This window comes from Neoactinobaculum massilliense, assembly GCF_900604955.1.
In the GTDB taxonomy this organism is placed as follows: Bacteria; Actinomycetota; Actinomycetes; order Actinomycetales; family Actinomycetaceae; genus Neoactinobaculum; species Neoactinobaculum massilliense.
Window position 1 is genome coordinate 173,014 of sequence record NZ_UWPE01000001.1, and the last position, 115,343, is coordinate 288,356.

89 protein-coding genes, 4 tRNA genes and 1 pseudogene (1 of these 94 running past the window's edge) are annotated in these 115,343 nt (G+C 63.4%); 70 read left to right on the top strand and 24 right to left on the bottom strand.

The features are described from left to right. Window positions 1-756: the 5' portion of an McrB family protein gene (locus EIH27_RS00740; protein WP_124039052.1), read on the bottom strand. The gene continues 669 nt to the left of window position 1, outside the view; only the first 756 of its 1,425 coding nucleotides appear in the window; its start codon is at window positions 754-756; the stop codon falls past the left edge of the window. Window positions 757-851: 95 nt separating this feature from the next. Between EIH27_RS00740 and EIH27_RS00745 the strand changes: the two genes are divergently transcribed. Next, window positions 852-1,508, top strand: coding sequence for an endonuclease III domain-containing protein (locus EIH27_RS00745; RefSeq protein ID WP_124039054.1), 657 nt, complete (start codon window positions 852-854; stop codon window positions 1,506-1,508). Window positions 1,509-1,640: 132 nt separating this feature from the next. On the opposite strand, the gene EIH27_RS00750 is transcribed toward EIH27_RS00745, so the two are convergent. Next, a complete protein-coding gene (locus EIH27_RS00750; RefSeq protein WP_124039056.1) occupies window positions 1,641-2,129 on the bottom strand; it encodes a GNAT family N-acetyltransferase in 489 nt (162 codons plus the stop codon). Between the two features lie 273 nt (window positions 2,130-2,402). Between EIH27_RS00750 and EIH27_RS00755 the strand changes: the two genes are divergently transcribed. From EIH27_RS00755 to EIH27_RS00770, 4 genes are all read left to right on the top strand, one after another. After that, entirely contained in the window at window positions 2,403-3,986 is a 1,584-nt protein-coding gene (locus EIH27_RS00755) for an acyl CoA:acetate/3-ketoacid CoA transferase (RefSeq protein ID WP_124039058.1), read from the top strand. Between the two features lie 122 nt (window positions 3,987-4,108). Continuing rightward, window positions 4,109-4,558: an FAS1-like dehydratase domain-containing protein gene (locus EIH27_RS00760; protein ID WP_124039060.1), complete on the top strand. Its 450-nt coding sequence runs from the start codon at window positions 4,109-4,111 to the stop codon at window positions 4,556-4,558. A gap of 2 nt (window positions 4,559-4,560) precedes the next feature. Beyond that, on the top strand, window positions 4,561-4,983 hold the full coding sequence (locus EIH27_RS00765; protein ID WP_124039061.1) for a MaoC/PaaZ C-terminal domain-containing protein: 423 nt from the start codon (window positions 4,561-4,563) through the stop codon (window positions 4,981-4,983). Further along, window positions 4,980-6,176: an enoyl-CoA hydratase/isomerase family protein gene (locus EIH27_RS00770; protein WP_124039063.1), complete on the top strand. Its 1,197-nt coding sequence runs from the start codon at window positions 4,980-4,982 to the stop codon at window positions 6,174-6,176. The genes EIH27_RS00765 and EIH27_RS00770 overlap by 4 nt, the downstream gene beginning before the upstream one ends. Window positions 6,177-6,249: 73 nt before the next feature. On the opposite strand, the gene EIH27_RS00775 is transcribed toward EIH27_RS00770, so the two are convergent. Continuing rightward, window positions 6,250-7,812 (bottom strand): class I adenylate-forming enzyme family protein, encoded by a 1,563-nt coding sequence (locus EIH27_RS00775; protein WP_277424093.1) that lies wholly within the window; start codon window positions 7,810-7,812, stop codon window positions 6,250-6,252. A gap of 478 nt (window positions 7,813-8,290) precedes the next feature. On the opposite strand from EIH27_RS00775, the gene EIH27_RS00780 reads away from it, so the two are divergent. The 5 genes from EIH27_RS00780 to EIH27_RS00800 are packed head-to-tail and all read left to right on the top strand — an operon-like array spanning window position 8,291 to window position 12,698. Next, window positions 8,291-9,349 (top strand): acyl-CoA dehydrogenase family protein, encoded by a 1,059-nt coding sequence (locus EIH27_RS00780; RefSeq protein ID WP_206424845.1) that lies wholly within the window; start codon window positions 8,291-8,293, stop codon window positions 9,347-9,349. Between the two features lie 31 nt (window positions 9,350-9,380). After that, complete coding sequence (locus EIH27_RS00785; RefSeq protein WP_124039067.1) at window positions 9,381-10,154, top strand: electron transfer flavoprotein subunit beta/FixA family protein; 774 nt, start codon at window positions 9,381-9,383, stop codon at window positions 10,152-10,154. Window positions 10,155-10,168: 14 nt separating this feature from the next. Next, window positions 10,169-11,062: an electron transfer flavoprotein subunit alpha/FixB family protein gene (locus EIH27_RS00790; RefSeq protein ID WP_124039069.1), complete on the top strand. Its 894-nt coding sequence runs from the start codon at window positions 10,169-10,171 to the stop codon at window positions 11,060-11,062. A 34-nt stretch (window positions 11,063-11,096) separates the two neighbouring features. After that, window positions 11,097-12,392 carry an FAD-dependent oxidoreductase gene (locus tag EIH27_RS00795; protein ID WP_124040078.1) on the top strand — a complete coding sequence of 432 codons (1,296 nt, stop codon included), beginning with the start codon at window positions 11,097-11,099 and terminating at the stop codon, window positions 12,390-12,392. Between the two features lie 15 nt (window positions 12,393-12,407). Then, a complete protein-coding gene (locus tag EIH27_RS00800; RefSeq protein WP_124039071.1) occupies window positions 12,408-12,698 on the top strand; it encodes a ferredoxin family protein in 291 nt (96 codons plus the stop codon). A gap of 229 nt (window positions 12,699-12,927) precedes the next feature. On the opposite strand, the gene udk is transcribed toward EIH27_RS00800, so the two are convergent. Both udk and EIH27_RS00810 read right to left on the bottom strand, forming a co-directional pair. Continuing rightward, on the bottom strand, window positions 12,928-13,551 hold the full coding sequence (gene udk, locus EIH27_RS00805) for a uridine kinase (protein WP_124039073.1): 624 nt from the start codon (window positions 13,549-13,551) through the stop codon (window positions 12,928-12,930). Between the two features lie 117 nt (window positions 13,552-13,668). Then, the gene (locus tag EIH27_RS00810) at window positions 13,669-14,139 is read right to left on the bottom strand and encodes a hypothetical protein (protein ID WP_241152918.1); all 471 of its coding nucleotides are present in this window, start codon (window positions 14,137-14,139) and stop codon (window positions 13,669-13,671) included. 471 nt (window positions 14,140-14,610) lie between these two features. On the opposite strand from EIH27_RS00810, the gene EIH27_RS00815 reads away from it, so the two are divergent. Next, complete coding sequence (locus EIH27_RS00815; RefSeq protein WP_124039075.1) at window positions 14,611-14,814, top strand: cold-shock protein; 204 nt, start codon at window positions 14,611-14,613, stop codon at window positions 14,812-14,814. A gap of 182 nt (window positions 14,815-14,996) precedes the next feature. Here the strand turns inward: EIH27_RS00815 and EIH27_RS00820 are convergent, their stop codons facing one another. Beyond that, window positions 14,997-15,635: a DNA-3-methyladenine glycosylase I gene (locus EIH27_RS00820; protein ID WP_124039077.1), complete on the bottom strand. Its 639-nt coding sequence runs from the start codon at window positions 15,633-15,635 to the stop codon at window positions 14,997-14,999. A gap of 360 nt (window positions 15,636-15,995) precedes the next feature. Here EIH27_RS00820 and EIH27_RS00825 point away from each other — a divergent pair, with 360 nt between their 5' ends. Together EIH27_RS00825 and EIH27_RS00830 are read left to right on the top strand one after the other, a co-directional pair. Next, entirely contained in the window at window positions 15,996-17,225 is a 1,230-nt protein-coding gene (locus EIH27_RS00825) for an amidohydrolase (protein WP_124039079.1), read from the top strand. A 221-nt stretch (window positions 17,226-17,446) separates the two neighbouring features. Continuing rightward, window positions 17,447-17,824 (top strand): DUF488 domain-containing protein, encoded by a 378-nt coding sequence (locus EIH27_RS00830; RefSeq protein ID WP_206424846.1) that lies wholly within the window; start codon window positions 17,447-17,449, stop codon window positions 17,822-17,824. A gap of 169 nt (window positions 17,825-17,993) precedes the next feature. On the opposite strand, the gene EIH27_RS00835 is transcribed toward EIH27_RS00830, so the two are convergent. From EIH27_RS00835 to EIH27_RS00845, 3 genes are all read right to left on the bottom strand, one after another. After that, complete coding sequence (locus EIH27_RS00835) at window positions 17,994-19,274, bottom strand: alpha/beta fold hydrolase (RefSeq protein ID WP_124039081.1); 1,281 nt, start codon at window positions 19,272-19,274, stop codon at window positions 17,994-17,996. 174 nt (window positions 19,275-19,448) lie between these two features. Beyond that, on the bottom strand, window positions 19,449-20,294 hold the full coding sequence (locus EIH27_RS00840) for an NAD(P)-dependent oxidoreductase (RefSeq protein ID WP_124039083.1): 846 nt from the start codon (window positions 20,292-20,294) through the stop codon (window positions 19,449-19,451). Window positions 20,295-20,401: 107 nt separating this feature from the next. Next, window positions 20,402-22,318: a potassium transporter Kup gene (locus EIH27_RS00845; RefSeq protein ID WP_241152919.1), complete on the bottom strand. Its 1,917-nt coding sequence runs from the start codon at window positions 22,316-22,318 to the stop codon at window positions 20,402-20,404. A gap of 246 nt (window positions 22,319-22,564) precedes the next feature. Between EIH27_RS00845 and EIH27_RS00850 the strand changes: the two genes are divergently transcribed. From EIH27_RS00850 to fdxA, 12 genes and pseudogenes are all read left to right on the top strand, one after another. After that, window positions 22,565-24,043: a M18 family aminopeptidase gene (locus EIH27_RS00850; protein ID WP_241152920.1), complete on the top strand. Its 1,479-nt coding sequence runs from the start codon at window positions 22,565-22,567 to the stop codon at window positions 24,041-24,043. Continuing rightward, the gene (locus EIH27_RS00855; protein WP_164461566.1) at window positions 24,036-26,039 is read left to right on the top strand and encodes a class I adenylate-forming enzyme family protein; all 2,004 of its coding nucleotides are present in this window, start codon (window positions 24,036-24,038) and stop codon (window positions 26,037-26,039) included. The genes EIH27_RS00850 and EIH27_RS00855 overlap by 8 nt, the downstream gene beginning before the upstream one ends. Window positions 26,040-26,460: 421 nt before the next feature. Further along, entirely contained in the window at window positions 26,461-27,444 is a 984-nt protein-coding gene (locus tag EIH27_RS00860; RefSeq protein WP_124039091.1) for an ABC transporter permease, read from the top strand. Beyond that, window positions 27,445-28,365 carry an ABC transporter permease gene (locus EIH27_RS00865; protein ID WP_124039093.1) on the top strand — a complete coding sequence of 307 codons (921 nt, stop codon included), beginning with the start codon at window positions 27,445-27,447 and terminating at the stop codon, window positions 28,363-28,365. Further along, window positions 28,362-30,005: pseudogene (locus EIH27_RS00870) on the top strand (dipeptide ABC transporter ATP-binding protein); the annotation flags it as partial. The gene EIH27_RS00865 and the pseudogene EIH27_RS00870, both read left to right, overlap by 4 nt. An 83-nt stretch (window positions 30,006-30,088) precedes the next feature. Further along, on the top strand, window positions 30,089-30,265 hold the full coding sequence (locus tag EIH27_RS07935) for an ABC transporter ATP-binding protein (RefSeq protein WP_241152991.1): 177 nt from the start codon (window positions 30,089-30,091) through the stop codon (window positions 30,263-30,265). Between the two features lie 240 nt (window positions 30,266-30,505). Continuing rightward, window positions 30,506-32,182: an ABC transporter family substrate-binding protein gene (locus tag EIH27_RS00875; protein WP_124039095.1), complete on the top strand. Its 1,677-nt coding sequence runs from the start codon at window positions 30,506-30,508 to the stop codon at window positions 32,180-32,182. Between the two features lie 155 nt (window positions 32,183-32,337). Continuing rightward, window positions 32,338-32,907, top strand: a complete 570-nt coding sequence (locus EIH27_RS00880) for a PH domain-containing protein (RefSeq protein WP_124039097.1) — start codon at window positions 32,338-32,340, stop codon at window positions 32,905-32,907. A gap of 274 nt (window positions 32,908-33,181) precedes the next feature. After that, window positions 33,182-35,107, top strand: coding sequence for a translational GTPase TypA (gene typA / locus EIH27_RS00885; protein WP_124039099.1), 1,926 nt, complete (start codon window positions 33,182-33,184; stop codon window positions 35,105-35,107). After that, the gene (locus tag EIH27_RS00890; RefSeq protein ID WP_124039101.1) at window positions 35,107-35,475 is read left to right on the top strand and encodes a hypothetical protein; all 369 of its coding nucleotides are present in this window, start codon (window positions 35,107-35,109) and stop codon (window positions 35,473-35,475) included. Before typA ends, EIH27_RS00890 begins: the two co-directional genes overlap by 1 nt. A gap of 199 nt (window positions 35,476-35,674) precedes the next feature. After that, window positions 35,675-37,357: a VanW family protein gene (locus tag EIH27_RS00895; protein ID WP_124039103.1), complete on the top strand. Its 1,683-nt coding sequence runs from the start codon at window positions 35,675-35,677 to the stop codon at window positions 37,355-37,357. A gap of 50 nt (window positions 37,358-37,407) precedes the next feature. Beyond that, window positions 37,408-37,767 carry a ferredoxin gene (fdxA, locus tag EIH27_RS00900; RefSeq protein ID WP_124039105.1) on the top strand — a complete coding sequence of 120 codons (360 nt, stop codon included), beginning with the start codon at window positions 37,408-37,410 and terminating at the stop codon, window positions 37,765-37,767. A gap of 103 nt (window positions 37,768-37,870) precedes the next feature. Here fdxA and EIH27_RS00905 read toward each other — a convergent pair whose 3' ends face one another. Then, window positions 37,871-39,094 (bottom strand): Maf family nucleotide pyrophosphatase, encoded by a 1,224-nt coding sequence (locus tag EIH27_RS00905; protein ID WP_206424847.1) that lies wholly within the window; start codon window positions 39,092-39,094, stop codon window positions 37,871-37,873. Further along, window positions 39,091-40,848, bottom strand: coding sequence for a DUF885 domain-containing protein (locus EIH27_RS00910; protein WP_124039107.1), 1,758 nt, complete (start codon window positions 40,846-40,848; stop codon window positions 39,091-39,093). Before EIH27_RS00910 ends, EIH27_RS00905 begins: the two co-directional genes overlap by 4 nt. Before the next feature lie 536 nt (window positions 40,849-41,384). Between EIH27_RS00910 and EIH27_RS00915 the strand changes: the two genes are divergently transcribed. Beyond that, on the top strand, window positions 41,385-42,650 hold the full coding sequence (locus EIH27_RS00915) for an adenylate/guanylate cyclase domain-containing protein (RefSeq protein ID WP_124039110.1): 1,266 nt from the start codon (window positions 41,385-41,387) through the stop codon (window positions 42,648-42,650). 41 nt (window positions 42,651-42,691) lie between these two features. Here the strand turns inward: EIH27_RS00915 and EIH27_RS00920 are convergent, their stop codons facing one another. The 3 genes from EIH27_RS00920 to EIH27_RS00930 all read right to left on the bottom strand — a co-directional run bounded on the left by EIH27_RS00920 (window position 42,692) and on the right by EIH27_RS00930 (window position 45,993). Then, entirely contained in the window at window positions 42,692-43,183 is a 492-nt protein-coding gene (locus EIH27_RS00920) for a GtrA family protein (RefSeq protein WP_124040082.1), read from the bottom strand. A 102-nt stretch (window positions 43,184-43,285) separates the two neighbouring features. After that, complete coding sequence (locus EIH27_RS00925) at window positions 43,286-44,284, bottom strand: LCP family protein (protein WP_124039112.1); 999 nt, start codon at window positions 44,282-44,284, stop codon at window positions 43,286-43,288. A 413-nt stretch (window positions 44,285-44,697) separates the two neighbouring features. Then, window positions 44,698-45,993: an LCP family protein gene (locus tag EIH27_RS00930; RefSeq protein WP_241152921.1), complete on the bottom strand. Its 1,296-nt coding sequence runs from the start codon at window positions 45,991-45,993 to the stop codon at window positions 44,698-44,700. Window positions 45,994-46,278: 285 nt separating this feature from the next. Here EIH27_RS00930 and EIH27_RS00935 point away from each other — a divergent pair, with 285 nt between their 5' ends. From EIH27_RS00935 to EIH27_RS00945, 3 genes are all read left to right on the top strand, one after another. Then, window positions 46,279-47,109 carry a glycosyltransferase gene (locus EIH27_RS00935; RefSeq protein ID WP_241152922.1) on the top strand — a complete coding sequence of 277 codons (831 nt, stop codon included), beginning with the start codon at window positions 46,279-46,281 and terminating at the stop codon, window positions 47,107-47,109. A gap of 579 nt (window positions 47,110-47,688) precedes the next feature. Beyond that, complete coding sequence (locus EIH27_RS00940; RefSeq protein ID WP_124039117.1) at window positions 47,689-50,280, top strand: N-acetylmuramoyl-L-alanine amidase; 2,592 nt, start codon at window positions 47,689-47,691, stop codon at window positions 50,278-50,280. Window positions 50,281-50,480: 200 nt separating this feature from the next. Beyond that, window positions 50,481-53,330, top strand: a complete 2,850-nt coding sequence (locus EIH27_RS00945) for a YfhO family protein (RefSeq protein ID WP_124039119.1) — start codon at window positions 50,481-50,483, stop codon at window positions 53,328-53,330. Between the two features lie 190 nt (window positions 53,331-53,520). On the opposite strand, the gene EIH27_RS00950 is transcribed toward EIH27_RS00945, so the two are convergent. Together EIH27_RS00950 and EIH27_RS00955 are read right to left on the bottom strand one after the other, a co-directional pair. Next, on the bottom strand, window positions 53,521-55,227 hold the full coding sequence (locus EIH27_RS00950) for a glycosyltransferase (RefSeq protein ID WP_124039121.1): 1,707 nt from the start codon (window positions 55,225-55,227) through the stop codon (window positions 53,521-53,523). After that, window positions 55,227-55,520, bottom strand: a complete 294-nt coding sequence (locus EIH27_RS00955) for a hypothetical protein (RefSeq protein WP_124039123.1) — start codon at window positions 55,518-55,520, stop codon at window positions 55,227-55,229. The genes EIH27_RS00950 and EIH27_RS00955 overlap by 1 nt, the downstream gene beginning before the upstream one ends. Before the next feature lie 196 nt (window positions 55,521-55,716). On the opposite strand from EIH27_RS00955, the gene EIH27_RS00960 reads away from it, so the two are divergent. The 4 genes from EIH27_RS00960 to EIH27_RS00975 are packed head-to-tail and all read left to right on the top strand — an operon-like array spanning window position 55,717 to window position 60,570. Then, window positions 55,717-56,643, top strand: coding sequence for an ABC transporter permease (locus EIH27_RS00960; protein WP_124039125.1), 927 nt, complete (start codon window positions 55,717-55,719; stop codon window positions 56,641-56,643). Window positions 56,644-56,653: 10 nt separating this feature from the next. Then, window positions 56,654-57,856 carry an ABC transporter ATP-binding protein gene (locus tag EIH27_RS00965; protein ID WP_124039127.1) on the top strand — a complete coding sequence of 401 codons (1,203 nt, stop codon included), beginning with the start codon at window positions 56,654-56,656 and terminating at the stop codon, window positions 57,854-57,856. Between the two features lie 16 nt (window positions 57,857-57,872). After that, entirely contained in the window at window positions 57,873-59,450 is a 1,578-nt protein-coding gene (locus EIH27_RS00970) for a DUF2142 domain-containing protein (RefSeq protein WP_164461567.1), read from the top strand. 28 nt (window positions 59,451-59,478) lie between these two features. Then, window positions 59,479-60,570: a glycosyltransferase gene (locus EIH27_RS00975; RefSeq protein WP_124039131.1), complete on the top strand. Its 1,092-nt coding sequence runs from the start codon at window positions 59,479-59,481 to the stop codon at window positions 60,568-60,570. A gap of 81 nt (window positions 60,571-60,651) precedes the next feature. Here EIH27_RS00975 and rfbB read toward each other — a convergent pair whose 3' ends face one another. Continuing rightward, a complete protein-coding gene (gene rfbB, locus EIH27_RS00980) occupies window positions 60,652-61,644 on the bottom strand; it encodes a dTDP-glucose 4,6-dehydratase (RefSeq protein WP_124039133.1) in 993 nt (330 codons plus the stop codon). A gap of 239 nt (window positions 61,645-61,883) precedes the next feature. On the opposite strand from rfbB, the gene EIH27_RS00985 reads away from it, so the two are divergent. The 6 genes from EIH27_RS00985 (at window position 61,884) to EIH27_RS01010 (ending at window position 69,385) form a co-directional block, all read left to right on the top strand. Beyond that, window positions 61,884-62,963, top strand: coding sequence for a glycosyltransferase family 2 protein (locus EIH27_RS00985; RefSeq protein WP_124039134.1), 1,080 nt, complete (start codon window positions 61,884-61,886; stop codon window positions 62,961-62,963). Further along, window positions 62,960-64,069 (top strand): glycosyltransferase, encoded by a 1,110-nt coding sequence (locus EIH27_RS00990; protein WP_124039135.1) that lies wholly within the window; start codon window positions 62,960-62,962, stop codon window positions 64,067-64,069. Before EIH27_RS00985 ends, EIH27_RS00990 begins: the two co-directional genes overlap by 4 nt. Further along, entirely contained in the window at window positions 64,069-65,685 is a 1,617-nt protein-coding gene (locus tag EIH27_RS00995) for a DUF2142 domain-containing protein (RefSeq protein ID WP_241152992.1), read from the top strand. Before EIH27_RS00990 ends, EIH27_RS00995 begins: the two co-directional genes overlap by 1 nt. After that, window positions 65,685-67,409 carry a DUF2142 domain-containing protein gene (locus tag EIH27_RS01000; RefSeq protein ID WP_164461568.1) on the top strand — a complete coding sequence of 575 codons (1,725 nt, stop codon included), beginning with the start codon at window positions 65,685-65,687 and terminating at the stop codon, window positions 67,407-67,409. Before EIH27_RS00995 ends, EIH27_RS01000 begins: the two co-directional genes overlap by 1 nt. Window positions 67,410-67,501: 92 nt before the next feature. Then, a complete protein-coding gene (rfbD, locus tag EIH27_RS01005) occupies window positions 67,502-68,362 on the top strand; it encodes a dTDP-4-dehydrorhamnose reductase (protein WP_124039138.1) in 861 nt (286 codons plus the stop codon). 6 nt (window positions 68,363-68,368) lie between these two features. Continuing rightward, the gene (locus EIH27_RS01010; RefSeq protein WP_124039139.1) at window positions 68,369-69,385 is read left to right on the top strand and encodes a lysylphosphatidylglycerol synthase domain-containing protein; all 1,017 of its coding nucleotides are present in this window, start codon (window positions 68,369-68,371) and stop codon (window positions 69,383-69,385) included. A 128-nt stretch (window positions 69,386-69,513) separates the two neighbouring features. Here EIH27_RS01010 and EIH27_RS01015 read toward each other — a convergent pair whose 3' ends face one another. The 3 genes from EIH27_RS01015 to rfbA are packed head-to-tail and all read right to left on the bottom strand — an operon-like array spanning window position 69,514 to window position 71,973. Then, window positions 69,514-70,455 carry a glycosyltransferase family 2 protein gene (locus tag EIH27_RS01015; protein ID WP_241152923.1) on the bottom strand — a complete coding sequence of 314 codons (942 nt, stop codon included), beginning with the start codon at window positions 70,453-70,455 and terminating at the stop codon, window positions 69,514-69,516. Next, window positions 70,448-71,065 (bottom strand): dTDP-4-dehydrorhamnose 3,5-epimerase family protein, encoded by a 618-nt coding sequence (locus EIH27_RS01020; protein WP_124039140.1) that lies wholly within the window; start codon window positions 71,063-71,065, stop codon window positions 70,448-70,450. The genes EIH27_RS01015 and EIH27_RS01020 overlap by 8 nt, the downstream gene beginning before the upstream one ends. Before the next feature lie 14 nt (window positions 71,066-71,079). Continuing rightward, window positions 71,080-71,973 carry a glucose-1-phosphate thymidylyltransferase RfbA gene (gene rfbA / locus EIH27_RS01025; protein ID WP_124039141.1) on the bottom strand — a complete coding sequence of 298 codons (894 nt, stop codon included), beginning with the start codon at window positions 71,971-71,973 and terminating at the stop codon, window positions 71,080-71,082. Between the two features lie 293 nt (window positions 71,974-72,266). Here rfbA and EIH27_RS01030 point away from each other — a divergent pair, with 293 nt between their 5' ends. The 3 genes from EIH27_RS01030 to EIH27_RS01040 are packed head-to-tail and all read left to right on the top strand — an operon-like array spanning window position 72,267 to window position 77,052. Then, entirely contained in the window at window positions 72,267-72,545 is a 279-nt protein-coding gene (locus EIH27_RS01030; RefSeq protein ID WP_124040084.1) for a WhiB family transcriptional regulator, read from the top strand. Then, window positions 72,545-75,631 carry a glycosyltransferase gene (locus EIH27_RS01035; protein WP_124039142.1) on the top strand — a complete coding sequence of 1,029 codons (3,087 nt, stop codon included), beginning with the start codon at window positions 72,545-72,547 and terminating at the stop codon, window positions 75,629-75,631. Before EIH27_RS01030 ends, EIH27_RS01035 begins: the two co-directional genes overlap by 1 nt. Continuing rightward, window positions 75,631-77,052, top strand: a complete 1,422-nt coding sequence (locus EIH27_RS01040) for a DUF5719 family protein (RefSeq protein WP_124039143.1) — start codon at window positions 75,631-75,633, stop codon at window positions 77,050-77,052. Before EIH27_RS01035 ends, EIH27_RS01040 begins: the two co-directional genes overlap by 1 nt. On the opposite strand, the gene EIH27_RS01045 is transcribed toward EIH27_RS01040, so the two are convergent. Then, entirely contained in the window at window positions 77,049-77,480 is a 432-nt protein-coding gene (locus EIH27_RS01045) for a metallopeptidase family protein (protein ID WP_124039144.1), read from the bottom strand. The two genes, EIH27_RS01040 and EIH27_RS01045, sit on opposite strands and share 4 nt — an antisense overlap. A 32-nt stretch (window positions 77,481-77,512) precedes the next feature. On the opposite strand from EIH27_RS01045, the gene EIH27_RS01050 reads away from it, so the two are divergent. The 13 genes from EIH27_RS01050 to EIH27_RS01110 all read left to right on the top strand — a co-directional run bounded on the left by EIH27_RS01050 (window position 77,513) and on the right by EIH27_RS01110 (window position 88,729). Continuing rightward, on the top strand, window positions 77,513-78,109 hold the full coding sequence (locus EIH27_RS01050; protein ID WP_124039145.1) for a DUF3499 domain-containing protein: 597 nt from the start codon (window positions 77,513-77,515) through the stop codon (window positions 78,107-78,109). 126 nt (window positions 78,110-78,235) lie between these two features. Next, complete coding sequence (mtrA, locus tag EIH27_RS01055) at window positions 78,236-78,919, top strand: MtrAB system response regulator MtrA (protein WP_124039146.1); 684 nt, start codon at window positions 78,236-78,238, stop codon at window positions 78,917-78,919. Further along, the gene (mtrB, locus tag EIH27_RS01060; RefSeq protein WP_124039148.1) at window positions 78,916-80,661 is read left to right on the top strand and encodes an MtrAB system histidine kinase MtrB; all 1,746 of its coding nucleotides are present in this window, start codon (window positions 78,916-78,918) and stop codon (window positions 80,659-80,661) included. The genes mtrA and mtrB overlap by 4 nt, the downstream gene beginning before the upstream one ends. Next, window positions 80,654-82,372, top strand: a complete 1,719-nt coding sequence (locus EIH27_RS01065; RefSeq protein ID WP_164461569.1) for an LpqB family beta-propeller domain-containing protein — start codon at window positions 80,654-80,656, stop codon at window positions 82,370-82,372. Before mtrB ends, EIH27_RS01065 begins: the two co-directional genes overlap by 8 nt. 193 nt (window positions 82,373-82,565) lie before the next feature. Beyond that, on the top strand, window positions 82,566-83,252 hold the full coding sequence (locus tag EIH27_RS01070) for a ComF family protein (protein WP_124039152.1): 687 nt from the start codon (window positions 82,566-82,568) through the stop codon (window positions 83,250-83,252). A 55-nt stretch (window positions 83,253-83,307) separates the two neighbouring features. After that, entirely contained in the window at window positions 83,308-83,961 is a 654-nt protein-coding gene (gene hpf / locus EIH27_RS01075) for a ribosome hibernation-promoting factor, HPF/YfiA family (RefSeq protein WP_124039154.1), read from the top strand. Between the two features lie 336 nt (window positions 83,962-84,297). Further along, window positions 84,298-85,797 (top strand): FAD-dependent oxidoreductase, encoded by a 1,500-nt coding sequence (locus EIH27_RS01080; protein WP_206424848.1) that lies wholly within the window; start codon window positions 84,298-84,300, stop codon window positions 85,795-85,797. Window position 85,798: 1 nt separating this feature from the next. Further along, on the top strand, window positions 85,799-86,848 hold the full coding sequence (locus EIH27_RS01085; RefSeq protein ID WP_124039155.1) for a lipoate-protein ligase small subunit: 1,050 nt from the start codon (window positions 85,799-85,801) through the stop codon (window positions 86,846-86,848). A 100-nt stretch (window positions 86,849-86,948) separates the two neighbouring features. After that, window positions 86,949-87,030: transfer RNA gene (locus tag EIH27_RS01090), tRNA-Tyr, on the top strand. 21 nt (window positions 87,031-87,051) lie between these two features. Beyond that, window positions 87,052-87,124: transfer RNA gene (locus EIH27_RS01095), tRNA-Thr, on the top strand. Between the two features lie 46 nt (window positions 87,125-87,170). Next, window positions 87,171-87,244 (top strand) — tRNA-Met (locus EIH27_RS01100). Between the two features lie 28 nt (window positions 87,245-87,272). Continuing rightward, entirely contained in the window at window positions 87,273-87,443 is a 171-nt protein-coding gene (rpmG, locus tag EIH27_RS01105; RefSeq protein WP_124039156.1) for a 50S ribosomal protein L33, read from the top strand. Between the two features lie 113 nt (window positions 87,444-87,556). Beyond that, window positions 87,557-88,729 carry a UDP-N-acetylmuramate dehydrogenase gene (locus tag EIH27_RS01110; protein WP_241152925.1) on the top strand — a complete coding sequence of 391 codons (1,173 nt, stop codon included), beginning with the start codon at window positions 87,557-87,559 and terminating at the stop codon, window positions 88,727-88,729. On the opposite strand, the gene EIH27_RS01115 is transcribed toward EIH27_RS01110, so the two are convergent. Together EIH27_RS01115 and EIH27_RS01120 are read right to left on the bottom strand one after the other, a co-directional pair. Then, window positions 88,726-89,790 (bottom strand): adenosine deaminase, encoded by a 1,065-nt coding sequence (locus EIH27_RS01115; protein WP_124039157.1) that lies wholly within the window; start codon window positions 89,788-89,790, stop codon window positions 88,726-88,728. The two genes, EIH27_RS01110 and EIH27_RS01115, sit on opposite strands and share 4 nt — an antisense overlap. Then, the gene (locus EIH27_RS01120; RefSeq protein WP_124039158.1) at window positions 89,787-90,638 is read right to left on the bottom strand and encodes a hypothetical protein; all 852 of its coding nucleotides are present in this window, start codon (window positions 90,636-90,638) and stop codon (window positions 89,787-89,789) included. Before EIH27_RS01120 ends, EIH27_RS01115 begins: the two co-directional genes overlap by 4 nt. 276 nt (window positions 90,639-90,914) lie before the next feature. On the opposite strand from EIH27_RS01120, the gene phoA reads away from it, so the two are divergent. Continuing rightward, window positions 90,915-94,541 (top strand): alkaline phosphatase, encoded by a 3,627-nt coding sequence (gene phoA, locus EIH27_RS01125; protein ID WP_124039159.1) that lies wholly within the window; start codon window positions 90,915-90,917, stop codon window positions 94,539-94,541. A gap of 71 nt (window positions 94,542-94,612) precedes the next feature. Here the strand turns inward: phoA and EIH27_RS01130 are convergent, their stop codons facing one another. Then, window positions 94,613-95,812 (bottom strand): pyridoxal phosphate-dependent aminotransferase, encoded by a 1,200-nt coding sequence (locus tag EIH27_RS01130; RefSeq protein ID WP_164461570.1) that lies wholly within the window; start codon window positions 95,810-95,812, stop codon window positions 94,613-94,615. Window positions 95,813-95,950: 138 nt separating this feature from the next. Here EIH27_RS01130 and EIH27_RS01135 point away from each other — a divergent pair. The 14 genes from EIH27_RS01135 (at window position 95,951) to tuf (ending at window position 115,147) form a co-directional block, all read left to right on the top strand. Then, window positions 95,951-96,023: transfer RNA gene (locus EIH27_RS01135), tRNA-Trp, on the top strand. 45 nt (window positions 96,024-96,068) lie between these two features. Next, window positions 96,069-96,296 carry a preprotein translocase subunit SecE gene (gene secE / locus EIH27_RS01140; RefSeq protein ID WP_124039161.1) on the top strand — a complete coding sequence of 76 codons (228 nt, stop codon included), beginning with the start codon at window positions 96,069-96,071 and terminating at the stop codon, window positions 96,294-96,296. A gap of 36 nt (window positions 96,297-96,332) precedes the next feature. Then, entirely contained in the window at window positions 96,333-97,199 is an 867-nt protein-coding gene (gene nusG / locus EIH27_RS01145; RefSeq protein ID WP_124039162.1) for a transcription termination/antitermination protein NusG, read from the top strand. Window positions 97,200-97,421: 222 nt separating this feature from the next. After that, on the top strand, window positions 97,422-97,853 hold the full coding sequence (rplK, locus tag EIH27_RS01150) for a 50S ribosomal protein L11 (protein WP_124039163.1): 432 nt from the start codon (window positions 97,422-97,424) through the stop codon (window positions 97,851-97,853). A 169-nt stretch (window positions 97,854-98,022) separates the two neighbouring features. Continuing rightward, window positions 98,023-98,727: a 50S ribosomal protein L1 gene (rplA, locus tag EIH27_RS01155; RefSeq protein WP_124039164.1), complete on the top strand. Its 705-nt coding sequence runs from the start codon at window positions 98,023-98,025 to the stop codon at window positions 98,725-98,727. A 91-nt stretch (window positions 98,728-98,818) separates the two neighbouring features. Then, complete coding sequence (locus EIH27_RS01160) at window positions 98,819-100,267, top strand: glycosyltransferase family protein (RefSeq protein ID WP_124039165.1); 1,449 nt, start codon at window positions 98,819-98,821, stop codon at window positions 100,265-100,267. Window positions 100,268-100,646: 379 nt separating this feature from the next. Further along, window positions 100,647-101,174, top strand: coding sequence for a 50S ribosomal protein L10 (gene rplJ / locus EIH27_RS01165; protein ID WP_124039166.1), 528 nt, complete (start codon window positions 100,647-100,649; stop codon window positions 101,172-101,174). Between the two features lie 49 nt (window positions 101,175-101,223). Beyond that, complete coding sequence (gene rplL, locus EIH27_RS01170; protein ID WP_124039167.1) at window positions 101,224-101,607, top strand: 50S ribosomal protein L7/L12; 384 nt, start codon at window positions 101,224-101,226, stop codon at window positions 101,605-101,607. An 858-nt stretch (window positions 101,608-102,465) separates the two neighbouring features. Then, window positions 102,466-105,951: a DNA-directed RNA polymerase subunit beta gene (gene rpoB, locus EIH27_RS01175; RefSeq protein ID WP_241152926.1), complete on the top strand. Its 3,486-nt coding sequence runs from the start codon at window positions 102,466-102,468 to the stop codon at window positions 105,949-105,951. A gap of 92 nt (window positions 105,952-106,043) precedes the next feature. Then, window positions 106,044-109,925: a DNA-directed RNA polymerase subunit beta' gene (locus tag EIH27_RS01180; RefSeq protein ID WP_124040087.1), complete on the top strand. Its 3,882-nt coding sequence runs from the start codon at window positions 106,044-106,046 to the stop codon at window positions 109,923-109,925. Window positions 109,926-110,834: 909 nt separating this feature from the next. Continuing rightward, a complete protein-coding gene (gene rpsL / locus EIH27_RS01185; RefSeq protein ID WP_124039169.1) occupies window positions 110,835-111,206 on the top strand; it encodes a 30S ribosomal protein S12 in 372 nt (123 codons plus the stop codon). Further along, window positions 111,207-111,677 (top strand): 30S ribosomal protein S7, encoded by a 471-nt coding sequence (rpsG, locus tag EIH27_RS01190; protein WP_124039170.1) that lies wholly within the window; start codon window positions 111,207-111,209, stop codon window positions 111,675-111,677. It abuts the gene before it with no gap. Between the two features lie 25 nt (window positions 111,678-111,702). Continuing rightward, window positions 111,703-113,838, top strand: coding sequence for an elongation factor G (fusA, locus tag EIH27_RS01195; protein WP_124039171.1), 2,136 nt, complete (start codon window positions 111,703-111,705; stop codon window positions 113,836-113,838). A 118-nt stretch (window positions 113,839-113,956) separates the two neighbouring features. Continuing rightward, on the top strand, window positions 113,957-115,147 hold the full coding sequence (gene tuf, locus EIH27_RS01200) for an elongation factor Tu (protein WP_124039172.1): 1,191 nt from the start codon (window positions 113,957-113,959) through the stop codon (window positions 115,145-115,147). Window positions 115,148-115,343: the final 196 nt, after the last annotated feature.

Here is a 115,343-nt window from a genome sequence, read left to right on the forward strand (position 1 = left end):
GAAATCCTCGTACGACGTACTCTGATGAAACTGGACCACATCGACGTCGTTCGTACCACGTTGGCCCGCCAGTACCCACGCGAGACGCCGCGCAAGCCACGTTTTTCCGGTACCGGGTGCGCCCTGAAGAATGACATTTTTCGTACGATCCAGTGCCTCGAGAATTCTCGTCAGCTGCGTACGCGGAATAAAACAGCCATCCGATATAAGGTCCTCAAGCGTGTAATCAGAACTAGCCTGGGAGGGTGCATTCTGGTCCCCGAAGCGGTCGCGCCAATAGTCACTATTGGCGAAACAATGAATATCCTGGGGTTCGTCGTCAAAAATGAAATGCTCGAGAGCGCGAGCTGCCCAGTCGGTTGGATCCTGGGACAGCTTCCAGATCTGCCAGGAAAATGTGTAGAAATAAAACCTGCGGGCAGGATTAAAGGACTCCCATTTAACACTAATCCGTCCATCACCTATTGCGGTGATGATGCCTCGGGCCGAAATATCAATGGCGGAGGCATTATGACCGTAGGTCTCAAAGGGAGGATTAGTGGCTTGCGTGCGGTAGTGCTTAAGGGCAATACGATCCCCCACGCGCATGCGCGAAATCTGCGCGCGTTGTTTGGGCGTAGGAGAACTGATTGACCAATATCCTTCCGAAATAAAGGTGTCAGAGTTATTGCGGCCATTGAGTGTGTCGTTCACAAGCCACACCTGACGGGGGCGGAGGGACGTGGCGGTGTCGATTGGGGTCTGCTCAAGGGCCATAAATTGCCTTTCTCCAAACGCTAGCCGCGCGCGGTTGCCAGCGCGTATCGGTGCTTACCATACTCGGACCGACAATCTAGGTAGACAATAGGCGCATGGCTGAGGTGACGCTTCGAAAACTGTTTGACCTGCTCGGCGAGCAGGTGGAGAGCAGCGGCTGGTGGCCGGGGGAGAGCCGCTTCGAGATCGCCGTGGGTGCCATACTCACCCAGAACACGGCGTGGACCAACGTGGACGCCGCGCTCGCGAACCTACGGGTCCGCGGCCTGCTGGACCCGCACGCGCTGGCCGGCGCCCCACTGGATGAACTTGGTGAGCTCATTCGCCCCGCCGGCTTTTACCGCGCCAAATCGCGCTACCTTCACGGGCTGGCCGAATGGTTTCTCACCAACGACGCCCGCGCCTCACGTGAACCGACGGACCGCCTCCGCCTGGAGCTGCTGGACCTTGTCGGCGTCGGCGAAGAAACGGCTGACGATCTCCTCCTCTATATCTATCGCCGCCCCATGTTCATCTACGACGCTTACGGGCGCCGCCTTCTCGACGCCGCCGGTTTCGGCACCTACCGCACCTACCGGCAGGCCAAACGCGCGGTGGATCCTCTAGTTGGGGCGGCCGGGTTTACCCAGCCTGAACTGGCCGCGTTTCACGGCCTCATTGTGGACGCCGGTAAGGTGGCCGGGCGGTTAGGTGGTTGGGAGTCCGCGTTCCCGCTGCTGCGCCGGCATCAGTTCGGGGATGCGGAGGTTTAATTCGTGGCGCGGGTGACGACGCCGTTGTCCCCGTGTCCCGTACCGATTATGCCCGGTACTTACCGCGTCCCGTACTAACCGCAATCCCCACTCACTGCGCTCCGGTACCGACGTGCCCGCGGCGACGTCGAACTAATTGAGTTCCTGGCACATGATGACCAGATCGAACACCTGCCCGAATTTTTCGCCGGCGCGCGGAATGAAGCCGGCACGGTGAAAACCGGACTTGAGATTCATGCCGATGGAGGCGGCATTATTCGCCTCTATCAGGGAGATCATGGTGCGATCGCCGATCTCGCGCGATTTTTCTACGACGCCACTGAGGAGCGCGGTACCCAGCCCGTGGCCGCGTGCCGCATCCGAAAGGTACACCGAGTTTTCCACCGTGCGCCGGTAGCCGGAGTAGGGGCTCACCGTATGGACGACGGCGAAGCCCACCACCATCCCGTCAAGCTCGGCTACAAGGGCGGTACCGCGGTCCACCGCGGGTTTGAGCCATGCGGCGCCTTCGCTCGTGTCCAGCTCTTCGGTGGTCCAAATGGCTGTGCTATCGCGGATCGCGGCGTTCCTAATAGCCCGGATAGCCTCTGAATCCGCCATGGTCGCATTGCGAATGGTCATGAAATCTCCTTGGTCCGGCATTGATTATTGCGCGTACCGGAATGGGCGCGAGGGACCTGAGCCTTCTTCGTAAGGAGGCTAGGGCGGGATGAGACGGTGGCCGGTATGGGCATGAAATAACAGCACACACATCTAAGCGGGCGAGATCCATCTGTGATGGGGACTTTAGCCCGTGGGAAGATGTGCAGATCACACAATAATTATGGTAGGCCGTGCAGCGAAGCATGAGGCGTACCGCTGGTTTCCGGCCGGTGCTAAGACGAAGGAGTCAAAGTGGTCAAGGTTGTGTCGCGTACAGAGGCCGCAAGCCACATTCACGATGGTGACACAGTGGCTATGTCTGGCCTGGGCATGTCATGCTTCCCTGAGGAAGTGGCCATCGGGATACAGGAACTAGCTGAGGCAGGGAAAGGCCCAAAGGGCATTACCGTTGTGCATGCAGCCGGTGTTGGCCGCCGTGGTGACGAGGAAATGGGACTCAATCACCTCACCCAGCCGGGACTTGCAAAACGCTATATCTGTGGTTTTACCAGTGCATCGAAGCACTTTGGTGACCTGGTCACGCATAACAAGATTGAGTGCTGGTGCTTCCCGCAGGGCGTGCTGGCTGAGCTATTCCGTGATATTGCGGCCAAGCGTCCAGGGCTGATCACGCGGGTGGGGCTCGGTACGTTTGTGGATCCCCGCGTGGAGGGCGGGCGCATGAACGCCATCACGAAGGGGACTCCTATTGAACTCATGAAGATCCACGATGAGGAGTACCTCTTCTATCCCAGCTTCCCGATTAACGTGGGCATTATTCGCGGCACCTACGCGGATGAGAACGGAAATGTGACTCTGTCGCAGGAGTCCGTAAAAACCGAGGTACTGCCGATCGCACAGGCGGCGCATAACTGCGGTGGCATTGTGATTGCCCAGGTCAAGGAAGTGGTGAAGGCGGGCACGCTGGATCCGAACCTTGTGAAGGTACCGGGGATTCTGGTGGATTACGTGGTCAAGACGACCGACCCGAAGAACCACCCGCAGACGGAAAACACTCTGTATAACCCGGCTTTTTCGGGGCAGATCAAAGTACCGACCGATTCGCTCACGCCCATGGAGTTGGGACCACGCAAGGTGGTAGCACGCCGCGCAGCCGCCGAGTTGGTACCCGACGCCATCATTAACCTGGGCGTGGGTATCCCCGTCGAGATTGGCGGTATCGCAGCTGAAGAACGTGTATCTGATCTGGTACACATGACTACGGAGTCCGGTGGCATCGGCGGTGTGCCGGCCGGTGACAAGAACTTTGGTCATTCCTATAACGTGGAGGCCTCCCTGGACCAGCAGGCCCAGTTCGATTTCTACGATGGTGGCGGACTGGACATGACGTGCCTGGGCATGGCGGAGACGGACCGTTTCGGAAACGTCAACGTATCCAAGTACAACGGTTTGGCGAACGGCCCGGGCGGATTCATCAACATTGCCCAGACGGCCAAGCGCCTGGTATTTGCGGGCACGTTCACCGCCGGCGGATACCGCGCGAAGGTTGGGGATGGCCGCCTGGAGATCACCCAGGAGGGCCGCGTGGACAAGTTCGTGGAGCAGGTGGAGCAGATTACCTACGCCGGCCAGATGGCTGAGCACTTCGGCCAGCACGTAGTGTGGGTTACCGAGCGAGCTGTTCTGGAGCTGCGTAAGGGCAAGGTTACGGTGACGGAAATTGCTCCGGGTATTGACTTGGAGAAAGACGTGCTGGGCCATATGGCCTTCAAGCCGGAGATCGCTGACGATCTGAAAATCATGGATCCGGGACTCTTCCAAGAGCACTGGGGCGGACTGCGTGCGGCCATGGAGGCCAACGCGAAGAAGGCGTAGCCGAGGGTGCCCGGCCGCCGAGCAGGTGGCGTGCCGCTCCGCGGCCGGGCACTGAGTCCAATGGACGGAGAGCCTCCGCCCACGTGATTGACCGGTGTATCTGTGAATGAAAGGAACAGGAAATGGTCAATGTAAACATGGTGGGGCGGACGTGGGATTCCGCGCCCACGGTGGTGACCGCTGGAAAGATTGCGGAGTTTTCGCGTGCAACGCGGGCTACCAGTCCCGTGCACTTTGATCGCGACGCTGCGGTGGCAGCCGGCTACAAAGATGTGGTGGCGCCACTCACCTTCACGATTTCCGTTGCCCAGGAACCTGAGTTCAAGTTCATGGGGGATCCCGAGTCCGAAGTGGACTTCCAACACATTGTGCACGGCGGAGAAAAATTCGAATATCACCGCCCTGTGGTGGCCGGTGACGTGCTCACCTCGCATTACACGGTGAAATCCATTGTGGATAAGGGAAAGCTCTACATCATCGTGGGCCAGGCGCAGATTGTGGATGCTGAGAACAAACCGGTTCTTACCACCACCTCCACCCTCATTCAGATGAAGCCGAAGGAGGCCAAGTAGCCATGACGGTGAAAGAGAAGCTTGTGGGCGCCAAAGTAGGAGATCAGCTATTTAGCACCACCGAACACATTGAACGTGACGCGATGGTGCGCTACGCCGGCGCCAGCGGTGATTTTAATACGATTCACTACAACGATGCCGCAGCAAAGGCTGCCGGCCTACCCGGTGTGATCGCACACGGCATGCTCACCATGGGCATCATCGGCTCACTGGTTGAGAACTGGTTGGGTGACGTGGCGGCCGTGAAGAGCTTTACCACTCGCTTTAGCGCCATGCTGGTAGTGGATGGCACCACGGGTGCGGATCTTACGGTGAGTGGCACGCTTGCCGAACTAACGGAGGATTCGGCCACCATTGAGGTATCGGCCGTCAGTGGCGAGGGCCAAAATATTGTGACAAATACTGAAGTGGTGGTGGCACTATGACCAGCGAACACGTAACAGAATCGTCGGTCACCTTCCGCGATCTTGGCAGCGTTCATGCTGCCGTCATCACGCTGGATAACGGTGAGGAGCACCGCCCAAACACGTTTGGAATTGGCGGCGTGCGTTCCTTCGAGAAGGCGATGGATCAGGTAGAGGAGGCCGTATCCTCGGGCCAAGCGGGCGCGTTGGTGGTGACCGGAAAGCACGGCTCATTCCTGGCCGGTGCTGATATCAACCACTTCCTAGAGCTCGGATCCTTTGAGGAGGCATACGGCTACACCTCATCCGGCAAAGCGGCATTTCTCCGGATACGTCAGCTGTCCGTGCCCAGCATCGCTCTACTTGACGGTATGGCGCTGGGCGGTGGTCTTGAGCTTTCCCTCTTCTGCAACTACCGCGTAGCCACGGAGGCCACCAGGTTCCTAGGTTTCCCGGAGGCATACCTCGGGCTCCTGCCCGGGTGGGCCGGTTCCTACAACCTGTCGCGGCTGGTTGGTGCGGATAAGGCGCTCCGGATACTGGTGGATAATCCGCTGGCCGGAAACCGCTTCCTCAGCCCGCAGGATGCAAAGGAACTCGGGGCGCTGGACGCACTCGTCCCGGACATCGAGGCGGCATGGGCAGCAGCCGCGGATATCCTGGCCAATCCGCCACAGCGTACGGACCCTGCGCAGGACGCACAGGCATGGGACGACGCCGTTGCCAAGCGAGAGGCCGCCGTAGCCGAGCACGTTCGCGTGACGGGCTCACCCGCTGTGCGTCACCTCTTGGATCTGGTGGTGAAGGCACGTACGGCCAAGCTGGGTGAAACCTTCGAGGAAGAATCGCGCGCTGTCGCCGAGGCCATGATGCTCGATGAGGAGCGGCGCAACCTTTACGGCTTTGGGATCCTTTCCCACCGTCCGAAGCCGGATGATCCGGACCTCGGTCCGGTGGCGAACGCACTCGCGACGGCTGCCGGGGACCTCCCCGAGCGGCTGGAAGGCGTGAGCGTGGAGGATATTCGTCCCCATGCCCCGGCGCTCACCGCAGCTGTGCAACGCCTCATCACCGAAGGATGGACTCCGCGTCAAATCGATACCGCGGCGCTCCGGAACCTGAAGTGGCCCGTCTACTTTGGCGGAATTACTCCGGTGCTTGATGCGCTCACGGGTGAGCATATTCTGCCGGCCGGTGTGGCAACCGTGAAGTAACCGAGCGCCGTGGGGTGGGGAGGATTTTCCTCCCCACCCCTTTATTGGGCCGCGATGAAGCGGCCCGGACCTACTACTTAGCGCCCGCGACGTCGTCGTAATGAGGGAACCAGGGGAGACCCGGTGAATGAAGAATGGCAACGGCCTCGCGGATTCCCTTGCGGTCCACCTTGCCGGAGGAATTGAGAGGGAGCTGGTCGAGGACCTCCACGTAGCGCGGCAGCTTGTAATGTGCGAGCCTACCGTCAAGGAACTGACGCACGTCCTCAACGGTGGGTTTGGGTGCGCCCGGAGCGGGGACGATCACCGCGAGGGGGCTCTCACCCCAGCGGCGGTTTTCCAGGCCCACCACGCATACGTCCTTGACCCACGTGGCGGTACCCAGCACGCGTTCGATCTCCGCGGGATAAATATTCTCGCCGCCGGAAATAATGAGGTCCTTGCGGCGGCCGCGCAGCTCAATGAAACCCTCGGCGTCTTTCGAGGCGAGATCTCCGGTATGAAGCCAGCCATCCGGAGCGAAATCCTTATTAGCCTCAATATTTCCCCAATAGCAGGGTGCCACGTTCTTGCCGTGCACCATGATCTCGCCGACGGTGCCCGTGGGGGCCTCGCTGCCGTCGGGAAGCGCAATGCGCACGCGCGTTTCCTCGCACTCCTTGCCGACGGAGGTCGGGTGCATGGGGAAGTCTCTGGGGTCAAGTACCGTACTCAGCCCAAGTGTCTCTGTCATGCCCCACGCGTGGTACATGGGGACACCCCGGTCCTTGAAGCGCGTGAGAAGCTCCTGCGAAGCGCTCGCACCGCCCACCAGCGCCACCTCGAGGCTCGAGAGGTCCGTGGTGGGGAACGCGGGATGGCGCGACATGGCGTCATACATCGATGGCACTCCAAATACGGAGGTGACATGCTCGCGTTCGATGAGCATGAGCGCCCGGCCGACGTCGAACTGGCGCTGCAGCACTACCACGCCGCCGCTCAAAAACGTTTGTAGCGTAAGCGAGTGGAACCCACCCACGTGGGCGAAAGGTGCGAATGCTAGCGTGGTTTGGAATGCACTGGGCTGGAACGCGGCGGTGAAATTGTTCCAGGAGGCGTGAATATTACCGAGCGTTTGGCACACGCCCTTCGCGCGTCCTGAACTGCCGGAGGTGTACTGGAGCATGGCGAGTGAGGTGCTAGTGCCGGGCTCGGGTGCGACGGGCCCGGAGGGATCGACACGGCTGAAGCGCATCCAATGGGGGTCGACGCCGCTTACAGGATTTTCGAGGTCGTCGACCACCCCTTTTGTGGCAACGAGTGTGACGCCCCATCGGTCCATATTGTTGGCCTCTTCGGGTCCAAAAACCGCGACTCTGGCGCCGCAATCGGCCACGATATCCCGTGCCTCAACCGGGGAGAGGCGGAAATTAAGGGGAACAAACACTGCGCCCAGGCGGGAGCAGGCGAGAAAGAGTACGAAATGCGTGGAGACGTTGCGGCGCATGAACGTCACGCGGTCACCCTTTTCCACTCCGAGTGTCCGGAGTGCCGATGCCGCGAGAGCTACCTGCGCCGCGATGTCCCGCCGCGTCCACTTACGGTCCACCGATACCAGGGCGAGGGCATGCGGGTTTTCCGCAGTTAAGCAGTTAATTCGTCAAATCTCAATGCCGGTGTTTGCTGCGGTGTTTCTTTCGATGCCGACTTCGTTGCCGGTGTTGACTCTGTGACCTTGTTGGACGCATCCATTGCATTTCCTCACAGTTTTGTGGTGCCTATTCCGCGCCGTTTGTAGTGCAGCACACCCGCATGCCATCACCGTACATCGCCAGATATGGAACGTTTTCTAGTCAACCCGATATTTACTGATTTACTGCACAAATGGGCACCAAAGTCCCGGATGAATAAGCGAGCGATTGGTCACAATTAGAGTGTCCCGGGCCAAGGTGGCCGGTACTACGTCACGGAGCGAAGCGGCTGACACCAATGGTGGTGGGTGGCGCAGGGTGACTGAAATGAACCAGGAGATGAAGAGATGGCAGATTTTAGCTTGACCGAGGAGCAGCAACTCCTGCTTGACAGCCTCGATACTGTTATCGCGGAATCTGCCACACCGGAGTACGTGGCGAAGATTGATTGATCGTGAGCACAAGCCGCCAACAGAATTCCGCAAAGCGCTGGTAGATGCCGGTTTCATGAGCCTTGGCTACCCCGAGGAATACGGCGGGACGCCGGTAGATTTCACCACCATGTGCCTCATCGGCATGCGGGTAGCCGCTTCCGGCCTCAACCTCGGTTACTCCACTGAAATCCTCCAGGTGATGGATATTCTGGAATTCGGCAGTGAGGAGCAGAAGAAGGCTGTACTGGAGTCCGTGCAGGCTGGCGCCGGCCCCTTCGCCCTCTCCTTCACTGAGCCCGGTGCCGGTTCGGATTCCTCCTCGATGAAGATGACGGCCGTGCACAAGGACGGCAAGGTGACCTTCAACGGCACCAAGACCCTCATCACGAATGCGGTGGGCGCCGACTACCTGCTGACGATGGCGCGTGACCCCGAAGAAGAGGATCCGAAGAAGCAGATCTCCATGTACCTGGTGCCGGCTAATGCTGAGGGCATCGAGATTTCCCCGATCCAGAAGATGCCGTGGCACACCACCTCCTCCTCGGAGATCTACTACAACAACGTGACGGTTGATGAATCCTGCCTGGTGGGCACGAAGGGTAACGGCTTCATCCAGCTCATGAAGAACTTTGAGCTTGAGCGCATCATGACGGCCACGCAGTCCTACGGCCTCGCCAAGGCGGCCTTCGACGATGCTGCCACCTACGCGGGCCAGCGCATCCAGTTCGGCAAGCCAATCGGCTCCTTCCAGCTAATTCAGGAGAAGCTCACGGATATGGTCATCAAGCTGGAGAACATGAAGAACATGATTCTCCACTCCGCGTGGGCCGTGGACAATCACTGCCTGGATCGCAAGGAAGCGGCCATGGTCAAGCGCTACTGCTCCATTGAGGGCTTCAATGTGGCGGACGCGGCCATGCAGATCTTCGGCGGTGTGGGCATTACGGAAGGTCTCCGCATCGAGAGGCTCTGGCGTGATACGCGTGCACACCGCTTCGGTGGTGGCACTGACGAGATCATGGTGCACATCGTGGGCCGTCAGATTGTCCGTGAGCACGCGCAGAAGTAGCGGCAGAATCTCGAGGTTTGGAGAAAGATAGATGAGCATTGTTGTTGCGTACAAGTGGGCGGCAAACCCGCAGGATGCCAACGTACGCGGAGACGGCACGGTTGATTGGGGCCGCGCCAAGGCATCGGTTTCTGATTACGACGCCGTAGCGATCGAGGTGGGACGCCAGCTCGCCACGGAGTTGGGGACAGAACTGGTCGGTGTGTGCGTTGGCGGTAAAGGTGCCGCCTCCCCCATGGCCAAGAAGTCCGCGCTTTCACGCGGGCTGGACCGTGTGATCGTGGTGTCGGATGAGTCCCTTGAGCATGCCGAGTCCACGGAAACGGGGCTGGTGCTAGCTGAGGCGATTCGCGGTATCCCGGATGTAACGGCCGTGATCACGGGGGATTCCTCGGTGGATCTTGGCGCGCAAATTGTACCGGCCGTGGCCGCTGGCGCGCTCGGATGGCTGGCCCTCTCCTCCGTGGAAAAGGTGAGCGCGTCCGGCAGCACGCTACAGGTGGAACGCGTGGTGCCGGAGGGAACGCAGGTTGTGACCGTGACCGGGCCCGCCATTCTCTCCGTTACCTCGGAGGCCCTCACGCCGAAGATTCCTTCGATGAAGGACATTCTCTCGGCAGGAAAGAAGCCATCCGAGCAGGTGGAGCTCTCGACGCTTTCTCCGGCCCCGGTCGCTGAGGTCAAGGTGGTGGCTACGGCCAAGCCGGCGCTCAAGGCCCGTAAGGGTGAAGTCATTGATGGATCGGATCCGGAGGCGGCAGCAGCACAGCTGGTATCCGCGCTTCGCGGCGATAGCGTTCTGTGAGGAGCAGGGGAGAAATGAGCACATACATTCTGGTTGCCGGTGATGCCGGTATTGATAATCTCCTTGCCCTCGCTGGCTCGGATTCCGTGGCCGTAGTAGCGGGCAGTCGCGAGGTAGCGGACGCGGTAGCCGCCTCGGGTGTGGGCGCCGTCAAGTGGCTGGGCGAACCGGGAGATACGCCGCTGGAGGCATTTGCCCCCGCTGCCGCACAGGTGGTGGCTGAGGGCGCTCCGGACATTATCCTCGCCACCACGCGCGGCGCAGATCGGGTGCTACTCGGTGCGGCCGCCGCAAAGGTGGGTGCACCAATCTTTAAGATGGCATCCGACGTGAAGCATGAGGGAGATACCACCACGGTGACGCGGTCCGTGTACGGCGGGGTTGCGCAGAACACCGTGGAGGTGCACGGCCCCGTGGCACTTCTCATGGAGCCCGGTGCGCCGGCCACGGGTGGTAGCGCCGCGGTTGAGGAGGTTGCGGGCGCGCCGTTGGAAGGCGTGACTATCACTGAACGGCGTCCGGCTGACCACGATTCGGTTGATCTCACGCAGGCGGCCAAGGTAGTTGCCGTTGGCCGTGGCCTGAAGAAGCAGGAGGATCTCCCGCTTATCCAAGGCCTGGCCGATGCGCTGGGCGCCGAGGTGGCGTGCTCGCGTCCGCTGGCTGAGGGGCTCGATTGGTTCCCGCATGACAGCTATGTGGGCGTCACCGGCCAGCACGTATCGCCAGATCTCTACGTGGCGGTGGGCATCTCCGGCCAGTTGCAGCACACGGTGGGTGCACGCGGCGCCAAGACGGTGGTGGTCATCAACTCCGATAAGGAGGCCCCCTACGTGCAGGAAGCTGATTACGCCATTATCGGCGACCTGTACAGCGTGGTGCCGGCCCTCACAGCAGCGCTCAAGTAGTACCGGCCACTGAAAATAGAGGGTGAGAGGATCAATCGTGGACGTGGATTTTGACGTCATCGTGGTGGGCGGTGGAGTAGCCGGTTGCGTGACCGCCTACCTACTCGCAAAGGCGGGCCGGGAGGTGCTCCTCGTGGAGCGCGGTGAGGAACCCGGTGCAAAGAATCTCTCCGGCGACGTGTTCTACTCGCGCGTCATGGAACAGATTTTCCCCGGCTTTGCGAAGAACGCGCCGGTGGAGCGGCACATTACGCATAACGTGGTGAGCCTGCTCAACGCCACCAGCGCCGTGAACATTGACTACTGGGATCAGCGACTGGCTGATCCGGTCAACGCGGTCACGGTGCTGCGTGCCCAACTGGACCCCTGGCTTGCTGAACAGTGTGAGGAGGCCGGCGTCACCATGCTGCCCATGGTGCGCGTGGATAAGCTCCTCATAGAGCACGACCAGGTGGTGGGCATTGTTGCCGGCGATGATGTTCTCCGGTCCCACGTGGTGGTGGCGGCCGATGGCGTCAATTCCTTCCTCGCCCAATACGCGGGGCCGCGGAAGAAGGAACCCCTGAAGAATCTCGCGGTGGGCGTCAAGTCCGTGATTGGCCTCTCGTCCGATACCATTCGGGAACGCTTCCACGTGACCGACGACGAAGGGACCGCCTACGCCGTCGTCGGCGATGCAACCGAAGGTGTAGCCGGCGGCGGATTCCTCTACACGAATAAGGAGTCCATCTCCATCGGGGTGGTGCTGCGGCTTGATGATCTCAAGGCAAAGGCCAAGACATCATCGGAGGTCCACGATCACTTCCTCGCCCATCCCGCGATCGCGCCGCTGATTGCGGGTGGCGAGATACTCGAGTACGGCTGCCACCTGACCATTGAGGCGGGGCCGGGGATGACGCAGAAGCGTCAAACCTATCCCGGCCTGGTGCTGGTAGGCGATGCGGCGGGCTTCACCCTCAATACGGGCCTCACAATTCGCGGCATGGATCTGGCGGCGGAGTCCGGCCGGTGCGCGGCGGAGGCCGTCAACGAGGCACTGGATGTAGAGGACTATTCGCAGGAGGCGATGGACCGCTACGTGGCAAAGTGGCACGACAGCTGGCTGGGCAAGGACATGGCCACCTACGCGAAGGCGCCGAAGTTCCTTGAGAACGACGCCATGTATGGGCAGGTGGGTCAGCTCGCCGCGGATGTGTTCTACAACATCTACAACCATGACCTCACGCCGCGCCGTCACTTGCGGGCGGCCGCGTTTGAGGCGGTGCGCGGTTCGGATTTGAGCTTGAGGCAGCTTGCTCAAATCGGTTTCGGTGCTGTGCGGGCCCTGTAGGCGGGAGGAAGAAACATGACAGATTTCGGTTCGGTGAACGAGCGGCTCTCGAAGGATACGTTCACGACTGATGAAGAAGAGTCGCATATCTCGATTGACCAGGAGTTGGCACGCCTAACCGGCGACGCCGACATGCTGTGCCGTATTTGTCCCGCGCACGTGTACAGCAAGGGGGAGGACGGTTCGATCCAGATCGAATACGCGGCCTGCCTGGAATGCGGTACCTGCTTGGCTATGACGCACCCGGGCGTGCTCCAGTGGCACTATCCACGGGGCGGCATGGGTGTGTCCTTCCGGGAAGGCTAACGAGAGGGATACAGGCTAGCCGAGCTTAGTTTTGCCGGGTGGTGCGGGATGCGCCACCCGGTATTTTTATGCGATCTGGGTGGGTGTGCCTACTTACGTGGCTTGGGTTCGCGCTATGTCCGTTGAATTTCGTAGCTCGGGTTCGTAACGTAGCTTGGGTTCGTTCCGTCCGTGTGAATACTGAGGCCGGTGCCGGGCTACCGATGCGACTGGTATTTTGTGGCCGGACTTAGCCCTGTGGTCTGAGCTCGGCGGCGATACGGCCGAACAGCAGATCCAATGCGATGAGATTCTTCCCGCCCTCGGGGATAATGATGTCCGCGTAGTGCTTTGATGGTTCCACGTAGAGATCATGCATGGGCTTCACGGTAGTGAGGTACTGGTGCTCCACGGAGTCAATAGAGCGGCCCCGATCCAGCACATCACGTTTAATGCGGCGCAGAATGCGTACGTCCGCATCCGTGTCCACGAAAATCTTCACGTCACAGAGGTTGCGAAGCGATGGCTCAGCCAGAATAAGGATGCCCTCCAGAACAATGACACGCGAGGGCTCTACGCGGGTGGTGCGGTCCGAGCGGTTGTATTCCGAGAAGGAGTAGACCGGCACGTCAATCGCCTCGCCGCGGGATAGCGCGCGCACGTGCTCCACCAGCAGATCATTATCGAAGGCGTCCGGGGCATCATAGTTAACGGCGGCACGCTGGTCATAGGTGAGGTGATCTTGCCGCTTGTAATAGGAATCGTGGTACAGCACGGCAACGTCCGGCGCAAACCGGTCCGCAATAGAGCGCGCAATCGTGGTTTTCCCGCTCGCCGTGCCTCCGGCAATTCCGATTACTAGGGGTTTGTCCATGTTCCTTCTTTTGTTTGCTTTCGCCGGCGCCGTCCGGTCGCGACTAGACGGTGCCGAGTGGATGATGCCTTGCATGCCGATACCGGAGTGCGGGCTACGGGTGGCTACGGCGTCGGACTAAAACGGGTAGTCACCCTTGATAACAAAGTAGGAACCACGGATGGTGCCGGCCAGCTTGGAGCGCTGGTGGGCGAATTTGAACGAGGAGAACTCCTCTGGGACGTCCATCCCCTCCGAGAGTTTGATGCCTACCGCGTGCTTCTTTGGGTTCGCGGTGTCCCACAGCACGTTGAGTGCCAGCCCTGAGCGATAGAACACGTGTACCCAGTGGATGGTCTCCACGTCATTGACCGATACCTCGAGTGGTTCCGAGGAGATGGTGATGTGGCGCTCCTCGTCGAGAATGCGATTGACCCATGCGAGCACGGATGCGGCTTCAGCGGCGGGTACCACTTCGAACACGTGCTTGTATTTGTTGTGGAAATAGCGGGCTTCATTGGCGCGGAGTCCGGCGAGCGCCTCGGCCACCGGCGACGATTCGAGGCCGGTGGTGCTCACGTTCTTGAAATCAACGGCGGTGGGCATCATGCTCCTTTGAACTACGGGCAAACTTGCGCCCTGAGCTTAGCGCACGTGCCCTAGTGGCGCCGTACGTGCGGCGGGAACGGCGTCGAGGTGGTGCGCGGTGGCGGGTCGCGAGTAGTCGGGTGGTGCGGTGGCGGCTGCGGGCGGATAGGTGGCGTTGGGAGCTGGCGGTTGTGGCCGGGTGATGGGGAAGCGGGTGAGGTGACGCGGGCCTGGGGGGGGGAGTGCAGACCGGGTTTCGGGGCGTAGTTAGGTGCGATTCCGGGGCTGTGCACACCTGATTCGCTGAGTCTATAGAGCTGTAATGTTCACTCTGGGACCTTTCTAGCGTTCGCGGGGTGAAACTCGCGTATGATGAAGTTCGTTGTTCGACAGTAGGTGTTGTATATGGGCTGGTGCCTTGCGGTTCCTTCTGGTTAAAACGGGCAACGCAGGGAACGGCTGAAACGCGGCCGCCCGATTGAAGGAATAAGAATGGCAACTGGTACCGTCAAGTGGTTCAACGCTGACAAGGGCTATGGCTTCATTGAAGCCGACGATGGCACGGAAGATGTGTTCGTGCACTTCTCCGCGATTAACGCCAAGGGCTTCCGCACCTTGGAAGAGGGCCAGAAGGTGGAGTACGACGTCGAGCAGGGTCCGAAGGGACTCCAGGCGTCTAACGTCTCCGTTCTGTAAGGTTCGCTGAGAAAAGGCCGTCGCCGAAAAGGCGGCGGCCTTTTGCGTACGTACCTGTGCGGAGAGTGGGCGCTCGCCGGAATTGATCCGGTGGGCTAGTTTTGGGCATGGCATACCGAGCCGTGTGTCAGGGGCCGGAATGCCATACCGTTCCTTCTGAAATGAGGCGAATTGCAGCTCGGCTAGGCGTGGCCGAGGATGCGCCCGCGATCTGCTTCCAACTCTTTCCAGCGGGTCGAACCGTAGGGGTGGTGGTTGATGATGCCCATGGCCGCCAGCGTGGAGTAGAGAGATACGGGCCCCAGCTGGCGAAAGCCGTACGTCTTTAGCTGCCGTGCTAGTGCTTCAGATTCTGGTGAGCGGGTGGGCGCTGGTTCGACGCCGTCCGCACCGGCGTCCGTACTCTCCGGTAGCCGCGTAGGCACGGAGTAGTGCCACAGGAGGGACGGCAGGCCCGCTTCAACCTCGCCGGACGGCAGTTCTGGGACTCGATCACGCAGGGCCTGCGTGGCGCGGGCGTTAGCAATGGTTGCTTCAATTTTTCGGCGATTGCGAATGATCGCCGCGTTACCCAGCAACTCCTGGACGCGTGCTTCGTCGAATGCGGCGACGGCGTCGACATCAAATCCGGCAAAGGCCTCCGCAAACGCTTCGTGACGGCGCCAGATCGTGAGCCAAGACAGGCCCGATTGAAAGGCCTCCAGTGCAATGAGCGCGAAAGCAGCGTGTTCAGTGGTGACCGGGCGGCCCCACACGGAGTCGTAGTAGGAGATCATCTCGGGCGTTTCGCTCGCCCACGCGGGACGTTCATCGGTGCTCATGCATTCACTCTAGGAGACGGACGCGGTTCTGATGCGAGTTGGACATGGGCTGTGGATGCGGGTGACGTTTCGCGAACGGTGGACAGGTGGAGATAAGACGCCGTAGCTCGCTCAGCGGCGGGTGCTCGCCTGGTGATAGGTACTCGATAGCGCTTAGCTGCGGGTGCCCGATGGCGCGCTTGGATTGCCTAGCGATGGGGTTGTGCGGTGGGTGCTGGTGACGGGCGATTAACAACCTGCCTGGCCTGACCAGTGAGGAGAGCCAGCCGCGAAACGACCTCGCGTTGGCCAGTATGTGAGCGGCATGGAAGGCTGTCGGAGACGCTCACTAGTCTTGGTGGCACCGATGAAGGAGGGCCATTGCTATCGTCATTTCAACTGAGTCCCGCCGCGCTCGCGGCGCTCACGGATGTGTTCACCTATCTGCATGCGCACCCGGAGCTCTCCTTCCAGGAGCGATCTACCGCCGGTTACCTGAAAGAGCTCTACCGCACGCTTTCACTGGGTGCGGGCGTGAACCTAGAGATTGTGGACGTGACCGATACCGGTTTCGTGGTGGTGCTGCGCCACGGCGAGGGGCCGGTGGTGGCCTACCGCTGTGACCTGGACGGATTACCGGTTACCGAGCAAACCGGTCTGCCCTACGTCTCTCACGCTCGCGGCGAGATTGACGGTGCCGAAACCGGCATTATGCATGCGTGCGGTCATGATTCGCATATGGCGGTGACGTACGGTACCGCGCAGTTCCTGGCGGCCCATCCGGAGGTGTGGGCCGGTACCGTCGAATTCATCCACCAGCCCTCGGAGGAGAACGGGAAGGGCGCCCAGTTCATGGTGGACGGCGGGTTATGGGACCGCGTGCCCGCGCCGGAAATTCTGTATGGCGCACATTGTGCACCGCTGCCGGTGGGGACCATCGTGCTTACCAACGGCCCCATCATGGCGGGAATTGACGGATTTAAAGTGGAGGTGCGTGGCAAGGGTGGGCACGGTTCGCGGCCACAAACCACGGTGGATCCCATTGTGCTGGGCGCCGCCATGATTATGCGGCTGCAAACGGTGATTTCCCGCGAGGTCTCGCCTGATGACATGGCGGTCATCACCGTGGGCAGTTTCCGTGGCGGGCTGGTGGACAACGTGATTCCAGATACGGCGGAAATGCAGCTCACCACGCGTTTCCGCACAAACGCGGTGCGGGATCAGCTCCGCGCGGCCATTACGCGAGTTCTTCGTGCCGAGGCCGCTGCGTCCGGTGCGCCGGAGCCCGGTATCGAACTGGTGGCGCCGCTGCCGGCCACCGTCAACGATTCAGCCGCTACCGAGGCGCTGCGCCCCGCATTCACGGATGCCTTCGGTGATCGCGTGGTGGAACTGCGACAGAACGGCTCCGAGGATTTCGCCCTTCTTGCGGCTCCGCTGGGCCTGCCATACGTGTACTGGCAGTTTGGCGGGTTTTCGGCGGCGCAGATGGCCGACGGGCGGGATATTTCCAACCACAGCCCGTTCTACTATGTGGATCCGGCCGCGCTGGAACCAGCTGTTAAGGCAGCATTGCTGGCCATTCTCAGCCGGGTTGGTACGCAGGGGTAGCGAGGCGAACCCGGGTCTGGGAGCCGTGGGCCGTGTGAACTGTTGTCGGTGAGTGCGGGTGCGGTAGGGCAGATGATTGCCGAGGTTGATTAGGCGGCGCGCCAAGCCCGGTGCGATAGGCCGTGAGAACGGCCGCGGGTGTCCCGCGCTTCTCGGGTGGTCCCGGCAGGTAGGCCTGGGCGCATCTTCTCGGGTGGCTCCTCGGGGCCTAGCCTGAATGTATGGGCACATTGATAATTGAGAAGCGGCGCGTCTATGACGTGGTGGACCAGGCCGCACCCGCCACTGACTACCGCGTCCTTGCCGACCGGCTCTGGCCTCGCGGCATCAAGAAGGAACGGCTGGATTACCGCGAGTGGGACAGGGACATCACGCCCAGCACGGAGCTTCGCCGTGCCCTGCACGCGGGCAGCCTCAGCTGGGACGCGTTCGCGGCGCAGTACACCGCGGAACTGGAGGCCTCAGGCGAGCCGGCGGCGCTGCTCGAGCGCTTCCGCGACTCGGGCGCGGAGCGCCTGGTGCTCCTCACCTCGGCCAAGAACTCGCCCAGCCACCTGGACGTTCTGGCGGATCACCTCCAGGCCCTGGCGAGCAGCTAGCGGCCAGCAACTAGATAGGAAGCCGCGCTGGCCCTATCGCCGGCGGCCAACAAAAAACGAGCGGGGTGACATGGCCACCCCACTCGTGTGTCAGCAGCTAACGGCGCTATCGCGCCACTACCGGCTAGCGCCGCTTACTCGCCGTGGTCCGCCACTAGCCCTCCCTGGTTTACCGGTACCGCTTATCCTCGGCGAGCTCGAACAGGTACCGCAGCACAGCGCCGTCGGACGTGCGGAGCCCGGAATGCTCATGCGTGGACGTGATGTACAGCTTGACGCCCGGCAGATGGCTGGCTGTCTCCAGCGAGTACTCGAGGGGCACGTAGGCATCATGGAAGTACACGGCGGCGGCACCCTCCGCACCGGATGCCTCCAGCGCGTCCGCGCTGTACAGGGCCGGCCACTCCCAGTGCGCCAGCTGCTCCGTGACCTCGGCCCACGGCTGGAACGCCGGCACAGTGCGCGACCACTCGGGGAACACGTGCTCCCCGGTGAACAGTGTGGGATCCTCGGCGAACGCATCCGGATACGTGCGCTGCGCGGACCAGCCGGTCACCACGCCGTCGGCGTAGCTGGACTCATGCATGACGTAGTAAATCGGGTTGCGGCCATCGAAGGGCATGATGGACTGCAAATCGTAGCGGAACGCGTTCGTGTGTGGATCAAGCTCCAGAAGCTGATGAAGCTGGATCCAGCCGTTATCCATACCCAGCCCGTGGCCGGCCGAACGCAGGCGGCTGGGGGAGACCACCTCACCGGAGGGGAGCGTCAGTTCGCCCTGCTCGGCCCGCTTGACCAAATCCGCCATTTTCGCGCGGTCCTCCGGGAAATGCCGGTAGAAGTTCTCCGAGAGCCAACGCATCTTCTTATAGGTGAGTGAGTAGACGTCGTCCGCACTGTGCCCCACGGCCGAGAGCCCGCCGGTAAGAAACACGCGGTGGAGTGATTCAGGATGGACGGTCAGGTAGTGGAGCGTGGTGAAACCGCCGAAACTCTGGCCCAGCAGGTTCCAGTTCTCACCCGTTGCACCCAGTTCTTCGCGCAGCGCTTCCGCGTCACGCACAATGCCATCCGCGCGAAGGTGACTCATGTATTCGGCCACCTCCTCCGCGCTGCCGGTGGTAAGAATGGCATCGCTGACCGGCGTGGAGCGGCCGGTACCGCGCTGATCCAGCATCACCAGGCGGTAGCGCTCAAGGGCAACATTCACCCACGACGGATTCGCCGGATTAAGCGTCACCCGGTTCGCCTCATTGCCCGGTCCGCCCTGCAGGAACACGAGGTAGGGGAGGTGCTCGCCGCCCTCGCGCGTGATGATACGGGCAAATACGTCAATGGTGCGCGAATCCGCCGGATCGGCACTGAGAGGAACGGTCAGGGTGAGTTCGTCGAAACGCGCGCCCTGCATGTAATAGGTGCGGCTACCCGCCGCGGAGTGTGCTTCTGTCATGGAGCCAGTGTAGGTGGCCGGTCCGACGCCGTCCGTCGCCACGTGTCCTTAGATATTGTTCGACGCCGCCACCCGCGCGGCCCCATACCCGCGGCTCCGCACTAGCCGCAGGTATTTGGTTTGCCGGTGGCGGCGCGCGTCGAATAGGCGCGCGCAGCCAGCCACCGGGGCGAGTTAGGCTTCGGCCTGCATGATGGCTGAGAAGTCGTGCTCGCCGAGGCCCTTGCGCTGGGCGGCCAGCAGGCTTTCCAACCCGGCCGTGGTGGCGGGCAAAGGTGCGGCCGCCGAATGCACCATTAATAGCGCATCCTTGGCAATTGCGTTCGTGGTGAACTGAGCATCAGACGTATCCCGCCCCAGGATGAAATCACGCTTGAAATCGGCCATCCACTGGAGCGACGTCTTATCCAGGTAACCCAGTACCTTCTCCGCGTTCACCCCATTCGCCGCACCCAGCCGCAGGGCCTCCGCTACGCCCTGCGCCGTGGTCACCAGCGCCAGATTCGCGATGAGCTTCGCGGTGGCCGTTTCGCCCGCCGTCTCCACCTGGACCAGGCGATCCGGATCCGCGTACGCTGCGGCTGCGCTAGCCACCAGGGTGCGCGCTTCGGCGTCGTCGCCACCCACATACACGCCAAGCTTTCCTGCCCGTGCAGGTGCCAACGTGCCCACCACCGGGCTATGCACGTAGCGGATCCCGTGCTCACCGGCCCAGGCGGCCTCCGCGCTCACCTGCGCCGGGGACTCCGTGGTGATATTCGCCCACACGGTGCCCTCCGGCAGCAGCGCCGCATCCACCACGACGGCCGCGACCGCCGCCGGGCCAAACAGCGCCGTCATCACCAGATCCTGGTCAGCCACGGCCGCCGCCGGCTCCAGAGCCTGGGTGGCGCCGGCATCCACCAGCGCCTCCGCCTTCGCCGCGGTCCGGTTCCACACGGTCACCTCGTGACCCGCGCCCAGCAGCCGCTTCACCAGCTCCGTGCCCATACGGCCGGTGCCCAAAAATCCAATGCGCATAATGCTCCTCTCCTCGGGTTGAGGCTACCGCGACGTGACGTGGGTAACCAGTTCCTGCGGTGTCGAGCGGTGTGAGGCAGCCTGGCGGGCAACGGCGCGGGCCCGGGCTACACAGAAATTACGTGCGTCACCTCGGCGGTGCGCTGCCGCGGCAGTTTCGCCATCCACGCGGGGGAGGCCGAAATGCGCGACATGAACATGAACAGCCGCTTGCGCCACAGCGCCATCCCGGGCTGAGAACCGGCACGAATATCGATGTGCGAGGGCAGCCAGAACGCCTCGCGAATACGCCAATTGCCGTGGCCGGAACGCTCGGAATAGGTGATGAGGTCGCCAACAACGTGGCGAGCGTCCATGAAGCCGTAGGTCATGGTGAGGTGAACCACGCCGGGGAGATTGGCGTCCACGTTCTCGACCCGTACCCGCTCAAAAGGCTCCACATGCGGAGTAGCACGAGTCTTGATGGAAAGAATGATGACGTGATCATGGAGCACGTGATTGACCCGCGCATTGACGCGCAATGCGTACGGCGGCGTCGTGCGCTGGGAGTGCGGGAAAATCGTGGTGCCAGGTATGCGGCGCAGCGGATGCTTCTCCACGTGCATGAGGAACTCGGACAGGGAGCCCTCGGAGAGTTCGCGTTCCTCACGCACCCGCAGTTCACCGCGTCGCCACGTGGTCATGACCACCATCATGACGATAGCGATGGACATTGGCAGCCAACCACCCGTGGCAATTTTTGCCACATTTGCCAGGAACAACGGCAACTCAATGACAGCCAGGGCCGCCCCGAGCAGCACGGTAATCCACATCGGCCACTTCCACCCAAGGTGGGTAAGTAGCAGCAGAAGCGTGGACGTAATAACAAAATCAGTGGTGACGGCCAGGCCGTATGCGGCCGAGAGTGAATCCGAACTCTTAAAAATCAGCACGATGGTGATAACCGCGATATACAGCAGCAGGTTAACGGCCGGCATAAAAATCTGCCCGGACGTGGTGGCCGAGGTGTGCTTGACCCGCATGTGCGGCAGAAAGCCCAACCGGGAGGCCTGCCGTGCGATCGAGTACGCGCCGGAAATGACGGCCTGCGAGGCGATCACCGTGGCCAGTGTGGCCGCAATCACCAGCATGACGGTGAAGTGGCGCGGTACCAGCGTGAAGAACGGGTCCCGGATGGCCGCCTTATTGCCGATCAGATTCGCGCCCTGACCCAGATAGTTCAAGATGAGAGCCGGGAGAACCACCACAAACCAGGTGAGCTGAATGGGGCGCCGGCCAAAATGAGCGATATCCGCGTAGAGCGCCTCGGCGCCGGTTACGGCCAGCACGATGGCGCCCAGCGCAAAGAACGCCACCAACGGATTGTGCACCACAAAGAGCAGCGCATGATGCGGAGAAAGCGCAACGAGAATGCGCGGATGCGCCACAATATGCGGCAGGCCGATGAGGGCCACGATGAGGAACCAGGTGGCCATCGCGGGCCCAAATACACGTCCCACCCGCGTGGTGCCAGCTCGCTGCGAAGCGAACAACAGGGTGAGGATCACCAGTGCCGCGGGCACCACCACCCACTCCTGCATGGTGGGGAATGCCACGGACAGGCCCTCAATGGCAGACATCACCGAAATAGCAGGCGTGATGACCGAATCGCCGAAGAATAGCGCAGCGCCAAGCATGCCTACCACCACGAAAGTGGCCACCATGTGCTTCTTGGACTTCATCAGCCGGCCCACCAGGGTGGCCAGCGCGATGATGCCACCCTCGCCGTCATTATCAGCCCGCAGCACCAGCACCACGTACTTCAGCGTGACGATGATGACCAGGATCCAGATCACCGCGGAGATAACCCCGATGATCGCGTCATCCTCCAGCGGCACGATGCCCCCATGCACCGTGAACACCGCACGCAGTACGTACAGCGGGGACGTGCCAATATCGCCAAACACAACGCCGAGAGCGGCAAGGCCTGCCAATGCCGTAGCATGAGCCGCCGGCGTGTGGGCGGCCGCGTGAATCTTCGCCACGGCGGGAGATCCTACGCTCCGAAGTTTCATTTGCGGACGCTGTGAGAAGCTTAACCGCACTCTGATTCCGGTTTCCCCTGTGATAAGTGGGTTTGCCGAGTTCACGGGTGGCCCGCGGGATGTCCCGGCGCATGGTGGCTGGCAGCGGGTATTTCCGGGCCGTCCACCCCAGCTCAGTGGTCAGGCCGGGCCCCAAAATCGCCCGGTCTGGACGCGGCTGAGTACCCGGGCTCTAGACTGTCAATTGTGATTAGCCAGCTCAGCGCAACGAACGCGCATCGCCTGGCGAGCTTTATCTCAAGTTCGCCCACCTCCTACCACGCCGCGGCGACCCTCGCCGGCCTCGCCCGCTATGCCGGGTTCACGGAGCAACGCGATACCGCACCGTTCTGCGGGGAGCCGGGCGTGTACTTCCTGGTACGGGGCGGAGCATTCCTGGCGTGGCGTATCCCGGAGGCGCGCGCCACCCACTTCCGGATTGTCGGCTCGCATACGGATTCGCCGTCGTTCAAGGTGAAGCCGAACGGCACCTCAGAGCACGCCGGCTTCCAGCAGGTTGACGTGGAAGTGTACGGCGGCCCGCTCTACAACTCGTGGCTCAACCGGGAACTGGGCCTGGCGGGCCGGCTGGTGCTGCGCGGTGGAGAGGAGCGTCTGGTCAAGTTACCCGCCTGCATGATCATTCCGCAGCTGGCGCCCCACCTGGACCGCAGCGTTAACAAGAGTCTCTCGCTCAATCCGCAAACTCACCTTCACCCGGTGCTCACGCAGCCGCTCTCCGGCACGCTGTTCGGTGCGCTCGCGGAGGCTGCTGGTGTGGCGGAAGCGGACATCATGGGGCACGATATTCTGGCCTACCCGGCGGAGGCGCCGGCCCTCACCGGAGATTTCCTTGGCTCCTCCCGGCAGGACAACCTGACCTCCGTGCATGCCAGCTTCCGCGCCTTCCTTGACGCACTGGCGCATCCGGGTGAGCAGGGTGAACCGTTCATCCCGGTTCTGGCCGCTTTTGACCATGAGGAGATCGGTTCTGGTACGCCCTCGGGCGCCGCCGGACCCATCCTCGAGATGGTGCTGCGCCGCGTGGCTCGTGCTCATGGAGTGGATGAGGAGGGGCTTGAGTGCATGCTCGCGGCCTCCACCTGCGTTTCCTCGGATGCCGGTCATTCGATTAATCCGAACTACCCGGAGTACTACGACCCGGATCAGGCGCCCGTAGCCGGCCGTGGCGCCATTCTTAAGATCAATGCGCAGGGCCGCTACGCCTCGGATGCGCGGTCCATCGCCGTGCTCCGGGAGGCGTTTGAGCGCGCCGATGCCCGCCTCCAACCCTTCATTTCAAATAATGCCGTTGCATGCGGCACCACAATCGGCCCCATCACGGCCGCGCGTCTGGGCATCTCCACCGTGGATGTGGGTGTGCCGCTCCTCTCCATGCATTCGGCCCGCGAGTATTCGCACGCCGACGATCTTCTCGCTCTCCGACGCGGAATGGCCGCATTCTGGGGTGCGGACGTGCCGGTTGAGGATCCGTCTGCGGCCGACGCCGTCGCTGGGACGGGAACCCGGGCGGGAAGCGCGGACGGCACGGACGAGGCACGGGCAGCGACGTCGTCGTCAGAAGTGCGTGAGGCTACGGCAACGCCTGCGCAGAACGAAGCCCCGCACGCCTCCGACGCCCCGCGTTCCTCTGCCGCCTCCACGAAGGGACCTCAGCATGCATAAGCCACCGGTGTTTAATCTTGCTGCGTTCCAGGACCGCGCGGCCCGCGAGCGCCCGGACGCCATCTGTCTCAGTTATGGTCGGCAGCGCTGGACCGTCCGGGAGGCGACAGCCACCACGCGCCGTCTCGCCCAGCTGCTGGCGCAGACCGGCGTGGGCCAGGGGGATCGCGTGATGCTCGTGGCGCATAACTCGCCCTACCACCTGCTCCTATATATTGCGTGCGCGCGCATCGGCGCCGTACTGGTGCCGGTCAGCTATCGCTACACCCAGTTTGAGCTCCAGGCCGTGGTTAATTTCATCGCCCCGCGCGTGGTGGTCGCGGAGCCGGAGGTGGCGTCCCGCGGCAGTTTCACGGCCTCCGGCAGCCTGGTGCACCTTGTTATTGACGACGACGTCGAAGCGCCGCCATTTACCTCCGCGCTCGGTTACGGGTATGTGGCATTGACCGCCGCGGAGGGCGTATTTGGCACCGCATTTATTGCGGATGGCACGGAGGGGCGCGCCGCGCTCAACCAGCATGGTTATCCGGAGTCGACGGCGCTCATGACGCTGCGCTCCTCGTTCCCGGAGCCGCGGGCCGTGCAACTCACTCACGCGAACATGTGGTGGGCGGAGCGCAATTTCCGTGAGGCGCTGCGTTTCGACCAGCGGGATACCGTGCTGGCGTGTGCACCCATGTCCAATATCGGCGGGCTGAACGGTGGGGTGCTTGGGCAGTTTGCCAACGGCGGGTGCGTGGTGGTGGTGCGGGATGCGCACCCGGCTACGGTGGCGGCGGCCGTGGAAGCGGAGCGTGTCACGGTCATGTTTGCTGTCCCGACCGTCTACATGAAGCTACTGGATGCGGTGGGTACAGAGCGGCGGGATCTGTCGAGCCTGCGCGTGTGCGCGGTGGGTGGTGCCCCGGTGCCGCCGGAACTTATGGATGCGCTGGCGAGTATCGGCGCGCGGCCCGTGAACTTCTGGGGGACCGCGGAGGCGGGCGGCACCGGCTGTTACCTGCCCGGGCCGGAGCCCATGAACCGCACCGCTGGCGAGAGCTACGACGGTGGGGCCGTCGGGGCGGGGCACGGTGCGCGCGGCGGTGCGGCAGGCGACGGGTTCGTGGGCGGCCAGGGCACGGTCCGCGGGGCCGATGTGATCCGTGACGGCGGGGGTAGCGCGGGGGAATCCGCTGCCGCACCGCAGTCGGCCCAACATGAGGCTCCCGCAGCGCGGACTTCCTCTGAGGGAGCGCGCTCCACGCCGGCATCCGCCGCGGACTACGGCGCGGCGGGATCCGCTGCCGGGGGGCGGGCCACGGCGCCCATCCCCACCGGTGCCATTGGCTGGCCGTCCGCCTACATTGAGCTGCGCATCGTGGATCCGGCCAGTGGGGAATCCGTGGCTGACGGCCACACGGGTGTAATTGAGGTGCGTGGACCGTCCGTCACCGGTGGCTACTGGCTTTCGGACGCTCTCCCCATTGACTCGGAGGGCTGGGTGCACACGGGAGATGTGGGGCGCGTTGAGGCGGACATGGTGGTGCTGGCCGGGCGTACCGGGGATGCCATCCTGACGGGCGGGGAAACCGTTCACCCGCAGGAGGTAGAGGAAATTATCCGCCAGTACCCGGGTATCGAGGACGTGGTGGTGACCGGCATTCCGGACCCGCTGTGGGGCGAGCGCGTGGTGGCAGCCATTGTTATACGGTCCGCCGGGGAGCTGCCGGACGGCATGGATGCGGATGATTTCTCGGGTAGCGTGGCGCTCCACACCGGCCACGGACTCGGCGCGGTGGCGGTGCAGCCGGCGTTGTCCGCCCCCTCACTGGCGGAGCTACAGGCGTTCGTGGGCCAGGCGCTGGCTCGCTACAAGCTGCCGCGTGAGCTTGTGGTGATGGAGCAGTTGCCGCATCTTGATGACGGCACGCCGGATCGGCGTGGAATGCGGGATATCGTGATGGAGCGCCTCGCGGCGTCTCAAAATATGGACGTGCGTGAGGAAGAACGCTAAATCGGAAGATTGGCTGTTCTAGCGCGGAAAATAATCGGGATCTCGCGTCCTCTCCGCCTCATGGGCGTGATCACTTTGCATCCCGACGCGGGGTCGGGTCTGGTAATGGGGCCGTCCCGCATCGGCGGGCGGCCGCGGGCCCACGGGAATGGGCGCCGTCAATGATTTCAGATCTGTCCTAAGTAATGGGTGCCGGGGACGCACCGAAGTGACGCGGCGCCGCTGCGGGCGGTCCGGGCGGCGAAAAATACGGCGGCGTGCGAGCGCGGCGGTGACCCGGCACGACCGGAAGGGACAAAAACCTAGATGTAGTATCAACCCATTGACTTGCGCCTTATCACGTGCCGGTTTGCGGTGCGTGACGGGGGCGGGCCCGGGCGGGAAGGTCCGCCCGTTTGAGAAGAAATTGGGAGAAGCCCGAGTGATTAGATACTTAATCCGCCGAGGATTGACGTGGATATTCATGGTGTTCCTCGCCACGAATATGACGTACTTCCTCGCGTCATGGTTCCTGCACCCGGAATCGAATTACATGGGCCGTCGGCCCCCGCTGCCGGCGGAACAGATCCAGGCCAGCCTGGAGCCCTACCACCTCTCTAGCGCCCATTCGCTGCTGGAAAACTGGTGGTCTTGGCTCACCGACATCCTGCTGCACTGGAACTGGGGCCGCGGTTTTGTGGGCACCGGCGTGGTCAACCAGGAAATTGGTGCTCGCGCCATGGTGTCCGCCGAATTAATGCTGCTGGCCACCATCCTGTCCGTGGTGGTGGGCGTGGCCGTCGGTGTGCATACGGCCTCCCACCAGTACGGGGCTTCCGACCGCACGTGGATGGGTATCTCCGTGGTGGCCATGAACCTCCCAATTGTGGTGGTGTCCGTGGGCCTGGTCGCCTTCGGCGTGTGGTTCAACAGTGTGGTGGGCACCAACGTGTTCCTGGTGACGGGCAACGGTGGGTCCACGCTTACGGGTTGGGCCTACTTTGTGGACTTCCTGAAACGCGTCACGCTTCCCACCATCGGCCTCATCTTTATTACGTATCCCAGCTACCACCTCACCCAGCGCTCACTACTGCTGGATAACATTGAAGCGGATTATGTGCGTACGGCTCGCGCCAAGGGACTCACCCGGCAGCAGGCCATTCGCAAGCACGCGCTGCGCACCTCCATCATTCCCATCGTCACCTCCGTGGCCTTCTCCATTCCGGGGATTTTCACCGGCGCGGTGCTGACGGAAAACATTTACGCGTGGTCCGGTATCGGCCAGTACACGGTGCAAACCATCGCCAAGAATGACGTGAACGGTGCGGTGGCGGTGGCGGCATTCTCCGCCGTCCTTACCGCCCTGGGTGCCATTCTTTCGGACATCTTTGTGGTGATCATCGATCCGCGAGTGAGGGTGAGCTAAATGCGTAACGATAATTCTCAGCAGCCCGAGTCCGCGGCGGAGGCTACAGTCACCGCGCAGCGCGTAGGCCTGTCCAAATTCCAGCTCTATTCGCGCCGCTTCTTCCGTAATATCCCGGCGGACATCGGCCTGGCCGTATTTGTGATTCTGGCGCTCATGGCCGCTTTCGGCCGCTTCCTTACCCCGTGGAGCTATGACGAGATGGACGTGCTGTCCTTCTCCCAGGCCCCCTCGGCCACGCACTGGTTCGGCACGGACGGCGCGGGATTCGACATCTTCGCTCAAACCGTTCACGGCCTGGGCCGCTCCATGATTATTGGCATCGTGGTGTCCGTGTGCACCATCGCCATTGCGGCCATCATCGGCTGCCTGGCCGCCTACCTGGGCGGACGGTGGGAGAGCGCCATCCTCTCCGTTATTCACTTCCTGCTGATCATCCCCTCCTTCCTGCTCACCGCACTGATCGTGGGTTCCTCGAAGGGTGACTGGAAGATGCTCATGCTGGTGCTCACCCTGACCGGTTGGATGTATTCGGCCCGCGTGATCTGGTCCATGGCCATTTCGGTGCGCGAACGCGAATACGTGATGGCCGCGCGCTTCATGGGTGTGGGCGGGCTGCGCACGGTGGTGCGCCACATTGTGCCGAATATCGGTTCGCTCCTTATCATCAACGCCACCCTGGGCGTCATTTCGGCGATCATGAGCGAAACGGGCCTGTCCTTCCTGGGCCTCGGCGTTAAGCCGCCGGACGTGTCCCTCGGTAATCTGCTGTCCTCGGGTACTAACTCGGTGAACTCGCTGCCCTGGACATTCTGGTTCCCGGCCCTCGTGCTGGTGTTCCTCACCGTGTCCATGGCGCTCATCGCGGACGGTCTGCGCGATGCACTTGATCCGAATTCGGCCGCAGGAGGTAGGGCATGAGTCAGAACGAAGCGAAGGAAACGCGCGTGGATACGACGTCGTACTCAATCCCGGCCGATTTGGCTGCGGAACTGGAGGCGCGGCGGCAGAAGTTTGGGGACCCCGTGCTAGCAGTGCGCGGGCTGCAAATTCAGTTCCCCTCGGAGGCCGGCACCGTGCACGCGGTGCACGGCCTGGACTTCGACCTGTATCCGGGCCGTACGCTCGGCATTGTGGGGGAGTCCGGCTCCGGCAAGTCCGTGACGTCCCTGGCCATCATGGGACTGCTACCGGGTTACGCGAAGGTGACCGGATCGGTCAAACTCCGCGGAAAGGAGCTGATCGGGCTCACCGACAAGCAGATGTCCGCCATCCGTGGCAAGGACATCGGCATGATTTTCCAGGATCCGCTCTCCGCGCTCACGCCGGTGTTTGACATTGGCATGCAGCTGGAGGAGGCCCTGCGCGCCCATGACCCGCACATCTCGGAGCGCGCCGCTCACGCCCGCGCCCTGGATCTGCTCCGCATGGTGGAGATCCCGGATCCGGAGCGCGGCCTCAAGTCCTTCCCGCATGAGTTTTCGGGCGGTATGCGCCAGCGCGTGGTGATTGCCATGGCCATCGCCAATAATCCCGCCGTGCTCATCGCGGACGAGCCCACCACCGCCCTGGACGTCACCATTCAGGCGCAAATTCTGGAGCTGATCCGGAAGGCGCAGGAGGAAACGGGTGCCGCCACCATCATGATTACCCATGACATGGGCGTGATCGCGGGCATGGCGGATGACGTGATCGTCATGAAGAAGGGCGATCCGGTGGAGCGTGGTGCGGTGGAGGACATCTTCTACCACGCTCATGATCCCTACACCATTAAGCTGCTTTCCGCGGTGCCGCGTATTGACCAGGAATCTAACGGTCCGCTGGTCACCACCGAGGAGGAGGCGCTGGCCCTGCGTGAGAAGCAGGCGGTGCCGGGTGATGAGAACGAGGAGCGTGCCCCGGAGAAGGACTTCTCCGGCGAGCCCGTAGTGCTGGAGGTCAACCACCTCACCAAGACGTTCCCGCTGCTCAAGGGGGCCTTCCTCAAGCGGCCCGTGGGACGCGTCCACGCGGTGGAGGACATCAGCTTCAACCTGCACCGCGGTGAAACAATCGCGATTGTGGGCGAGTCCGGTTCGGGGAAGTCCACCACCCTGCTGGAGATCATGGATCTGGGTGCGGGTAAGAACCTCACCGGCGAAATCATTATTGACGGCAAGGATGTCACCAAGCTGTCCCGCCGGGAGCGGCGCAAGCTGCGTTCCAAGATTCAGATGGTGTTCCAGGATCCGATGGGCGCCCTGGATCCGCGCCTGACCATTAAGGACCTCATCGCGGAGCCGCTCCACTCGCTGGGATGGGACGGGGATATCGGCAAGCGGGTCCTGGAGCTCATGGACCTGGTGGAATTGGACCGCTCCATGGTGGACCGTTTCCCGGGTGCATTCTCCGGTGGCCAGCGCCAGCGCATCGGTATTGCCCGCGCACTCGCCACCCGCCCGGACATTCTGGTGCTGGACGAGCCCGTCTCCGCCCTGGACGTCACCATTCAGGCCGGCGTGCTGAACCTCTTGAACCAGTTGAAGGAGGACCTGGGCATCGCCTACATCTTCGTCTCGCACGATCTGGCCGTGGTGCATCACATCGCGGACAAGGTGGCGGTCATGTATCTGGCCGCTTCGTGGAGACGGGCACCACCCGCGAGGTGTTCGAAAACCCGCAGCACCCCTATACGAAGGCGCTGCTCTCCGCCGTGCCGATTCCGGATCCGCGCGTGGAGCGCACCCGTGAACGGCTCACCTTTGAAAGCGACGCCACCAACGTCACGTACTTCAAGGGTCGCGGCCGGAACCGTAGTGAGGTGCCGCAAACTAAGAAGTAGGTGCGGGGTTATCGCCGGGGCGCTGTCGTTCACGACGGCGCCCTTTCGCGTCCCTGCGTGGCGTGGCGCGCTGGGATCGGACGTATTCCAATATGTGGACAACGGCAGTGTGTGCGGAGGGCCTCGCGTACGCTGAACGCAATCGCGAGGCCAGGTTTTTCCCAGCAGGCGCTGAGTGTTGTCCTGGTTTCACGCGCTACGCGCCCGGAGGATCCGGGCCGAGTGAGGAGGGAGAGGTCTATGAAGAAGACCGGAATCTTTGCGCTGACTGCGGCGGCAGCATTGGTGCTATCCGCCTGCTCCGGTACGTCCGGCTCCGGTAAGGCGTCCGCATCGGCCAGCGGATCCACGCAGCTGGCCGCCGGTGACTACCTGGAGGCTAGCTATGACGAACTGAAGGATGGCGGGAATCTCACGCTGCCTATCAGTGAGCTGACCGCCCAGATGAATCCGTTCCAGCAGGATGGCACGCTGTATACGAGCACCATGTGGTACTGGTACAACCCGCAGCTGGCGCTGTTTGATGCGGATGGTACCTGGCACTTCAACCCGGACTACTTCACGGATGTCAAGGCTGAGGAGAAGGACGGCAACACCGTTGTCACCTATGACATCAGGGAGGAAGCTAAGTTCAATGACGGTACCCCCATTGATGTGAAGGCCTTCCAGAACACCTGGAAGTCCAACAATGGTGAGGACGCGGATTATCTTCCTTCCTCCACGGACGGCTACGAGCGCATCACCTCCGTGGAGGCGGGTACCTCGGATAAGCAGGTGGTGGTCACCTTCGATGGCATCTATGCCTGGTGGCAGGGCCTGTTCAACGATGTGCTGCACCCTGCCGTTAACACGGCCAAGCTCTACAACGAGACCTACCTCAACGCGGCTCATCCGGAGTACGGCGCCGGCCCGTACAAGGTGAAGAACTATGATCCGCAGGGTGGCGTCATCACCTTCGAGCGCAACGAGAAGTGGTGGGGCCCGAAGGGTAAGCTGGATTCTATCACCTACCGGCAGATGGAGTCGCAGGCCTCCATCAACGCCTTTAAGAATGGCGAAATTGATGCGACCAGCGTCGGTACTGCGGACCACCTGGCGCAGATCAAGGGTATGGAGAACGTGTCCGTGTACACGGCTACCCTGACGGCTAATTATCTCATGACGCTCAACGCGAAGTCTGGTCCGCTGCAGGACAAGGCCGTGCGTAAGGCCATCTTCGAGTCCATTGACCGCAGCCAACTGGCCACAATTCGCTTCAACGGCATCGACTACCACGAGGACGCGCCGGGCTCCTTCCTCCTGTTCGAGTCTCAGAAGGGATACGAGGATAACTTCTCTAAGGTGGCTAGCTTCGATCCGGAAAACGCCAAGAAGGAACTGGATGCGGCCGGCTGGACCGCCGGTAGCGACGGTATCCGCGCCAAGGACGGTGAGAAGCTCACGGTGAACTACGTGGAGTTTGGCGATGACCAGACCACAAAGAACCTGGGCCTGGCCATTCAGCAGGAGCTGAAGGCCGTGGGCGTGGACCTGCAGATTGATTCGCGCGCCGGCACCGAGTTCTCCAACACTCTTGCGAAGAACGATTTCGATATGCTCCTCATGGGCTTCAGTTCCTCCGATCCGTTCGGCGTGGCCTACTTCGGCCAGATCTACGCCTCGGACGGCCTCAATCGCTCCGGCACCACGTGGGAGCCGACGGATGAGCGCCTGAAGAAGCTCCAGGAGATCGGTGATCCGGATGAGCAGATTGCCGAGGCGAACAAGCTGGAGGTTGAGGCCCTCAGCGAGTACGGCATCATGCCCACCTTCAATGGGCCGGACAAGGTTGCCGTGAAGAGCGATCTTGCGAACACCGGCGCGATGGGCTTCGCGGTTATTCCGAAGGAAAACATCGGTTACGTGGCCAGCAAGTAACAGCTGAGTTACCGAGTGGGCGGGAAGGGTATCCTTCCCGCCCACTTTGTTGCCTGAACGGACGCCCACCACGTGAGTCGTCTGGTACGTGCCCTTCGGCGTTGGAGTCTGGTACGTGCGTTTCGGCGTCGAAGGAATGTGAGAGAGTGGAGCACATGAAATACGAGTTGCGCGCTAACGCCCAGTACGGCATGACCATTTTCTTTGTGGTGCTGGCCGTGGTGATTCTGGTGGCGCAGGTGGTGGGGGATGGCTGGCACTTCGCCGCCCTCACGGCACTGTTCGGTGTGGGCATGGTGGTGGAGGCCTACGCGCTGTTCATGATGCCGTCCATCCGTATCGACGCCGCAGCCATCACCCTGCGCAACACCTACCGGGACGTGCGCATCCCGTTCTCGCAGCTGCGCGTGGTTGAGGCGCGCTACGGGCTCACGCTCACGGCCGCCAACGGTCGCTCCTACCACCCGCGTTTCTTTGGCGGTACCACGGCGCGCTCCCCGTACCGCAAGCATCAACCGGAGCCCATCCCCGTGATTTCCGACGGTGAGATCTCCACCACCGCTCGCACGCGTGAGGTGGAGGTGCTCATCGGGAAACTCATGGACGGGGCCGGGCGTCAGTCTGCGGGTCAGAAGGTGAGCTGGCGTGTGGCCTGGGATCGCGTGAGCGTGAGCGTGGCGGGCTTCGTGGTGATGGCCGTCGCCATCATGGCGCTGACCGCCTAGCAGCGAATAGACGCCCGTCCGGGCCCGGCAGCGCCACGGCGTGCCTGCGTGCCGCGCCACGCGTGAATGGCCTCACACGTTCCCGCACGCGCCCGTACCAACGCGCGCGCAGCGGCGTCGGCCCGGCAGGTTTGTGCAAGCTCACACGCCCCCGGCGCCCGCCCGTGCTACGGCGCACACGCACGCGGCAACCTTCGGCGCGTAAAATCACCCCGGGTATGCCGCGCGCCGGCGCGGCCCGGGAATCCCGCGAATTCGCGGAGAGTAGGAATCTATGACTATTCGGCATGATCTTCGCAATGTGGCCATCGTCGCGCACGTTGACCACGGCAAAACCACCCTGGTGGATGGAATGCTGTGGCAGGGGCACGCTCTAGGTGATCGGGCCACGGTGGAGAAAACCGGAACGCGCATCATGGATTCTGGGGATCTGGAACGCGAGAAAGGCATTACCATTCTCGCGAAGAACACGGCCATTCACTACACGGGACCCTCGGCGGCGGAATTCGAGGCGCCGGACGGCGTCACCATTAACGTGGTGGATACCCCGGGCCACGCGGACTTCGGTGGGGAGGTAGAGCGCGCCCTTGAAATGGTGGACGGCGTGGTGCTGCTGGTGGACGCGGCTGAGGGCCCGCTCCCGCAAACCCGTTTCGTGCTGCGCAAGGCCCTGGAGGCCAACCTCCCCGTGATCCCCGTGATCAATAAGGTGGATCGCAAGGACGCACGTATTGATGAGGTGGAGCGCGAAACGCAGGATCTGCTGCTCTCCCTCTACGGGGACCTGGAAAACCCCGACGACGATCTTCTGGACCGGCTACTTGAGGTACCCACCATCTACGCCTCGGCGAAGGCCGGCTACGCGGACCTCAAGAAGCCGGCGGATGGCGAACTCCCGGAGAATCATGACCTGGAACCGCTGTTCCGCGCCATCCTCAAGTACATTCCGGCGCCCGAATATGACGCCGATCAGCCGCTGGTGGCGCAGGTGATGAACCTGGACGCCTCCCCGTTCCTGGGCCGTATCGCGTTGGTGCGCGTGTTCTCCGGCATGCTCAAGAAGGGCGAAACCGTCGCGTGGGTGCGCGAGGACGGCGCGCCGAAGAACGTGCGCATCTCCGAACTGCTCATTACCAAGGGCCTCAAGCGCGAGCCTGTGGACAAGGTGGAGGCCGGCGATATTGCGGCCGTGGCTGGCATCGAGGACATCACCATTGGTGATTCTCTGTGCGATCCGGCCAACCCCCAGCCGCGCGAACGCTTCCACATTGATCCGCCCGCTATCTCCATGACCATCGGCATCAACACTTCGCCGCTGGCTGGCACCGAGGGCAAGGGACACAAGCTGACGGCCCGCATGGTTAAGGACCGCCTGGATCAGGAGCTGGTGGGCAACGTGTCCATTCGTGTGCTTCCCACCAAGCGTCCGGATACCTGGGAGGTGCAGGATCGTGGTGAACTGGCGCTGTCCATCCTGGTGGAGCAGATGCGGCGCGAAGGCTTTGAGCTCACCGTCGGCAAGCCCCAGGTAGTCACCGAGGAGCGCGACGGCAAGAAGTATGAGCCGGTGCAGCGCACCACCATTGATGTGCCCGAGGAGTTCCTGGGCGCCGTTACCCAGCTGATGGCCGCCCGTAAGGGCACGATGGAAACGATGAGCAACCACGGCACCGGCTGGGTGCGCATGGAGTTTCTGGTGCCGGCGCGCGGCATGATCGGATTCCGCTCTGTCTTCCTCACTCAGACGCGCGGTCAGGGCATTGCCTTCTCCATTAATGAGGGCATGGCGCCCTGGTTCGGTGCCATCGAATCCCGTGATACCGGCTCGCTGGTCAGCGACCGTTCCGGCCAGGTGACCGCCTACGCGCTTCAGAAGCTGGAGGATCGCGGCACCTTCTTTGTGGAGCCGGGCTGGCAGGTGTACGAGGGCGAGGTTGTGGGGGAGAACCCGCGCAACGAGGATATGGACGTCAACGTGGTCCGCGCCAAGCAGATGACGAATATGCGCTCCGCCACGGCGGACGTGTTCCAGCAGCTGGAGGCGCCGCGCAAGCTCACCTTGGAGGAGTCCATTGAATTCGCCGCGGACGACGAATGCATCGAGGTCACCCCGGAGGCCGTGCGCATTCGCAAGGTGATCCTCGATTCGGTGGAGCGCTACAAGATCGCCGCCAAGAACCGTCAGGCAAAGAAGAAGTAATGCGGCGCTTTCGCACCCCCGTCCTGGCCCTGCTGCTCGGAGCGGTGGCCGGCCTGCTGGGCGTGGTGGCCCACGGTGGCTTCGTGGATTGGCCGTGGACGGGGCTGGTCCTCGCCGCGGTGGTGGTCACCTCGGGGGCCTGGCTGGTGCGCGGGTATGGCCGCGGAGCCTGGGGGCTGTTCTGGTTGGACGAGGCATTCGTGACCATCTGGCTGCTGTTTTTCCCGCCCGCCAATGACTGGGTGGTGGTATCCCAGGTGTACTCGAGTATCTGGGTGGTGCTTGCACTGGTACTTCCGGTGGTGCCGGACGTGGTGGCTCGGCGCCGGGAGGACCGCGCGGCTCGCAGCGAGCAGGCGGACGCCTAGGTACGACGCCGGTGTGGTGACGCGGTTCGTCGCTCGCGAGGGTAATGCGCCGCGGTAGTGCCGAGTGCATTACCCTGCTTGATCTGGGGCGGCGGGCTGGCGGCGTCGTCGTACCTGGGCGTGTGCGGGATAACGCGGCGGCCCACCATTGCCTGTCGGAGGGGCCGGGTAGCCTAAACTCACGAGGAAAGGACAGGGAGTGGCCAAGTCAAAGCGCAGGCGCTGGCCGTGGATCACGGCGGGCATCATTATTCTGCTAGCGGGTGGATACGTGTGGCTCGCCAACTGGACCACGGCGCGGGTGCCCTCGGGCACCTCGGTGGCCGGGGTGGAGATTGGCGGACTCACGGAACAGAAGGCTGCGGAGCGCCTTAATGAAAAGCTGCCGGCGCTGGCCGCGCGTACGGTCAACGTGAGTATCAACGGCGGTACGGCCCAGCAGGTGGACCCGGCCACCTACAAGCTTGCGGCGGATGCACAGGGCACGCTTAACGGGCTCACCGGCTTCACGCTTAACCCGGCACGTGTATGGAACAGCCTGTTCGGTACGTCCACGGACATTACGCCGGCGATCACCTATGATGCGGAGGCGCTGGACGGCGAAATTGCGCGTGTGGGCACGGTGGCCGGTAAGGAACCCACCAACGCGAGCATCACTTTTAACGGCACCACGGCGGAGGTGCAGCCGGGCGCGGCGGGTATCGGCGTGGACCGGGATCAGGCGCGGACGGCGCTCACCACCGGCGTGTTTACGTCGGACACCATCGAACTGAAAGCCACCCAGCGGGATCCGGAGGTTACGGATGCCGAGGCGCAGTCCGTCAAGGAACAGGTGGCGGATCCGCTGGTGGCCGCCAACGTGGACGTGAAGGTGGGTGACAAAACCGCCTCCCTGACGCCCGCGCAACTGGCAGCGGCGGCGTCGTTCCCGGACAGCGAGGGGAACCTCAAGCTGAACCTGGACGGGGACAAACTGCTGGCGGACCTGAAGGCTGCGCTACCGGACGCCCTCACCGGGGCGCAGGACGCCCGCATCGAAATCAAGGACCACACCACGCCCACCGTGATTCCGTCCAAGGACGGGCAGACGGTGGATGCTACCCAGTTGGCCCAGGATGTGGCGAAGGCGGCGAGCACCACGGTGGCACGTGACCGGACGGTCAGCGCGAAAGTCACCACCCAGAAGGCTACATTCACCACGGATGATGCGAACAAAATGGGCGTGAAGGAAGTGGTGTCGGAGATCAGCACGCCGCTCACGGCGGATAACGTGCGCACCAAGAACCTGGTGGTGGGTACCGCGAAGGTTGCGAACACGCTGGTCAAACCGGGCGAGCAATTCTCCCTGCTCACGGCGCTCGGGCCCATTACCGCGGAGAACGGCTTTGTTTCTTCGGGCGTGGTATCCGACGGTTTCAATGATGTGGCGATGGGCGGCGGGCTCTCGCAACTGTCTACGAACACGTTCAATGTGGGATACCTGGCCGGGATGGTAGACGTGTCCCACAAACCGCATTCCAAGCACTTCAGCCGGTATCCCATGGGGCGTGAGGCAACCCTGTGGGAGGGCTCGATAGACATGATCTGGAAGAACCGCACTCCCTATGGCGCGGTCATCGATGCCTACGTGGAAAACGGGCAGGTGGTGACCAAGCTGTGGTCCACCAAGTATTTTGACGTGGATACCTCCACGTCCGCACCCCGCAACTACGTGCAGGCCACCACGGTGACCGGAACGGGTGCGACCTGCAAGCCACAATCCGCGGGCGGCCCTGGCTTCACGGTGACCGTGCGGCGTACGGTCAAACTGAATGGAAAGGTTGTGGAGGATTCCTCCTATGACTGGACGTATCAGCCTGTGAATGGACGCGTCTGCCAGTAGAGGTACGCGGGCCTGCGTGTGGCGCTAGAAGGTACCAGGAAGGAGTGCACATGACGTACGTGATTGCGCAACCGTGCGTGGATATTAAGGATCGGGCATGCGTGGATGAATGCCCGGTGGATTGCATTTATGAGGGCGAGCGCACGCTCTACATCAACCCCACCGAATGTGTGGACTGCGGGGCCTGCGAGCCCGTCTGCCCGGTGGAGGCGATCTACTACGAGGACGACCTCCCCGATGACTGGTCCGTGTGGACGCAGGTGAATGCGGAGTTCTTTGACGATATTGGGGACCCGGGCGGGGCCCAGGCCTTCGGCCCCACGGGGAAGGACCACCCGTTTGTGGAGAAGCTGCCGGCGGATATTAACGCGGAACTGAAGAAAAAGCACGACGCCGGAGAGCTCGGCTAGGTACCGGGTGCCGGTGGGCGCCGTCCCATTGGGAGGTTCCGGCTGGCCGCATCCTCCTCGGCGACGTTCTCACCGCCCTCGGCCGGATGTTTTCCCGGGCATCCTACTGACCCTCGATAACGGCGCGCAACTCCGGCCAGGAGGCTGCGAAGGATGGTAGGAGATGCAGTTTCTCCACATCCTCAAGCGGTACCCACACCAGTTCGGCGGATTCCTCATCGGCAACCGGCTCGGCTGCCGCATCCGCCTCGGCCACGTAGGTGGTGTAGGCCCAGTCGCCCTGACGAGTACGTAGATCCCCACGCACGTCCAGACCGGCCCGGGAGATCTGGGTTTCCTCCTCGAATTCCCGCATGGCGCCCTCCAGGGGGGTTTCGAACCACTCGCGTGCCCCGCCGGGCACGGCCCACGTATCCCCGCCGTGACTCCATGCGGCCCGATGCTGCATGAGTATCTCAGTACCTCCGGGCAGTACGCGGTAGGCGGCGACGCCGGCGGCCCCGTTGAGCCCCCAGTGGCATGCGCCCTCCGAATCCACGTAAAACGCGTCGGCGCCGTGAGCCCGGGCAATCGCGCCGCGCGCATGCTCGGAGCCGGCCCGGTCATGCCGATGGGCCAGAAAGCCCGGTGCGCCGGCCGGCCGCGCATCCTCAGTTGCCTCCGGCGAGGACCAGAATTCGGTGATAGATACCCCGAAGATGGCGAGCATGCGCCGAAGGAGAGGTAGGGAAATTCCCACCACCCCGTGATAATCCCCGTCGATCCGATCAATGAAGCTGCCGCCCAGCCCGTCCGTGGTGAATGAGCCGGCCACTTCCAGCGGCTCCCCGGTGGCAATATAGGTGTCAATTTCTCCGGCGGACATGCGGGCGAAGTGGACCCGGGCGTGGGACACGGAACCGAGCGCACGCCCGCTGTTCATGTCGATGAGCAGGTGTCCCGTGTGTAGCACACCGCTGTGTCCGTTCATGGCCCGCAGCCGTTCGCGCGCCACCTGCGCGGAGTGGGGCTTGCCGTACACTTCGCCGTCGAACTCAAACATGGAATCGCACCCCACCACGAAGTCCGGTTCCGTATCCGCACCGAACTCGGCGGCCTGGTTGGCGGACATATCGCCGCGTTCATCACGCCGGCGCTGCAGGCGCTCGGCCACGGCGAATGCCTTCCCGGTGGCCAGGCCCAGTACCTTCTGGGCGGGGCCACCCTTCACGCTGGAGAGGAACGCGTCCTCATCAAAGCCGGATACGCACACGGCGGGGTCAATGCCGGCGGCGCGGAGTGTAGCCAGGCGCGCGGCGGATTGGGATGCGAGGAGAAGAGTTTTCACTGCAGTGCTTTCTTGAGAATATCGAGGCCCACGCCGCCCAGGCGGAGCGCCTTCATATGCCAGTCCTTGAGGTCGAAAGATTCGCCACGTGCTACGGCGGAGCGGCGGGCCTCCTCGCGCAGCTCCAACCACGTGTGCTGGCCGATTTTGTAGGAGGACGCCTGTGCGGGCCAGCCGAGATAGCGGTCCAGCTCGAAGGTAAGGAAGGAGGGGTTCATTGCCACGTTGGCGCGCAGGAAACGCCAGGCGGAATCATGATCCCACGCGGGCCCCGGGGCTGAAGCTGCGGGGACGTCCGCCGCACCCGGGCGAGCCTGCGCTCCACCCGCGCCGATACCACTGAAGCCGGCACCATCGTCGTCGGCCCACGCACCGGCACTGAAACCCAGGTGCACACCCATGTCCACGATGATGCGGGCCGTGCGCAGGCGCTCCGAATCGAGTACGCCCATGCGGTTGCCCGGGTCATCCTGGAAACCAAGCTCGCTCATGAGCTGTTCGGCGTACAGCGCCCAGCCTTCGCCGTGGCCGCTCACCCAGTAGCCCTGGCGGCGCCACGCATTGAGCTCGCCGCGCAGGAATGTGGTGAAGCCCAGCTGCATGTGATGGCCGGGTACGCCCTCGTGATACACGGTGGTGCGCTCCTGCCAGGTGGAGAATGTGTCCACACCATCCGGCACGGACCACCAGATGCGGCCGGGGCGGGAGAAATCGTCGGTGGGGCCCGTGTAGTAGATGCCGCCGGAATTAGAGGGTGCGATCATGGCTTGAATACGAGCCATGGGCTCCGGTACGTCGAAGTAGGGGCGCACGGCCGCCAGCGCTTCGTCGGCGGAGCGCTGTAGCCAGTCGCGCAGCGCATCCACGCCGTGAAGCTGGTAGCGCGCCTCCGCGTCCAGCCGGCTGAGGGCTTCACCCACGCCTACGCCCTCACCGTAGAGTTCGCGCGCGATGGCCTGCTGCTCGGCATCGATGCGCGCGAGCTCCGCGCGGGCCCACTCGTAGGTGTCACGGAAGTTCACCTCGGTTCCGAGGAATTCACGTGAGTAGAGCGCGTAGCGTTCTTCGCCGACGCCGTCCTGCTCCGTCGCGTGCGGGGCGATTTCCTCGCGCAGCACGCGCCCCAGGTTCGCGTAGGCTTCCCGCGCGGCCCCCGCATTGCGTTCCAGCAGGTCCGGGTGGGGAGCCAGGCGGGCGCCACGGTGCACCAGCGAGGCAAAGGCGCCATGTTCACCGGCCGCTACGTCCGCCTGCTCGGCCACGCGCTCCACCTGGCGCAGCGGGAACGCGGGGCCGGTGGTGAGCCGCTCCCGCAGCGAAGTGATGTAGCCGTCCACCGCGCCACGCACCGCCCCGAGCCGGCGGGCAATGAGCTCCCAGTCCGCGGCGGAATCCTGCGGCATGGAATCAAAAATGTCGCGGATTGATTGGGCGGGGGACTCAATGACGTTGAGTGGAGCCGTGGACTCACCGGCCTCCGCCATCTCCACGTCCAGCCCGAGCCGCTCCCGCAGCCCGGCCAGCGTTACGCGATCCTGCAGATCCTCGGGCTCCTGGCCGGCCAACTCCGCGAGCGTGCGGCGCGCCACATCCAGCCGCGCAGCGTTGCCCTCCGGCGAATAGTCGTCCAGCGTGGCCTGATCCGCCGTGCCGAGTCCGGTGGCTGTCACCGCCTCCGGGGACAGTGCAAGTGTCTGAGAAAAGTACGCCTCTGCGATGGCATCCAGCTTGGTGAAGGGGCGAGTGTTGTACATGTGCACAGCCTAACGCCTAGGCCCGACGCCGCCGTGGTTGCTGTTCTTGTGCACGTACGCCGGACGTGCGGCCGGCGAGACACGTGCGGGCGTGTGGTCGCGCTCCGAGAGTTGGGGTGCTCACCACGCGGTGGGGCTGGCGGTGCCGGGTGGAGAGAGCTGGCAAGTCAACTTGCACGTGCTGGGGATTTGCTAGATACTAGCTGGAAGTGTGAGCGCTTGCACAAGTTACCCGGTAGGAACATAATTGTTGGTTGTTATCGGGAGGGAGGTGCGCGTTGACAGGCGAGGAAGATTCCACACTGGCTTGCTGTTCTGCGGCAGATTCTGCGGCGCGCACGTGCCGCGATGCGCCTTTCACCGGTGGCCGAGCACAAAGCGTATCCGTAGCAGATACTAGCCGGCCCTCCTCCGCCGCTCCGTTCGGCGCATCCACCGCCCTATCCGCCTCAGGCATCCCAGCCACTTTCCCAGGCGAGGGCGCACAACTCCACCCGACGTCGTCGGTAGTTCCCGACGCAGCAGAAAGCGCAACCATGAATTCGTCCCCCGCTACTTCCGTACCGGCAGCCCACGTGGCTCCCGAGCGTGCGCCTCAGGCGGAACCGGCTCCGGAATCACCTGTTTCTGATTCCATAGTTTCTGATCCTGTAGCTTCGGCTTCCGTATCCTCGCGCGGATCTGATCCCGTGGCGCCGGGTACGCCGGCGTCGCGCTCCGCCGGCTCCACCCGAGGGGCCGGCCCCGCCTCCAAAGCACCGCTCTCGCGCAGCAATGTGGAGGATATTGCCCGGCGGACAGTGCAGGCCCGCGTTGCCCAGATGGGTGACTTCGAGAATGCCATTAGCGATGGCGCGCAATACACGCTCGCGGAGGTGGCTGAACGCGCCGGGGTGCCGCGCAGCATGGTCCACCACTTCTGGATTGCCATGGGGTTCTCTGACGTGCGCGACGAATTGCACGAGGTGGTGTTCACGCAGGCGGACGTAGCGGCCATGAAGGCGCTGGGGGAGCGGGTGGCTGAAGGACAGTTCACGGAGCGCCGGCTCACCACGCTTCTGCGCGGACACGCCCACCTCTCGGACCGGTTGCTGCAGTGGCAACTGGAAACAATGGTGGAGCGAGCCCAGCAGGAGCGTGGCTATTCGCCGGTCGAGGCGCGGGCCCACGTGCTGCGCCATTTCACGGACTATGTGGACCTATTTGGCAACCTCGAAACGTACACGTGGTTCCGGCATCTCGGCCAACTGCTCGAACGCACTCGCCGCGAGGTGGCCAATCTGGCGAAGGACCCGCACGCCGGCCCGGAGCTCAAGCGCGCCGTGGGATTCGTGGATCTGGTCAGTTTCACGGCCACCACGCGCCGTATGACGGCCACCGAGTTCATTCGCCTCATCGAGCACTTTGATCGCACCTGCCGCGATGTTATTGCCTCCCGCGGTGGTCGCCTGGTGAAAACGATCGGCGACGCATTTCTCTGGGTGGCCGACGACGTTGTTACCGGCGCTGAGATTGTCACCTCAATTGTGGCCGCGTTGGAGAAAATTCCCACCATGCCGCCGGTGCGTTCGGCGCTTACCTGGGGACCGATCGTGGCGCGCTTCGGGGACGTGTTTGGCAATCCGGTCAATCTCGCCTCTCGCCTGACGGATGCGGCGCGGCCCGGCACGGTGCTGGTGCCCCAGAAGGTGGTTAATCTGCTCGCCGAACTGGAGGCGGACAAGTTCCGCTGGCAGTCCGTGGGTGCCCCGGACCTGCAGGGTTTCGGCGTGACGCCCGCCTACGTGCTGGAGGCTCGGTAGTCTACGTACTCGAGTCTCGATAGACATTGAGGCGGGTGGATTCACTCCTCAACGCTGGCGGGCTCCTGTTCGGCGTGACGCGGCGTGAACACCACGTAGCGGTACATGACGTAGCGGAACGCGGTGCCAAGGATTAATCCCACGATATTGGCGGAGATATTGTCCGCCAGGATGGTGCGCAAGCCCAGCACGTAGCGGGAGAAACCGAGGCAGGCGAGCGCGATGAGCATCCCGCCAATATTCACCAGAACAAATTGGACGAACTCGGTGGTTTTTGTGTTGTCCGGCTGCGCGTCAAAAGTCCACACGCGGTTAATGAACCAGGAGAAAATAACGGAGACCGCCACGGAGATAATCTTGGCCGTCATGGACTGATCGCCCGGCAGACGGATCAGGCCGGAGTGCGCCAGCAGATTGAACAGCCCCACGTCCACCACATAGGAGGCCAGGCCCACCACGCAGAACCGGACCATTTCCCGGATCCATTCGCGCCAGGTTTGGCCCTTCAGAAGCCGGTCTATTAGGTTCTGCATCTTCACCGCGTCTCTCCATCTCTCAATACGCTCGGCGCCTTGGTTGGCCCACCACACTGTCCCGCGCGTCAACCTAGCCCGGCACGCCCGTAACCACGCACCTCACTGGCCGGACCCCAGTACGTTCGCGGCGACGTCGTCCGCAGTAATGGACCCATCCGCCACCTTCTGGAAGAACGCGGGTGTGGTGTCAGGGTTCAGCAGCACGTTGGACTGGCCGTTGGCGCGGTAATTGAGCGAGGAGATGGGTGGCACGCCCGTGACACCGTTGGTTCCGAGTGCGGCGCGGAGAGCCAGGCCCTCGCGCGCGATGGTGAACATCGAGGAGCTCGAATCAACCGTCAACGCGGACGTACCGGCCTTCACCAGATCCAACTGGTGGTTGGGGTGCAGCAGGACTGCCGGGGTGGCCGCCTTGGCGATCACCTTGGAGACCACCTGACGCTGCCGGGCGGTGCGGCCAATATCCCCCTGCGGGTCCGATTTGCGCATGCGGGAGAAGGCGAGGGCCTGGGCGCCATCCACATCGTGGCAGCCGGCCTCCCACACCATCCCGGAGTCCGCGTCATCAACCGTGCGGTCATAGCAAAGGTTCACGCCTCCGACAGCATCCGTCAGCTGCGCCACGCCGTCCATGGATACCTGGACGTAATGGTCCACGCCCATACCGCTGAGCTTCTCCACCGTCTCCACCAGCAGCTGCGGCCCACCCAACGCGATCGAGGAGTTGAGCTTGCCGTAGCCGTGCCCCGGAATACTCACGTAGGAATCACGCGGCAGCGAAATGAGCGAGGTGTGCCCGGAGGTGGGGACATGCAGCAGCATGATGGTGTCCGCGCGCTGCCCCTCGGTGGGGTCCGCCACCAGGCCGCCGGCCGCACGCTGATCCGAGCCCACAATGAGATACGTGGTGCCGGGGGTTTCGGTGCCCGTGGCGGTGAGATCCACTTTGGTGAGGTGCTGGTTGCCGTAAATGACCAGGTAGGTGCCCCACGCAAGAATGGCGAGGAGTATCGCCAGGAGTAGGAGGCCAAGGGTACGGACGGGGTGGTGACGACGCCGAGGGTGCACCGGTTTCGGGGTACGCGAGGGACGGTCCATGCCGCGGCGGTAGGAGGTGGACTGCTCGTTACGGTACGAGCGCCCGGTGGACGAGTACGAGGAGATAGGGGACTCGGTGCTCCGTGAGGAGGCCGGGTAGTATTGCGAGGATCTAGCGGCCTGGCTCTGTCTGCCGCGCGGTTGGTACGACGGCGGCGTGGCCGCGCCCTGCCCGCCATAACCGCCAGCCTGCTGCGAGCTAACGGACCGCTGTGCGCCACCGGTAGCATTCCGCCCGCTGCTGGCGGGGTAGCGAGACGCTGAATCGGCGCCGGACGTACGCCGATAGCTTTCCCCACGCGCCGAATTTAGGCGATCCGAGGCCGAGCGCCGAGGCCGGCCCACATGGCGCGCACCGGTATCCCGGGGCCGCTCCGAGCGATTCTCTGGCGGAAAGCTAGGCGGCAGCTCACTCACTTGGCGTTCTCCTTAGTGCACTGCGGCGTGGTCTGGGCGCTGGGGCTGGCCTCGGCGCTCGCTGCGGCGCCCGCCGTGGCGCTGCCGGTGCTGCGTGATGCACCGCTTCCGCCGGAGGTGCTGGAGCCGGCCGCGTTCGACGTCGTTCCACTCCCGGACGTATCAGCCGACGGCGTAGCGGCGGGCGGCTGGGCGACGGCGGTACCGTCATCGGCGGTGGTGACCGTGAAGGGCTCATCATTGGCCAGGGCATTCCACACGATCGAGGCCGAATCGCCCACCTTCACGCGGTTACCGGAATAGACCCACGGCATGGTGGCAAAGTTGATGGAATCCGCGCTGAGACCCGATACGGACTGCGCCAGGCCCGCGAGCGTGGAGATATTACCCAGGCCGGTGGAGGTTTGCAGGGACTGCGTGGTGGCGTCCAGCACCTGATACAGCTTGGTGGGCTGGGAGAGCGTTCCGGAAGAGAAAATCTCATTCGCGGCCGAGCGGAGGAGCTCCTGCTGGCGGCCGATACGGCCGATATCGGAGCCGTCACCGATGGACTTGCGGGCGCGGGCGAGGGCGAGGGCCTGCGTGCCGTCCAACAGATCACATCCGGCGGCTACATCCAGGCCGGAATAGGAATCCTTGAGGGCGGTGGGGAAGTACATGGGTACGCCGCCAATGATGTCCACCGTTTTCATGAAGGAGGCGAAATCCACCACCACGTAGCCGTCGAGCGAAATGCCCGTGAGTTGCTCCATCGTCTTCATGGTGCAGGCCGCCGCCGAGGGTACATCCCCCGTGCTACCGCCAATGGCGAAAGCGGCGTTAATCATCTGATTCTTATAGGCGGAGGTGGTTTGGGTTTTGCCGTCCGAGGTACGCAGGGTGCAGGAGGGAATGTCCACCAGCGTGTCGCGCGGGATGGAGACGGCGTCGATACGAGAACGATCCTTGGCGATGTGCACCAGAATGGTGGTATCCGCACGCATTCCGGATACCTCGCCATTGGCGCCCGCATTATCGATATCCGAATCGCCGTTGCGCGTATCAGATCCGAGCACCAGGAAGTTGAGGGCTTGCCCGCCCCACTTGTCCGGATAGGAGGCCTCATGATTCTTACCGAGCAGGCTGGTGACGTCCGTCTGGTCGATATTGCTCTGCAGGCGTGCATAGGCCAGTCCGACCGTCCATCCCATCACCAGGATGATTGCCAAAACGGCCAGCAATAGCACGCGCCACCATCGCCGCGGATGGCGCTGCTTCGAGATGTGTGCTGCCGTGCGCTCCAGTTCTGCCACACGGCACATGATACTGGTGGGAGCGTGGCTGCTCGTCTATTTTCTGTCGCTGTGGTGGCAGCAACACGTAAACTCCCTGGAAATTTCAAGGTTTGATGGGGTTTGCGTGGCCGGACGGCGTCGTGCGTCCCGGGAAACTGGGCCTTCCTCGTCGCCGGGTGGCGTTGCGCGTCCGTGGGGCGTCCGTGCCCGACCCGCCCGGCGGCCACGATGCCCGTAGATGGCGTTGCGTGTACGTGGGGCGTCCCTCGCGCGACGGCGGAGCCCGGCCGGTACAGTGTGGGGGTGACTTTTCCGCTCCGCATTGTGACCGTTGTGTACCACCCCGGGCCGGAGCTGGCCGAATTTGTGGCCTCGCTCCGGGCAGCCACCACGCTGCCCTACGAACTGGTGATTGTGGATAACGGGGGCGACGCCGACGCCGTCGAAGGCGCCACCCTCCTTCGGCCCGCGTGGAACCTCGGCTATGGGGGCGGGGTGAACTTCGGCGCTCGCGGTTTCGCCGGCGACTGGTTGATTGCCGCGAATCCTGATGTACGGCTGGAGCCGGGCGCGATCGACGCGTTGATTAAGGAGGCCACGCGATGGCCACGCGGCGGCGCGTTCGGGCCCGCCATTCTCACTCCCGAGGGTGATCTGTATCCGTCCGCACGTGCATTCCCGCGGCTGGTGGCGGGTGCGGGCCACGCACTGCTGGGCAATGTGTGGCCGGGCAATCCGTTCTCCGCTCGCTATCGGGATAACGCGGATACAAGCCGTGCCCATGCGGTGGATTGGCTGTCCGGCGCCTTTCTGCTGCTGCGCGGGGACGCCTTCCGGAGCGTGAACGGCTTCGATTCCTCCTATTTCATGTTCTTCGAGGACATCCAGCTGGGGGAGGACCTGGCCGCCCGCGGTCTGCAGAGCGTGTTTGTGCCGGCCGCACATGTGGTTCATGATCAGGGGCGCAGCTGGCGGGATCAGCCGGCTGCCATGTTGCGGGCGCATCACCGCTCGGCGGCGCACTACCTGGATGGCGTGTATGCGAAGCGATGGCAGGCGCCCCTGCGCGCAGCCCTGCACTTGGGGCTGCGCGTCCGCGCGGCACTGGAGGTGCGCGCGGCGCGGCGGAAGTAGGCGGGACCCGGCCGGCGGTGGGTGGGCGGTTGAGTTGACGGTTTTCTCTTGAGTTGACGCTAGATGTCCGGTTGAGGCCCTGGTTTGGTGCTCCAACCGGTGGTTTTCCGTCAGTTGAAGAGTTTTCCGTCAACTCAGCGGGCTCCGGTCCTGTCACTTCAGTGGCCCGGGTGACGCTTGCCTGCTGAGTCGGTGTGCCGGTGTGCGGATCGGGCGGTGAGGTAATTGGCCAGTACTGCACATGTTGTTGCGTTGGGCCGGCCGGCACCTTGTGGGCTGCTGAGTTGATGGTTTTCTCCTGAGTTAATGGTGAGTTTTCGCTTTGGGGGCTGATTTGGGCGTGTAACCGGAGGTTTTCCGTCAACTGAAGAGATTCCTTACTGTTCAGCGAGTCTCGGAGCCGGGGTGTGCCCGCCGCCCGGACCGGCCAGGCTGCTCCACACCACACCCTGCCGTCCATCCGCCGCACGTGAAGTACGCCGCAAGTCGGCGCCCCACCCCGGCGTGTGAAAGTTGTGAAATTTGAGATGGGTGGGAAAATTGCTATAACAGTTTGTACAGTAGTGCGCGGAGGTTTTCATGCATAAGCGCGCACTTGGACTATCGGTAGCCGGCGCCCTCATTTTGGGCGGCGTGGGCATTGTTTCCGCATACTCGGATCCGCCCGCGGCTCAGGGCCAACTCAGCATCGGGCTGACAACGGCCACCGGCGCTGTCTCCAGCGTGGGCAAGGCTGCACTGGACGAGACGGTCCCCACCGCCGCACCGACCCGCGTGCTACTCCCGCTCACAACGGCAACCCGCGCGGCCACGGCTATTAACTCCGCAAAAGTGAATGGCGGGGCGGCGGCTAGCACGCAAGGGGCGAGCACGTTTGTTCAGGTCGACGCCGTAGCCTCCAGTACTGCTTCCCAGGCGGCTGCACAGCCCACCACCACACGGTCCGAGGCCACGACCACCGGGCAAAGTACTACCTCCCAACAGGAATCAGCTTCCCGGCAGGGCGCTATCGACAACAACGCAATCGGTAACGACACCACTGCCGGAAACGCCACCGGAAACGGCACTACTGCTGGCAACAGCACCACCACCGGCAGCGGCGCCTCACCCGCAAACTCGGGTGCCCCGGACGGCACCGCCCCGACCGCCGCCTCCACGGCTACCCCCGCACCCACTACTACGCCGGGGACGGAACAGGGCGGGACGGCGTCGTCGGAAAAGACGGGTGACTACTACGCACTGTTCACGGCTCCGATTGACGTGGACGCGCCGTTCAGCGTGGCCGGCGTGACGTGGGACGCGGGGCACCTCCCCGACGGCAGCGTGGTGGAGATGCGCACACTGGACGACGGCGCCTGGTCCGATTGGTACGTGCTCACGGAGGACAGCGCGGAGCGGGGGCGGCCGGGCACGGAGTATTACGTGTCGGGCGATTCGACGGGCGTGCAGGTGCGCGTCAGCAAGGGCGACGGCGCGCTGCCCGCCGGCATGCGCATTGACGTGGCCTACAGTGCGGACGGTGCGCGGCGTACGGATAATTCGCCGTCTGAGGCGGACGTGACGCCGGCCGCGAACACGCTGGTGGCGCCCGCCGCGAATGAGGACGAGGCGAAGGTGGCCGGCTCAAGCGTGGCGAATGGGACCGCAAGCGCGAATGGGACCGCGAACGATTCTGCGGCGAGCGGTTCAGATGCTGCCACGAATGGCACCGTCTCGGCTTCCCAGCCCAAGGTGGCCCAGCAGGCCGCGTTCATTGGTGCGGTATCCACCTCGCGTTCGGCCACGCTGGGTACCGAGGGTATTCACCCGCGCTCGGCGTGGGGTGCCAACGAGGCGCAGATGACCTGGCCGCGCCAGTACGCCACCTTCCAGAACGTCATTGTGCGTCACACGGCCGGTTCTAATACCTACACTCAGGCCGGCGTGCCCGGGCTGCTGCGCGGGATTTACGCCTACCATGCGGTGACGCGCGGCTGGGGCGACATCGGTTACAACGTGCTCATCGACAAGTTCGGCGGCAAGTGGGAGGGGCGCTCGGGCACCCTGGCCTCGCCGGATAACCAGATGGTGGTGGGTGCGCACGCATCCGGTTTCAACAGCGGCGCCATGGGCGTGTCCGTCATGGGCACTTTTGTGAACGGCTACCAGCCGTCCGGCACTATTCTGTCCGCGCTCAGCGACGTTATTTCGTGGCGTTTTGCCATCGCCGGCATTGACCCGATCGGCAATTCGAACCGGACCGTTCCGGCGCGGCACACCTCCACCCGGACCACGGGTACGGCACTCCCGCGCGTTGCGGGGCATCGGGATGTGGGCTCCACCGAGTGCCCGGGCCTCATCTATGACCACCTGGATGAAATCCGCCAGGCCGCCCACAGCAAGTGGCTGGTGAAATCCGCGCAGGCGGCGGGAACTGCGAAACCCGCTACTCCTACGCAGGCGGCTACCACGGTACCGCAACCGAGCGCGACGGCGTCGACGTCGCCCACTAGTACGTGGCCCACCATCTACCTCAACGATGGCTGGGGCGGGCTGGCGACCACCACGTTCTCCTACGGCCGTTCGGACGACACGTTCCTGGTGGGTGACTGGGATGGCAACGGCACGGATACGCTGGCGCTGCGGCGCGGCAGCATCTACTACCTGCGCAATAAGAACTCGAACGGGACTTCGGAGCGGGCGATTGCGTACGGCAAGCCCGGCGACGAGGTGTACGTGGGTGACTGGGACGGCAACGGCACGGATACGCTCGCGGTGCGCCGCGGCAACCTGTTCTACGTGAAGAACTCGCTGAACGGCGGCGAGGCCGATCAGGTGATCGCCTACGGAAAACCCGGCGACACCATCCTGGTGGGCAACTGGGATGGCCGCGGCGGGGATACGTTCGGCGTGCGGCGCGGCAAGTTCTACTACCTGCGCAACACGCTCTCCACGGGCGTCGCGGACGCTGTGGTTCCGTATGGCCACGACGACGACGTTGTGTACGCCGGTAAGTTCGGTGGCGGTGCGGATGCTCTGGCGGTGCGGCGCGGCCGGACGTACTACGTCTCGAATTCGATCCATGGCGGTGAAGCGGATCGGGTGATGATCTACGGCTACGTGAGTGACGAAACGCTCGTGGGTGACTGGAATGGCGACGGAACGGATACCCTTGGGGTAATTCGGCGGTAGGTACCGGGCGGGCGCCCTGTAGGGTGCTGCAGCGGTGTCGGCGCGTACGTGGTGCAGGAGTGCTGCGGCGACGATGGGCTGTGGCTCGCGCTTGCGGCGCCCGGGTGCGGGGCGTGAATGGCGGGGCGCTACCCGTCCGCACGGATTGCGCCGGGGGTTTGCCCGATACGTAATACAGATATACGAGCGAGAAGGTCCACGTGAATCAGCCCGAGGATGGAACGGCGGCGTCAGAAAGTTCTGCTGCGGAGGCAGCGGGTGCCGCGGTGATGGGAGCAAAAGCGAGGGCCGGTAAGAACTTGGGCAGCCCCATGCGCGTGCTGGATAATCTCCTGGCCATCATCGGGTGGATCGGCGTGCTGCTGTTCGCGGTGGTGACCGTGGGGCCGGGGCTCACCGGAAACCAGGTATTCCTCGGGACTGAGAACCTCACCGGCGTGGCACCGTACTCCATTACGGAACAAACGCAACGAGCGACGAATGAGGCGATCGGGGACACGATTGATTCCGTGGCCCCGGAGTCACTGTTCATCACCGAGGCTGCCAAGGATGGGCACTATCCGCAGTGGAACCCCTATGCACTGGGTGGGTCCGAGTCCGGTGCGCTACCGAATGTTGCCCTGCTCTCGCCGCTGTCTCTGCCGTGGTGGATTCTTCCCGCGGCCATGGCGCCCGCGGCCGTTAAGCTGCTGGAATTCGCGGCGATCGGGCTGGGCTTCTATCTGCTCCTGCAGCGCGGGTGGGGGCTGGCACGGGTGGCCGCGCCCGTAGCAACGCTTGTGTTTATGACCTGCGGGTTTGAACTCTCCTGGACGAATTGGCCGCAAACGCGGGTGGCCGCGCTCATTCCACTGGTGATTTGGGCGCTGGACCGGCTGGCCACCCGAATGAACTGGTGGTACGCGGTGGCCTTTGGTGCCGTGTTGGCGGCCATGCTGCTGGGCGGTTTCCCGGCGGTGACCGCCTACACGGCCTATCTGGGGGTGGCCTGGTTCGTTACGCGGGTCATCGCCGCGCGCCAATCGGTGCGGGAGATCGGGCGTCATCTGCTGCGGGTGATACTCGGTGGTGCCATTGGCCTTGGTCTCTCCGCCATACAAATTCTGCCGTTCGGATGGTTCGCCACCCACTATGTCGATTTCAGTGCGCGCCAATTCGGCACGAGTCATATTCCCGTGGAATCCCTGGTGACCGCTGTGTTTCCGTTTACGTATGGCGGGCCAGAGGGAACGCTGTGGCCGCTTATCTGGATTGAATCGATGAGCTACGTGGGTGTCATCGCGCTGGGGCTTGCTGTCATTGGCATGATGCTACGCGGGCGCTCGCCGCGAGGGATGTCCGCGCTGGTCGCCATCGTCCTCGCCTATTTGACCGTTGCGCTCTATTTAGGCGGGCCCCTGCTTGCGGTGCTCATGAAGCTTCCCGGTGTTGCCGGGTCATTCTCTGGACGCATGCGTGTGATATGGGGATTCATGGTGGCGGTGGCGGCCGCTAAGGGAATGGGGCAGTTGCTCGAGCTTTCTCCTCGGATACTTGCCGAAGAGTTCCAACGGGGCGCATGGCCCGTTATTCGGGCCCTCATGGTGTGCGTGCTTGCTGGGATGCTCATTAAGAGCGGGGTGGCGGCGCTGGGGGTCACCAAGAGCCCGCTACTCATTCAGGACATTAAATTCGCCGTTGGTGCGGTGGTGCTGCTTATGGGTGCATTCGTGGTGGCACTGGTATGGCGGAATTTCTACGTACGGTTCGTGCTATTTTCCGGACTTATTGGTGCGATGGTGCTGCAAAACGCCATTGTGGCGCGTCAGTGGTGGCCTCTTAGCCCCGCCTCCACGTTCTATCCCACTACCGCTACCCATCAGTACCTGGAGCAGCATATTGGCGAAGATCGGCTCATCGGGGTTGGATCGACGCTGATGCCTGGAACTACCGATGCATACGGGTTACGCGCAATGGGCGGGCATAAGTTTCTTGACCCGCGTATGGCAGATTTGCTCAATGCGGTATCTGCCGATAATCAGGTCACGGCCACCTACTACACGCTTAATGTGAGCGATCCCGAGGAGTGGGCGCACGGGCCGGTGTTGGACCGTATCGGGGTCAAGTACGTGGTGACCGATCCGGGCCAGAGTTTTGGCGCCACATTTGACCGTGATCTCTCCGTGCTCACAAAGAGCACCACGCTTGCGGATAGCGTGCAGCGTTCGGATGTTCACTCCGGTCCGGCTTCAGGCTTCACCGTCCGGCTGGATTCGGCCGTCGGTCCGGAAGTAACCGCCACACTAACGGGCCGGGTGGTGACGGATGCCGGTAAACAGGTGGCTGAATTTACCTACGATCTACGCGGCGGTTCACCCACCCGCTACATTCCGGTACCGGCGCTAGAACACGTGAAGGCGGGTACACGGTGGCACGTGGAGATGAGCGTGAACGGAACCCCGGTGGTGGCAGCGCAGAACGACGACGGAACGGTTGCTACCTCCGCCTTTTCCACGGCCGGTACCGGCCTGCGGCTGGTGTATTCGGGGGATACCCTCATCCTTCAGCGGGAGAGCGCCCTTCCACGCGTACGGTGGGCATCCCAGGCCACGCTGGAAACGGAAGCGCAGGGGCAGCTCAACGCCCTGGAGAGCGGTCAGCTGGCCAGCGATGAAGTGGTGGTGGAGCGCCAGGAGGATCTCCATCCCGAGGCGGCCGGTTCCACCGCAACGGTGAAGGCCACCACGGATAACGCCGATGAACAGACCATCACCGTCCACAGTGACGGTCCCGGTTGGGTGGTCATTGCCGATTCCATGAGGGATAACGGTTGGCAGGCAGAACTGGACGGTGAGAACGCCGAGCTGGTGCCCGTGGATCACGCCTATGTGGCCGTGTACGTCTCCGAGGCCGGTGACCACACCATCCACCTTCAATACCACGCGCCTCTATTTGCCGCGGGGCGTACCGTGTCTATTGTGACGCTGGTAGCAATTGCGGTGTGCGCGGGTGTGGGTACGGTGCGCCGCCGTTCAGACAGAAGGCGGCAGCATGAAAGTTCACGTGGGTAACAACCCTGACATTTGGCGTATAGCGTGCCAGGTGTTGGCAAGCCAAGGCTGGCGGGTACGCCTGTGCCAGGGTGGTGAGCTGCGCGGATACAAAAATGCGGATCTCCTCAGCTGGGGTGAAGAGATCCGCATGGTGCTGGCCGGCGGCGAACTGGAGGTCACCGCCTGGCCGGTGATTGGCCTTAGCGCATTACAGCGACACCGCGCGAATACGCTTGGCAAGCGCGTGTGCCGAGCGCTTGAGGAAGCGCTTAGCGCTTCCCAGCAGGGGTAATGGCCGGCCATACGGGGCCCTGTAATCGGGCGCCGCGGTCATCACCGGGAGATTAATCATTTCCCGTGCACCCATCGGCGTGTAGGGATCGCGATCGGTCCAGCCAATGCGATTCTCAATGCCTTCGTGCTCCTCACGAGTCACCGAATTATCACGGGAGGCGGACTCAAAGTGATAGCACTCTACCCGGGCCAGTGACACGATACGGTAGCCGAGGTGACGCACCCGGAAGCATAGATCGACGTCGTTGAAGTTATTGGGGAATTCCAGCGGCCAGCCGCCCGCATCCTCGAACACTTCCCGGCGCATGGCGATGCACGCACCGGTGGCAGCGCTCACCTCGCGGTCATGAATGATTTCACCGGAGAAACCGTACTCATCGCGCCCGCGCCCCGAATACGGATGATTGAGCGCATCCTGGATAATGCCGATACCGGCGTTCTGGATAGTGCGGTTGCCGTAGAGGAGGCGTGCGCCGGTAATACCGACGGACGTCTCCTCCAGCGGCGCCACTAGTTCACCGAGGAAATTACGGGTGATGACCTCCATGTCATCATTCATGAACACCAGGCGGTCACCTACGGCCGCGAGTGCGCCACGGTTACATTTGTCCGAGAAATTGAACGGCTGCGTGTAAAGCACCAGGTTGAGGTGGGGGCCGGCGATGGTGCGCAGGGCCTCCAGATCCTCTTCCGGTGTATCCGGGTCATACACCACCACCACTTCGTAGTTCTCGAACTCGGTGGATTTCACGATCGAACGCACCATGTCGACGACGAAGTGGCGGCGCTGGCCCCATACCAGGCCGCGTGAACCGTTGGTGGGGATGATAACGGAAACGAAGTGTTTGTCCGCGTTGTAGGAGCGTTGGGTGGCGTAGGAGTGCGGCACCCGTCCCTCCACCACTTTCCAGTCCTCGAAGCCGAGGCGGGTGAGATGCTCCTGGACGGCGCGCATGCCTGAATCCGTGGCGTATTGCTTGGCCTGCGGATCCGCAGCTACCGAGCCGGCAGACATGCGCCAGTGATAGAGAATTCGTGGAATGTGAACTACCTCGCCCGCCTGCTCCGTCACGCGGAGTACCAGGTCATGATCCTGGGACCCTTCGAATTCAGGCCGGAGCTTACCTACCTTGCGCACCAGATCCGTGCGGAAGGCGGATAAATGGTTCGTGTAGTTGACGTGACGCTCAAGTTCGGGGGACCAATCCGGCTTGCGGTAAGCGCCGGAGAGGTGACCGTGGCCGTCCACCTTATCCTCGTCACTGTAGATGTAGCCCACCTTGGGGTGGTTCGTAATGGTGTTCTTGAGGGCTGCGAGGGCGTCCGTGGTGAGCAGATCGTCGTCGTCCAAAAACACGAGCCACTGGCCGAGAGCGAAATCAATGCCATCGTTTGACGCGGCGACGATGCCGCCATTTTCCGTGCGGCTGTAGACACGAATACGCGGATCGCGCGCGGCAAAACTGCTGAGTGTGGCAGCAACCTGCGCATCCTGGGAATGATCGTCAACCAGGATCAGTTCCCAGTCCGTGATGGTCTGGGCGAGTACAGCCTCAACGGTGGCAGAAAGCTCGCTGGGATCGGGCCGGTAGACCGGCGTCACAATGGAGAACTGTGGCATTAGCGCAGCCCCAGCTTCCGGAGAACCTGGCCTCCCAGGTGACGGACACGCCGGTAGATGCCCCATGCGCCCTTCATGGATGCCTGCGCAACGCTTTGATTATGCGCAATGATCTTCCGGAGCTCCACCCGATCGCGGTTCGCTACGGCCAGCTGTTCCTCAAGAGCCAGGATCTGTTCCCGGGCGGTCAGCGCATCGTAGCGAAGCTCTTCGGCGTCGCGCTTTTCTTTCCACGCGCGAGTGAGTGATTCGTGAGATTCTGCGCCGTTCTTCTTCGGTGCGGGATCAGCCATATTTCCTCCCAGGTATATCAAAACGTTCTAACGGTACCCTGCCGGTTAGAGTACGCGCGCCTAGCGCGGTGGGGTGTGACTCACGGCTTTGCGTGCCGGTAGGCTGATTCGGTGCGATGTGGCATAGCGTGACCGTATCCATGCGCGCAGTGAATGGAAGCGAATTACTATTACCGGGTCTATGGAAAGGCGAGTGATGGCATCGGCTAACGACGCTCAGCGAACCAACTCGGCGCAGGAACGGTTCGAACGGTTGAGCAACGAATCGATGCGCGTGGTGTCCCCACAACTGGGATTTTTCTCGGGGGCGCGCGCGTCAATCGGTGATATTTTTGCGCACCGGCAGCTCCTTCACCTGTTCACTCAGCGTGAGGTTAAGTCGCGCTACAAGGATTCCGTGCTGGGGTATCTCTGGACGCTCGTACGTCCGCTGGTGAACCTAGGGATCTACTACTTTGCAATCGGTAAAGTACTGGGCGCTGAGCGGGCCATCCCGGACTTCGCAATTTACGTGTTTGCGGGGCTTACCGGGTGGACGCTGTTCTCCACGATTATTTCTTCTTCCACCGCCTCCATTCTGGGTAATGCGGGCATTGTCAAGAAGGTGTACATTCCCCGGGAAACCTTCCCGCTGGCATCGGCGCGGGCGGCACTGGTGGATTTCGTCTCCCAATTTGCCATCCTGCTCGTAGGTGCGTTGCTTATTCGAGGGATTCCGTGGACCTCCGCGATTATTTACGGCCCCATCTCTTTCCTGGTGCTGTACGTGTGGGCCGTGGGCGTGGGACTCATTCTTGCCGCGTGCAACGTGTACCTGCGTGACATCCAGTACCTGGTGGAAGTGCTACTGATGATCGGATTCTGGCTCACCCCATCGGTGTACTCATTCGAGATGATTGCGGCCACTGCGCCAGGGTGGGCGGTCAACCTTTATCTCATGAATCCCACCGCCGTGGGTGTGATGGGCTTCCAGGCGGCTTTCTGGCAGGCCGGGCAGGACATGCAGTGGCCCAGCCACCTGTTCCTACGTTTGGTTATCTGGCTGCTCATAGGGCTGCTGGTACTGTTCATTGGTCAGCGCATTTTCGCGCGTCTCCAGCGCAACTTTGCGCAGGAGCTTTAGGAGGAAGCGCATGGCTGAATCTCGCCCTACCATTGTTGAAATCTACGATGTGGCCAAGAAGTTCACGGTTCACAAGGACAAATCCCTCAAGGAACGGCTGGTCAATGCTGGCCGTTCGCGCGCCCATGCCGAGGAATACTGGGCTCTCAACGGTATTGACCTCACTATCCGGGCCGGAGAGAGCATCGGTTTGGCCGGCCCTAACGGTTCGGGTAAGTCCACGCTACTAAAGGTGATTGGCGGCATTCTTACCCCCGACCGCGGTAGCGTAAAAATTCGTGGACGGCTGGCCGCGCTTCTGGAACTGGGGGCAGGGTTCCACCCGGATCTCACCGGACGGGAAAATATCTACCTCAACGGTGCCGTGCTTGGACTCTCCGAACAGGAGATTGATGCGGCATATGACTCCATCGTGGACTTTGCCGGCATCGGGGATTTTATTGACACTCAGGTGAAGTTCTATTCCTCCGGCATGTACGTGCGGTTGGCCTTCGCCGTGGCGGTTCATTCGAATCCTGACATCCTACTGGTCGATGAGGTACTGGCGGTGGGTGATGAGGCCTTCCAGCGCAAGTGCATGGATAAGATCCGCGAATTCCAAAGCCAGGGGCGCACCATCATTCTTGTATCGCACTCGGCGCAACAGATTATCGATGTATGTGATCGGGCGGTGGTGCTTAACCACGGCCGCGTGGTGGCCGAGGGAGAGGTCCATGAGGCGATGAGCGTACTTCATGAGGGATACGCGGCCATCGAGAATGCCGGGCCGGCTGCTCCCACGCAGGCGCCCGAGGCCTCCGGTGTGTCCCTGGGTGGGGCGCAGGTGCTCGACGGCCAGGGAAAGGCGCTGCCCGAGAGCGTTTTAACACCTGCTGAAACGCTGCGCGTGGAGGTACCGGTTAATACGGATCATGTGATTGAGGCTCCGAAGCTTTCTCTGCGCTTGGTGAGTACCGAGGGTGTTGAGGTATTTGGAGCGGATACGGGCACGCTGGGTGTGGTGCTCGATACCGTACGCGACGGTTCGCGGATTCGCGTGGACCTGCCGCATGTTGCGTTGGGCGATGGCGATTACACTGTGTCTGTACGGCTGCTCGCCCCCGATGGGGTGGAGTTGGCCAGGCTCGCCGAGGAACCACGATTCTCGGTTCGTTCTGCTGTGCGCACCACGGGGTACGTACACGTGGAGCCGGAGTTTTCAATTATGGAGTGAGAGGAATACCGTTCACGTGTTAAGCACCACGCGTCATCGGCCACTGTTTGTCATATCTCTGCTGGTGGGGTGCGTGCTCGCATGTGCGGCGTGGGCGCTGTCATCTCCGGCAGGAGCATCACCGGACGAGCCGTCGCATGTGGCCTATGCCTGGGGCACTATTTCGGGCCAGACCCTTCGGGGCAGCCGGATCCTGGATGAGCAAGAGCGCGTGACACATACGGTGATTTCCATGCCGGCCGAACTGAAAGAGTACGTAGATCCGGGGGAGTACAAGTTTCAGCCTGAGCAGCCGGCCGGTTCATTTATGCTTCGTGATCGTGGCGAGATCGTTACAGCCACGAGCTATATGACCGGCTATCCGCCCCTCTATTACGCCCTGGTAGGCGCCGTCCTTCGGGTGGGAATTGCCGTGGGAATGGGCGGTTATCACGTTCTTGTAGCGGCTCGTATCTGCTCCGGTCTGGGAAGCATGGCGCTCATCTACGGTACCTGGCGAGTACTGCGTAATCGGTTCCCGGTGGCAGGTATTGCGGTCCCTGTGCTCCTGGCGATCACGCCGGCCGTGGCTTTCCTGGCATCTAGTGTCAATCCATCCGGATGGGAAATTACGGCCGCTATGTTCCTTGCGGCGGTGATTGTAGCGATTCGCCACGATGCGGTGAACGGCGCAGACGTTCCTATCCGTACAGAGCTGTGCCTGCCCCTCGCAATCATTATCCTGGGCCTTTCCAGGCCTCTGAGTGCCATATGGGTGGGCGGGCTTCTACTACTATTGCTCCTCCCGGTGAAGTCTACTGACGGGCGCCGCATTATGCCCCTGCGCGTGCTGACACGGTGGGTGCGCGTGCTGGCCTACCTCGCCGCGCTGGTGGTCGTGGCATGTTTCGTTGCGCTGGCTGCCGAGCGCGTGGCATCGGTGACGGGTGAGCCTGCCACCGATTGGTCGGACACCCCTGTACCCGCGCGATGGATGGCTATTCTGCTTCGTTTCGGCACCATGCTCCAGATGGCATTTGGTGTGATGGGGTGGAACGATACAAATGTTCCCCTACTGTTCTTCATACTTTGGTTAGTAGTGGGCACCTGGGCTATGTCCCGGGCGGCCGCGGGTGCCACGCAGATGATTCTCCGGCCGCGCCTCGTGGCGCTTTTCGCCGGGCTTATGCTGCTGGCCGTTGTACTCGAGAGCTACTACGCGGCATTTGGTTGGCAGGGTCGGTACGCCATGCCAATTGTCACGGCCAGTCTGGTGTTGCTCATTCCGCAGGTGTCCGACGGCGTTGTGGGGCCGCATATCCGTCCGGCCATTAGCGTGCTCGTCTTCTGCGTGGGCGTTCACCTGATAGCGGTGCTGTGGAATATGGTGCGCTACGCGTGGGGCGAATCCCGTATTTCGGGGGATAGCCAGTGGCTCTCCCTCCCGATTCCGGGCCCCGGGCCCGCCACCTGGATACCCATGGGTGGCGTGGCGCTGGTGACGGCGCTAGCGATCGTGGAATACACACTTATTGCGCTGGGAGGAAGCTGCATGCTGCGGTATTCGCGGCCCGCAGCGTATGTGAGTGCTCCCACCGGCCGTCACGCAAGGTAGCCTGAGACGCGACATTCGGGAGGTTGAAATGAGTGCTGCACCCCTAGTAGCCGTTGTGACGCGCACGCGTGACCGTTCGCTGTTCCTTCGGCGCGCGCTGAAGTCGGTAGCCGCGCAGGACTATGAAAATATCGTTCATATTATTGTGAATGACGGCGGTGAGTTCGCGCAGGTAGAGGCGGACATTGCTGATGTCGCCGGCAATGCGCACCGTATCGATGTGGTCACCAATGAGGAGTCACTGGGGCGCGAAGCAGCAGTCAATCCCGGGTTTACCCGGGCCCTTGAGCTGGGTGCTACGTACGTAACCGTGGTGGACGACGACGACACCATCGCCCCCGACGCCATCAATGCCAGGGTGAAGTACCTCGAGCAGCACGCCGATGAGGTGGCCGTGGGCTGCGATACCGAGATAGTGCATGAGCACATCGATGGTGACGCAATCATTGAAGAATCCCGCGAACCGTGGCGTGCGGGCGAAGCGGGCGTCACGCTTGGGGAATTACTTCAGCATAATATGTTGCCGCCCATAGCGATCCTGTTCCGCGCAGGCGTACTGCGGGAACTAAAAGGATGGCGGGAAGACGCTCCGGTGCTGGGCGATTGGGATTTTATGGTGCGCTTGGCGCTTCTGGGTCCAATCGGGTCGCTCCACCGTCGGCTTGCCCAGTGGCATTGGCGTAATACGGCGGACATACGCGCAGGGAACTCAATTGTTACCGATGCGGACGAACACCGTGTTCGCGCTGCCCTTATCCGAGACGGCTATCTTCGGGCCGATAACCCCGCGAATTCCACCGAGGCGCCGGCGGGCGGCGCCGGCCTGGGTATTCCCCTGCTCATCGGCGGTGTCCAGGAGAACATGAGGGATGCGCTTGGGGAGTCCATGAATGAGATTCGTGGTGCGTTTCGCGATATTCACCAGGCGCTACATAACCAAAATGTGGCAAAGGAGCAGCGTGACCGTGAGGTCGATGCGCGCCTGAACAGCCTGGAGCAGTCGGTCATTACCGCGCTTGCGGGGCAAACAGAACGAATGGATGCGCTTGCTAAGCGTATGGACCGCCTCGAGAGTGACACGCTTATTGGGCGAGGCCGCCGCTTCCTCGAAAGAAGATAGCGGCGGTGCGGGTGCTACCGCGCCCATAAAAACCGGTGGACGGGTCAAGCCCGCCCACCGGCGTCGGACAACAGCTAGTTACTACTGGCCGTTCTTCGCGTACTTGGCTTCCACGGCCGCCTTCTGCGGGCGCCACCAGTCCTCGTGATCCTTGTACCACTGGATGGTGTCATGGATGCCCTTGGCGAAGTCGCGGTACTGGGGCTCCCAGCCCGTCTCCTCTTCGAGCTTGGTGGCGTCGATGGCGTAGCGCTGGTCGTGGCCGGGGCGGTCATTGACGTGGTCGAAATCGTCGGGTTCGCGGCCGAACTCGGCGAGGATCATGCGCGTCACCTCAAGGTTGTTTTTCTCCCCGTTCGCGCCAATCAGGTAGGTTTCCCCGATCCGACCCTTGTTGATGATCTCCCACACGGCCGAGTTGTGATCGAGCACGTGGATCCAGTCGCGCACCTGCAGGCCGGTGCCGTAGATACGGGGCCGGATGCCGTCGATCAGGTTCGTGATGGTGCGGGGAATGAACTTTTCAATGTGCTGATAGGGGCCGTAGTTGTTCGAGCAGTTGGAGATGGTGGCTTCCACCCCGAAGGAACGCACCCAGGCGCGCACCAGCAGGTCGCTGGCCGCCTTAGAGGAGGAATAGGGGGAGGACGGCTTGTAGGGGTCGCCCGGCTTGAACTTGCGATCCTCACCGATGGCGAGGTCGCCGTACACCTCGTCCGTGGAGATGTGGTGGAAGCGGGTGTGGTGGCGCCGCACGGCCTGGAGGAGCGTGTAGGTGCCCTCAATGTTTGTGCGGATGAAGGGGGAGGGGTCGTTGAGGGAGTTGTCGTTGTGGGATTCGGCGGCGAAGTTGACCACCACGTCCGCGTCCGCTACCAGTGGATCCACGGTGTCCATATCGGCAATGTCGCCCACCACCAGGTTGACGCGGTCCAGGCCCTCAATGGACTTGGGATTACCCGCATAGGTGAGCTTGTCCAGCACCGTCACCTCGGCGTCTGGCATGGTCTCCACGGTGGTGTGCACGAAGTTCGCGCCAATGAACCCGGCGCCACCCGTCACTAGAACTCGCATGTTTACCCTTTCGTTCGGTGGCCGATGCCGCCACACTCGAGGTCCCACGGTACACGGGCAGTCCGGGAATGTGGGCGAGCCTGCGCGCCTACGTGAGAGAAACCGCGGTGTTCCCGTGCGGGTCACGGTGCCGTCCGCTTGCAAGATGGGGTCCGTGTAGGCACCTCTGCCGTGCGGGTCACGGCGTAGCCGGTCTCGCTGTCATAACATTATGGGGATATTCGCGCGATCGGAGAATAATGAAGCTTTTTGTCCAGGTACCCTGCCTGAACGAGGAAAACACGCTACCCCTCGTTCTTAACAGCATCCCGCGGGAGATCCCCGGCATCGATTCCGTGGAAATTCTCATTGTGGATGACGGTTCCACGGACCGCACGGTGGAAGTGGCTAAGTCCCTCGGCGTCCATCACTTTGTGCGCCACGCCCGCAACCAGGGGCTGGCACGGTCCTTCCATGACGGCGTTCAGTACGCCCTCGCGCACGGCGCGGACATTGTCATCAATACGGATGGCGATAACCAGTATCCCCAGGAGCGTATCCCGGACCTGGTGGCCCCCATCGTGGCCGGCACTGCGGACATTGTGATTGCTGACCGCCAGACGGCCAAGATCGCGCATTTCTCCCCGTTCAAGAAGCTCATGCAGCACGTTGGCTCCCAGGTAGTCAATCGCGCGGCCGGTACCAACCTCCCGGATGCTGCCTCCGGATTCCGCGCCTACTCCAAGCTGGCGCTCTACCGCCTCAACGTGGTGACGCAGTTCTCCTACTGCATGGAGACCATCATCCAGGCCGGTAATAAGCACCTGCGCATCGCCTCGGTCCCCATCACCACGAATCCGAAAACGCGCGAATCGCGCCTTTTCTCCAACATCTTCCAGCACATGCGCAAGAGTGGTGGGGCCATCATTAAGAGCTACCTCATGTTCAAGCCCTACGTGCCGCTCGGGTGGATGGCCGCGATCACGGGCATCCTGGGCGTGGTGCCCTTCATTCGCTTCCTCGTGTTCGCGGCTCGTGGCGAGAGCGCCGGGCACATTCAGTCGCTCATTTTCGGGTCCGCCATGCTGGTGGCGTCGCTACTGTCCCTCGCCATCCTGGTGATAGCGGACCTGCAGCGCACCCAGCGCACGCTTTTGGAGCAGCAGCTTGAGGCGCTCAAGGAACTCCGCTTCGGCTCACCGCGCATGAACCGGTCCGTCAGCTCCTCCGGCGAGGTGGTGGAGCCCAACGGCCTGCCGCCGGTTTCGGAGAAGCACCGCTCGCTTGCTGGCGGCATGGACACGGTGGTGGATGCTGACGCACCGAGCTCGGAGGAATGATGCGGATCCTCGGCTTCGGCACCTATGACGTACGCTCTCACCCGCGCGTGGGCGTTATTCTGGACGGTCTGCGCGCCCACTCCCACACGGTCCGCGAACTCAACCGTCCGCTCGGGGTGGACACCGCCGCGCGAGTTGAGGTACTGAAGTCGCCACTTGCAGCGGTGAAATTCGGATGCCGGCTGGCCGGGCGCTGGGCCTCGCTTGCATTCGGCTCACTCCGTTTCCGGGGCCATGCCGCGCCCGACGCCGTTGTGGTTGGCTACCTGGGCCACTTCGACGTGATACTGGCTCGCCTGCTTTTCCCGCGTGCCACGATCGTTTTGGATCACCTCATCTTCCTGTCGACGACGGCGCAGGACCGTCACCTCGGGGGAGGGATGAAAGACCGGCTGCTCGCCGCGCTGGACCGGTTGGCACTCTCCCGCGCGGACATCATTGTGCTGGACACACCGGCACACGCGGACCTGCTTGACGCCGAGCAGCGCCAGCGGGCCGTCGTGGTCCCCGTGGGTGCGCCGGATACGTACTTCGCAGCGCGTGATCATCACGCAACCGTGGCGCCGTCGTCGGTCATTTTCTACGGCCTCTATACCCCGCTCCAGGGGGCACCCACCATCGCGCGGGCACTGGCCATCCTGGAGCAGCGCGGCGTGGACCTGGGCGTCACGCTGGTGGGCACCGGGCAGGATTACGCCGAATGCCGCCGGATCCTTGAGAACACGGGTGCGCACGTGCACGTCACCTGGCGCGACTGGGTGGATGCGGACGAACTCCCGGCTGTTGTAGCGCAGCACGACGTGTGCCTGGGGATTTTCGGCACGTCGGACAAGGCGCTGCGCGTGGTGCCGAACAAGGTGTACCAGGGTGCGGCCGCCGGCTGCGCGGTGGTGACCTCCGATACGGCGCCGCAGCGGGCCATGTTGGGGGACGCGGCGATTTACGTGGAGCCGGGCAATGCAGAGGCGCTCGCGGATGCGCTGGCCGGGCTGAACACAGAGCGCATTGACCAGCTGCGTCGGGTCGGGGCCGCTCGCGCCGACGCCGCGTTTACCGCCACGCGGGTGGTGAGCGAGCTGGATCTGGAACTGCGGCGCGTGCGGTGATGTCTCGGCGTCGGTTTACCGCCCTCACGGCTGCTCTTACCCTCTGCTTCCTGGTGTGGCAGGCACTCTGGGCACTCACCACCCGTCCGTTTGGCACGCCCGACGAGCCCATGCACGTAAACTCGATTATTCGCGTGGCGAGTACCGGCGAGTGGCCCGAACCAGGTGAGGCCTACCTGGATAAATCGATTTTCCGGGCATCTCACCAATCGGGGCTGTTGCAGGCGGGATGGCAGGATTTTGGGCACAGCCATAAGACATCCACCCGCCTTGGTGCTCCCGCCCTCTATGCGAGCGTGCCCGTAGCACCGCACCGGCAGCGGGAGCCGTTGGGCAGCACGCATCCCGTGGTGACCGATCAGTCGCATGACCAAATGACGCAGCATCCGGCGCTTTACTATCGGTTGGCCGGCGGGGCGCTAGCCGCGGCGGGAGGCCTGGATTGGCCGTGGGACCGCCAACTCCAATTTTTGCGGCTGTTCTCCGTGCTTCTCACCGCGCCGCTGGTGCCGTGCACCATCTACACGGTGCGGCGTATGGGGGCCAGCCGTTCCGGTGCGCTCCTCTCCTCGACACTGCTGTACGCACTGCCGCAGGTCATGTTTGTGACGGGTGCGGCCTCTAATGATTCCCTCGCCATTGGCGCGGGTGCGCTTGTCATGGCGGGCGTGGCGTCTGCCATGTTCGGGCGTGGCGGCTGGATGACCGTGTGCGTGACCGGCGCGGCGCTAGGACTATCCCTCTGGACCAAGGGAACCACGATCCCACTCGGTCTTGTGGTTGGTCTCGCGTTTCTTCTTAACCCGAAACTCGGGTGGCGGCGCGGAATTACACGTGGTGTCAGTGCCGGGCTGCTTGGTCTCATCCTGGGCGGGTGGCCCTGGATCCACAACTTCCTCCTCTACGGAAGATTCCAGCCCTCGGGTGGGTCGCGGCCCGCCAACGCAACCCCCGGCACCGATGTGCCGCACCTGGTGAACGGTTCCGCACAGCGTTTCCTCTCCACATTCTGGGGTGATTTTGGCGGTGACAACGTGGTCAGCCTGGCACTGCAGGTGGTGGGTACCGCGGTACTTGTAGGCATCTTTGTACTGGCCTTCACCCGCCAGTCCGGAATACGCCTGCGGCTTGCTAATTTCCTCTGCTACCCGGTAGCGGTGCTGGGGGTATTGATGGCGGGCGCCTGGGAAACGTTCCGTGCAACGGGGGCCGTGACCGGTATGCAGGGCCGCTACCTCTATCCGGGACTGGTGGGTATCGTCGCGGCACTCGCGGCGGCCTGGGTAGGCCGGCCGGCCGTGGAGACCGACCGGGTGGTACTTTTGCGTCGCTGCTGTGTGGGCGTGGCAGTACCCTTGCTTATCGCCGTACATGCGTGGCATAGGCAGGCTATTAACACGTATCCATTGGTGGAAACCGGCATTGTCAGAATCAACCAGTCACGCTGGGCAGAGGTGCTGGGTGTGGGTCAGGGCCGCATCGCCGTGTTGCTCGTCGCTGGGTTCATCGCGCTAATAGGTGTGATAGCCGTGTGCGCGGTGGCCACGCGTTACTCGGTGCGTATAGAGGCCGCCCAGATTGAAGCGCGGCCACATTCAGAGAGGGTATTCGGGTAGTGACTAGTCGGCTAAACCACGTCATCCTCGCACATGACACACCCGGTACGTCATCGCACCCGGGCGCTGCACCGACGGGACTGTCACGGTCGGGTTTCCGCTTCGGCGTCGTACTTCTCACCTTCGCCTACCTCACCTGGGTGTTCGCGTGGGCTTTTACCTCCGCGCCGTTCCGCACCCCGGATGAGCCCGCCCACTACAACTCGATCCTGCGTATCGCCTACGGAACGGGGGACCGGTGGCCCGCCCCCGGGGATGCTTACATGTATCGGGACGTGCTGGATGCGGCGCGGGAATCTGGCGTGCGAAAGATTGGTGCGGAGGATTTTAATCACCGCTCGCGGACACCTCTCTCACAGGCGGCCGAATGGTCCTTCTATGACACGCCGGTTGTCTCCCATACGGATCGCACCGTCCCACGCGCCACTGTCACCACGGACGTAACGGACCAAATGACGCAGCATCCGCCTCTCTACTATGCGATGGCTGCCGGTGTGCTGCGCATCGCCGGTGCGCAGAATTGGCACTGGGATTCGCAGCTTCTCCTGCTGCGCGGATTTTCAGCGCTGCTTACCCTGCCGCTGGTGCCGTGCCTGGCGTTTACGCTGCGGCGTATCGGTGTCGGACGTGCAGCCGCGCTGGTCGGGGCCTCCGCGGTCTTCCTGGTTCCACAACTGGCGCTGGTGAGCGGTTCGGTTACGAATGACACGCTGGCCGTTGGTGCCGGCGCACTCACTATCGCGGCGTGCGCGGCGGCGATGTTCACGCCCGGGCGCCGCACCATCCTGTGGGCGGGGTTAGCGCTGGGATTGGCGCTGTGGACAAAGGGTACCCTCATCCCGCTGGGACTGGTGGTGTTTCTGTCCTTCGTGCTCAACCCGCGTCGCGGGACGCTGATGCGTCGGGCCGGACAGGGCATTGCCGCGGGCCTCATAGGTCTGGCCGTGGGCGGCTGGTGGTGGGCGCGCAACCTGCTCCTGTACGGCGCGCTCCAGCCCGACGGCTACGGCCGCACCGCCGTGAACTCGGGCGGCACCATGAGCCTCCCCGCCTTCATCTGGCGTTCGTGGCGTGAACTGACCAACTCTTTCTGGGGAGATCTGGGCTGGGTGGAGCGTCGCCTCCCCGTCGGACTGCTGTGGCCGCTGATCTACGGGGCCGTGCTCCTCACTGGCATTGCGCTGGTGCGCCACGCGGAGAAACGGTGGCGCTTGCTCAACCTGGATCTGTTCACGGTGGCGCTGTGGCTCGTGCTATTCATCCAGGCCTGGCACCAGTACCGCGCGCTCGGCACCATCTCCGGCCTGCAAGGGCGCTACCTGTTCCCAGACATGGTGGGCATTCTGGCCGTGTGCATGATGGGCTGGCTGGGGCGGCGTAGTCCCGTCCCGCGCTGGCGCCTGGGAGCGGCGGGCCTACTTTCAGTGGCCGTCGCGGTGTACGGGTACGTGTTCTGGGTGCGTAATCTCTACCCGGCCGGTGCCACCGGGGTCGACGTCGAGCGGTGGGCCGCCGTCATCGGACTACCCACCGGGGCACTGGCAGCCGTGGTAGCGGGGGCATCCCTGGCCGTACTGGTGCTGCTCGGTGTGGTAATCGTGGCGGCACAACTTGAGCCAACCATGGCGCACTCCGGGACCACCAGGCCCGTGGATGTGATTGAGCGCGCGGGTGCGACGTCGTCGAACCCACAGGGGACCGGACAACCCACAGCGGCCGGATGAAATGCACCGCGATGCCGATGCATGGGTGCGCGGTGCGCTACGGTGGAACGCGGCTCGTGCGCGCTAGGCCCGCGCTGAATCGAGGAGGAAACATGAAGTGGATGGTCACCGGATCGAATGGAATGCTGGCACAGGATGTGTTGGCACGCCTCGCGGACCGAGAAGCCGAGATCGTGGCGTTTGACCGCAAGGAAATGGATATCACGGACCCCGTGGCCGTGCGTAAATTTGTCACGGACGTGGATGTGGTGGTCAATCTGGCTGCCTACACGGCCGTGGATGCCGCGGAGGAGAATGAGCCCGCGGCCTTCACGGTGAACGCCACCGGGCCGGAGGTACTGGCGCGGCGCTGCCGGGAAATCGGAGCCACGCTGGTGCACATTTCCACGGACTACGTGTTCGGCGGGGAGGCCACGGAACCCTACGGCGAAAATGACCTTATGGAGCCGCGCTCCGCCTACGGGCGCACCAAGGCCGCCGGCGAGTGGGCCGTGCGCGCCAACGCGGATAAGTACTACATTCTGCGTACCGCCTGGCTGTACGGCGCGGGCGGAAAGTGCTTCCCGAAGACGATGGCATCCCTCTCCCGAACCCATGACCGTCTCTCCGTGGTGACGGACGAGTTTGGCCAGCCCACCTGGACCGACGACGTGGCTCGTCTCATCCTCGAGGTGGTGGACAAGCACGTGCCCTACGGTACCTACCACGCCACCTCCACGGGCAAGACGAACTGGTGGGAGTTCACCCGCGAAATCGTGCGCACACTCGGCAAGGATCCCGAAATGGTCGGGGAGACCACCGCGGCCGCCTTTGACCGGCCCGCCCCACGTCCGCACTTCTCCGTGCTGGATCACGGCGCGCTTGAAGCCGTGGGCATCGAGCCGATCGGGGACTGGCGTGAACGCTGGCAGGTGGCCGCGCCCTCCGTACTCGCCGACTTCCTCGAAAAGTAGGTCCACGTGCAGAAAATCCTCGCCGGCCTTCAGTCTCGGCAGTTCCGCACCGGCTTCCTGCTGGTGGCGATCATCGCCGCCGTGTGGGCGCTGGCGAAAAACTGGGATGGTGTTGCGCAGGCTGTGGGGCGCATGCCCTGGTGGGCGTCCGTGGTGGCAATCGCGGTCTCCTTCGTGTATGTTCCGCTGACCATGCTTTCCTGGCGTGCCGTCCTGAACGACGCCGGTGAGCGCGTCCCGGATAAGGTTGCGCGTCGTATTTTCTACTCGTCCCAGGTGGCCAAGTACCTTCCTGGCGGAGTGTGGAACTTTGTGGCCGCCGCGGAGATTGGCGCCGAGTACTCGATCACGCGTCGGCGCTCTTTCTTCGCGCTGCTCGTATCCATGGCCGTATCGGTGGGCACCGGGGTAGCTTTCGCCGTGCTGGCAATTGCGCTCGGTCCGCAGGGCGCCATGGATTCTTACCTCTGGATGCTCTGGGTGCTGCCGGTGATCCTCGTGTGCCTGACCCCGCCGGTGCTTAACCGGGTGATTGGGCTGGCGCTGCGCGTTCTTCATCGGGAGGCACTGGAGTCCAGCCTCACCTGGAAGGGGACGGGCGTGGCCGTGTTCTGGTCCTGCTTGTCCTGGCTGGCCGTGGGTGTACAGCTGTGGATCATGCTCACGCAGATGGGGATGGAGGCCACCGTGCCCACGTTCCTACTTGCCACCGGTGGGTATGCGCTCGGCTGGACCGCCGGGTTCCTTGTGTTCTTCGTGCCCGCCGGGGTGGGCGTGCGCGAGGTGGCGCTGGGAGCCGTACTGGCCACCGTGGTGGGGGCCGGTGTGGTGGTGGCCGTGGTGCTGCTCAGCCGTGTATTCACCACTCTGGCGGATGTAGGCCTGGGCGTCACCGCCTCCGTGCTCATGCGGAAGGATCATCACCGCGGCGGCGAAGAGGCGGCCACCATCGAGCGGGCCGAGGAAGAGATCGCCACGCAGGCCGGCTTCCTCTCCGAGCGTAGACCGCCCGAGTTTGAGTAGGGTGCGCGTTCGAATTGATTCGGAGCTACCCCTGAGTTAGCCTCATGGTGGTAGCAGGGGATGCGATTGGCCCCAGAGCACCACATCGGAAAGCCCGCGTAAGCGGGCTTTTGCGTTGTCTGGGTCCCTCAGAACTCGTGGCCGATGCGGCCCAGGCGCCCGCGGAAGCCGTCGCCCAAACCCCGCCGGAGCATGTGGCGCCGCTCCTTCCCGCGCCCGGCCAGCAGGGCATTAAACGCCACGTATTTCCCGGCCCACCACGTATACCGAACCCGCCAGCGCCACGGCATGATCCCGCGCCGCACCATAATGATCGTGTTCCGCAGAATGTAGTAATTGCGGATCGGACCGTGCACGTGCACCGGCTGGGCGCGCCCGGGGAGCATCACCACGTCGTCGCCGAGGGAGTGATGTAGCCGCGCAGCCGGCACGCACACCAGCCGGAAGCCGGCCGCTCGCGCCCGCAGCCCCCACTCCAGGTCCACGTGGTCAATGAACATTTGCGAACGCATCAGCCCCACGCGGCGCAATGCGTCCATGGAGATGAGGCAGCCCGAGGCGATGAGGAAAGCGACGTCGAGGATGGGCTGGGCCAGTTCCTCCGGATAGGCGCGCTTGGGCGCCCAGGCACGGGCCACGTACACCAGCTCGTCCCCGCCCTCGCGGTCCTCCGCGGGAAGTGGTCCGGCCGCGCCGATGGCGGGATCCGTGGCCATGCCGGCCAGGAGCGTGTCCACCATGTTCGGTGCGGCCACCGAATCCTGGTCGGAGAGCAGCACGTGGGTGGTGCCAAGCTCCCGCGCCCTCTCGATGCCCACGTTGGTGGCGGCGGCAATGCCCGCGTTCTGTCCCAACGCGACCACTTCGGCGTCGTACGAAGCAGCGGCCTCCTGGACCCGCGCGAGAACATCGGCGCGGGATCCGTTGTCCACCACCACCACGCGCTCCACCTGGGGTGCGAGTGCGGCAAGCTGCTCGCCCAGTGGGCCGGGGTTGTAGGAAATGAGTACAGCGACGACGTGGGCCCGCACAGTGGCGGGCCCAGCCTGGTGCAGCATGTGCTTACTCATCGAGCCAGTGAATGAACGCCTTCGCGTCCTCATAGGAGGGGAGCAGACCGGATTCTTTGGCTTCGGCCAGGGTCGGGGCTGCGGTGTCCTTCTCAGAGAGGAGCAGCTCCAGCTTGGAGCCATCGCGCGCTGTCTCCGGCAGGGGCAGGTTGATGTCCTTGTCCAGTGGGCTGATGCCGTGTTCGCGGCCCGGATTGAATTCGGCGTTGCACAGGTAGAGCGCTACCGAATCATCCTCGAGAGCGATGAACACGTGCCCGAGTCCCTCGGACAGGTAGATCGCATTGCGGTCCTTATCATTGAGCAGCACGGAATCGTACTGGCCGAAGGTGGGGGAGCCCACCCGGATATCCACGGCGAAGTCCAGAATGGCGCCCTTGGGGCACATGACGTACTTGGCCTGGGAGGGGGCCACGTCCGCGAAGTGGATGCCGCGCACGGTGCCCGCCTTGGACACGGAGATATTCGCCTGGCGCAGCTCCAGCTTGTGGCCCACCGCCTTCTCAAATTCGGAGGACTTGTAGGCCTCGAGGAAAATCCCCCGCGAATCGGGGAAGTGCTTGGTGGTCACCTCAAAGGCGCCGGGTACGGATAGCTCACGAATTTCCATAATTCTCCTCTTTACTAGTCAATCGCCGGGTTGGGTTCGGTGGGCCCCTGCTCCAGCAGTGAGAGCAAATACTCGCCATACCCGGACTTCTTGAGCTTCTCACCGCGTTCGCTCAGGGCGGCGTCGTCCAACCACCCCTGCCGCCACGCGGCCTCCTCGGGGCAGCCGACGGAGAGTCCCTGCCGAGCCTGAATGGTGCGAACGAACGAGGTGGCGTCCGCGAGCGAGGCAAACGTGCCGGTGTCCAGCCAGGCGGTGCCGCGATCCAGTACCTCAACGGAGAGCTTGCCCTGCTCCAGGTACACGCGGTTGACGTCCGTGATTTCATACTCGCCGCGGGCGGACGGCTCGAGGGACTTGGCGATGTCCACCACCGAGTTGTCGTAGAAGTAGAGGCCGGGCACCGCGTAATTGGACTTGGGGTGGGCCGGCTTTTCCTCGATGGAGAGTGCCTTGAAATTGGAATCGAATTCGACGACGCCGTAGGCGCGCGGGTCCGACACATGGTAGGCGAATACTGCACCACCGTCCGGGTTGGTGTTGCAGCGCAGGCGGCGGCCCATGGTGGGGCCGTAGAAAATGTTGTCGCCGAGGATGAGGCCGGCCGGTTCGTTGCCAAGGAACTGTTCGCCGATGACGAACGCCTGGGCGAGCCCGTTGGGGACCTCCTGGACGGCGAACTCAAGGTGAATGCCGAACTGGGAGCCGTCGCCGAGAAGACGATGGAAGGCCGGTGCGTCCTCCGGGGTGGTGATCACCAGGACGTCCCGAATGCCGGCCAGCATGAGGGTTGAGAGCGGATAGTAAATCATCGGCTTGTCGTACACAGGCACCAGTTGCTTGGAGGTGCCGAGTGTAACCGGGTGAAGCCTCGTGCCGGACCCGCCGGCGAGAATAATTCCACGCATAGTGACATTGTGGCCCATCTATCCGGCTCGCGGGGGCGCCCGGGAGATTCGTAACGATGCACAGTCGCTCCGATCGCCGGCGACGCCGCGTCCTCGCCGCCAACGAAGCTGGCCTCCCAGCGCCTTCCCAGTGCCCTCCGGGCGTGTTCTCAGTAGCGGACTTTCGCTTGACTTTGTGTGTATGACACGGGTGTAATTTAGGCAAAGAACGAAGGAGAGACATGGGACAGTCGCGTGGCCTGAGGCCCGCGGGGGGCCGGGCGGACATGTCGGCCAGCGCGGCACAGCAACTCATGCTTGGCATCTTCGATCTGGGATACCCCAAGGCAGGAGAAGATGGCCTCGCCTGGCAGGAGTATGCGCTGTGCGCACAGACGGATCCGGATCTCTTCTTCCCCGAAAAGGGTGGCTCCACGGCCCCCGCTGCAGCCATCTGTGAGACATGCCCGGTGCAGCAGGAGTGCCTGGAGTATGCACTGAGCCATGACATTCGCCACGGTATCTGGGGCGGTATGTCCGACAATGAACGGCGGCGCGTGGTCAAGGCGCGGCGGCGCGGCCAGGGCGCTTAGTGGCCGGTCTCGATCGTGACTCGGTGGCGGCAATTGTGGTGTCGCGGCCGGAATCTCCGTATCTAGCACGCACCCTGACGGCACTGGGCGCCCAGTCCGTGGCGCTCGATGAAATTCATGTGGTGACGCCGCGCGGTGACGAACCGATGGCGCGCGGCGGCGGCCGGGTGGATCCGGACCTCATGCGGCGCGTGGTGCGCCACGAGAGCCCGGCGCGTACGCTCGGCGCGGCCGTCAACGACGTGTTGAAAAACAGTAGTGAGGCTACGTGGCTGTGGGTGCTGCACGACGACGCCGCCCCCACTCCCGATGCGTTGGACCTTCTACTGCGTGCGGGTGAAACGGCGCCGGCGGTGGGCGCCGTCGGAATGAAGCAGGTGGCGTGGGATGATCCTGCCAACCTTCTTGAGGTGGGGATCCGTGCCACTCGAAGTGGGCGGCGCGTCCCCGAAATTGAGGAGGGGGACCGGGACGGCGGACAGCTGGACCGGCGCAGTGACGTACTGGCGGTGGGGACCGCCGGAGTGCTGCTGCGGCGGGAGGCCCTGGAGGCGGTAGGCGGTTTCGATCCTTACCTGGGGCCCTTCGGCGACGGTCTGGAACTCGGCCGGCGCCTGCGGGCCGGTGGCTGGCATGTCATCGTGGAGCCGCGGGCCGTGGTGGCCCATCGCCGCGCCTCCTTCACCCCGCGTCATTCCTTCGGCCGGCGCCGGGGTGCCCAGCTCTACAACGCACTTTTGGCCGCACCCGCACCCGTGGTACCCCTTGCATTTATTGGTTATCTCCTGCTCGCACCCGTTCGCGCGGTGGCACGGCTGCTCACGAAAGAACCCGCGCTGGCGGCCGGGGAACTGGGCGGTGGGTGGCGTCTGCTCACCTCCGTGAGGCTTATCGGCGCCGGACGGCGCCGGCTGCGGCGTGCCGAGCGTGCGGGTTCGCGGAGTGTGGGTTCGCGGGACACGGATACCGGCCGCACGGTCGGCCGGGCGGCGCTCGCCCCCCTGGAGGATTCGGCGAGCGCCGTGCGCCGAGCACGCCGGGAGCAGCGACGGGTGCGGCGAGAATCCACCGTGCTCGGTGCGCAACCGGATCCGTTGGAGCTGGCGGCACGGGCCCGGTGGCGGGCACAGACCCGGCGCGGTGGGCTGTTGGCGGTATTAATCGCGGGTGTGGCCGCTGTGGTTGGTACCGTGCATCTTTACGGCGCCTCCCGCGTGACGGGTGGGGCACTGCTGGCGGATTCCGCCACGTTCCCCGAGCTTCTCCGGGAGGCAAGCCACCTGTGGTTGGCCTCCGGTGACGGCATGCCGGGCCGTGTGGATGCGCTCTGGGTGATGCTCTCCCCGCTACTGGCGGTGGGCACCCCGTTTGGATGGACCCTGGGCGGCATGGCCACGCTCATTCTTTACTGCGCACTACCGCTGGCCGCGCTTTGTGCTTTTATGGCCGCCGGCGTATTTACGCACTCCCCGCACGTGCGGGCGGCCGCGGCGCTGCTATGGGCTTTCGCCCCGCCACTGCTGGGTGCCTGCCAGGCAGGTTACGTGGCGCCCGCAATCTTCCATATTCTGCTACCGCTTGAGCTGGCCGCGCTGGTATCCGCGTGGCGGGCGAGTTCGCGGCGTGCCGCGGGCGCCTCCCAGCCGCGCACGGTGAGTCTGGGTGTTGCGGCGCTGGTGGGGGCCTACCTCGCGGCGTGCGCCCCGGTGGTCCTGGTGATATTGGTGATCGGCGCGCTGGTGGGGGCACTGCGCTTCCGCCGCTGGCGGTGGTGGTGGATTGCGGTACCGGCGTGGGTGCTGGTGGCGCCGGCGCTCGGCACGTCCTGGCGCGTTCTCTTCGCCACACCGGGTGCCACCATCGGTGTGACCCCTAGTTTCTGGCAGCTACTGGCGTTGCAGCCGGTTTCGACGACGTCGATTGCCGGCTCGCGTGCTCACCTGGTTGCGGTGGTGATAGCCGGGGCAATCCTGCTGGTGGCCATCGCTGCGCTGCTCCGGCGCGGCCACTGGCGGGGCATCCGAGCCGGCTGGCTACTCGCGGCGGGCGGACTTGGCTGGGCTGTGGCCAGCCGGGCTGTCAGCGTGGGTGCGACGCCGGAAAGCTACGGCACGGTGGGTGCCAGCGCATGGACCGGCATTGGCTTGAGCGTCGCAGCGGGCGGACTGTGGATGGCAATTGCATGTGGCGGTGACGGGCTACGCACGGACCTGAGAAACCATGCGTTCGGATTCCGCCACCTGGGCGCGGGGTTGATGGCCCTGGTGGGCGGAATAGCCGTGGTGGGTAGCGGCGCGCTGTTTGCCGCCGGCATGGCGACGGGCGCGGCGGCATTCGGTGCCAGCGCGTCCCCGATTCCGGCGATCGCCGCGGCGGAGCAGTCCACCAATCAGCGGGCACGTGTGCTGGTGCTCACGGAAGCGGCCCACGGTATTCACGCTGAGGTGTGGCGCGAGGACGGGCCCCAGTTAACCGAGGCCACCATGGCATCCGCTGCGGCCACCGCGGATGCTCTCGCACAGGGCGCCCCGCGTTCCGATGAGGCCTCCGCGCAGCTCGCATCCGCCACGATGGATTTACTGGCCGGCGTGACCGATGCGGCCGACGCGATTGGGCAGCATGGCATCTCCGTCATCCTGGTGCCGGCGGGCGAATCATCGAGCCTGGCCGCAGGCCTCAATGCGGCGGGAGGTCTGCAGTACGTCACGGCGAACTCCACCGGCGCCTTCTGGCGCGTTTCCCCGGTTTCAGCTCCCCGCCCCGCCCGCCTCACCCTCAACGGTCAGGTAATCGACTCCGGCCGTGTGGGAGCGGAAACCACCATTCCCGCTGGAATGGATGGTGCCCTGTGGCTTGCCGAGCGGGCGTCGAGTGGCTGGGAGGCCACCCTGGACGGACAGCCGCTGCAGGTACGGGAGAGCACGTGGAACCAGGAGTGGGATGTGCCGGCGCACGCCTCGGCGGCACAGCTCAGTATCCGCTATCGGCCACTCCAGGCCGGGCTACTGGATGTAGCACAGCTGCTTGCGGGCGGGGCCGCCGTTGTTGCCGCAATTCCCATGCGCCGCGGAAAGGTGAGTGACTAATGCGTATTTTCACCGCACCTGCATCCGCTTCCCGGGCGGTCCGCGCGGGAGAACGCCGTCGTCGGTTCATCTCCGGGCTGGCTGTCATCGCGGCGCTCGCGGCGGCCGGGGGAGCCGCGGTTCTGGTGCGCCCGGCATCGCGGGAACCCGTGGAGATTCCCGTTGTTGCGGCCGCCGGCGCGCCGGTCCAGGTAGCCTGCGGCGGGCAGTTCTCCAACCAGTTTGAGGGCGGCGTAAGTGCCCAGGATATTACCGAGGACATTGTGCATACGTCCGCCCTGCTCGCCACCGGTACCGGATCGGTCAGTGGACCCAATGGGCTCACGAGCGGGGAGGGTAGCGTCGTCGCAACCACAAACGTGGGTGCCGGCTACTATCACACCGAGGGCACCGGCATCACGCTAGCCGGTGGCGCCACATTCCTCGCGAAAAACGGGGATGCGCGCGGCCTTGCGGTCAGTCCGTGCGTTACGCCGGAACGGGACGCGTGGCTGGTGGGTTCGGCGTCGGGCGTGGGGCATACGAACGTGCTCTACATTACGAACCCGGGTGAGCGCGCGGTGACCGTGTCTATTGAGGCATTTGGTGCGGCGGGCCCGCTGGACCTGGGGAGCGCCACCAGCGTGAGTGTGGAATCCGGTGCCACGATGCGATTCGGGCTGGACGGCCTGATTCCCGACGATCCGCGTATCGCCCTGCATCTCACCACGAAGGCAGGCGCCTTCGGCGCCGTACTCCAATCCGGGGAACTAAACGGTGCCACGGCGGCCGGCGTGGACGTGATTCAGCCCTCGCAGCCGGGGGATACCTCGGTGATTCCGGGTATCACCGTTTCCGACGCCGCCCCCGTGCTGCGCGTGGTCAACCCGGGCCGGGATACCACGTTTAGTCTCACGCTATACGGGCCGGACGGGAAAGTAGAGGTGCCGGGCACCGCCGATGTGCCCATCAGCGCATCGGCGGTACTGGACCTTAGCCTGGGCGGTGTTCCCAAAGGCAGCTACACGGCCGTGGTGACCGGTTCCGGTCAGCTGGCGGCGGGGGTACAGAACGTAGCGGGCAGTTCGCCGCGCGATGTCGCCTGGATCCCCGCCACCGCCCCGACCACCCGTGGCGGCGCGGCCTGGGGCGAGGGGCTGACCGGCGTCGTTCAACTCTACTCAACAGAAACGGCGGCCCCCACGGTGGAGAGCTACCGGGCGGACGGAACACTGATCCGCACCGATACCGTGGCCGTGCGCACGGCGGGCTCCCTGTCGCTGCCGGAGGATACCGCCAGCGTGATAGTTCGAAGCGAGATCCCCGTGTACGGGACCGTGAATCTCTCCGCCGGTGTGGAGGGCGGCACGGGTATCGCGGCGATCGGCCTCACCAGCGCGCTGGATTCCACCGATCGCGCCCGCATCTCGGTGGCGAACTAGGACTGCATCCAGTCGATATCCTCCGGATGGGAGCCGATGGCGGCGGCGACCGCATCGGTCACCACATAGTGCAGGAAAATGCGCGGCTCGGGGGAGTGGGCGGCCTCCTGCTGGATGGGCCAGCGATAGAACACAATGCGCCCGTCCAGTTTTCCGCCCCGCTCGAAGGGGAGATAGCGCGCCAGCGGTGAGCGCTCCTCCCACGGTGCCGGATCCTGATCCGGCACGTTCATGACGCCAAAATCCATGCGCTGAAGCTCGGGGAGACGGTGACGGTACATGGCCAACTCATAGGCAATAACATCCGCGAACTGGTCCCCTCGCGTCCGCCAGGCGGGCAGCGAAAAGGGGAGGACAGGCCCGCGCAGACCGCGGCCGTGCCGGTCCCGCCGGCGGCCCTGAGAACGGGGAGGAATGACATCACGCATGTGCCACAGCGTAGTTGGGCTAGGCTGACCGCGTGAGTCAGTTGCGCAAGTGTTCGCGGGTGGGGTGTCAGAGACCGGCCGTCGCAACCATGACATACCAGTACCAGGAGGCCACGGCGGTGATCGGGCCGCTTTCGCCCACCGCCATGCCCGGTGCTTTCGACCTCTGCGCGGACCACCTACACACCGTCTCCATCCCGCGCGGGTGGCAGATTGTGCGCCTAAAAACAGATTTCGAGGAGGCGCCGCCCTCGGATTCGGACCTCATGGCGCTCGCGGATGCTATTCGGGAAACGTCAAAGCGTCCGGTGCCGCCGCCCACCCGTGCGCAGCGTGAGATTCGTCGCCCCGCGGATATAGGGTCCGGGAGTATTCGTCGCGCCAGCCTTCATGCGGTTCCCGCCGCCGACGCCGATGCCACCGCCTCGCCCGGGGAGGCGGGGGTGGAGGGTGCGCACGTAGATAACGAGACGCATGTGCGTGGCCGACAGGCGGGAGAGACCGGCGAGCCCTCTGGGCTCAGCGACGCTGCCGGAACGATGGGGCGGCCCGAACTACACGGTGTGGATTTGAGTGACGCTGATAGCCTGCTGGACAAGCCGTCCGGTCACCCCGAGCCGGGGGAGTAGGGCGGACCGCTCGCGGAATGCTTTCAAGAAGCTGACGCGGGGTGCGCTTGCCGGTCGCGGGGTGCTGACCGACGGTGGGCGTGTCGGAGCGTCCTGGCATAATGAGTGTCAGCGAAAGGGGAGGCAATGGTTACGCGGATTCTGGTGGTGGATGATGACCCGGGTATCTCGGAGATGGTGGCAATTCTCCTGGAGAGTGAGGGGTATCAGGCCACCGTGGCGGCCACCGGGCCCTCGGCGCTCACCCTGTTCCGCGCGGAGCACCCGGATCTGGTACTGCTGGATGTCATGCTGCCCGGCATGTCCGGGGTGGACGTATGCAAGGAAATCCGTGAAGAAAGCGATGTGCCCATCGTGATGATGAGCGCGCGTACAGATTCCGTGGATGTCATTGCTGGGCTTGAGGCCGGTGCGGATGATTACGTCACCAAGCCCTTTGAAAACGATGTGCTGCTTGCCCGCGTGCGCGCTCGGCTGCGCCGGCAGGAGCCGGAGGCGGAAACACTCACCATATCTGACCTCACCATTGACCTGCGCGGTCACCAGGTGCTGCGTGACGGGGTGGACCTTAAGCTCACCCCGTTGGAATTCGATCTGCTGGTGGCATTGGCGCGTAAGCCCTACCAGGTATTTTCCCGCGAGGAGCTTCTGGACAAGGTGTGGGGATACCGGCACACGGGCGCGGATACTCGGCTGGTGAATGTGCACATCCAGCGGTTGCGTTCCAAAGTGGAGAAGGATCCTGATAATCCGCAGGTGGTGCTCACGGTCCGCGGGGTGGGCTATCGAGCGGGGGCGCCACGCGAGTGAAGATTAAGCATGCCGCGGGGCGGGTATACCGCAGCCTCGGCAGCCAGGTGCGTGCATTTGTCACCGGCCTAGGGGGACAGTGGTCCGGTTCGCTGGCCACCCGTGTGGTGGCTGTGGTGATTGCTGTCGGGCTGGTCACGGCGGTGGTGGGCAGCGCCATCGTGGTGACAGAGGTACGTTCGCGGCTGTTTGACCGCTCGGTGGCCGCGCTGGTGGATCAGTACTCCACCACGGCTACGCAGGCTCAGTATTCGCTGGACTCCATGAATGCGGCCACCGCCGGTCAGATCCAGCAGTACGCAAATGATCTGGTGGCCGGTCAATACGATCCGGTGCAGAACGTTTACGGTGGCGCGCTGTTACGTACGCCCGGCCAGAGCGGCACCAGCTTCACCATCGCGGAACCGGTCACACAGTCGACGGTACAGATTCGTGACCTCATTACCACGGATCTACGTAAGGCCGTGCGGGGTGCGGACGGCTCTACGTTCTGGCAGTCCGTCGGCCTGGTGGACTCCGGCCACACCACTCCCGGCATTATCGTGGGTTCCACACTCCGCCTGGGTGGCGCCGGCAACTACGAGTTTTATTCGGTTTATTCTCTGGAATCCCAGGAAACCATCCTCTCCATGGTGTCTCGCATTCTCACCCTGGCGCAGGCGGTCATGCTGGTCATTATTGCTATCGCCGTGCTCATCGTGGTGCGTTACGTGGTGCGGCCGGTGCGGCAGGCCTCGCAAAATGCCCAGCGTCTCGCCGCGGGTGCATTTGATGTCCATATGAACGACGACGGTGAGGATGAGCTCGCTCAGTTGGGCCGCTCGTTTAATCAGATGGCCGATTCGCTGCGCGATCAGATTGCGGAACTGGAGCGGCTCTCCAATGTGCAGCGCGATTTTGTGTCGGCCGTGTCCCATGAGCTGCGCACGCCCGTTACCACCATTCGCATGGCGGGCCAACTTATTTATGACAAGCGGGCCGAACTGCCGTCCGCACTCAAACGCAGCGCGGAGTTGCAGCACAATCAGCTCATTAACCTGGATGTGATGCTGGCGGATCTACTGGAGATATCCCGGTTTGATGCCGGGGCGATGACACTTCACACCTCTCAGGCAAATTTGGTGGATATTGTGGTACGTGTTGTTAACAATGCGCGTCCTCTCGCGGATGACAACGGGGTGGAGGTGACGGGCAGCCAGCAGGGTGATACGACAGCGGAGATCGAGCCGCGGCGCGTGGAGCGGATTGTACGCAACCTGGTGGTGAATGCCCTGGAGCACGCGGAGGGCGGGCACGTCCATATCCGCGTGGTGGGCGGTGCCACGGCCGTGGCCGTGGAAGTCTCGGATAACGGCATCGGGCTGAGCGAGGAACAGGCTGCGCACGTATTCGATCGCTTCTGGCGCGCTGATGAATCCCGCGTCCGTAAATCGGGCGGTACCGGTCTGGGCCTTACGATTGCCCGCGAGGATGCGCTGTTACACGGTGGGCGTCTGCAGGCCATCGGCGAACTCGGGGTGGGGGCCACGTTCCTGCTGACGCTGCCGCGTACCCAGCAGACGCATTGGACCGCTTCGCTTGAGCTCCATGTGGGAGCAGACGTGGGGCTGGATCCGGCGGATGTGCCGATTGACTTCCGGCCGCCATCGCCGCCCACCGGGGAAATCCCGAAGATTCCTGCGCCTGTTTCACCCACACCCGAGGCGCCGGCCGGCAACCCGGAAGGAGGAAACCATGCGTAGATCCGTTGCGCTGTTGGCAGCGCTGCTCCTGGTCCTTGCCGGCTGTGCCGTGCTGCCCCGCTCCGGTCCCGTTAACCAGGTGGAACCCTCACCCACGCAGGCGGGGCGCATTGGCCTGTCCGCAGCGCCGCCGCGCGAAGGGGCCTCTCCACATGACATCGTGGCAGGCTTCCTCGTGGCTGCTCGCGCGGGGCTGGACGATGATTTCACCGTGGCCCGGCAGTTTCTTACGAAGGACGCGGGCAAGGCGTGGCAACCGTTGGCTGCCGTCCTCGTGTATCCGGATGATCAGAACGTGAAAATTTCGGAGACGGCATCCCCGTCCGCCACGTCAAGCACGAAGAAAACGGATACCGAAGCGGACCAGCAGGTGATTGCGGTGAGCGTTGGCGCGCTTGCTTCCCTGGACGAGGCCGGTGTGTACACCGAATCCGCCACGGATTCGCGGGTGAGCCGCCAGTTCAGCCTTAAACGTGAGAACGGGGAGTGGCGTATTGCCACGCTCGATGATGGCGTACTTCTTAGCCAGCACATTTTCACCGACCAGTACGTGAAGGCGCCTCTCTACTTCTTTAACCAGGGAGATACCCAACTGGTGCCGGACGTGCGCTGGTATCCGCGGCGGGCGGTGGCGGCGTCGGCGATGGACGGCTTGCTGGCCGGCCCCTCACCCTGGCTGCAGAACGCCGTGTTCTCCGAGATTCCGGATGGGACGGAGTTGGACAGCCCGGTTACTGTCATGGACGGCGTGGCGCAGGTCAATCTTTCCTCGGATGCGGTGACGGGTCCCGTCTCCAAGCAGCGGCTCATGGCTGCAGAAATCGAGGAGACGCTCACGGAGCTGCCCGGTGTCCAGAACGTCACCATCAGCGCGAAGGGTGTGCCGCTGGATCTGCAATCCGTGCCGGATGTTTCCGTGTATCCCTATGCCGCATATCCCGTCACGGCGCTGCGCGGGGGCCAGCCGGTGTCCGTGACGGATTCGGCCGCCACCCCGCTGATGCGAAGTCTGGGTGGCTTTGCGGCGGGCCAGGTGGCGGTGGCCTATGAGAATCCGGCGGAAACACTGGCGTTTACGTCCACGGATGGCAAGAGTATGGCACTCGCCAATGTGGCTACCGGGAAGGTGAGCCGCGTGCTCTCCGGCACCAGTCTGGTGGCGCCCTCCTTTGATCTGTACGGATGGGCGTGGACCGGCGAAAAAACGAATAACGGCCAACTCGAGGTGGCGAATCCGAACGGGCATACCACCTCGGTGATGGCTCCCTGGCTTGAGGGGGCAACGGTCCATGACGTTCGCGTCTCGCGGGACGGCGGGCGCATTGCCGTGGTGGCGGAGACAGGCGGCTCCTACCACGTGTTCGTTGCCGCCGTGGAGCGTGACGACGCCGGCATACCACTCTCGCTGGATGACCCGGTGCGTTTGGGACAGCGGCTCTCGGAAATTCGCTCGATTGCGTGGGTGAGTGGTTCGGATCTCCTGGTGCTCGGCCGGATAAGTAGCGGCGCGGATCTGGGCGTGTACCGCCTGACTGTTGGTGGGCCCATGTCCCTTGAGGCGTCGGTCGGGTTCGACGCCGTCGCCCTGGCGGCCGGACGCGATGACCAGGGCATCGCCGTGGTGGATTCTGCCGGCACCCTCCGGATGCGTTCAGGTGGTGGCTGGCAAAAGCTGGCAACCGGGATCCAGGACGCCACCTATCCGGGCTAGCCGGGCGGCCGGGCGAATAACCCGTGGTTGCGGGCTGTGGACGAACGGGGAGGCCCCGGCTTTCGGCGTGGCAGGCTCGAAGCATGAACATCCTCAAGGAACTGGGGCTACTGGCACTCCCGCGAAGCTGTGCGGGATGCGGGGCGTGGGATACGGCGCTGTGCGGTGCCTGCCAGGAGCGGTTGGCGGGCCGGTGGCGGGAGGCTCCGCCCGCGCCCCCTACCTCCTTCGTGTGCTTCCGGCCGACGCGGCATCCCCGGGGCTCGATCGTCCCGGGGATGCCGTTCCGCTGTTTCCCGTCTATGCACTAGGCCCCTACCGCGATGAACGGCGCCGCACCATTATCCACTGGAAGAACGTCAATGACGCGGCACTGTCCCGGGCCATTGCCGCCATTGTGACCGAGCGTGTGGTGGCCCTCGCGGGTGGGGAACGCAGCGCCCCTTCCACCGCAGCACCCATTAGCGTGGTTCCGGCACCGTCGCGCCGCAGCCGCACGCGGGACGGGCGCTTTGTGGCGGGCATACTCGCGGCGGCGGTGGTGATGGGACTCCGCCGGGCCGGCTGGGACGCCGATGTTCATAATTGTCTGCGGCAGCAGCCCCCACCGCCGGCTGATCTGCTCCGTGCCCGCATGCCTCGGCGCGGCGGTGGCCAGCGGAACAGGCGCACGAAAACCCGCAGGATCAACCTGAAACCGAATGCGAGCGTGCCTGCCGGCGGGATCGTCGTCGTCGACGATGTGCTGACCACGGGTGCCACGCTTGCCGGCTGTGCCGAGGCCCTGGATCCCACCCGGGTGGCGTTCGCCGTGGTACTGGCTGCGGCCGCTGATCCCAGAGAGCGAAACGATTCGGTGACTTCGGCCACCAAACGGTAGAATGAAGTACCCGGCGGGCTACCCCGTCGGGGCACAACCCCGTGAAGGAGGAACAATGGAGTTCGTTATTACCGGCCACGGCGCCGAGGTCACGGACAAGTTCAAGAACCACGTGGAAGAAAAACTGGGCAAGGTGGAGCAGTTCGCCCCGCGTGCCCAGCGTGTTCAGGTGGTGGTGTCCAAGCACAATGACCCGGCGCGCGCCGATGAAGCGAAGAAGATTGAGCTGACGGTAGTGGATAAGGGCCCGGTGATTCACGCAGAAGCTACCGGACCGGACCAGTACACGGCGCTTGATTCGGCCTCCTCCAAGCTGTTTGAGCGCTTACGTAGGGCCAGCGAGCGCCGGTTGGCGCGGCGCCGTGAGGGGCGCCGGGATACCACGCCCACACCGCTCAACCTCACTCCGGAGGACGTCAATATCAAGCCCGCCGAGGAAGCGCCGCAGCCCACGGTACCCACAAAGCCGGGCGAGGCAATTGAGCGTCAGGTGGGAGATTCCCCGGTGGTGGTGCGTGACAAGCTCTACGATGCGAACCCCATGACGGTGGAGGATGCCCTCTATCAGATGGAACTGGTGGGCCATCCCTTCTTCCTGTTCATTGATTCGGAAACCAACCAGCCGTGCGTGGTCTACCAGCGTCACGGATGGACATACGGTCTGCTGCGGCTCAACACCCACACGGATGCGGAGGTGCCCGAGGCATAGGTGGCGGGGTGCCGCGCAGGCGGCATAGCCGCGTGGCTGCCGGTAGATGGCTGTCATGATGGAGCACGGAGGGGCGGTGAAGCCGCCCCTTTTTTCGTGTCCTGCCCAGCGGGTGGCGTTGCTTCCCGGCCCTACTGCGACGCCGGCGCCGCTGCCCGGACCGCTCACTGCCGGATCATTGCGATGCCCGGTGCGCATGCCCGGCCGGGCCACCGGGGCGAAACCACCCGGGCGAGGCCACCCGGGCGAGGCCACCTGGGCCACTCCTCCCTTTCCACGTACACTGGGTTCCCGTCAAGCGGGGGCCGCACCGGACTCCGGCGTGAAGGAGGATTGATGGAGCAGCCAAAGGTGGCGGTGGTGGGCGCGGGCCCGGCAGGGATCTACGCGGCGGACATGATTTCGAAGGCGCGCCCGGACGCAACGGTGGATGTGCTGGAGCGTTTACCCGCTCCCTTCGGCCTGGTCCGCTACGGCGTGGCCCCGGACCACCCCCGTATCGCCCTCATCACCCAGGCACTCGCCGCCGTGCTGGAGCGCGGTGGGATGGCGTTTTACGGCAATGTCAACGTGGGCACGGACGTGAGCTTGGCGCAGGTGCGCGAGTACTACGACGTCGTTGTGGTGGCCACCGGAGCTGACCGGGAGCGGCAGCTGCGAGTACCGGGCGCGGAGAAGGCCGGTGTGTACGGGGCGGCTGATTTTGTGTCCTGGTATGACGGCCACCCGGATGCGCCACGCGAATGGCCACTCACGGCGCAGAGCGTGGCCGTGATCGGTGCGGGCAACGTGGCCATGGATGTGGCACGCGTGCTCGCCAAGGATCCGGACGCATTGGCTACCACAGACATTCCGCAAAATGTGGAGGATGGCCTGCGCGGTGCCGCAACCCGGGACGTCCACGTGTTCGCCCGGCGCGGACCGGCGCAGGTGAAATTCTCCGTTAATGAGCTTCGCGAGTTGGCCCGCACCCCGGGTGTGGATATTTCCGTGGTTCCCGAGGATTTCCAGTACGACGCCGCCTCGCAGGCACGCGTGGACTCCGTCCGGCAGGCGCACCAGGTGGCGGATCTTCTCACGTCCTGGGTTTTCGCCGATGAGCATACGGCGCCGCGGCACATCCACATCCACATGCTGCAGAAGCCGGTCGAAATCCTGGGGGAGGACCGCGTGACGGGTATCCGGATGGAGCGAACCCGCCTCATGGGTGACGGCCAGGTGGAGGGCACCGGCGAATACATTGACTACCCGGTGCAGGCGGTCTATAACGCCACCGGGTATGCCTCCGAGCCGCTGCCGCCACTGCCATTTGACGCGGAAGCGTATGTTATTCCCAACAGTGCGGGGCGGATTGCTGGCGCCCCGGGTGTGTACGTGACCGGTTGGGCGAAGCGGGGACCGGTGGGCCTCATCGGGTCCACCAAGTCCGACGCGAAGGAAACGGTGGCCTGCCTGCTGGAGGATTGGGATCAGGGCCGGATTCTGCCCGCTCCGCGGCGCGCAGAGTCCTTCCCGGATGCACTTGCTCGGCGGGGCATGCGGCTCACCACCTGGGACGGGTGGCATCGCATCGATGCGTATGAGCAGGCGCTCGGGCGCAAACACGGTCGCACGCGCACCAAGGTGGTGGGCCGGGAGGAGCTGACGGCTATCGCATCGGGCGAGGAGGCCGTACCTGCGCTTACCGGCGTCGAAACATCGGAGCCCCGCGGCGGCGGTCACACCGAGCCACCCGCCTCCCCGCCCATCGCTTCCCGCGAAACACCCATGAAACGTGACGCGAAGGGGTGCGGGGAGAACGCGTCGGCCCATAACATCGCAGCGGAAAGGAATTAGTGTGCACGGAGAATACAAGGAGCCGGGCCACAAGATGGCCGTAGCCGATCTCGATATTGTGGACGGCAAGCTCACGAACGTGAGGATTTCGGGCGATTTCTTCATCGAGCCGGATACGGCCCTGGAGCGCATCACCCGCGCGATCGAGGGATTGCCGCCGGATTCGAGCGCAGCGGAAATTCGGACGGCAATCGAGGCCGGAATCCTACCCACGGACAACATGTTTGGACTCTCGGCGGCGGGCGTGGCTACCGCCGTGCGGCGCGCCATGGGTAAGGCGCTCGATTGGAGCGATATAGATTTTGAGGTGCTCCATACGCCCGTCATCCACCCGGTGCTGAACATGACCATGGACGAAACGCTCCCGGAGGCCGTAGCGGCCGGAAAGCACAAGCCCTTCATGCGCATCTGGGAGTGGGATCGCCCGCTGGTGGTGATGGGCTCCTACCAGTCCTATGAAAATGAGATCAACCAGGCCGGTGTGGACAAGTGGGGTATCACCGTGGGGCGGCGCATTACCGGCGGCGGCACCATGTTCATGGAGGCAGGCAACTGCATCACCTACTCCCTCGTGGTGCCGCAAGCGCTGGTGGACGGCATGAGCTTCCAGCAGTCCTATCCGTTCCTGGACGCCTGGGTGATGGAAGCGCTCAAGCGTGTGGGCGTCAACGCCACCTATGTGCCGCTCAACGACATCTCCTCGGATAAGGGCAAGATAGGCGGCGCCGCGCAGAAGCACTTCGCCAGTGGCTACATGGTGCACCACGTGACGCTCTCCTACGACATCGACGCAGACAAAATGCTCGATGTTCTCAACACCGGCGACGCCGCCAAGAAAAACCGCGGGCACCGTTCGGCTAATAAGCGCATCGACCCGATGAAGTCCCAGACGGGCATGAGCCGCGAGGCGATTATCGATGTGTTCATTGACACGTTCAAGGAGCGGTACGGCGCCACGGACGGCCAGATTACGGACGAGGATCTGGCGATCGCTCAGAAACGCTACGAGGAGAAGTTCTCCCGCGAGGAGTGGATCAAGCGCGTGCCCTAAATGCTCGCAGAAAAGTGGGAGCGACCACGTTCTGGCGGGTTGACAGCATGACCGGGGGTGCTGGTACTCTCTACTGGTGCGTTCCTGATGGAACGTGCAAGGCAGGTTTCCCGAGTGGCCAAAGGGAGCTGACTGTAAATCAGCCGCGGAACGCTTCGTAGGTTCGAATCCTACACCTGCCACGAGCGGTGATCCGTTCATATGCCCTGATAGCTCAGTCGGCAGAGCGTCTCCATGGTAAGGAGAAGGTCAAGAGTTCGATTCTCTTTCAGGGCTCGGTATGGATTCCGCGCGGGTTAGTCCCGCGCGGGGCCACACGCGAGGCGGGGTAGCTCAGATGGTCAGAGCGCACGACTCATAATCGTGAGGTCGCGGGTTCAATCCCCGCCCCCGCTACGGTCCGAGTTTTCAAGAGGAGCAGGAAATGGCTAGCAAGTCAGCTGATGTTCGCCCGAAGATCACCCTCGCTTGCGAGGTGTGCAAGGAGCGTAACTACATCACGCGCAAGAACCGCCGCAATACGCCGGATCGTCTGGCGCTGAAGAAGTATTGCCCGCGCTGCCGCAAGCATACGTCCCACCGCGAGACCCGCTAGGGACCAGCTGGGCGCAGTATCGGCGAGGCTTTGAGCCTCGCCTTTTTTGTGCCCGGAGGAGAGCTCCTCAGCTTAAACCGCCGTCCGCCCCGCACCTCGCGTAGACTGCCCGGGTGAGTTGCACATTCCCGCAGTATTCAGATACCCCCATTCGTCCGGTGCCGCCCGTAGAGTCCACGCGCGCGAAGCACGGCGCACGTACCCTGGCGGATCTCACCACATTCGGCGTGGGCGGGCCCATCGGCGAGCTGGTGGAAGCCACCTCCGAGGAAGAGATGAAGGCCGCCGTGGCGCGCGCGGACGCGGAGGGCACACCGCTCCTGGTAGTGGGTGGCGGCTCGAACATTCTTGGTTCCGATGCGGGCTTCCCGGGCATTGTGCTCCGCGATCTGCGCACGGGTATCCGCGTGGAACGCGAAGCGGATTGCGAGGGCGCGATCATCTGGGCGGATGCGGGTCTGCCCTGGGACCAGCTGGTGGTGCACACGATCGCCCACGAGTGGGCCGGCTTGGAGGCACTCTCCGGCATCCCCGGCAGTGTGGGCGCCGCCCCCGTGCAGAATATTGGCGCCTACGGCCAGGAGATTGCGGAAACGATTTATCGCGTACGCGTTTATGACCGGGAGGCCGGGTACGTGCGTGAGATCCCCGCCGCGGACATGAAATTCGGTTACCGTACCTCCCTCCTCAAGCGCACCATCGGGGATCGGGGCCCGAGCCCGCGTTACATTGTGCTGTCCGTCGGCTTCCAGTTCCGCATTTCGAATCTCTCCAATCCGATTGCCTATGGACAGCTGGCAGGCGCACTCGGTGCAAAGGTGGGGGACCGGGTGCCGTCCGTGGATGTGCGGGCGGCGGTATTAGAGATTCGCGCGTCCAAAGGCATGGTTTTGGACGACGCCGATCGGGATACCTACTCGGCCGGGTCCTTCTTCACCAACCCTGTTATTCCGGTTGCGGAGGTGGATAGTCTCCCCGCGGGTGCGCCGCGGTATCCCGTGTACGACGGCGCCCTGTACACCCTGCAGTCCGGTGCGCCGGTCCGGAAGGACGTGGTCAAAACGTCGGCCGCCTGGCTCATTGACCATGCCGGTTTCACGCGCGGGTACAACATGCCCGGTCCGGCCGCCGTATCCACCAAGCATGCCCTGGCCCTCACGAATCGGGGCGGCGCCACGGGCGCGCAGGTGCGAGCCCTGGCGCGCGAGATTCAGGCGGGTGTGCGCGAAAAGTTTGGCATCACGCTGCAGCCCGAGCCGGTGGTGCTGGGAGGCCTGGGCGCTTAGAAACGCGCGGCGGCCGGATGCGGCGGGTAGGTGTCCGCCGGAGCGGTGGCCAGCCACGCGTCCACCTCGCCTATCCACGTGCGCTTCTCGCTTTCGGGAGCAAAAGAGGCGGCGATGGACTGCCGCGCCAGATCCGCCAATTCGGCGTCGGAAAAGCCCAGCTCGTCACGGACCAGTTCGTACTGCCGCGTAAGCCGGGCGAGGAACAGGAGCGGATCATCCGCGCCCAGCGCAATCTGCGCTCCGGCGTCGTACAGCGTGCGAAGGGGGACGCGGGTAACATCCGCATACACCCCGAGCGACACATTGGAGGCCGGGCACACCTCCAGAGCCACCCCCTCGTCGACGATGCGGCGCAGCAGGGCGGGGCCCTCGGCGGCACGGACCCCGTGCCCCAGTCGGTCAGGGTGAAGCGTATCCAGCACCTGGCGGATATGGGCGGGGCCGCGCAGTTCGCCCGCGTGCGGCACCAACTTGAGTCCGCCCCGGCGTGCGATGGCGAAGGCGGGTGCCCAGTCTGCCGAATTGCCGCGGCGCTCGTCATTGGAGAGGCCGAAACCCACCACCTGGCCGGGTTGGTCTCCGGCGTAGCGGACGGCTAGCCGTGCCAGAGTGCGCGCGTCCAGTGGATGATGCGTGCGCGAGGCGGCCACGATGACACCGATTGAGATTCCGAGGCTGCGAGAGACGGCGCGTGCCTCATCGAGCACAATCTCGAGGGCCGGGGTAATACCACCCACGAAGGGTGCATAGCTGGTGGGGTCAATCTGGATTTCAAGCCGGCGGGACCCGTCCGCCCTGTCATTGCGCGCGGCCTCGCGGACGATGAGGCGCATGGTGGCTTCCGTGCGGACCACCTGACGGGCGGCGTCGTAGGAGCGCTGGAAACGGAACCAGCCGCGTTCCGAGGCCGGAACGCGGAGAGCCACATTGTCCGTGAGGGATTCGGGGAGCCGAATGCCCTGTGTCCCGGCCAACTTGCGCAGCGTGGCCGGGGTGAGTGAACCGGTGAAATGCAGATGAAGATGCGCCTTCGGGAGAGCGCGAAGATTACGCCTCACAGGCCGCGATCCCACTTGCGCCGCTTAGACGCGCGAAGCGTAAGCCACACGATGGCACCGATGAGCACCGGCAGGCCGATCACGAAGGAAACAACAGCCACAAGACCGATGGTAATGACCGGGCCCATGAATGCGCTCAGCTGGGTGGCGGGAAGTGCGCCCACCTCGGCGTAGGTCTGCCCCTGTGCGTTAGTGCACGTGACCTCGTAGGTGGTGGAGTTCGGTGCCAGGAAGTAGGTGCCTTCCACCGGTATGGTGCCGGGCCCGTTGGGGTCGCCGCCGAGCTCACTGGGCATCTGATCGGTCGGTTCGGAATCGGTGGGCAGAGGGACGCCGTTGAGGGACACGGTGCAGCGTGCCTCGCGGACCGTACGCAGCAGGTCCTCCGAGTTCGCCATCGGCACCAGCAGGTAGTCCGTGCCACCCTTGAGTTCTACCTGCCCGTTCGTGGTGGTGACCGACCGGTCCGCGAGTTGTGAGGCAGGTTCCGCGATGCGCATGCCGATGAGGACACAACCGATCAGCGGTATCACGAGGAATAGCACCAGCGCGACGCCGAGGGTCACCAGCGGTCCCGTGAGCGTGGGACGCGGTCCACGCGCGTAGTAGGGCTGGGGAACTCCGGCGGGGTAGTAGCCCGCCTGCGGGGCGTACTGAGGACCCGGTGCCGTGTATGGCCCGGGCTGCGGGATGTACTGGGAACCGGGCATGGTGGAGGGCCCGGATTGGGCAGAGGGCCCCGGTTGGGAGGTGGGTTGCGCACTGGAGTCGGTAGTCCCGCGCGTTGGTTCGCCGGGCTGAGTGGAATTCCGCTGCGGATCGCTGGTGGTGGGGAAGCCTTCGGACATGATGAAACCTCCTTATTACTTCCGAGCGTATCAGCGCCGCCTCACCGCCGCGTCCTTCTTCCGGTCGATTTTTCGGTACCGGGTGGCGAGCTGGTGCTGACGCTTCGCGGGCGCGCAGGAAGCCGCGACGACGTCGTCGAACAAAACCCACGCCCGTTTACCTGGAGTTTTCTGAACGTTCATGCGCCGGACCACTGTTCCTAACCCGCGTCCGCTGTGATTAATGCGGCCATATTCGGCCTCGGTAATCCATTCAATCGGGAAAAAGAGGAGAACATGACATCCACGAAACGCCGTTCCATGGCGGCGATCGCTGGGGTTGTGGCCCTGGGAGTGTCCACCATTCTCGGGTCCAGCGGCGTATCGGCCGCGGATACGACTCAGCACCTATACAACGGCCCCGCCGATTGCGTTGCCTTTGACTCCAACGGCAACGTAGTGGCGCCCGGTCCGGGGGACTGCGCACAGTTTGGTACGGCCGGTCCGGGGCGCTCTAACGCCTCCGCTCGCAATGTCATTCTGATTATTGGCGACGGCATGGGCCAGTCCGAAATCATGGTGGCACGTAACTACCTCAGGGGCGCCGGCGGACGCTTCGAGGGCATCGACGCCCTCACCTCGCAGGGCATGTATACCCACCACTCCATCGATAGGGACGGCAAGGTCAATTACGTGACCGACTCGGCCGCCTCGGGCACCGCCTGGGCCACCGGCACGAAGTCCTACAACGGTGCCATCGGCGTGGACATCGCCGGGAAGCCGCAACAGAACCTCATCGAGAAGGCCAAGCTGGCCGGCCTTCGCACGGGCAACGTATCCACGGCGGAGCTGCAGGATGCCACTCCGGCCGTGCTGGGTGCGCATGCGCTCAACCGCAAGTGCTACGGCCCGGAGCAGAGTAAGAATTCTTCCTCCTGCAAGGGCGCCGAGTTCGAGGGCCAGTTCCGTGAGAACGGCGGCCTCGGCTCTATCTCCGAGCAGCTGCTTGATACCCGCGCGGACGTGACGCTGGGTGGCGGCGCGGCCTCCTTCAACCAGACCGTGCAGGCGGGCGGCTCCTCCCACAACCCCTACCTCCCGGCGTCGAACATGAACTGGACCGCCGGGGAAACGGTGCTCCAGAACGCCAAAGACAACGGCTACCAGGTGGTAACCACGGCCGCCGAGCTGGACGCCGTCACCGCAGCCAACCAGGACCGGCCGGTGCTCGGCCTGTTTGCGGACGGCAATATGACCACCACGTTCGCACCCTCGCAGGCAACGGTGGGTGGCTCAAAACAGGATCCGCTTCAGTGCACGAAGCAGGATACGGGCACCGAGCCGGAGCTGGGAGCCATGACCCAGAAGGCCATCGAACTGCTTGATGATCCCACCGCGGAGAAGGGTTTCTTCCTCCAGGTGGAGTCCGCCTCCATCGACAAGCGCGATCACTCCTCCGATGCCTGCGGCCAGATCGGCGAAACGGGCCGGCTTGACGAGGCGACGAAGGCTGCACTCGACTTCGCGAAACAGGACGGCAACACGCTCGTCGTCGTGTCCGCGGACCACTCCCACACCTCGCAGATCGTGGGCGACGGTGGCGATTACACCGCGCCGACTACGCGCCTCCTCACGGCCGACAAATCCCCCATGACGGTCGCCTACGGCACCTCAAAGGGTGGCTCCCAGCAGCACACCGGCGCGCAACTCCCGATCGCTGCCTGGGGACCGGGCGAGCAGAACGTGCTCGGCCAGCTGGACCAGACCGATATGCACTTCATTATTGCCAATGCACTGGGCCTCAACCCTGACAAGAGCAGCGGTAATACGGATGGGAACCTCGCCAAGCCGGCGGCCGCGCAGGCCACAGACTCCTGCCTCCTCATCAAGGAGGACGGCTCCGTGGTACCCGGCCCGGGCGATTGCGCCCAGTACGGCACCACCGGCCAGCAGCGCTCGAACGCCAAGGCCAAGAACGTGGTGCTGTTCATCGGTGACGGCATGGGTGACTCCGAACTCACGTCTGCCCGCAACTACCTGTACGGCGCCAACGGCCGGCTCCCTGGCATTGACAACCTCTCCTACACGGGTTCCTACACCCACTACTCGCTCAATAAGGACGGTACAGTCAATTACGTGACCGATTCGGCCGCCTCGGGTACGGGTTGGGCCACCGGCACGAAGTCCTACAACGGTGCCATCGGCGTGGATCTGGCCGGCACCCCGAAGGAGAACCTCATTGAGGCCGCGAAGGCCGCCGGCCTGAAGACGGGTAACGTGTCCACGGCGGAGCTGCAGGATGCCACTCCGGCCGTGCTGGGTGCGCATGCGCTCAACCGCAAGTGCTACGGCCCCGAGCAGAGTAAGAATTCTTCCTCCTGCAAGGGCGCCGAGTTCGAGGGCCAGTTCCGTGAGAACGGCGGCCTCGGCTCCATTTCCGAGCAGCTCGTTGACACGCGTGCTGACGTCACCCTGGGTGGCGGCGCGGCGGCCTTCAACCAGGCGGTTCAGGTATCAGGCACCTGGGATGACGCCACGCGGTGGACCAAGGGCAACACGGTTCTCGAGAATGCCAAGGCGAACGGATATCAGGTGGTGACCAACGCTGATGAGCTCGACGCGGTGACAGCGGCCGATCAGGAGCACCCGGTGCTCGGCCTGTTCGCGAGTGGCAACATGCCGCGTAATTTCCTCGAGAGCGTGCCCACTGTTGATGGTGCCACCGGCGAGGCCATTTCCTGCCAGGTAAACCCGGCCCGCACGGCTGACGTACCGACGGTGGCGGCCATGACCACCAAGGCTATGGAGCTGCTGCGTAACGATAAGGGCTTCTTCCTCCAGGTGGAGGGTGCCTCCATCGACAAGGCTGACCACGACGGCGATGCCTGCGGCCAGATTGGCGAACTCGATGACCTCGATCAGGCCGTCGAGGCCGCACAGAACTGGGTGAAGCAGACGGGCGAACCCACACTCATTGTGGTGACCGCCGATCATGCGCACGCCTCGCAGATCACCGCCAACGGCGAAAATACCTGGGGCACGTCCACCAAGCTCCGCACCGCGGACGGCTCGGACATGACCATCTCCTACAACACGGCCAACTCCAACGATCTTGCGGGCAAGGGCCAGGGGCACACCGGTGCGCAGCTCCGCGTGGCGGCCTCCGGTCCATCGGCCGAGAACGTGATTGGCCTGACGGATCAGACGGATCTGCACTACACGATCCTCAACGCGCTCGGCCTGTTCACCGAATCTCAGCCGGTGGAGAACAAGTTCGTGGCTGCTGAGCCGACGGACCAGCCGACGGACGAGCCAACGACAGAACCAACAGACCAGCCCACGTCGGAACCGTCCAGCACGCCGACGTCAGAACCCACCACGCGGCCCACGCAGGGCTCCGGGACCGGCGCGAACTGGTTGGCCGTGGATAATTGGAAGAACACCCTCGCCACCCGCACATTCCGCTTCGGCAAGGGACAGCCCCTGGTGGGCGACTGGGACGGTGACGGTGTGGATGAGGCCGGCATGCGCGCAGGCAACACTTTCACGCTAGAGGGCGCCAAGGGGTCCTTCGCATACGGCCGCGCCTCCGACCGCGTCCTGGTTGGTGACTTCAACGGTGACGGGAAGGATACGATCGCGGTTCAGCGCGGCAACGTAATCCACATCAAGAACACGCTCGCCGGCGGCAACGCCGACAAGAAGGTCGCTTACGGCAAGGCCGGCGACGTCGCTTTCGCGGGTGATTTCGACGGTAACGGTGAGGACACCTTCGCGGTTCGCCGTGGCAATACCTTCCACGTGAAAAACGCGCTGGCCGGCGGCAGGGCCGACGTGATGCTTCCGTACGGCAAGGTGAATGATCGGGCGGTCATCGCTGATTTCAACGGTGACCGCATCGACACGCCGGCCGTCGTGAGGTAGGCACGGTTTCGCTACCTGCTCTGGTGCGGTAACGAAAAGTGGTGGCTCCCGCCCGGGAGTCACCACTTTTACTACTCGGCCAGCAACCGCGCGACCCTCTGCAGCCCCTCATCCAGGGCGTCGTCGGACAGGGCGTAGGAGAAGCGGATGTTTCCGGGGGCGCCGAACGCCTCACCGGGCACCGTGGCCACGTAAGCCTCCTCAAGAAGGATGGTGGCCAGTTCGGCGGAGGTGGTGGCGCGGCGGCCCCGAATGGTGCGTCCCAGGAGGCCGTGCACATCGGCAAACACGTAGAACGCCCCGGCGGGTTCGGGTACCACCAGGCCGGGCACGTTTCCGAGGATCTCAAGAGCCCGCCGCCGACGCCGCGCGAAGGCCTGCTGCATTGCCGTGACAGGTGCCTGTGGTCCGGTGAGGGCGGCGATTCCCGCGCGCTGGGCAATGTTATTGACGTTAGAACTGAGGTGAGACTGCACCTTCCGGACGGCCGCGGCCACCGGCGCGGGCGCGGCCAGCCAGCCCACACGCCAGCCCGTCATCGCATAGGACTTCGCCAGGCCATTGAGAATGATGCATGAATCCGCCAGTTCCGGCACCACCGCGAGGATTGATGGCGCAGGCGCGCCCCCGTTTGTGTAGGTGAGGCGGCCATAAATCTCGTCGCTCACCACCATGAGGTGGTGGGAGAGCGCCCACTCACCGATCTCACGTAGTTCGTCCGCGGTGTACACCGCACCTGATGGGTTCGACGGCGAACACAGCAGTAGTGCGACGGTTCGGTCCGTCCTGGCGGCCTCAAGCTGAGCCACGCTCACCTTAAAACCACTGTCCGCGCCGGCGGGAACGTCCACGGGTAGGCCACCGAAGAACCGAATGGCTTCCGGGTAGGTGGTCCAGAACGGCGAGGGGAGGAGTACTTCGTCACCCGGATCTAGGATGGCCGCCCAGGTTTCAAAATCTGCCTGCTTACCGCCATTCGTCACCACGATGCAGTCCGGATCAAGTGTCAGGCCCGCATCCCTCTGCTCGGCCGCCGCAATAGCCTCGCGGAATTCCGGGAGACCGCCCGTGGCCGTGTACTTGTGATTAGCCGGGTCCGCGGCGGCGCGCTGTGCAGCCTCCACGATGTGCGGCGCGGTGGGAAAATCCGGCTCGCCCGTGGCGAAGGAGATAACGGGTTTGCCCTGCGTAGCCAGTGCCTTCGCCGTGGCCGCTACCGCGAGCGTTGCGGAAGGAGAAATGGCGGCGCTTCGCCGCGAAATGTGTGTCATACCCCAATTATGCGCGCAGGCATCAATGCTGCCCGCCTCGATTCTGCAATGTGACGTGCGCCCTTCCACTCGACTCCACGAGTTTTTCCCACTAACATCGGAGGAGTTGTATCGCGTGGCAGTGCTACGCACCAACCTAGGGTAGTGGCGCAATTGGTAGCGCATCGGTCTCCAAAACCGACGGTTGGGGGTTCGAGTCCCTCCTACCCTGCGATGCTCTCCGAATGGGGTGGCATGCGCGAAGCAGGAGGGAACTATGAGCGGCAAGTCTGCAAGCACTCGGGCGTCCAAGCTCAACGTGTTCCAGCGCCTCGCCCAGTTCTTCCGGGAGATCCTGGTGGAGCTGAAGAAGGTTCAGGCTCCCACCCGCTCCGAGCTGGGGCAGATGTTCCTCACCGTGGTTGTGTTCATCGCGGTTGTCATGCTGTTCGTGTGGCTGGTGGATTTGCTGTTCGGCCAGCTGGCTCTCTGGATCTTCGGGTAGCCGCCTGGCCACGGTAAAACGTGGAAAGGATAGAGCGTGGCTGAGGATACGAACAACGCACTGTTTTCGGATGCACAGGAAGTGCCCGCACAGGCGGAGAATACCGCTGCGGAGGTGCAGCCGGAGGCCGAACGTACCACTCAGCCGGCGGCCCAGGATGCGGCGGAAACTGCGGACACGCTCGATACCCAATCTGTAGAGGACGCCCCGGTTTCTATCGATACCACCGCTCAGCCCGCTTCCCAATTGGCTACTGAACCCCCGGCTGAGGAAGAGAAGCCCGGAACAGTTACTCCGGAGGATGTACGCGCCAAGATTGCCGGTTTGCCCGGGCACTGGTACGTACTGCAAACGTATTCCGGATACGAAAAGCGGGTAAAGCAGGACGTCACCGTACGTATGACCACCATGAATATGGAGGATTACATCTTCCAGGTGGAAGTACCCATGGAGGAGGCGTTCCAGGTCAAGCGTGGCCAGCGCAAGCTGGTGTCGCGCGTGCGCATGCCCGGTTACGTGCTGGTGCGCATGGAAATGACCGATGATTCCTGGCGTGTTGTACAGTCCACGAACGGCGTGATGGGCTTCGTTGGTAATGGTCGCGAACCGGTGGCCCTCACCGAGGATGAAGTGGTCAATATGCTCACCCCTGTGGTGGAGCAGGAAGCCGCCGCAGAAGCGCGCGCGGCGGGCGTCCCGGCGGGCACCAACCCGGCCACTATTTCCCCGTTTGCGGTGGGGGATGCCGTCACGTTGGTGGCGGAGCCCTGGGCCGGTATGCCGGCTACGGTGTCCCAGGTGGACGCCGAAAATCAGCGCCTCACTGTACTTATGACGCTGGTCGGCCAGGAAACCCCGGTGGAGTTGGCCTTCACGCAGGTACGCAAGGACGAACAGTTCTAGGGCGGGCGCCGCGCGTCGGCGTTAGATTTTCCGAGCGGAAGTGTAAAGCCACGTGGCCAATCAGCTTGGCAGTGCGGCGTCGACCCCGATAACTATCCGGTCGTATCCGCGGAGAGAGCTATCACAGGGCTTCCGGCTTTCACGCCGGGAGCCCTTGACGTACAGTTGATGTTTGTGCTGTCACTAGCCATGGTGGCGGCGTAGTAGAGAAAAGGACCCGATATGGCTAAGAAAAAGGTAGTCGGCTTTATTAAGCTGCAGATTCCGGCTGGACAGGCCACGCCGGCACCGCCGGTTGGCCCGGCACTCGGTCAGCACGGCGTGAACATCGTTGAGTTCACGAAGGCTTACAACGCGGCAACGGAATCTCAGCGCGGCAACATTGTGCCGGTTGAGATCACGGTGTATGAGGATCGTTCCTTCACGTTTGTTCTCAAGACCCCGCCGGCCGCACAGCTCATTAAGAAGGCCGCAGGCATCCAGAAGGGCTCCGGTACGCCGCAGTCCAACAAGGTGGGTCACCTGACGGCGGATCAGGTGCGTGAGATCGCGCAGGCTAAGATGCCCGACCTCAACGCGAACGACATCGACGCCGCGGCGCGCATCGTGGCGGGCACCGCCCGCTCCATGGGCGTCACCACGGACGAACTGTAAAACCATCGGGCAAGGCCCGGTGACCACCGAATGCACAAAGCGTTCGGGAACAGGCCGGCACTTAACCGGCAGCCGGTGTAGCCGGTAAATATTGGCGGGGCGGCGTGACGCCACTCGCCGGTGGAAGGGCCTGCTTGGCCCGCTAACCACAACTGTGAGGAGAACAGACATGGCAAAGCACTCGAAGGCATATCGGGCCGCCGCTGAGAAAGTGGCCCAGGGCGTCCTCTACACGCCCCTCGAAGCGATGAAGCTGGCGAAGGAAACCTCCGTCACCAAGTTCCCGTCCACGGTGGAAGTAATGTTCCGTCTGGGCGTGGATCCGCGGAAGGCGGATCAGATGGTGCGCGGTACGGTTTCGCTTCCGCACGGCACCGGCAAGACGGCACGGGTCGTCGTCTTTGCGCAGGGTGAGAACGCGCAGGCCGCCATTGAGGCCGGCGCCGATGAGGTGGGCGACGACGATCTGATCGCCAAGGTACAGGGCGGCTGGACTGATTTCGACGCCGCCGTGGCCACCCCGGACATGATGGCTCGCGTTGGGCGTCTGGGCCGCGTGCTCGGCCCCCGTGGTCTCATGCCGAACCCGAAGACGGGCACGGTCACCATGGATGTGGCCAAGGCCGTCAAGGACATCAAGGGTGGACGTATCGAGTTCCGCGTGGACAAGAACCGCAACCTCGCCTTCGTGGTGGGAAACACCGATTTCACCGTTGAGCAGCTGGTGGAGAACTACGCGGCCGCGCTAGCCGAAGTGCTGCGTCTCAAGCCGGCCGCTGCTAAGGGCCGCTACATCCAGAAGGCCACCGTGGCCACCACGATGGGCCCGGGCATTCCGCTGGACCAGACCAAGACGCGCGATCTGCTCGCCTAGTACGTAGCTGAGCGCTTCCGGGTGCTCAGCTTGCGAACGTTCAAAAGGGGCGGTGGGTAACCACCGTCCCTTTTTGCGTACACTGGCTCGCGTGACTCGCCGCCGTGACCTTCTGCTTGCCTGTCTACTGGGGATACTCGCACTCACCTGGTCCGCTTTCGCCGCCGTTAGAGTCACCCAGGTTTCCCTGCAGGATGAATGGACATACATCGACTACGCCTACAAGGCGGCCCACTTCCACATTCCCGCGCCGGGGGAGCAGATTGGCGCATTTACGCAGCACGAGTGGGATTGTCGCGGCACCGGGCAGGCGCCGAATATCTCGGCGGGATGCCCGGACGGGCGCGCTACCACGCACCTGGAGCTGCCATTCGAGGGCGAAAACTACAACACCTTCCATCCGCCTCTGCTGCTGGCCGCTGCGGGGTTCACCGGGCGGCTATGGGCCGCATTGGGCGGAAGCTTCGTGGTGGGGGCGCGTTTCTTCTCGGGAATTGTGGCCGCCGCGGGCGTGATCCTCATCTACTATGCATTGCGGCGATTTCGGCTGTCCACGCCGGCGTGTTTCGGCGGTGCGCTCACGGTGCTTGCAACCCCCGCGATCGCGAATGCGGCTGCCATTGTTCACACGGATTCGATCAACATTTTGGCCGGGGCGCTGGCGCTGTGGTTCCTTGGCCGGGTAACCCGCGGAAATAGCGGTTGGGTGGCACCCGCACTGGCTACACTAGCCATCACCTATTGCCGTGTGCAGGCCGTGGTGCCCATGCTGGCGGTAGCGGCGATGCTTGCGTGTGCGGCCCTGCGGCCGCGACTATTCCCGGTCGGGGGTGATATAGGGGGCGGTAACGAGGCCGCTAATGGTGGCGGAGCCGGCAGTGATAACGCGCCGGGCGCCGGCGGGACCCGCGCTGAGACGGGCCGGTCTACCGCCGTTCGTGCCACCGGTATTCGTGGCGCCTACTGGCGAATCGTTGCGGGGCAGATCGGCGCCGTGCTCCTCGGGTATGGGTCCTGGTCGCAAATCCAGGCGTGGCGGGCGCCGGCGGGATACGTGGCGTCTATTCAGGGTGTGTCCACTAATCCGTTAGCCGACCATGGCGCCTGGGGCGTGCTTCGTACCTTCATCGATATTCCGCTAAACGGCCCCTATGGCCTCACGCAGCCCGGTGCGGACTACCACATGGCGCCGCAGATGCTGTGGGTGGGTACCAACGTGTGGGGGTGGATGCTTTTTGCCGTGTACATGGCTGTATTTCTCGGCTGTGTGATGGCGGTGATTCGTACGGTTGCCACCCGCATAAGTACTGGTACGGTGCTTGCCGGCCTTGTGCTCACCACCGCCGTGGTGCAGGGGCGCGAGGTGCTGCTCCACCACATGTACTTTCGCCGAATTTCTGGCCGCTACGCGGTAGTGACGGCGCCGCAGCACGCACTGGTGCTCGCGGCGTGGCTGGACCACCATGGCTGGGCCTGGACACTACCGGTATTTGGCGCGATCGGCTACGTGCTGGTATTCCTCGGGCCGCTGGTGGGGTGAGTCGCCCGTACCGGCGTGGGTGGACTCTTTGCGCGGGCGGTGGAGCTCTGCGAGGGGATGAAGCCTGACGGCCCGGAGTGGGGGTCCACCTGCCCTGTGCTTCGGCCGTGCTCGCTTGCCCTGCGTGGACGCGCTCCCTGGTACCGGGCCGACCCAATCTCTCCGCAGTCTCACCCCGGCGAGCGGGTGGCCTAGCGGCCGTGGCGGATCGCACGGCCAGCCGCGTTGGCGCCAGGCGCCCGAGGCTGTACACTGATGGGGCCAAAGACCGCGGGTCCTCGAAAGAGGTTAAATTTGCCGGCGCAGGTGAGTTGAGAGCTTTTCCCACGCTTGCCTGCGTGGGATTTTTTATACCCGCGGGTGACCGGAAGGAGGCCCCATGGCACGGACCGATAAGTCTGCAGCGATTGCGGAACTCAAGGAGCTGTTCGAGCGCTCCAACGCAGTCCTGTTCACTGAGTACCGTGGCCTGACCGTCGGCGAAATGAAGGATCTTCGCCGTTCGTTCCAGGGAGAGGCTGTCTATAAGGTCGCCAAGAATACGCTGATGAAGATTGCCGCCCAGCAGGCGGGGGTGGAAGTGCCGGAGGGTATCCTCGCCGGTCCGTCCGCCGTCGCATTTGTGACGGGCGAGGCTCCGGCCGTGGCCAAGGCGATGAAGAACTTCGCTAAGGACCACGAGAACCTCACCGTCAAGGGTGGCATCATGGAGGGCTCCTGGCTCTCCGAGGATGGCGTCAAGAAGCTCGCGGAACTCGAATCCCGCGATACCCTCCTGGCCAAGTCCGCCGGCGTGCTCAAGGCGCTCCTCTACAAGACCGCCTACGTACTCAATGCGCCCGCATCGAAGGCCGTTCGTACCGCCGATGCACTTCGCGCGAAGAAGGAAGAAGAAGCTGCTGCCTAGCGGGCAGTGCGCCAAACATCTGCTCGCATAGCAGGGAAGGAAGGCCATCATGGCTAAGCTCACTACCGAAGAGCTCATCAACGCTTTCAAGGAGCTCACGCTCGTTGAGCTCAACGATTTCGTGCACGCATTCGAGGAGGAGTTCGACGTCACGGCCGCCGCCCCGGTTGCCGCCGCCGCTGCTCCCGCCGCCGGTGGGGATGCCGCCGCTGCGGAGGAGAAGGACTCCTTCGACGTCGTGCTCCAGGAGATCGGTGACAAGAAGGTTCAGGTCATCAAGGCCGTGCGTGAGATCACGCCGCTGGGTCTGAAGGAAGCCAAGGAGCTCGTTGACTCCGCTCCTAAGGCCGTGCTTGAGGGCGCGGACAAGGATGCCGCCAACAAGGCAAAGGAGACCCTCGAGGCCGCCGGCGCCACCGTGGTGCTCAAGTAGTTTCGCTTAAAGAGGGCGGATCGGGTTTCCGGTCCGCCCCTTTTTTATGCCCGAAAGTCGTGTCCCGCGGGGCGTGGGAGTGCACTGTCCTTCCGCACGACGACGCCGTCACGGCCAGATTCCTTCTGGCTCGCCACCTGTGTGGTTTCGGGGTGACAGGCTGCCACTCTTGCGTACAACGTGCCTGCCCACTACGTGACCTTGGGGGGGGCGGGCGGCGTCGTCGGAAAATCGTCACCTACCACGCAAGCTTGAAGGGGCGGCGCTGCGTACGGCGTCGGAAACGTCCACTTACTATGCGCGCCTCCTCCAACGCGCCCGCACGTGAGGCAACTGTGAGGGGCCGGGCGCCCAAAGCGTCGGTGGCTGATCGGGGCGGTGTTGGGCCCTCTGGCGGGTCGGGGTGGCGCTGAGTTGATGGATTTCTCTTGAGGTGATGGATTCCTCTTGAGGTGATGGATAACTACCGCTTTAGGGCCCAGATCGGGGCTCCAACCGGGCATTTTCCGTCAACTCGGGAGATTTCTTACGGTTCAGCGGGGCTGGCCGACCGGCGGGGCGGCCTACCGGCGGCCAGCATCCCGCTACCAAAACGACCTACAACACGCCGGGGACTATTCGGGTGGAAACTGGTACCCTAAATGTGCGCGCCACGAGGTTGCAGGTACGGGCCGGGTGTGCGAAAGTTTTCCTGGAACATCGGTGTTCCAGTGGCACCCTCCACAGGATCCGGGGTAGCATTGCGCACAGAAATGGATTATGGTAGACGTCTGCGCCGCTTCCCCTTTCCGGTTATGTGTAACGTCCCCCGGTGGGCGGATCCGGCCTTTGCCTAGCTACGTCAGGGAAGGATCCACTTTGGCTGCTTCGCGCACATACTCGCTGGCCGCAGAAAACGGTAAGCCGGTTGTTGACCGCGTATCTTTTGCGAAGATCAAGGAGCCCCTGCAGGTTCCGGATCTTCTTGGACTGCAGACCGATAGTTTTGGTTGGCTCATTGGCTCGGATAAGTGGAGGGCCGAGCATCCCGGTGAGCAGTCCGGCCTCGAGGAAACGTTCGAGGAAATTTCCCCCATTGAAAATGCCGCCCAGACCATGGGCCTGGTGATTTCGAATCCGCATCTCGAGGATCCGAAGTATTCTATTCTTGAATGCCGCGAGCGTGATCTGACCTACTCTGCGCCACTGTACGTGACGGCCGAATTCCAGAACTATGAGACGGGCGAGATCAAGAGCCAGACCACCTTCATTGGTGATTTCCCGCTCATGACCTCCCGCGGTACGTTTATTGTTAATGGCTCCGAGCGTGTGGTGGTTTCCCAGATTGTGCGCTCCCCAGGAGTGTATTTCGAGCGTAACGCGGACAAGACGTCCGATAAAGATACGTATTCGGCGCGGTTTATTCCGTCCCGCGGTGCGTGGCTTGAGTTTGAGATTGATAAGCGCGACGCCGTTGCCGTGCGTATTGACCGCAAGCGCAAGCAGTCCGTCACCGTGTTCCTCAAGGCTCTCGGCATGAGCGAATCCGAGATCCAGGAGGAGTTCAAGGATTATCCGATCCTGCTGGCCACCATGGAAAAGGACACGGTGCACGAGCAGGAGGATTCGCTGCGCGATCTGTACCGCAAGCTCCGTCCGGGTGAACCGCCCACGGCGGATGCGGGCCGTACGCTCCTCAACAACTTCTACTTCAACCCGAAGCGGTATGACACCGCCAAGGTGGGGCGCTACAAGATCAACAAGAAGCTGGGCAACCCGGAGGGGACGGATGCCCGTCAGCTTCGTCTTGAGGACATCATCGCCTGCATTCGCTACCTGCTGGAGCTCCACCAGGGCAAGGACAAGCTCAACGAGGTGGGGGAGTACCCGGAGATTGTCGTTTCTGAGGGTGGGCGTCCGGTGCGCATCGCCACGGATGACATCGATAACTTCTCCAACCGTCGCATCCGCGCCGTGGGCGAGTTGATTCAGAATCAGGTCCGCACGGGCCTGTCCCGCCTGGACCGCATGGTGCGTGAGCGCATGACCACGCAGGAGATTGAGGCTATTACGCCGTCCTCCCTGATTAACATCCGTCCTATTGTGGCGGCAATCAAGGAGTTCTTCGGCACCTCCCAGCTCTCCCAGTTCATGGATCAGAACAACCCGCTGGCCGGCCTCACCCACAAGCGTCGTCTGTCCGCGCTGGGCCCGGGTGGTCTGTCGCGTGATCGCGCGGGCATGGAAGTGCGTGACGTGCACCCGTCCCACTACGGGCGTATGTGCCCCATCGAAACCCCTGAGGGCCCGAACATTGGCCTTATCGGTTCGCTGGCATCCTTCGCGCGTATTTCCCCGTTCGGCTTCATCGAGACGCCGTACATGAAGGTGGTGGACGGCCGCGTCACGGGCGAAATTGAGTATCTTCAGGCCAGCGATGAGGACGATGCGAACATCGCCCAGGCTGAGGCTCCGCTCGATGCGGATGGCCGTTTCATCCAGGACGAGGTACTGGTGCGTATTCCGGGCGGTGACCCGGCCCTGGTGCCGCCGTCGGAAATCACCTACATGGATGTGTCCGCGCGTCAGATGGTGTCCATTGGCACGGGCATGATTCCGTTCCTCGAGCATGACGACGCGAACCGAGCCCTCATGGGCGCGAACATGCAGCGTCAGGCAGTGCCGCTCATTCACCCCGAGGCCCCGCTGGTGGGTACCGGCTGGGAGATGCGCGCGGCAGTGGACGCCGGCGACGTCACGGTGGCCGCGGCTCCCGGTGTGGTCACCGAGGTGGACGCGGATGCGGTGCACGTGGAGCAGGACGACGGCAAGCACGTCATCTACAAGATGACCAAGTTCGAACGTTCGAACCCTGGCAACTGCATTAATCAGACGGTGCGGGTCAGTGAGGGCGATCGGTTGGAAACCGGCTCACTCATCGCGGACGGCCCGGCGACCGAGGGCGGCGAGCTCGCGCTCGGCCAGAATCTTCTGGTGGCGTTCACGGCGTGGAACGGCTACAACTACGAGGACGCGGTGGTCATCTCCGAGCGCCTCGTTCAGGATGACGTGCTCACCTCCATTCACATTGAGGAGCACGAGGTGGACGCGCGCGACACGAAGCTGGGACCCGAGGAAATTACTCGCGATATCCCGAACGTGTCCGAGGACATGCTTTCTCACCTGGATGAGCACGGCATCATCCGCGTGGGTGCTGAGGTACAGGCCGGTGACATCCTGGTCGGCAAGATCACGCCGAAGGGCGAAACCGAGCTCACCTCCGAGGAGCGCCTGCTGCGCGCCATCTTCGGTGAGAAGGCTAAGGAGGTACGTGATACCTCGCTGCGTGTGCCGCACGGCCAGTACGGCATTGTGATTGGCGTGCGTCAGTTCACCGATGAGAACGACGACGAGCTGCCCGCGGACGTCAACGAGACGGTGCGCGTCTACATCGCTCAGCGCCGTAAGATCACCATCGGCGACAAGATGTCCGGCCGCCACGGCAACAAGGGTGTGGTCTCCCGCATCCTGCCGGTGGAGGACATGCCGTTCCTGGCGGACGGCACCCCGGTGGACATGGTCCTCAACCCGCTCGGTGTGCCGAGCCGTATGAACCTCGGTCAGGTATTCGAACTCCATCTTGGCTGGGTGGCCGCGCAGGGCTGGGACGCCACGGCGGCTCGCGAAGCCGGTGAAGAGTGGGCGCTGCGCATCCCCGAAAACACCGTGAAGGCTGGGCCGCGTACTCGAGTGGCCACACCGGTGTTTGATGGTGTGCGCGACGACGAGCTGGCGGGCCTGCTCAGGTCCACCCTGCCGAACCGCGATGGCGAGCGCATGGTGGGCAACGATGGCAAGGCACTGCTGTTTGACGGACTCACCGGCTTGCCGATTGCCGGCCCCGTTGCCGTTGGCTACATGTACATGCTCAAGCTCCACCACCTGGTAGACGACAAGGTGCACGCGCGTTCCACCGGCCCGTACTCGATGGTGACGCAGCAGCCACTGGGCGGAAAGGCTCAGTTCGGCGGTCAGCGTTTGGGCGAGATGGAGGTGTGGGCCCTGGAAGCGTACGGCGCCGCCCACACGCTCCAGGAAATGCTCACCGTCAAGTCCGACGACACCGTGGGACGTGTCAAGGTGTATGAGGCCATCGTGAAGGGCGAAAACGTGCCGGAGCCCGGCATTCCGGAATCCTTCAAGGTGCTCATGTATGAGATGCGTGCGCTGTGCTTGAACGTCGAGGCACTGGACGCGTCCGGTGAGTCCATCGATATGCGCGACGAAGAGGACGAGGGCACCACTCCGAATCAGCCGGTACTGCACACCGGCCTCGAGGGTCTCAACACGGGCGCTGATCTGTAGATCCGCCGGGGGAGGGCCCCGCCGCGCGCCAGGCGCGGCCCTCCCCACTACCAACTTGTTCGGTGCAAAACATTTCTGAGGAAGTAGGAATCTTGCTCGACGTCAATCGTTTTGACCAGCTCACCATTGGCCTTGCCACTTCAGACGACATCCGCCGGTGGTCCTACGGCGAGGTAAAGAAGCCGGAAACCATCAACTACCGCACCCTGAAGCCGGAGAAGGACGGCCTGTTCGGTGAGCAGATTTTTGGGCCCACTCGTGATTGGGAGTGCGCCTGCGGAAAGTACAAGCGCCCCCGCTTCAAGGGCATTGTCTGCGAGCGCTGCGGGGTAGAGGTCACCCGTTCCAAGGTGCGCCGTGAGCGTATGGGTCACATTCAGCTGGCCGCGCCCGTCACCCACATCTGGTACTTCAAGGGCGTTCCCTCCCGGCTGGGTTACCTGCTGGATATCGCTCCGAAGGACCTGGAGAAGGTCATCTACTTCGCCGCCTACCTGGTGACGTCCGTGGATGAAGAGGGCCGCCAGCAGGATCTGCCGTCCCTTACTTCCGAGTACGAGCTTGAGCGGAAGGCCCGGGAGAATCAGCGGGATTCCGATCTGGAGCAGCGCCAGCAGCGCCTCGAGCGTGAGCTCGCGGACGCGGAGAAGGCCGGCACGGAGCCCAGCGAGATTACGCGCATCAAGCGATCCGCGGAGTCCGAGAAGACGCAGATCCGCAAGCATGCAGAGCGCGATCTGGAGCGCCTGGAGCTGGTGTGGGATACCTTCCGCAATCTCAAGGTGGGTGACCTTGAGGGTGATGAGGACGTGTACCGGGAGATGGAGTCCCGCTACGGCGATTACTTCGCTGCCGCCCGCGGTGCCGAGGCAATCCAGCAGCGGCTGCGTGATTTCGACCTGCAGGCTGAGCATGACCGCCTGGTCGAGCAGATTGAGACCGGCACGGCGCAGAAGAAGGCACGTGCCCTCAAGCGCATCAAGGTGGTCAACGCGTTCCTGTATTCCGGTACCAGCCCGGAGGCCATGGTGATTGATGCGATCCCGGTGCTGCCGCCGGATCTGCGCCCCATGGTGCAGCTGGACGGTGGACGCTTCGCCACCTCGGATCTCAATGACCTGTATCGCCGCGTTATTAACCGCAATAACCGCCTCAAGCGCATGCTGGATCTGCACGCGCCGGAAATCATGGTGAACAACGAAAAGCGCATGCTCCAGGAGTCCGTGGATGCGCTGTTCGATAATGGCCGCCGTGGCCGTCCCGTCCAGGGTGCCGGTAACCGCCCGCTTAAGTCCCTCGCCGATATGCTCAAGGGCAAGCAGGGCCGCTTCCGCCAGAATCTGCTGGGTAAGCGCGTGGATTACTCCGGCCGTTCCGTCATTGCCGTGGGCCCGAGCCTGAAGATGCACCAGTGCGGCCTGCCGAAGGTCATGGCTCTGGAGCTGTTCAAGCCGTTCGTACAGCGTCGCCTCACCGATCTCGGCGTCGCAAAGAACATCAAGGCTGCGAAGCGTATGATCGACCGCCAGCGCCCCGAGGTGTGGGACGTGCTGGAAGAGGTCATTCGCGAGCATCCGGTGCTGCTCAACCGTGCACCTACCCTGCACCGTCTGGGCATTGAGGCGTTCGAACCGCTCCTCATCGAGGGTAAGGCTATGCGCCTGCACCCGCTGGTGTGCTCGGCCTTCAACGCCGATTTCGACGGTGACCAGATGGCTATTCACCTGCCGCTCTCCGTGGAGGCGCAGGCGGAGTCCCGCATTCTTATGCTCTCCTCGAATAACCTGCTCAAGCCGTCCGACGGGCGTCCGGTGACCTCTCCGACCCAGGATCAGTTGATCGGCATCTACTATCTGACGATGGCTCGTGAGGGCAAGGCGGGCGAAGGCCGCTACTTTGCCTCCCGCGAGGAAGCGTCCATGGCCTATGACCTGGGCGATCTGGACATGAACGCGCCGGTACACATCCGGTTTGAGGGCGACGTGGTGCCGCCTAAGGACTGGCAGGCGCCAGAGGGCTACCAGCAGGGTGATTCCTACCTGCTGGAGACCACCTTCGGCCGCACCATCTTCAACGAGGCGCTGCCGCTCGATTACCCGTACGTCAATCAGCTGGTGGAGAAGAAGTTCCTCGGGAAGATCATCAATGAGCTTTCCGAACGCTATGACAAGGCGAACTTTGCCGCCGCGCTGGACGCGCTCAAGCACACCGGTTTCTACTGGGGTGGCCGTTCCGGCGTGACCATCGCGGTTGCTGATGCCGTGGTGCCGGAGAATAAGCCGGAAATCCTGGCGGAGGCAGAAAAGAAGGCCGCCGTTATCGAGAACCAGTACCTGACCGGCCGTATCGAGGACGAGGATCGGCGCCGTGACCTGGTGGACCTCTGGTCCGGGGTGACGGACAACATCGCCGTCGAAATGCGGAAGAACTTCGATCGCGATAACAACATCAACCAGATGGTTTCCTCCGGTGCCCGTGGTAACTGGGAGCAGATCCGTCAGGTGGCCGGTATGCGTGGTCTGGTGGCTGATCCGCGTGGTGAGATTATTCCCCGCCCGATTACCTCGAACTACCGTGAGGGTCTCTCCGTTCTCGAGTACTTCGTCGCATCCCACGGCGCGCGTAAGGGTCTGGCTGACACGGCACTTCGTACCGCGGATTCGGGCTACCTCACGCGTCGTCTGGTGGACGTGGCGCAGGACGTCATCGTCCGCGAAGAAGACTGCGGTACCCGTCGCGGCGTCGTGAAGACGATCGCAACCCGGAATGAGGACGGAACGCTCACGCCGGCGGAGACGCTGGACACCTCGGTGTACGCCCGTACGCTGGCGAAGGACGTGGTGAGCGAGGATGGAACCGTGCTGGCCGCGGCGGGCACGGATCTGGGCGATCAGGTGATCTCGGACCTTATCGCACACGGTGTCACGCAGGTGACCATCCGCTCGGTGCTCACCTGCCAGTCCCGCACGGGTATTTGCGCCATGTGCTACGGCCGTTCGATGGCTACCGGGCAGCTGGTGGATATGGGCGAGGCCGTGGGTATCGTGGCCGCCCAGTCTATTGGTGAGCCGGGCACCCAGCTGACCATGCGTACGTTCCACACCGGCGGTTCTGCTTCGGCCGCGGACATTACGCAGGGCCTTCCGCGTGTGCAGGAGCTGTTCGAGGCTCGTACTCCGAAGGGCGAGGCGCCGATCGCGGAGGGCGCCGGCATCCTCAAGATCGAGGACGGCGAGCGCATCCGCCAGCTCATCATCCAGCGCGATGATGGCGAGGATGACCTGGTGTACAAGGTGTCCAAGCGTGCCAAGCTGTGGGCGCAGGAGGGTGACCACGTCGTCGTCGGCCAGCAGCTGGTCGAAGGCTCGGTGGATCCCAAGAAGGTTCTGCGCGTGTCCGGCCGCCGGCGCACCCAGGAGCACATCGTGGATGAGGTACAGAAGGTGTACCGCAGCCAGGGCGTGGAGATTCACGACAAGCACATCGAGGTCATCGTGCGGCAGATGCTGCGCCGCGTCACCGTGCTGGAGGCTGGCGAGACGGAGCTGCTACCCGGTGAGCTGATCGACGTTTCAAAGTTCGAGGATGCGAACCGCGCCGCGATGGCCGAGGGAAAGAAGACGGCCGTGGCGCGTCCGGAGCTGTTGGGTATCACGAAGGCCTCTCTGGCTACGGATTCCTGGCTGTCCGCCGCCTCCTTCCAGGAGACCACGCGCGTGCTCACGGAGGCCGCCCTGGAGGGCAAGTCCGATCCGCTCGCGGGCCTCAAGGAGAACGTCATCCTGGGCAAGCTCATCCCGGCCGGTACGGGCCTGGAGGAGCTGCGGCACACGGCAATCGAGCCCACGCAGGATGCTCGCATCGAGTTCGAGAAGAACAACGGCTTTGGTGCCGCGTTCGAGCCGATCGATGAGGGCTTCAACTACGGGGATTACGCGGACTTCGATCTGGGGGCCGGGTACACGGCCTTCTAGGAGTAGCGCCTAGCCGGGTTGCGCGGTGCGTGTAGACGGTGGGTAGCGCCGTTGCCCAGCGCGGAAGCGCGGTTGGGTGGCACGCGTAAACGCGGGAAATAGCTGGGGAGGGATCGCGAAAGCGGTCCCTCCCTTTTGCGTGCGTGGTAGTTGTTGCGTGCGTGGCGCGTGGGCTCCGTACGACGCCGAAGCCCCGCGTGGTACCGGGGTTGCGGGGTGTGGTGCGCGGAAGTGACGCGTGGGCGAGCACTACCCGGCAGCCGTGCGCATACGAGGCCGAAGTGGTCGCATGGAATCGCGGCTTGAGGGTAGTGGCGTGCGGGGGAGTGGGGTGTCGTCCGCCCATCGCACCAGACACCCAACACAGGAGGAGCGCGAGTTGGTGGGGTGCGGGTGAGTGGATGGTTTTCTCTTGAGTTGACGGTGAGTGCCCGGTTTGGGGGCGAGATGGGTGCCCAAACCGGAAGTTTTGCGCGGTTTCAAGAGTTTTCTTACTGTTCAGCGAGGGTGATTTTCCTGCCAGGAAGGCTGGTGCTCCGGTGGACGAAAGTAATTCGTTCGGGGAGAGTACCACCGGCCTAGTGTGCTCCCAACCGCTCACCTCGGGACCGTGGTTCGACGCGGGCGGCCGGCGTCGTGCCCTCACGTACCTGGTGAACCGCCCGGCGTCGTGCCCTCCGGTACCCCGCAACCTCACTCATCCGGGCACACGGGAGACAAAACTCATAGCACCCCCGGCGGCGCGGTGGTATATCACACGTGTGGGCTTTGACGGCGCCCGTAAATCGCGGCTACCCTTGTCAAGGTTGCCCGTCTGCGAATTTGGTACGCGTTCGCGCGTCAAGGTGAGGTGTGCACCGCCTAATTGCGCAGGCAAATTATTACAGTTCCATCTCTAGGAGTTATCCAGTGCCAACAATGCAGCAGCTGGTCCGTCAGGGCCGTGCCACTAAGAAGCGTGCATCGCGGCGCGCAGCGCTGAAGGGAAGCCCTCAGCGTCGTGGCGTATGCACCCGCGTGTTCACCACCACCCCGAAGAAGCCGAATTCTGCTCTTCGTAAGGTCGCGCGTGTTCGGCTGTCCTCCGGCATCGAGGTCACCGCTTACATTCCCGGTGAGGGCCACAATCTTCAGGAACACTCCATCGTGCTGGTGCGCGGTGGCGGCGTGAAGGACCTCCCTGGTGTGCGGTACAAGATCGTGCGCGGCGCGCTCGATACGCAGGGTGTCAAGGGCCGTAAGCAGGCCCGTTCCCGCTACGGTGCGAAGAAGGAGAAGTAAATGTCGCGTAAGGGTCCCGCGAAGAAGCACGGCCGGATTCCGGATCCGGTTTATGATTCGCAGCTGGTTACCCAGCTGGTCAACCGCGTTCTGATTGACGGCAAGAAGTCCAAGGCGCAGGCCATCGTGTACGGTGCGCTGGCCGGCGTGAAGGAAAAGACGAATGAGGAGCCCCTGGACGTGCTCAAGCGCGCCATGGACAACATCCGTCCCTCCCTGGAAGTGCGTTCCCGCCGCGTTGGCGGCGCCACCTACCAGATCCCGGTTGAGGTGAAGGCGAACCGCGCCACCAATCTCGCCGTGCGCTGGCTGGTCGCCTATGCTCGCGACCGCCGCGAGAACACCATGACGGACCGCCTGCTCAATGAGATTCTGGATGCGTCCAACGGACTCGGTGGTGCGGTCAAGCGCCGCGAGGATACTCACCGCATGGCTGAGGCTAACAAGGCCTTCGCGCATTACCGCTGGTAGTTAGTTAACCGGGAAGAGAGAAACATTGGCACAGTTTACCCCTAAGGCCCTTACGGACCTCACCAAGGTTCGTAATATCGGCATTATGGCGCACATCGACGCCGGTAAGACGACCACGACGGAGCGCATCCTCTACTACACCGGTCTTAACTACAAGATCGGTGAAACGCACGATGGCGCCTCCACCACGGACTGGATGGAGCAGGAGAAGGAACGCGGCATCACCATTACGTCGGCTGCTGTCACGGCGTTCTGGAAGGGCTACCAGTTCAACATTATTGATACCCCGGGCCACGTGGACTTCACCATTGAGGTGGAGCGTTCCCTGCGCGTGCTGGACGGCGCCATTGCGGTATTCGATGGCAAGGAGGGCGTGGAGCCCCAGTCCGAAACCGTGTGGCGTCAGGCCGATAAGTACAACGTGCCGCGCATCTGCTTCATCAACAAGATGGACAAGCTGGGTGCAGATTTCGAGTTCTCCGTACAGACCATCCGCGATCGTCTCTCCGCCACCCCGGTGGTTGTGACCTTCCCGATTGGTGCGGAGAACGAACTCTCGGGCGTGGTGGACGTGCTCCACATGAAGGCGCTGCGCTTCCCGGAGAAGGACGAGAACGGCAAGGACACCTACGGCTCCATCGTGGTCGAGGAAGAGATTCCCGCGGACCTCAAGGAGAAGGCCGAGAAGTATCGCGCCGAACTCGTGGAGACGGCCGCGGAAGCGGACGACGCCCTCATGGAGAAGTACTTCGAGACGGAAACGCTGGACGAAGCCGACATCATCAAGGGCATCCGTAAGCGCACGGTTGCCTCGGAGATTTACCCGGTGTACGGCGGCTCCGCCTATAAGAACAAGGGCGTTCAGCCCATGCTCGACGGCGTGGTCAACTTCCTGCCATCCCCGGTGGATATCGACGCCGTTACCGGCTTCCTGCCCGGTCACGAGGAAGATGGGGAGACGGAAAAGCGTCACCCCTCCGAGAAGGAGCCGTTCGCGGCGCTGGCCTTCAAGATTGCCGTGCATCCCTTCTACGGCAAGCTCACCTACGTGCGTGTGTACTCCGGTGAGATTCGGCCCGGCGACCAGGTGCTCAACACCGGCAAGGGCAAGAAGGAACGCGTTTCCAAGATGTTCCAGATGCACTCCAACCAGGAGCTCCCGGTGGATCGTGCGCACGCTGGCCACATCTACGCCTTCGTGGGCCTGAAGGACACCACCACGGGCGAAACCCTCTGCGATCAGCAGCACCCGATCACGCTGGAGTCCATGGACTTCCCGGATCCGGTTATCCACGTGGCCATTGAGCCGAAGTCCAAGAATGACCAGGAGAAGCTCTCCATCGCCATTCAGAAGCTCTCGGAGGAGGATCCCACCTTCACCGTGCAGCAGGATGAGGCCACCGGCCAGACGGTGATTGGCGGTATGGGTGAGCTCCACCTGGACATCCTGGTGGACCGCATGCGGCGTGAGTTCCATGTTGAGGCCAACGTGGGTGCGCCGATGGTGGCCTACCGCGAGACCATCAAGAAGCCCGTCAAGGACGTGGAGTACACGCACAAGAAGCAGACCGGTGGTTCCGGCCAGTTCGCGCGTGTTATCTGTTCCTTCGAGCCGATGGAGCTCACGGAGGAGGGCAAGTCCTATGAGTTCGTTAACGCCGTGACCGGTGGTCGCGTGCCGCGCGAATTCATTCCGTCCGTGGATCAGGGCATCCAGGAGGCCATGCAGAACGGTGTTCTGGCCGGCTACCCGGTGGTGGGCGTGAAGGCCACCCTGGAAGACGGCGCCTACCACGAAGTCGATTCCTCCGAGATCGCATTCAAGATCGCCGGAAACCAGGTCTTCAAGGAGGCCGCCCGCCGCGCTAACCCGGCTCTGCTGGAGCCGATCATGTCCGTGGAGGTGCGTACCCCCGAGGAGTACATGGGTGACGTAATCGGGGATCTCAATTCCCGGCGTGGCGTTATCCGGTCCATGGAGGATTCCCGTGGTGTCAAGGTGATCGACGCCGAGGTCCCGCTGAGTGAGATGTTCGGCTACGTTGGTGATCTTCGTTCAAAGACCCAGGGCCGCGCGGTGTATACCATGCAGATGGATCACTACGCAGAGGTTCCGAAGGCCGTTGCGGACGAGGTCATCAAGAAGGAACGCGGCGAGTAACTTCAGCGCGATAAACGGGCGTGTTGTCCGCTATAATCGGTTGACGGCGATGCCCGCTTCAGGGTGGAATTCCACTCACAACAAGCATTGAAAATCTATTTAGTCCCAGGAGGACGAAGTGGCGAAGGCTACGTACGATAAGAGCAAGGTCCACATGAACGTGGGCACCATTGGCCACGTCGATCATGGAAAGACGACGACCACGGCTGCCATTACCAAGGTGCTGGCGGATAAGTATCCGGAACTGAACACCTACACTCCGTTTGAGGATGTGGATAACGCGCCTGAGGAGCGTCAGCGCGGCATTACCATCAACGTCTCCCACGTTGAGTACCAGACCCCGACGCGTCACTACGCTCACGTGGACGCCCCGGGCCACGCCGATTACATCAAGAACATGATTACCGGCGCTGCTCAGATGGACGGCGCGATCCTGGTTGTGGCCGCTACTGACGGCCCGATGGCTCAGACCCGTGAGCACGTGCTGCTCGCTCGCCAGGTGGGCGTGCCGCAGATGATCGTGGCGCTCAACAAGTGCGACATGGTTGAGGATGAGGAGCTCCTGGAGCTCGTGGAGATGGAGACGCGTGACGTCCTCTCCGCTCAGGGCTACCCGGGGGATGACATTCCGGTGGTTCGCATCTCCGCGCTCAAGGCGCTCGAGGGCGATCCGAAGGGCGTCGAGTCCATCGAGAAGCTCGTTGAGACCATTGACACCTACTTCGATGATCCGGTTCGCGATCTGGAGAAGCCGTTCCTCATGCCGATCGAGGACGTCTTCACCATTACCGGCCGCGGCACCGTGGGGACCGGCCGTGTGGAGCGCGGCATGCTCAACATGAACGAAGAGGTGGAAATCGTGGGTATTCGCCCCACGCAGAAGTCCACCGTTACGGGCATCGAGATGTTCCACAAGTCCATGTCCCACGCGGACGCCGGCGAGAACTGCGGCCTGCTGCTCCGCGGCATCAACCGCACGGACGTGGAGCGCGGCCAGGTTGTGGCCAAGCCGGGCACCATCACGCCGCACACGAACTTCGAGGCTCAGGTCTACGTGCTGAAGAAGGAAGAGGGCGGACGTCACAACCCGTTCTTCTCCAACTACCGCCCGCAGTTCTACTTCCGCACCACGGACGTCACCGGCACCATTACCCTGCCGGAGGGCGTCGAGATGTGCATGCCGGGCGATAACACCACCATGACGGTCGAGCTCATTCACCCGATCGCTATGGAGGTCGGCCTCGGCTTCGCTATCCGCGAGGGTGGCCACACGGTTGGTTCAGGCCGCGTGACGAAGATCATCAAGTAGTTCTTACTACTGAGGGCCCCGCTTCGGCGGGGCCCTTTTGTATCTCAGGTAGTGGGAGTGTGTGGTGTCGGTAGGGCGGCGGTTGGCATTGCGGACGGGTGCATCGCCGGGCCCGGATATCTGCTATCCGTATGGACGCCGTCGATATCCGCGTGGGGAGTGTGCCACAAAGAGGAGGCGCCAACTTGTCAGATTT

Bases quoted from the DNA above. Each gene is read 5' to 3' on its own strand.
- EIH27_RS00745 (WP_124039054.1), top strand. From the start codon at position 852: ATGGCTGAGGTGACGCTTCGAAAACTGTTTGACCTGCTCGGCGAGCAG.
- EIH27_RS00750 (WP_124039056.1), bottom strand. From the start codon at position 2,129: ATGACCATTCGCAATGCGACCATGGCGGATTCAGAGGCTATCCGGGCT.
- EIH27_RS00760 (WP_124039060.1), top strand. From the start codon at position 4,109: ATGGTCAATGTAAACATGGTGGGGCGGACGTGGGATTCCGCGCCCACG.
- EIH27_RS00765 (WP_124039061.1), top strand. From the start codon at position 4,561: ATGACGGTGAAAGAGAAGCTTGTGGGCGCCAAAGTAGGAGATCAGCTA.
- EIH27_RS00770 (WP_124039063.1), top strand. From the start codon at position 4,980: ATGACCAGCGAACACGTAACAGAATCGTCGGTCACCTTCCGCGATCTT.
- EIH27_RS00785 (WP_124039067.1), top strand. From the start codon at position 9,381: ATGAGCATTGTTGTTGCGTACAAGTGGGCGGCAAACCCGCAGGATGCC.
- EIH27_RS00790 (WP_124039069.1), top strand. From the start codon at position 10,169: ATGAGCACATACATTCTGGTTGCCGGTGATGCCGGTATTGATAATCTC.
- EIH27_RS00800 (WP_124039071.1), top strand. From the start codon at position 12,408: ATGACAGATTTCGGTTCGGTGAACGAGCGGCTCTCGAAGGATACGTTC.
- udk (WP_124039073.1), bottom strand. From the start codon at position 13,551: ATGGACAAACCCCTAGTAATCGGAATTGCCGGAGGCACGGCGAGCGGG.
- EIH27_RS00810 (WP_241152918.1), bottom strand. From the start codon at position 14,139: ATGATGCCCACCGCCGTTGATTTCAAGAACGTGAGCACCACCGGCCTC.
- EIH27_RS00815 (WP_124039075.1), top strand. From the start codon at position 14,611: ATGGCAACTGGTACCGTCAAGTGGTTCAACGCTGACAAGGGCTATGGC.
- EIH27_RS00820 (WP_124039077.1), bottom strand. From the start codon at position 15,635: ATGAGCACCGATGAACGTCCCGCGTGGGCGAGCGAAACGCCCGAGATG.
- EIH27_RS00830 (WP_206424846.1), top strand. From the start codon at position 17,447: ATGGGCACATTGATAATTGAGAAGCGGCGCGTCTATGACGTGGTGGAC.
- EIH27_RS00835 (WP_124039081.1), bottom strand. From the start codon at position 19,274: ATGACAGAAGCACACTCCGCGGCGGGTAGCCGCACCTATTACATGCAG.
- EIH27_RS00840 (WP_124039083.1), bottom strand. From the start codon at position 20,294: ATGCGCATTGGATTTTTGGGCACCGGCCGTATGGGCACGGAGCTGGTG.
- EIH27_RS00855 (WP_164461566.1), top strand. From the start codon at position 24,036: ATGCATAAGCCACCGGTGTTTAATCTTGCTGCGTTCCAGGACCGCGCG.
- EIH27_RS00865 (WP_124039093.1), top strand. From the start codon at position 27,445: ATGCGTAACGATAATTCTCAGCAGCCCGAGTCCGCGGCGGAGGCTACA.
- EIH27_RS00875 (WP_124039095.1), top strand. From the start codon at position 30,506: ATGAAGAAGACCGGAATCTTTGCGCTGACTGCGGCGGCAGCATTGGTG.
- EIH27_RS00880 (WP_124039097.1), top strand. From the start codon at position 32,338: ATGAAATACGAGTTGCGCGCTAACGCCCAGTACGGCATGACCATTTTC.
- typA (WP_124039099.1), top strand. From the start codon at position 33,182: ATGACTATTCGGCATGATCTTCGCAATGTGGCCATCGTCGCGCACGTT.
- EIH27_RS00890 (WP_124039101.1), top strand. From the start codon at position 35,107: ATGCGGCGCTTTCGCACCCCCGTCCTGGCCCTGCTGCTCGGAGCGGTG.
- fdxA (WP_124039105.1), top strand. From the start codon at position 37,408: ATGACGTACGTGATTGCGCAACCGTGCGTGGATATTAAGGATCGGGCA.
- EIH27_RS00910 (WP_124039107.1), bottom strand. From the start codon at position 40,848: ATGTACAACACTCGCCCCTTCACCAAGCTGGATGCCATCGCAGAGGCG.
- EIH27_RS00915 (WP_124039110.1), top strand. From the start codon at position 41,385: ATGAATTCGTCCCCCGCTACTTCCGTACCGGCAGCCCACGTGGCTCCC.
- EIH27_RS00920 (WP_124040082.1), bottom strand. From the start codon at position 43,183: ATGCAGAACCTAATAGACCGGCTTCTGAAGGGCCAAACCTGGCGCGAA.
- EIH27_RS00925 (WP_124039112.1), bottom strand. From the start codon at position 44,284: ATGGACCGTCCCTCGCGTACCCCGAAACCGGTGCACCCTCGGCGTCGT.
- EIH27_RS00940 (WP_124039117.1), top strand. From the start codon at position 47,689: ATGCATAAGCGCGCACTTGGACTATCGGTAGCCGGCGCCCTCATTTTG.
- EIH27_RS00950 (WP_124039121.1), bottom strand. From the start codon at position 55,227: ATGCCACAGTTCTCCATTGTGACGCCGGTCTACCGGCCCGATCCCAGC.
- EIH27_RS00955 (WP_124039123.1), bottom strand. From the start codon at position 55,520: ATGGCTGATCCCGCACCGAAGAAGAACGGCGCAGAATCTCACGAATCA.
- EIH27_RS00960 (WP_124039125.1), top strand. From the start codon at position 55,717: ATGGCATCGGCTAACGACGCTCAGCGAACCAACTCGGCGCAGGAACGG.
- EIH27_RS00965 (WP_124039127.1), top strand. From the start codon at position 56,654: ATGGCTGAATCTCGCCCTACCATTGTTGAAATCTACGATGTGGCCAAG.
- EIH27_RS00975 (WP_124039131.1), top strand. From the start codon at position 59,479: ATGAGTGCTGCACCCCTAGTAGCCGTTGTGACGCGCACGCGTGACCGT.
- rfbB (WP_124039133.1), bottom strand. From the start codon at position 61,644: ATGCGAGTTCTAGTGACGGGTGGCGCCGGGTTCATTGGCGCGAACTTC.
- EIH27_RS00985 (WP_124039134.1), top strand. From the start codon at position 61,884: ATGAAGCTTTTTGTCCAGGTACCCTGCCTGAACGAGGAAAACACGCTA.
- EIH27_RS00990 (WP_124039135.1), top strand. From the start codon at position 62,960: ATGATGCGGATCCTCGGCTTCGGCACCTATGACGTACGCTCTCACCCG.
- EIH27_RS00995 (WP_241152992.1), top strand. From the start codon at position 64,069: ATGTCTCGGCGTCGGTTTACCGCCCTCACGGCTGCTCTTACCCTCTGC.
- rfbD (WP_124039138.1), top strand. From the start codon at position 67,502: ATGAAGTGGATGGTCACCGGATCGAATGGAATGCTGGCACAGGATGTG.
- EIH27_RS01015 (WP_241152923.1), bottom strand. From the start codon at position 70,455: ATGAGTAAGCACATGCTGCACCAGGCTGGGCCCGCCACTGTGCGGGCC.
- EIH27_RS01020 (WP_124039140.1), bottom strand. From the start codon at position 71,065: ATGGAAATTCGTGAGCTATCCGTACCCGGCGCCTTTGAGGTGACCACC.
- rfbA (WP_124039141.1), bottom strand. From the start codon at position 71,973: ATGCGTGGAATTATTCTCGCCGGCGGGTCCGGCACGAGGCTTCACCCG.
- EIH27_RS01030 (WP_124040084.1), top strand. From the start codon at position 72,267: ATGCTTGGCATCTTCGATCTGGGATACCCCAAGGCAGGAGAAGATGGC.
- EIH27_RS01040 (WP_124039143.1), top strand. From the start codon at position 75,631: ATGCGTATTTTCACCGCACCTGCATCCGCTTCCCGGGCGGTCCGCGCG.
- EIH27_RS01045 (WP_124039144.1), bottom strand. From the start codon at position 77,480: ATGCGTGATGTCATTCCTCCCCGTTCTCAGGGCCGCCGGCGGGACCGG.
- mtrA (WP_124039146.1), top strand. From the start codon at position 78,236: ATGGTTACGCGGATTCTGGTGGTGGATGATGACCCGGGTATCTCGGAG.
- EIH27_RS01065 (WP_164461569.1), top strand. From the start codon at position 80,654: ATGCGTAGATCCGTTGCGCTGTTGGCAGCGCTGCTCCTGGTCCTTGCC.
- hpf (WP_124039154.1), top strand. From the start codon at position 83,308: ATGGAGTTCGTTATTACCGGCCACGGCGCCGAGGTCACGGACAAGTTC.
- EIH27_RS01080 (WP_206424848.1), top strand. From the start codon at position 84,298: ATGGAGCAGCCAAAGGTGGCGGTGGTGGGCGCGGGCCCGGCAGGGATC.
- rpmG (WP_124039156.1), top strand. From the start codon at position 87,273: ATGGCTAGCAAGTCAGCTGATGTTCGCCCGAAGATCACCCTCGCTTGC.
- EIH27_RS01120 (WP_124039158.1), bottom strand. From the start codon at position 90,638: ATGTCCGAAGGCTTCCCCACCACCAGCGATCCGCAGCGGAATTCCACT.
- phoA (WP_124039159.1), top strand. From the start codon at position 90,915: ATGACATCCACGAAACGCCGTTCCATGGCGGCGATCGCTGGGGTTGTG.
- EIH27_RS01130 (WP_164461570.1), bottom strand. From the start codon at position 95,812: ATGACACACATTTCGCGGCGAAGCGCCGCCATTTCTCCTTCCGCAACG.
- secE (WP_124039161.1), top strand. From the start codon at position 96,069: ATGAGCGGCAAGTCTGCAAGCACTCGGGCGTCCAAGCTCAACGTGTTC.
- rplK (WP_124039163.1), top strand. From the start codon at position 97,422: ATGGCTAAGAAAAAGGTAGTCGGCTTTATTAAGCTGCAGATTCCGGCT.
- rplA (WP_124039164.1), top strand. From the start codon at position 98,023: ATGGCAAAGCACTCGAAGGCATATCGGGCCGCCGCTGAGAAAGTGGCC.
- rplJ (WP_124039166.1), top strand. From the start codon at position 100,647: ATGGCACGGACCGATAAGTCTGCAGCGATTGCGGAACTCAAGGAGCTG.
- rplL (WP_124039167.1), top strand. From the start codon at position 101,224: ATGGCTAAGCTCACTACCGAAGAGCTCATCAACGCTTTCAAGGAGCTC.
- rpsG (WP_124039170.1), top strand. From the start codon at position 111,207: ATGTCGCGTAAGGGTCCCGCGAAGAAGCACGGCCGGATTCCGGATCCG.